Here is a 115,343-nt window from a genome sequence, read left to right as displayed (position 1 = left end):
GAAGAAGGCTGCCCGTTCCAGACAGCTGAAGGTGCTCGCGGGCGATTATTTCAGCTCCCGGTTTTATCATCTGCTATCTCAAGCTGGGCAAATCGATATGATTAAACAGCTTTCGGGTGCGATTTGTGAAGTGAATCGGCTGAAAATGAATTTATATACCAAAGTGAAGCAGTTGAAAATGACGGCAGAAGATTATATCCATCAAACGGTGGAGATTAAGTCTCAGCTTTTTTTGTCTTTTTCGGAATTCATGGCGGAAGTTTATGATCAAGCTTGGCCAGAAGTACTGAGAAGTTATACAAGGTGCGAAGTTATTTTTGAGGAAATATTTCGAATCGAATCTGCCGCTGATTTCCGGGGAAGCTGGGGATTCTGGCATATCCTTCAGCACGGCACGAAAGAAGAGCGGAAACAGCTCCAAGCAGCAGAAACGGATCAGGTTAAAATGCGCACATTGATTCACAAATATAATGTGTCTTCACATCTGTATCAAATGTTAGAGTCTCATATCAAGCAGCTGCAACTCAAAGTACAGCAGCTCGATTCCGATAAGCTAATAAGTGAACTGTTTCACATTGGGGAGCCAATCCTTCGCTTTTCGGAGAAGCAGCCTAAAGTGCTTGAAGAAATTTGAGGTGACGAATTACATGAACACAACAAAGACAAAATCCAAAGAAGAATTCGTTCATTCCGTCTTTGAAAGCATCGCTCCAAAATATGATTTAATGAACGATATTTTGAGCTTCCGCAGACATAAAGCTTGGCGCAAATTCACCATGAGCAAAATGAATGTACAGCCTGGCGCTACTGCAATTGACTTATGCTGCGGTACCTGTGATTGGACGATCAGTCTTGCCCAGGCAAGCGGTGATGGCAGGATGGTTGGACTTGATTTCAGTCAAAACATGCTCGATTTCGGGGCTGAAAAAATTAAACAGCTTCATTTGGACAAGCAGATTCAGCTAATCCAGGGCAATGCTATGAATCTTCCGTTTGACGATAATACGTTTGATTATGCAACGATCGGATTTGCATTGCGGAATGTACCCGATCTGGAGCAAGTTATCCGCGAAATGCAGCGGGTTGTTAAACCGGGAGGCTTAGTCGTATCTCTGGAATTATCCAAACCGACATGGGAACCCTTTAAATCGATTTATTATTTCTACTTTCAGCGTGTGCTGCCTTTCCTCGGGAAGTTGATTGCAAAGCGTTACGAACAGTATAAATGGCTGCCGGAATCATTAATCCATTTTCCAGATCATAAGCAGCTCGCGGCCATTTTTGCCAAGCAGGGACTGCAAGATGTACAAGCTTACCCCCTAACGGGCGGCATCGCAGCATTGCACATAGGCACCAAGGGGAAAATGAAATCAGGAGTGTAATTTTGCTATGTTTAATAAATTAAAAATTTTTCTGGAAATGATTAAGTTTGAACACAGCGTTTTTGCTTTGCCGTTTGCGTTCATGGGGGCCATCTTAGGTTCAGTCGTCCTTAACGGCCATTTGCCTTCCTGGATGCAAATTCTTTGGATAACCTTGGCCATGATTGGGGCGAGAACAGCCGCGATGTCTTTGAATCGCGTGATTGATAAAGCCATCGACAAGAAAAATCCCAGAACAGAGAATCGGGCTATACCTGCCGGTTTAATCAGCATTCAACAGGTCTTTTTTTACATCATCTTATCTTTTGCATTGTTGTTCTGGGCTACTTCAAATTTAAGTGCGCTTTCCATGAAACTGCTGCCGATCGCAGTGTTTTTTCTTGTTATTTACTCTTATACCAAAAGATTTACATGGGCTTGCCACTTAGTGCTGGGCATGACGCTGGGCCTTGCACCACTGGGCGGATGGATTGCAGTTACTGGACAATTTACATGGGCATCAATCATTTTTTACCTGACTGTCGTGTTCTGGAGTACCGGATTTGATCTCATCTATGCATGCCAGGATGCCGATTTTGACCGTGAAGAAGGACTGTACTCTTTTCCAAGCCGTTTTGGCATTAAAACAGCGCTATTTACCGCTCGATTCTTGCACGCTTTAACAGCTGTCGGACTCATCACCTTATTCTTTATGACTCATCTAAGCTGGTTCTATCTAATCGGACTTGTCATCGCTTATTTCCTTTTATATAAAGAACATCGTCTCGTCTCACCCAACGATTTGTCCAAATTGAACGCTGCCTTTTTCACGATGAATGGCGTATTAAGCTTAGTGATGTTTGCTTTTACTCTGCTTGACGTTTTCGTGTCTCAGCATTCATGAGCGGCAACTGGGTTGTAGGCATTACTGGCGCTAGCGGAGCGATCTATGGGGTGAGACTCTGCCAATTGCTGCTGGGGCAAGGGCATGATGTGCATCTGATCATTACGGAAGCAGGCTGGAGGGTTCTCCATGACGAGCTGGATTGGCAAACAAGCAAGCGCAAGGAAATGCTGGAAGCGCATTTCGGCGGGTTTAAGGGCACTTACCAATTTCATCCGATTGCAGACATTGGAGCATCAGTCGCCAGCGGTTCCTTTAGAACACGAGGCATGGTTGTAATTCCTTGTTCCATGGGAACTTTATCAGGGATCGCTCGGGCGGCATCCGATAATTTGTTGGAGCGTACAGCGGATGTGATGCTCAAGGAAGGAAGAACTTTAATCCTGGTACCGAGAGAAACGCCACTGCATGCTATACACTTAGAAAATATGCTCACCTTATCGAGAATGGGTGTACGTATGCTTCCAGCGATGCCTGCTTTTTATAATCGACCGAACTCCATTGACGAAATGGTGGATTTTCTGGTGGGCAAAGTGCTGGATAGTATGGGAGTTGAACATTCCTTATATCGCAGATGGGGTGAGAATCATGAACAGCTTTAATCCTAAAATACGTATAGGTAGAATCAACTACACGAATGTTTGGCCCATCTACTATTACTTTCCTGATCTAATAAAGAGTGATGACGTGGAAATTATGGAGCAAGTACCGACCACGCTCAACCGGGCGATGGCTGCCGGAGAAATTGACATGGGGCCGATCTCCTCCTTCGCTTACGGGGAGTCTTTTGAAAACTATTTGCTTTATCCTGATTTATCCGTTAGCGCTTACGGAGAGGTTAATTCCATTTTATTGTTTCATGAGAAGCCGCTGCGTGAAATCGCAAACGGACGTATCGTTTTGCCAACAACGTCGGCTACATCTGTCAATTTGCTCAAGATCATTCTTGAGAAATTTTACAATGGCAATCCGACTTATGAATATGCGAATCCTAATTTGGATGCTATGATGCAGCAGGCGGATGGCGCTTTGCTAATCGGCGATGATGCGATCAAGGAAAACTGGCGCAATCGCAAGTATATGATTACGGATCTTGGGCAAGAATGGGCGAAATGGACCGGTCAATGGATGTCGTTTGCCGTGTGGGCTATCCGCAAAGAAACCTCTCAAACGCACCCAAAGCTGGTTTCGCAAGTGTTCGAGGCTTTCTTGAAGAGTAAATTCAAAGCGCATGAAGAGCCCGCTGAAATGATTCAAGAGGCCCGGCAGAAGGTGGGCGGAACGGAAGCTTATTGGCATCATTATTTTCATACATTATGCTATGATTTCGGACAGGAACAATGGGATGGACTGGGCCTGTATTACAAGTATTGCTATGAACTTGGTTTCCTGTCTAAGCCGGCAACCATCGGCATCTGGTCAGAGAAAGAAAAAGCACGGGTGACAGAATGAAAAATTTAATGGACATTTATGCAAGAAAGAAAAAAGATATAGCGGCTATCGAGAAAGAACTTGAGGAAAGTGTTTACACGGATCATCCGATGTTAAAAGAAACTTCCCTCCACTTACTTAAAGCCGGAGGGAAGCGGATCCGTCCTGTTTTCGTACTGTTGTCCGGAGAGTTCGGCGAGTACCATCTGCAAACGATGAAGCACGTTGCAGTTCCCCTGGAGCTCATTCACATGGCAACGTTGGTACATGACGATGTCATCGATGATGCGGACACGAGAAGAGGCCAACTGACGGTTCGTTCCAAGTGGGACAATCGGATTGCGATGTATACTGGAGATTATATTTTTGCGAAAGCATTAGGGGTTATCACCCATATACATAAACCTGCTGTTCACCAGATTATGTCCAAAGCGATTGTGGAAATGTCCATCGGCGAGATGGAACAAATTCGGTTCTTCTTTAATTCGGAACAAACAGTTCGCGATTATTTGCTGAGAATCAGACGGAAGACAGCGCTGTTGATCGCCATTTCATGCCAGCTTGGAGCTATGGCGGCTGATGCGCCTGATTGGGTAAGCAATAAGCTGTATTCGTTCGGCTATAACGTTGGGATGTGCTTTCAAATCCGCGACGATATCCTGGATTTGATCGGAACGGAGAAACAACTCGGAAAACCGCCTGGCAACGATGTGAAACAAGGCAATATTACCATCCCGGTTTTGTTTGCTATGCAAAATCCTGAGCTCAAGCCGCTGATCCTGTCGGAATTGGATCGTATTCACAAACTTGACGGTCAGACCGATGTCAGCCGATTCCTCGATATCATTCGGAATAGCGAAGGCATCGAAAGAGCGGATGCGCTTTCTCAGAGATATATTGACAAAGCCATTGCTGCGCTTGACCAGCTTCCGGACAAACAAGCCAAAAAAGATCTCATTGAAGTCGCTTATTTTATCGGCAATCGTTCATATTAATTCCAGCCTCCAAATTTGAGAAATGCTCACAAGAAGTGTAAACTAGATGTAAATACATAATTTTAAAAATTTCAATCGTATTTAAAAAGTCCGCTTTCAGAACCGAGAAGGTTGGACGAATCCGGAGAAGGAGGAACGGAGCGTAGTGATGTGCTACGTGAGTACCGGACTTCCCGGATTCGTTCAAGATTCGATGCCGAGATACATCCTGAATAACTTCGTTATGAGATAAACCTTTATCGAAGCAGATCGGCGATGAGCGACCGCGGTAAGCGGAAGGTTTATTCGCCAATCAGAATGAATCATTCTGATGTGGACAAAGTGGATTTTTTAAATTACATTAAGGAGGCTGTGCGTATATGGAGAAGACATTCTTGATGGTCAAACCCGACGGCGTACAACGCGGGCTGATCGGTGAGATATTAAAACGCTTTGAGCAAAAAGGCTTCCAACTAATCGGAAGCAAGCTGATGGTCATAACCAGAGAACAAGCGGAACTGCACTACGAGGAGCATAAAGGCAAAGACTTTTACGAAAAATTAGTCAACTTTATTACATCCGGACCTGTATTTGCTATGGTTTGGCAAGGCGAGCAAGTGGTTGCTTTATCCCGTACGATGATCGGAAAAACAAACTCGCTTGAAGCAGCTCCTGGAACGATTCGCGGAGATTTCGCCGTACATACCAATTTGAATTTGATTCATGGATCGGACTCGCCGCAAAGCGCTGAACGCGAAATCGGCAACTTCTTTAAACCGGAAGAACTTGTGGCATATAACAAAGTCATTCAGCAGTGGATTTAAGTTCATACATAACGGGCAGCCTGCAATCTTTGTATTGCGGGCTGTTTTGATTTGACTTTGCAAATTTTTGTCGTTTTTTGCAGGGGAAATGCACCCGCATACAGAAATAATGGATCAAGCATATGGTTAAGGTGGGTGTAACATGGAAGATCAGGATTTTTTATTGTTTATAAAAAAAGTAAAAGACTATACGGCCATTGACTTGGCTCTGTATAAAGAAGCACAAATGAAGCGGCGTCTTACAACTCTGCGGATGAAACGCGGTTATCACACATTCGTAGCTTTTTTCGACGCTATGATGAAAGATAAAGAATTGTTCTATGAATTTTTGGACCGAATGACGATTAACGTGTCTGAGTTTTGGCGGAACCCCAGTCGGTGGGAGCTTGTTGAACAACGGTTTATTCCCAATATGCTGCGTAAAAACCGCAGGCTGAAAGTATGGAGTGCGGCCTGCTCAACGGGGGAGGAGCCTTATACGTTAGCCATGATTTTAGCCGAGCAAGGCGCGCTTTCGGATGCTCACTTGCTGGCTACGGACATTGATGACGGCGCCCTGGAAAAAGCACGTAAAGGTATGTACCTGGATCGTTCTTTGCGCGACGTCCCGGAAAAATATGTGAAAAAATATTTCAGTCAGGATCAACTGATGTTTGGCGTATCCGATGAATTGAAGCGTTCGATTAAATTTCAAAAGCAGAATTTGCTCGTCGATACGTTTGATACGGGATTTGATCTCATCGTTTGCCGGAATGTGATCATCTATTTTACCGAAGAAGCGAAGCATGTCTTGTATCAGAAGTTCTCCAAAGCATTGAAGCCGGGCGGTCTTTTGTTTGTGGGTTCCACGGAGCAAATTTTTACCCCGGGCCAATATGAGCTGGAGCCGGCAGACACGTTCTTTTATCGGAAAAAAGGAGTATAACTTCTTCCATTTTTTCCAATACTAAGAGGTATACAAGGGTCAGTAGTTACTTACGGGATAAGTTTCCACTGAAAACTCTTAGGAGGGTACGAATGGACAAACGAAAAGTGATTACCGCCTATCGCAGGGGAATGATCTCGATCCAGGAATGCGCGCAAATTTTGGGTGTTGATTCGTTGCAAATTATGGGATTGATGAACGATCCGCAAATGGCTGAAGGTCCGAGAGTGATACAAAAGCAACCTATGCACGGGTAAATACCTGTGCGGACCGGATAATGACACGCTTTCGCTAAGAAGAACGACTCTCTAGCGAAGCGTGTTTTTGCATTTTACTGGGTTCCCTAAAAGGAACAGCAGATCGCTGCTTACATCTTCATGGTAGGTTTTCTTCACTTTTGGGGGATAATGTTCTGTTGCCAAACCTGAGGACCTATACTATAATGACAAAAGATAATCGCGCGTCAAAGCGCTAAAGTGCTTTGTAGATGATGATAGTGGAAAACGTAGCTTATTAAGCAAGTTTTTCTTCGCAAAACTTTTAGGGGGTAACGGATTGTGAGATATTTAACGGCAGGAGAAACGCACGGCCCGCAGCTCACTGCAATTATTGAAGGGTTTCCGAGTAATGTAACCCTGAACTTCGAAGATTTGAACTTTCAATTACATAGACGTCAAAAAGGCTACGGTCGCGGTCGTCGGATGCAAATTGAGAAAGATACAGCTGACATTGTAGGCGGTGTTCGCCACGGAAAAACAACTGGTGCTCCGATTGCGCTAGTCGTTGTTAATAATGACTGGAAACATTGGACATCTGTGATGGGAATCGAGCCTGCGCCGGAGGATAGTGAAGGCAAGCGTCGTGTCAATCGCCCGCGTCCGGGACACGCTGATCTGAATGGCGGTCTCAAATATAATCAAAAAGATTTGCGCAACATTTTGGAGCGTTCCAGTGCTCGCGAAACGACGATGCGCGTAGCAACAGGTGCTGTTGCGCGTCAACTGCTTGCCGAATTCGGCATCAAAGTGGCCGGACAAGTTATTCGTATCGGCGATGTAGAAGCACAGCGTCAAGAACTGCCGCTTGATGAACTGATCCGTATTACGGAAGAATCTCCGGTACGCGTTGTTGATAAAGACGCTGAAGCGAAAATGATTGCGGCTATCGATGCAGCCAAAGAAGATGGCGATACGCTCGGAGGTATCGTTGAAGTGATTATTGAAGGCGTTCCTGTCGGACTGGGCAGCCATGTACAATGGGACCGCAAACTTGACGGTAAAATCGCGCAGGCGGTGCTGTCCATTCAAGCGTTCAAAGGTGTAGAATTCGGTATCGGTTTTGAAGCAGCTGAGCGAAGAGGATCGAATGTACACGATGAAATTCTGTACACTGAAGATGGCGGTTTCCGTCGCAGAACGAACCGTGCAGGCGGTTTCGAAGGCGGTATGACAACCGGTGAACAAATTATCGTTCGCGGCGTCATGAAACCAATTTCTACGTTATACAAACCGCTGCAAAGCGTGGATATCGATACGAAAGAAGTATTCACGGCTCAGGTTGAGCGTTCCGATACATGTGCGGTTCCCGCAGCAGGCGTCATTATGGAGAACGTTATCGCGTGGGAAGTGGCCAATGCATTCCTGGAGAAGTTCGGCGGCGATTCCATTGAAGAGATCCGCGCGAACTTGAACAACTTCTTAGCCCAAGTGGAGAGCTACTAAGATGAGAGAGCTAACCGTCGATTTGGGAGAACGGTCTTATCCTATTTATATTGGTCAAGGCATTTTGAACAACATCGCTGGTCTCTTCGAGCAGCACAAGCTGAGCCGCAAGTCACCGATGCTCGTCATCACCGATGACGCGGTGGCTCCGCTGCACCTGGAGCGCGTCATGACACTGCTCCAGGAGGGCGGCTTCGCCGCCACGGCCTGCGTCGTGCCCGCAGGCGAACCGACCAAAACCCTCGCGCAGCTCGAGGGAATCGTGACCGCCGCCCTCCAGGCGGGCCTCGATCGCAGTTCGGCGATCGTCGCCCTCGGAGGGGGCGTGGTCGGCGACCTCGCCGGCTTCGCTGCGGCGAGCTTTATGCGCGGGATCCGCTTCGTGCAGATCCCGACGACGATCCTTGCCCACGACAGCAGTGTCGGCGGCAAGGTAGCCGTGAACCATCCGATGGCGAAGAACATCATCGGCGCGTTCCACCAGCCCGAGTTGGTCCTCTTCGACATCGACACGCTGTTGACTTTGCCGCTCCGCCAGGTGAAGGCGGGCCTCTCTGAGGTGATCAAGCACGGCTTGATCTGGGATGCTGCTTTCACGCAGTGGTGTGACGACAACGCAGAGAAGCTGCTTGCTCTGGATCCTGAAGCCCTTAGCTACGCACTTTACATCGGCTGCAAAGTGAAGTCCATCGTCGTTTCGCAAGACGAGCGTGAGAACGATCTGCGCGCGATTCTGAATCTGGGCCATACGATCGGACATGCGCTCGAAGCTGTCGCGGGTTATGGCGAATTGCTTCACGGCGAAGCGATTGCCATCGGCATGGTGGGCGCGGCTAAGCTAGCTCAGCAATTCGGTTATAGCGAGAACATTCATACGGTGACTAAGAACTTATTCCTTAAATACGGATTACCCGTGAGCATTCCCGCTCATCTGGATACAGACAGCATCATGAATGCTATGATGCACGATAAGAAGTTCAAGGAAGGTACCATGGTGTACATCATCCCGATGGAAATCGGCAAGGTGGAGATCCGCAAGGATGTGACTGTGGCGCAAGTTAGGCAAATCGTGGAGCTTTTAAAAGGAGAGGGCTAATCTATGTTCGTAAGGGGAATTCGCGGTGCGACAACGGTTGAGCATAACGAGGAGCAGGAGATTCTGACCGCAACAGCAGAATTGCTTCGTGCGATTGTAGATGCCAACGATTTTCGACCGGAAGACATTTGCTCGGTATTCATTACGGTAACTGGGGATATTACCGCTACTTTTCCCGCACGTGCTATTCGTACGATGGTCGGATGGGAATTAGTTCCGCTCATGTGCTCTTTGGAAGTCCCGGTGGAGAACTCTTTGGCTAAATGTATTCGCTTGATGGTGCAAGTGAATACGACCAAAGGTCAAGCGGAAATGAATCACGTGTATTTAAAAGAAGCGAAAGCACTGCGTCCGGATATTGTTAAATTGACAAATCCTTAAGAGCGGTAGTATAGTGAAGATAGATGAGTGAGCGTTAAGCAGAGTAGAGTCTAGTTTAGTTGAGTAGAGCAGAGCATAGCACAGCCTAAGTTGAGAAAAGGTAATCATGCGTTTGGACTGAAAAAGGATGTGTCTCCTTCGATTGGAGTACGTCTGCTTGTCCATATCGACATTGTATTCTTTTTTCATACGCTGCTTGTTTTCTACGATAACTAAAGTCAAACCTCTACTTCGGTAGAGGTTTTTTTGTTTTCCGTTATATAAACTTGCTTCGCACACATGAAAAGGAAAAGGGCTGATGGCGCTTGATCTGGAGCAGCTTTCAAGCCGAGAGGGGATGTTACCATGTACACACCTGAGATTCAAGAAGTGATCCGGCTGTCCAAAGACTACAATTTGATTCCTGTTGTTCGTCATCTATTGGCGGATACTGAAACTCCCATACGCGTATTTCAACATTTATATCAAGAAAGGAGGGCGTTCCTGCTGGAAAGCGTGGAGGGTGGTGTCAAATGGGCCCGATATTCCTTTCTCGGCAGCGACCCTTTCCTGATGATTCAGGCTAAGCACGGGAAAACAGAGGTTCAGACTCAAACGGAAACAACGGTATCCGAGGAGAAGCCGATTGATGTCCTGAAAGCTTATCTTCGTTCCTACTCGAGCCCACAGCTCGCCGACTTGCCTCGATTTACAGGCGGTGCGGTTGGATTTTTCGGATATGACCTGCTGCAATATTACGAAAAGCTTCCAGCTCATAAAGTCGACGATTTGCAAATGAATGACATTCAGTTCATGTTCTGCGATCAAGTCATTGTGTTCGATCATTTCAAGCAGCAAATTAAAGTCATTGCGAACGTGCATGTGCCGCCTTTTGCGACGGATGCCGATATTGTCAAAGCGTATCATGCGACGTGTGAAAAAATCGATGCAACGATCGAGAAAATCAAACGACCTCTTAGCTTGGATACGATGACGCACAATCCGATTGTGACCGAACCGGCTTTAGGTGATGTACGCTCGAACATTACGAAAGATAAGTTTATTGCAAATGTGGAAAAAGCAAAGGAATATATTCGGGCAGGCGATATTTTCCAGGTAGTGCTTTCTCAGCGGTTTGAGATTGAAACAAACGTTTCACCTCTACAAGTGTATCGCGTGCTGCGCACGATGAACCCTTCTCCTTATATGTACGTGTTAAAAATGGATGACGAAGTGATTGTTGGCACATCACCTGAGCTCTTGGTCCGGGTTGAAGAAGAAAAAGTGGAGACGAGACCGATCGCGGGCACAAGACCCAGAGGGAAAACGCCGGAAGAAGATCTCGCAATGGAAAAAGATCTGCTTGCTGATGAAAAAGAGCGCGCAGAGCATCTGATGCTGGTCGATCTGGGGCGCAATGATATCGGGCGCGTGTCGGAGTTCGGCACGGTCAAATGTGATACCTTCATGGATGTCGAGCGTTACTCGCATGTCATGCATATCGTCTCGAACGTATCCGGTAAAATCGCCAAGAATAAGGATTTTTTCGATGCTTTCCTGTCTTGTATGCCCGCAGGGACCGTATCTGGCGCACCAAAATTGAGGGCAATGGAAATCATTGCGGAGCTTGAACCGGAATCCCGCGGCGCTTATGCCGGTGCGATCGGATATCTCGGATTTTCCGGAAATCTCGATTCGTGCATTACGATTCGAACCATTATTTTCAAGAAGGGCAAAGCTTATGTGCAAGCCGGAGCCGGAATCGTATGGGACTCGGTACCAGAAAGCGAATATCAAGAAACGGTCAACAAAGCAATGGCTTCGATTAAAGCGATTCGAATGGCAGAAACCATGTTCAGCCCTGAACCAAGACCGGTGAGCGAGATCAACAAAGATTATTTCGTCAATTCATAAGCGGCGGGGAGCTCCGATGCTTACGTTACATTTTCTCACGAAAGCTTTAAGGAGGAAGAGAAACAATGAGCCAAAACATATCTGTACAACAAGCTATCGGCAAGGTGGTTAGCGGCGGAAACTTGAGTCGTGCAGAAGCACGAGGCGTAATGTCTGAAATCATGGAGGGAGCCGCAACTCCGGCACAGATCGGCAGTTTGCTGACTGCGCTGCGGATCAAGGGTGAGACGCTAGAGGAGATTACCGGATTCGCGGAGACGATGCGCGGTAAGGCTCTGCAAGTAAGCGTGCAGCAAGCGAACCTGCTGGATACGTGCGGTACTGGCGGAGATGGCGCAGAGACGTTCAATATCTCAACAACCGCTGCGATCGTCGCGGCAGCAGGCGGTATACGCGTCGCGAAGCACGGCAATCGTGCGATGTCGAGTAGAAGCGGCAGTGCGGACGTGCTGGAAGCGTTAGGCGTGAACATTACGCTTAACGGCGAGCAAGCTGCTTCCTGTTTAGATAAGGTCGGAATTTGCTTTATGTTCGCGCAGGCTTATCATCAATCGATGAAGCATGTTGCAGCGCCGCGTCGGGAACTGGGATTTCGCACCGTCTTCAACTTGCTTGGACCGCTGACGAATCCGGCAGGGGCAGACCGCCAAGTTCTTGGTGTTTTTGATAGCTCGAAAACGGAGCTCATCGCGCAAGCCCTGCAAGCTCTAGGCTTGAAGCGTGCCTTGGTGGTAGCAAGTGAGGATGGACTCGATGAATTCAGCATTTCAGCACCGACCAAAGTGACTGAGCTGAAGTCGGATACGATTCGCACCTATTCGATCACACCGGATGAACTGGGCTTACGAGCGCACAGCATTAAAGATGTGGCCGGCGGTGACGCTGTCATGAACGCCGAGTTGATCCGTCATATATTCGCAGGGGATAAAGGACCGCACAGAGATATTGTGCTTGCTAACGCAGCCGCATGCTTCTATGTAACAGGTCAAGTCGGTACGCTGCAGCAGGGCGTCAAGCTTGCAGCCGATATTATTGACTCAGGCCGGGCCGAGCAAAAATTGAACGACCTAATCCAATTCACAGGAGAATTAAGCCATGTTTCTTGATAAAATCGTAGCTACAAAGCTTGCCGAAGTCGAAGCCATGAGCAGCTTCTCCATGAAGGATGCGGAGAAACGGATTTCCGAGCTTCCACCTTGTCTGGGCTTCCAACAAGCTCTAACCACTCGCAAAAATCACGCTATGGGACTTATCGCTGAGGTGAAGAAGGCATCACCTTCCAAAGGATTGATTCGCCCGGATTTTGAGCCGGTCGGTTTAGCGCAAGCCTATGAACGTGCGGGCGCCGACTGTATTTCCGTGCTGACGGATGTGCAATACTTCCAAGGAAGCAATGAATACTTAAGCGCCGTGCGCAAAGCGGTGAATGTTCCTCTCTTGAGAAAAGATTTTACGATTGATGTGAAGCAAATTTACGAAGCACGTCTGATCGGCGCCGATGCGATTCTGCTTATCGCAGCTATTCTCACCACGGAACAGATGAAGCAGTTTCTAGCATTGGCCGGTGATTTGGGGCTTGATGCGCTCGTCGAGGTGCATGACCGTGAAGAGCTAGAACGCGCATTGGAGCTGGAAACGCAGCTGATCGGTATTAACAATCGTAATTTAAAAACGTTCGTTACAGACTTAAAGACGACCGAGGAACTCATTCAATTTATACCTCCTGGGAAAACTGTCGTTAGCGAAAGCGGAATTTCGTCCACGCTGGACATGGCTTATTTGCAGCAGATCGGCTCGCAAGCCGTACTGATTGGCGAACATTTTATGCGTCAACCTGTAGTGGAAAAAGCCGTACACGAATTAATGGGAACGCCAAGTCAAGCGTCAAACCAGCTGTAATAGAAAGAGGCGAAACAGATGGCTGTTCAGACATCACCAACTGTAAAAATCTGTGGACTTCAAAGCGTTGAAGTGTTAAAATCGATCGTGCATTTGCCGATTGATCATATCGGTCTCGTTTTTGCGCCCAGCAAACGTCAGCTTTTGCCTGAAAAGGCGGGGGAGCTGATCGCTTTCTTGAAATCCGAAGCTGAGCAAGGTGTGAGAGTCCCTCTATCTGTAGGGGTCTTCGTCAATCCGGGTGAGGAAGAACTGGAGCGAACGCTTGCTGTGGCACCGCTGGATGTGGTCCAACTTCATGGCCAGGAGACGCCCGCTTTTTGTCAGTGGGTTCGGGAGCATTTTCAAGTAAAAGTATACAAATCGGTTTCGATTTCCAAAGCAGATAACGCTATTCCTACTGCTGAATCCGTGGCGGGGCAACTCGATCCTTATCTGGGAACGGTCGATGCTATTTTGCTGGACACGTTCGATCCTGTATATGGGGGAGGCTCTGGCAAAACCTTTGCATGGGACTGCATCCCTGTTTATCAGGCATGGGCGCGGCAAGCAGGGGTTCAATTGCTTGTGGCAGGCGGTCTTCAGCCTGATAACGTCGATCAATTAGTGAATATATACAGTCCGGATGGCGTGGACGTTTCCAGCGGTGTTGAAACCGATGGCGCGAAAGATATCGTGAAAATTACTTCGTTTGTGGAAAGGGTGACCCGGAAGTGACTCAAGTTGTTCCAGACCAGCATGGCAGATTTGGCAAATTTGGCGGCCGATACGTACCGGAGACGCTAATGAATGCACTGATTGAGCTTGAAGAAGCTTATGAAACCTATAAAAACGACCCTGAATTTATCGCGGAAGTTCGTTATTTGCAAAAGCAATACTCGGGCAGACCTACTCCTTTATATTACGCGGAGCGTTTGTCGGAAAAGCTCGGCGGCGCCAAAATTTATTTGAAGCGTGAAGACCTGAACCATACGGGTGCTCATAAAATCAATAACACGATCGGACAAGCGGTTCTCGCCAAACGGATGGGCAAGAAAAAAGTGATCGCCGAGACGGGAGCGGGCCAGCATGGCGTAGCTTCAGCTACAGTAGCTGCTCTGCTTGGATTCGAGTGCAAGGTATTCATGGGGGAAGAAGATACGAAGCGTCAAGCATTGAACGTATTCCGGATGAAGTTGCTCGGCTCAGAAGTAATCCCGGTAACCTCTGGTACCCGCACCTTGAAGGATGCATGCAACGAGACGCTTCGTTACTGGGTAAGTAATGTAGAAGATACTTATTATATACTTGGTTCCGTTACGGGGCCGCATCCGTATCCGATGATGGTCCGTGACTTTCAGCGCGTGATCGGCGATGAATCCAGAGAGCAAATCCTTGAAGCCGAAGGCAGATTGCCTGACGCGGTTATCGCTTGCGTAGGGGGCGGCAGCAACGCGATGGGGATTTTTTACCCGTTCGTTGGGGATGCAAGTGTGAAATTGATCGGCGTCGAAGCCGCTGGTCGAGGCGTAGATACGGATGAGCACGCTGCGACCATGACCAAGGGATCGCCGGGCGTATTCCAAGGTTCGATGAGTTATCTTTTGCAAGATGAGTACGGACAAGTACAACCGGCGCATTCGATTTCTGCAGGGCTTGACTATCCGGGAATTGGACCCGAGCATTCATATCTTAAAGATATTGAACGTGCGAAATATGTCCCTATCACGGATCAGGAAGCGCTCGATGCCCTTCAGCTCTTAAGTCGCACTGAAGGAATCATTCCGGCTCTGGAAAGCGCGCATGCGATCGCAGAGACGGTTAAGCTTGCACCGACCATGTCTAAGGATCAAATCATTGTAGTGAGCCTTTCTGGCCGCGGAGATAAAGACGTGGATGCCATTATGGATTATTTGGGCATAGGGAGGGAATAGGCGATGAACCGTATTGATCAACGATTTGCCGAGCTCCGGGAGCGCGGAGAAACAGCACTTATTCCTTTCTTGACCATTGGGGATCCTACTCTGAAGGCGTCGGTAGAGCTTATCCTTGAGATGGAGCGGGCTGGTGCCGATCTTATAGAGCTGGGAGTTCCCTACTCAGACCCTCTTGCGGATGGGCCTGTTATTCAGCGATCCTCAGAGCGCGCACTGCAGCGTAAAATCTCGATTTTTGATGTTATCAATGTTGCACGAGAGGCACGAAGCAGAGGCTCAGAGCTGCCGTTTATACTATTTACTTATTACAACCCTGTCCTTCAGATCGGACTTGAGCGTATATTTAAGCAGATGCAGGAAAATGAGATCAGCGGGATCATTATTCCCGACCTTCCATTGGAAGAAGATAGCGAAACAAGGGCGATTGCTGAAAGCTATGGGGTACACCTGATTCCACTTGTCGCCCCGACGTCAAATGAACGCGTCAAGCGCATTGCTGCTGGCGCTAAGGGCTTCGTTTACTGCGTATCTTCGCTTGGTGTCACTGGTGTCCGTTCTGAATTTTTTGGAGGCATTGATGATTTTCTTGCAACGGTTAGAGAAGCGGCCAGCGTGCCGATTGTCGTCGGTTTCGGAATTTCGAGCCGCGATCAGGTGCAGCGCTTCGAAAAGCTTTGTGACGGCGTTGTAGTAGGAAGCGCTATTGTTCGCACGATCGAAGGTGTTTTGCATCATTTGCAAGCAGACAGTGCTCATCCAGAAGGACTTTCGCAAATTTACAGCTTCGTATCCCAGTTAAAGGGATAATGAATCGCCCTGCTAAACGAATCTGTTTAGCGGGGTTTTATCATTTTGTAATTTTTTTCTTGGATTCCGTTTGAAAATGGTTGAAAAGATCAGTAACTAACTTCGCTATCACGGAGGCGAAATAATAAAGCAAAAATAAGTAAAAATAATTCATTCCATTGTATAAATGGAAAAGATTGATGGATGAAAGTATCGGTTTTATTACAAATGCAAAAATGGCACTCAAAGCTAAAGAGGCTAAATAGTAATTTTTCTTATGGTTTATCGTCCATTGATATAGCAGCATAAAAGAAACCGGGGCCATGGATGCATCCAAAGAAACGCTGGTTGGTAAGTAAGGAATGATTTTGAATGGAAATCCCCAGTAATGATTTCGTTCGCCATAAATATCAATGTATGTGGCCAGGACATGAATATTAAATCCGTAAAAGCCTATTTGGAATGCTTTTTTTCGATCCATGCAAAACCAGAGAACAATTAAGGGGATCAGCAGAAAAGCCAAATTAAACCAAAACTGCCATGTACTAAAGTTAGAGAATTGCTGCCAATATGTGATCCATGATTTAGCGACTTCAGCTTCCTTATTTGATAAATCCTCATAAACGCTCTGTTGATCGGATACCATGGTTATTCTCCTTGGATTTCTTTTACTAGTTAATATGCTCTTTTAGGTTGATCTTACGCAGATCTGGTTTAATTTTTATTTTTCTATTTACTGTTCAGCTTTAAAGCGTTACACTCTTAATATGCGATGAATGAATTCTAGCTTCATGAAGTGGAAAGTAAAGTGTTTCTACTGTAAAATAATCTTTATGTTTTCCATATTTATTAGTGTCAAATGAAGGTTCAAATATTTATAATGAGGTGACCTGCATGCAACCGAAGCAAACCATTGTCCATCTACCGGTGTACCAACCTGGTAAACCTATTGAAGAAGTGAAACGCGAGTTAGGTCTGAAAGAAGTCATTAAACTCGCTTCCAATGAGAATCCATTTGGCAGCTCTCCTAAAGCTAGAGCAGCAATCGAAGCCGAGCTTTCAAATATCAGTCTTTATCCCGATGGCGGAGCAGTGGAGCTGACGGCTGCCGTTGCTGACTATCTTGGCGTGCAAACGAACCAAATTATTTTCGGCGCAGGCTCCGACGAAGTTATTCTTATGCTGGCTCGAGCATTCCTTGTGCAAGGCGACGAAACTGTTATGGCTTCCCATACCTTCCCGCAGTACAAACATAACTGTGAAATCGAAGGGGCAATTAGTATTGAAGTTCCTTTAAAAGACGGTACACATGACCTGGATGCCATGCTTGCCGCGATTACAGATAAAACGAAAATTGTCTGGATCTGCAATCCTAACAATCCGACTGGCACCATGAACACGGATGCGGAAATTAAAGCATTTTTGGCCAAAGTACCTGCACACGTCTTGGTTGTTCTGGATGAGGCTTATTGCGAATATAACACCACCGGGGAATTCCCGGACAGCATTGAATTAATCGGTCAATACCGCAATGTCATCGCACTGCGTACATTCTCCAAAATTTACGGATTGGCATCTCTTCGTATTGGCTACGGCGTAGGACATCCGGATGTGATTCGATCCATCAATCAAGTTCGCGAGCCGTTCAACACAACGCGTTTCGCACAAGCGGCAGCACTTGCGGCGATCAAAGACCAAGACTTTATCAATAGCTGCAGAGAAGCGAATACGGCGGGTCTTCATTATTTAACCGAGCAGTTTGCTAAACTCGGCCTGACCGCATTTCCCGCACATGGCAACTTCGTTATGGTGGATGTAGGTCGCCCGGCAAGCGCTGTGTTTGATGGATTGCTTCGAAAAGGTATTATTGTCCGTGGAGGACACCAGCTTGATTTCCCAACATCCATTCGTGTTACGATCGGCAGCCGTGAACAAAATGAAAAGTTCATTGCAGCGCTGACCGCTGTGCTTACGGATGTTGCCGTTCAAGCCTAATTCATTTCATAAAGGTTGATTTCATGACGAAAATTACGATATTCGGCGTAGGGCTGATCGGAGGATCACTTGCCTTATGCTATAAAGGTAAACCGGAATACACGGTAGTAGGACATTCGCCTAATCCTAAATCCGTTGAAAAGTTGCTGCAACGCGATGTCGTAGATATTGCGACAACTTCAATGGGGGAAGCGGTAGAAGGCGCGGATTATATTTTTCTTTGTGTACCGGTAGGCATGCTGGAAGACTATATCCGCCAACTGGCGGAACTGCCGCTTAAGCCAGGCTGCATTATCACGGATGTTGGAAGTACGAAAGCTTCCATCACAGAGAGCGCAGCCACACTAGCTTTAGATGGCGTTCACTTTATTGGCGGCCATCCCATGGCCGGTTCAGAGAGACACGGGGTGGAAGCCGCATCTTCCCATCTGTTTGAGAATGCGTTTTACGTATTGACGCCGGCTGAAGGAACTCCCCAAGCCATTGTCGATCGTTTGGCTTCCTTGTTGAAATCGACCAAAGCTCAAATAGTACAAGTTGGCGCTCGCGAGCATGATGACATCGTAGGCGCAATTAGTCACTTGCCGCACATCATCGCAGTCGCGTTGGTCAATCAAGTGAGAGGTTACAACGAAACGAATCCGCTCTATCAAAACTTAGCCGCCGGCGGCTTTCGAGATATTACGAGGATCGCTTCCAGCGAGCCGATGATTTGGCGCGATATTCTTGTTAATAATCGGGAAGTTTTGCTGCGATTGATCAAAGACTGGAATATTGAAATTTCGCGCTTTATCGATTTGCTGGAGCACAGCGATGGAGAGGGGATTGCGGAACAGTTTCGTATTGCAGGCGAGTTCCGAGGCCAGTTGCCTGAACGTAGAAAAGGCATGATTACTTCGTTATATGATATCTATGTAGACATTCCCGACCATCCGGGCATCATCGGTCAAATTACTACAGTATTAGGTAACGCAAGAATTAATTTGAGTAATATTCAAATCATTGAAAGTCGTGAAGATGTACCGGGCATTCTCCGACTTTCGTTCCGTAATCAAGAGGACGCGGATAGAGCTGCCCAGCATTTGAAGCAAGAGTACGCTGTCCACGTGTAATAATAGTCTAATGATCCATTTTATAAGCTGATCTCGATATCCTTTTTGCAAGTCAAAAGGGCTTGAGATCAGCTTTTTTTATTAATTTATTGTATTTCTCAAATATACCTCGGTGTGCTATAATGGCTTCTGCTGTTATATGAATATTACTTAAATGGTGAGGCGAACGGGATGATTCGTAAGTGGTGGAAGCCGATTATTATTATGTTTATTGCAATTTTAAACTTTTTTCCTTCTTTGGTTCGTGCAAACGATGTTATCTATTCCAACCAAGTTACCGTACTTGTTTATCATCACATTGACGATGAGATGCAGGGTGGTGTTACAATTTCAACAAAGCTATTTATAGATCAATTAAATTCTCTTCAACGCAAAGGCTATCATTTCATCTCTCTTGATCAATTCAAACAATTCATGGCCAAGGGAAGCAAGCAGGGGAGTATCCCGGATAATGCTATTCTAATTACGTTTGACGACGGCTATAGAAGCTTTTATACGAATGCGTTTCCGGTATTGAAGAGAATGAATATACCCGCTGTGAATTTCGTTATTACCAAAGATTTGAATGATCCGATGGGCAGCCCGATTCCATCCTTATCCCCGGATGAGATTGTTCAGATGAGGAAAGAGTTTCCGAGTATCGATTTCCAAGGCCATTCGGATTCGTTGCATGCCATGAGCGATGGGAAGCCGCTGCTCACCAACAAAATCATAAAAGACGGCGTTATGGAGTCGGATGAGCAATTCAAAGCTAGAATTGTTGCGGATACGAAGAATTGTATGCGTAAACTTCATGATTTGAATGGTTCTCAAACTGTGGATGCTTATGCTTACCCGTTTGGCAGTTTCGACAACCAAACCATGGAACTATTAAATCAAACTGGTATCCAATACGGATTCACAACAAAAGCCGGAATCGTTTCGAAGCAGACAGATCCTATGCAGATTCCACGTATTAATGCAGGCAGTCCGTATGTGAAAGCACATTCGATTAACAATCTGATCAAGCAGGCACTGCGCCATCAACTGCAGCCCATTAACTAATGGGACAAGAATCGTAACCGTTTTCAAAAAGTTATTGACAAATTGAAAACGTATACATATAATAAAAGTACAGTATGGTTTCTCTCCACTCCTATCCGATAATCGCACCATAAGTGCAACCGCCGATTCGGCGGTTTTTTTTTTGTCTTTTTGCCATATTTTTAGGATTTTATTATACAATGGAAAAGACGGGCTGTTGTTTGCAGCAGACAATGCTCAATTGGAATTAACAAATTTTTGTCGAATTGAGCAGGAATTTCGCAATGAATCAAGAAAGTTTATAGACCGATATTTTAATTATTATCCAATACATAATTTATTTACAAAAAAACGCAACTTTTCACTCCTGCTGCAGTACAACAAGTATGAGCAGCTGGGGGTGTTACCTGGAATCGCAAGGAGGGTCGCCACGTAATGACCGATTCCCAGTTGATCAGAGAAATCAAGGATGGAAACGTTCAATTATACAATGAGCTTATGCGTCGTTACGAGCGTAAAATCCTTGCATTTATTTTCCATATGCTGAAGAGTACGCAGATGGAAGCGATCGCCGAAGATCTATGCAATGAAACTTTTTATAAAGCGTACCGCAGTTTGCACTCGTTTCGTGAAATCGAAGCTTCTTTCTCCACATGGCTTTATACGATTGCTCGTAATACAGTTTTGAGCGAACTGCGCAAAAATAAAAGTGTTCAAGTTTCATTGGAGCAAAGCGGGCATACGCCGCATGCATCTTACGATGCGATGCCCGAGCAAACGATGCTCAGGAATGAAAAGGTTTCAATGGTCCGTGAAGCGATCAACAGTTTACCGGAAAAGCAAAGATCGGCGTTGATTTTACGCGAATATGACCAATTGGATTATCAAGAAATTGCAAATATTTTAGGACAGACGGTTAGCTCCGTGAAATCCTTATTATTTAGAGCCAGAGCTTCTGTCAAGCTGCAGTTAGACCCCTATTTCAGTGAGCCGATATTCGAAGAATCGAAGGGATGAAAGAGCGATGAAGTGTAGTGACATTCAGGAATTATTTGGAGTCTATTGGGATTTGCCGAATGATGACCTGAGGCGTGTCGCGGTGGATAAACACATTGCGGCATGTCCGAATTGCGCCGAGGAATTTCAAATCTGGGAGGAAAGTACGCTACTCATTCGTTCTGCTGCGATTTCTAGAGAGCTGCCCGATTATGAACCATTGGTTTCCGAAAAGGTGATGAATCGGATTTATGAGAATGAGAGTTGGCGAATTCCGGTGCCGGAGCGCATGTATGCGATCTCTTACAAGCTTAGGAGAAACCTTACGGCCGTCATTGCATTTTGTCTAGCTTTATTCATGTTTAGCTTCCTGTTTGCCATCGTATACGACGGGGCTCCTCAGTCAAGTTTGGCAGCAGCCGATAATTCGTTATACGATCTGGAAGCGCCTCAAGCCTTAAAATCAAGTTCAACAGAGTCGATGAACGTGCATAAAATGGGCGATGCTGTGGCCAGCTTAAACCCAAGCTTCATGGAACCTCTCCGTTTCCATGTTGGGCCCATTCATTCCTACCCGCATTATTTGCTTGTCGTTTCAATTTTGGGCTTAATCAGCACCATGCTCATTATGAATTGGCTTTCACGGACCAAAGCCTAATGCTCCGAAAGGAGCATTTTTCATTTTTAGAGGTAATCTTATACGGTTAACATTTATAAAATCTTGGAGGTTCATCAATGACGACAATCGGATTTATCCGTCATGGAAGCACGGAATGGAATCGACTCGGTAAGCTGCAAGGACAGCTCGATACCGAATTGACGCAAGAAGGCAGGGAGCAGGCCAAATTGCTGGGTATGAGGCTCGCTCATGAGCAATGGACGGGTATAATCAGCAGTGATCTGACCAGAGCAAGGGAAACGGGGCTTATTGTTTCGGAGCTGTCAGGCATTCCTTTTCTGGGAACGGACGTGAGACTGCGTGAACGTAAATATGGGCTTGTCGAAGGTACGACAGACCCTGAACGGGAAGCAAGATGGGGTGTCGATTGGAAGAAGCAGAACCTGGGTCAAGAAACGGATGCGGAATTGCTCTCGCGCTGGTATCAGCTGGAGGAAGAGCTAATTCTACGTTATCCGAATGATAAGCTTTTATTGATTTCCCATGGTGGTTTTATTGTCCAAGTGCTTAGAGGGCTTCAGATGGAACGGGAAGAGTTTCTGCAGAATACTTCCCTAACAATACTACTGCGTAAGGAACAAAGCTGGGAGCTTCAACTGTACAATTGTTTGAAACATTTAGACTCTGTCAATTAACAATCTATCGATTTGTTAGCACGGTTCTTCTTGAAGAGCCGTGCTTTTTTTGTGCGGACGGAATATTTTCGGAAAAAAATCCCATAATGGTTACTAGAAACGGCGGAGCAGAACGCTTCGCAACCAGGGGGGCACGATGATGGAAATGAACCTAGCGGACATGCTCAGCTATGCCGATATCCATGAATTGAGCAGAATCGCCCACACCTATGAATGCGAATGTAATGGTCATTCCAAGAATGATCTGATTCAATCGATCTTGAGCACGGCGCTGCGAAAAGAGATTTTTGAACGGCATGTCCAAAACTTGAATCTGGAAGACATTCGGTTTCTTAACTCGCTGCTCTTCGATGGGCGAAACGCTTTTAGTATGGAAGAGCTGATCGCTAGAGTAGGTCAGTCACGTTTCTCTAAGCAGGACAATGAGGAATGGAATCCGCGCGAGATGATCATCAAGTTTAAAAAGCTAGGCTGGTTGTTCAATGGGTATTCGCAGCAGACGAAGTATTTGTTCCACGTTCCAGAAGATTTGAAAAAGCGCTTTAACGACGTATTGACAAGTCAATTCAAAGCCAAGCTTCAACAGGCGGGCGAACCTGGTGTGTATCGGGACGAACAGATGCTGATCGTCGATGACATCTACCATTTCTTGACTTACATCGCTCAGCAACAGGACGTGCCCTTAACAACAGAAGGAACGATGTATAAAAGACAGTTGCAGCAAGTTCTGGATCGCTTATCCGTACAAGAAGAAATGGTAGCAAAGGGTGCCTGGAGGTTCGGTTACGGCCGTATGTTCAAGGAATACCCGAATCGATTTTCACTCATTTATGACTATTGTTACTATCACCAGCTCATCGACGAACATACGCATTCTCTACAACTGACAGACGCAGGGAACTTGCGCCTTCAGGAAGGGACAAAGGAAAATCTAGCTGCCGTCTATCGCTTTTGGCTGCGGTTGTATAAGAATCCTATTCCGAATTTGCAGTCAATCTCTCATTGGATAGACCGGCTAGCGAAACTTTGGGTGACGTCAACGTCCCTAAGCGATGTTTTGGGGAAGCTAGTCAAACCGTTTTACTATGACACTTCAGAATCAATATTCGAGCAGCGCATTTTACAGATGATGATGCATTTAGGATTGATACGAATCGGAGAGGATGAAGAGAAAGGAAAAGTGGTTCAAGTAACGAAGCTCGGAAGCAGCGTTATTCAAGGGACGTATGTGCGTGAAGAAGATAAGGTTGTGCTCATATTGGATCAACATGGAACGATGACCAAGAAGTGAAAATGAAAGAATAGGTAAAGACACATTCCTAATAGGGCGGGCGATTGCAGTAAACGAAGAGGGAATGTGTGAATATGCTTTAATAGGAGCATACACAAACGCATCGCATGCAAGAGTAAGAACAAGAACATATTTCTGCGAAAATGAAAGCTCCTGACAAACCGCGGACAACATTTGGAGGTAGGTCCTATGGGAAAAATGAATGTATCTAACGATGCGCTGCTGGCACTTTTCGCGGAGATGGTTTGGGACGATGCCATACGCAAATATAAAGAGGAAAATCTCTACAGAGAGATTGACAGTGCTTTAGCCAAGGGAGATCAAGCAACGTTCCTGGCCCTTACTTCAGAGCTTAAAACCTTACAATCTTTGGGTTAATGCAGGTTTGGTGCCTTCCATATGCTCGTCTGAAAAAGACATGTGAAGCAAAATTCACATGTCTTTTTGTATGTTTCATACCTAACCGATCTAAAAAAGAACCAAAACGTCCTTCCTCGCGTCAACTTATATACATATCGATTTTCAAAAACGAGGAGAACGGACATGAATATGAAATTTTGGCATCCGCGCTGGCGCAAATTGTTTACGGCATCCCTATTGATTATTGGTGTTTTAATTGGCTCTGCATCGGTTTATGCGGCCTATTTATATCATAAATGGAACGAAACGATTGATCATATTGCAGCATCTCAGCCATCTTCAGAACCAGGCTCAACGGCTGCTATCTCATCAGACTTCAACCCTTTGGCCCTTACATCAGACGATATGGCGAAACCGTTAACCTTCTTGTTAACAGCTATTGATGAGAGAGGGGGCAGCGAGGGTTCGCTTAATACGGATGTTATGATGCTATTCAGTGTCAATCCGGCAACTCACCAGGCAACCGTTTTATCCATTCCAAGAGATTTGGAAGTTCGGGCGGAGGATTCAGGGTTGGACGATTCCCACAAAGCCAATTATTTTTATGCGTATTACTACAATCAGGATAAGAATACGGCGCTCTCTCAAACGAAGAAGCTCTTCAGCAATCTGTACCATGTTCCAATCGATTATATGGCCATCATCAATTTCGACGGTTTTCGTAAAGTGATCGACCAGCTTGGGGGCATGACGGTTCAGGTCGATATGGACATGAAATATGAAGATGAAAGCGATGGTACGAATATCAATTTAGTCAAAGGCTTGCAACATTTGAACGGCAAACAGGTACTTGATTTTATTCGTTATCGCAAATCGAATTTAGGTACAGCGGAATCGTCCGATCTGGCAAGAAATCAGCGGGAGCAACTGGTGCTTAATCAACTATTGGATCAGTTGACATCGCTGAACGGTGTGACGGCCTGGGGGAAATTGCTCGATATCGTCGGTACCTCGATCAAGACGGATATCCCGGCTGAGGAACTTCGCCAACTGACAACATCCTACAAGGCCTTAAAACCATCAAACGTTAACTATATTCAACTGAACGGCGAGTGGGAAAGTCCTTATGTTGTTGTGAAGCAGCAGGATTTGGAGCAGGCGCTTACAGCTCTTCGCGAACAAACGGCTATTCCAATTGACAGTGAAGGTAGGACGAATTAAAGTAACAATTAGAGCTTGCTTACATAGCAAGCTCTTCTTTTGTAAAAGATATAGGAGGGTCTATTTATGAAATTCAGTGAAATTGAGCAAGATCAGTGGCCGGACCTCAAGCCGTATTTGGACACTTGTTTGCTGCCGTTTACAGGACTAAGGGGTTTCGAAGACCCGGCACAAACGACGTTTGCGCTAGAGCAATTGCGGGATGCCTTGGAGACTGTAGAGATCCCTTATAAAGGAAGAGTCGTGACTTATCCGGCTGTCCATTATATGACAGGCGTGAACGCGTCGGAACAATTGAATGCAATCAGCCTTCAATTGAAGCATGCCGGTTTCCGATATGTGATTGTTCTTACTATACATACTGCGGCTGAACAATGGGAGAATGAACATATTGATTTGTTGATTCCTGTAGATATGCAGGAGTGGACAAGCAGCGCCAAAGACATTAAATCACGCATTTCCGAGAGTATACAGCGCCTCTGGCAGCAAGGTGATTAACTTTTTCACAATACGTATTATTGGAAAAAAAAATGTGCAGGCTAAGGGGAGTAATCGGTTTCTTACTCGCCAAAAAGTTGTGACAATTTCGTTAAAATTTGTTCAAAGGCCAAGATTTCAGGGCTTGAAAAGGAGTTAAGGATTCTTGACGCCCTAGAGGTCGTAGGCTATTATTAGTAATGTCCTAGTAATGTAGTGTAATGTCGAACGACACGTGATAGAGGTAACTGTGCGCCCGAGAGGGTTCGGGCGTCGGCCAATGTAGGAGGGTAGACCTGATAATGAGTGACCACAACAATCACAATGAAGAGCAGCATGGGAAGAAACCGGGCACAAAACGCGAAATGTCCCGTCGACAATTTCTTTCCTACACCCTTGGTGGCGCTGGAGGATTCATGGCGGCCGGTATGATGATACCGATGCTGAGGTTTGCTGTTGATCCTGTCCTTAAACCAAAGAAAGCTGGGGATTGGATCAAAGTTGTCGAAGAAAGTAAAATTACCAATGTACCACAATCGTTTCAGTTCCAAGTCCACCAGGTAGATGGCTGGTACGAGAGCGATGTTGAGCTCGTGGCTTGGATTTCCAAAGACAGCAGCGGCAAGCTTTTTGCATTGAATCCAACTTGTAAACACCTTGGATGTACGGTCAACTGGAACGATAACCCTGCATACAAAGATCAGTATTTTTGTCCATGCCACGGTGCTCACTACACGCAAGACGGTAAAAACCTTGCAGTAGCGCCGAAACCGTTGGATGAATACTCCGTAAAAGTAGAGAATGGGTTCGTTTACGTGGGGCAACTGCATGCTAACACAAGAGTATAAGGAGGCGTCACCATCAGATGTTTAAAAACATGTACAACTGGATTGACGAACGTCTTGATATTACGCCGATGTGGAGGGATGTTGCAGACCACGAGGTCCCAGAGCACGTAAACCCTGCTCATCACTTTTCCGCGTTCGTATATTGCTTCGGCGGATTGACGTTTTTCATTACAGTTATTCAAATTTTGTCAGGTATGTTCCTTACAATGTACTATACGCCTGATATCATTAACGCTTATGCAAGCGTTGACTATTTACAACATAAAGTGGCTTTCGGTGTGATCGTGAGAGGTATGCACCACTGGGGAGCCAGCTTAGTAATCGTTATGATGTTTTTACATACCCTGCGCGTGTTCTTCACAGGTTCTTATAAAGCTCCACGTGAAATGAACTGGGTTGTAGGCATGCTGATTTTCTTCGTTATGCTTGGTCTTGGATTTACGGGATACCTGCTTCCTTGGGATAATAAAGCTTACTTTGCAACACAAGTAGGTATTAAAATTGCTGCGTCAGTACCTTTCATTGGGTCTTACATTCAGACGCTGCTGCAAGGTGGAGAAATCGTTGGTGCTCAAACATTGACTCGATTCTTTGCCATTCATGTGTTCTTCCTGCCTGGCGTTCTGCTCGCTTTGCTTGCCGGACACTTCTTTATGATTCGCAAACAAGGTATTTCCGGACCGCTATAATTGAAAGGAGGGTCATTGCGTGGCGCATGGTCATAAGTCTGACGAAAAAATCGTATACGTTGGGGATTCCCGCGTAGTGAAGAAAACACAAGAGCAAAGACTAATTCCTCGAGATTATTCTGCATATCCGGGAAAATCGGAAGCTTTTGTACCTAACTTCTTATTGAAAGAATGGATGGTAGGCGTTGTCGTACTGGTCGGTATATTAGTATTGGTCATGTCGGATCCAGCACCACTGGGATACCCTGCTGATCCTAAAAACACACAATTCATTCCAATGCCGGATTGGTACTTCCTTTTCATGTACCAACTCCTGAAATACCCATATACATCGGGTAACTACGTAGTTCTTGGAGCTGTAATCGTACCTGGATTACTGTTTGGTGGTCTGCTTCTTGCTCCGTTCCTGGATACAGGGAAAGAGCGACGTTTCTATAGAAGACCAATTGCTTCATCCTTAATGATCTTATCATTAGTGGCATGTTCGTACCTTACATACACCTCTTGGGCTCATTACCAAGCGGAACTGAAAGATAAGAATATCGTTCCTGAGCACATTAAGCGTGAGGAAGAATTACGTGCAGGCAAAGGTGCTGCAGGCGGCGGTGGCGCCAAAGAAACGAAGAAAGCCCCAGCCATCGTGGCGGCGGATGATCCAGGCGCAGAGATTTTCAAGAAAGCAACTTGCTTGGCTTGTCACGGTGCCGGATTAAAAGGAATGCCAGCTTCAGGCGTTCCAGCATTGCTTGGTGTGGGTGACAAACATTCTAAAGATGAAATCTTGGGTATCATCAAAAACGGCAAAGGCAATATGGGCAAACAGTATCAAGCCAACATTGATAAGGGCTTAACCGATGCAGATATTGACAAGCTGGCTGATTGGTTATCCAAACAAAAAGCTCAGTAAAGTACAGAACCTGATCGCGATAGCGGTCAGGTTTTTTTAAACTCGATACTAGAAAAGGAGGGGCATACTTGCAGCAAAGTTTGTCTATCGCTTATTTCTGGAGCAAATCGTTCCTATTAAATAAAAAACTATTGTGGCTCCTTTTTATTTGTAATTTTCTGGGAACTATATACGGCTACGAGTGGTATTGGGATCAAATGGAGTTTACGATTGCCAATTATCCAATATGGTACGTTTTTTTTGTGCCAGACAGCCCGACCGCCAGCCTTTTTTTTACGGGCTCCGTCGCATATCTTTTAATGGATCTTCATTCTGACAAACCTAAAAGCAAAATATACCGCGCCTTCCGTGGCTTCGTCGAAGCGTTCGCATTAATTACTTCTTTTAAATATGGAATTTGGGCAGTGACGATGATATGGGCAGGTGCGTGGCAGGGTGTTCCAGCTGGGTTCGACGGTTGGATGCTGACGGTTTCACATTTGGCTATGGCTATTGAGGTGCTGCTTTACGCCAGATGGTACACACATAAACTGCCGGCGATTATCGTGGTGGCGGTTTGGACATTCTGGAACGACTTCATGGATTATGAAAGAGGTATTTTTCCGTGGTTGCCTAAAGTGCTGCATGCGTATCTTCCAACAATTGAAGCGTTTACAATAGGCCTTAGCATTGCCGGAATCGTAATCGCTCTAGCGTTCAATTGGAAGCGAGCAAGATTAAAAATTCGATAATATAGCTTGGTCTAAATTGGGACAGTCCTCCATAAGATGATGGTGAAGGAGGGGATGTCCCATGTTTATTTTTTCCGGCGCAAAACGGTTGGCAACTATGATCCTCATGGTAACCGTTGTTAGCATAAGTGCGGCTTGCGGTGCGGTTCCAAGTTCCAAAGGTCAAGCAACCGTCCAAGTAGACCCCGAACAAGTGCAAAAGATGGAATATTTGAATCAAACCGCCGATGACATGTACAAAAAAACGATGGAAGGACAAGTCACGGAAGCAAGGAGCAAGCTGCTGCAAATCTCCGATCAAATTCCAAAAATTCGTTTCGAAGGGGCTGTTTCGGTCGAAGGTCTGAACGCATTGACTGAAACGATTACACAAGCCAAACGCGTCTATAATGCGGTTAGTTACTCTCCGGAGGAAGGCCAGCTAGCTGTTGCGAAAATTCGACTAGCCACTGATGCGCTCACTCATAAGAATCAGCCCATGTGGCTTCAATATTATAAAGTTTTGCAAAATGATATCGCTTTGCTTCGGCAAGCCGTTAAGGCGAATCAGCAGCAAGAAGCGGTGGCGGGTTTCGGCAAGCTATCGCAGCATATCGCGGTCATTCGCCCTTCCATTCTTATCAGTAGAGAGCCGGCTGATGTGGAGAAATTGGACTCTCTCCTGACATTCCTCCATAGCAAGTTAAATAGCAGCCCCATGCAGACGCGTCAGATGGAATCGGTTGTAGAACAGCTGCAGCAGATGATTGATGAGCTGTTTATGAAGCATAAAGATGCGATGGCGTTCGTGCCATTGACCGATCCGAGGCAGCCGATTATTTGGTCAATCGGCATAGGTCTCATAATTATCAGTGTGCTTTCATATGCAGGTTGGAGAATGTACCAATCCGGTAAACATGTCGTATCCGTCAAGCAGACCAAAGAAGGCGAACATTTCTAAAAAACGAACATCCCGCTTCCATTTTCAGTGGAATCGGGATGTTTTTTTACCACATAAGAATTTATAATTTTCCGACTTAGTCGGAAAATAAAATTCTTATTGGCGAATAAACCTTCCTCTAAGCGCGGTCGCTCATCTTCGAAAGACTTCGATAGAGGTTTATCTCATGGCGTTTTGAATCCTTCGCCAAGCACATCATGCACTTCTCCAATAATAATAAAAGCATTAGGATCAATGGATTTGATTAACTCACGCATTCTTCTGGTTTCGTGACGGTAGACGACGCAATAAACAACCTCCTTGTTATTGCCGGAATATGCGCCTCTGGCAGGGAATAAGGTCACACCCCGGTCCAGCTCCTTCGTAATCTGCAGTGCCAACGCATTCGCATGGTCACTGATAATGGTAAAAGCTTTGGCCGCATAAGCGCCTTCTGAAATATAGTCGATGATCCGCGATGTTACAAACACGGCAACAAGCGAGTACAAAACCTTCTCTTTTGGTAAATATAGAAAGGAAGTGCCGATGACGACGACGTCAATGATGAGGATGACCTGTCCAACGCTCCATCCCCGTTTTTTATTGCCAATACGGGCTAAAATATCAGAGCCTCCCGTTGTTCCGCCATATCGGAAAACAAGCCCGAGTCCTGAGCCAAGCGTAATACCTGCATAAAGAGTGGCTAAGAAGTAATCCTGCGTGGTATGAAAAGGGATTATCCACTGTTCACGAATCAGCAATTCCATGATCCAGAGGAAGAAGGACAAGGAAACGACGCCGAAAATCGTGTAAACCATAGCTTCCTTCCCAAAATTTTTCCAGCCGATATAAAACAAAGGAATGTTGATGACTAGCGTTGAGATTGAAGGAGGTATGTTGAACACATATTTAAGCAGCAGCGATACGCCTGTAACGCCCCCTTCCATCAATTCATTGGATATGACAAAATAGTGCAGGCCAAAGGCATAAATAGCCGTTCCGATCATAATGGCAACTAAATTGGTCAAGCGGTCCGCAATACGTTCTTTAAACATCGATTATTAACCTCCAACAGACGTTAAACTGCATCATACTATCCATTATATCTTTTTTTTGAGATGAAAAAAATTTGTCAACTTTTCTTGTTTAGTTTAACATGGTAATGATATCCTTGGTGGTGATTATGGAAAGAAGGGTGAGCATGTCAGATCGTACACTTAAAGAGATGCAGCAAGAAGTGGATCGTTATATTTCGCAGTTTAAAGAAGGGTATTTCAGTCCGTTAGCGATGCTGGCCAGAATGTCCGAAGAAGTGGGAGAGCTGGCAAGGGAAGTGAATCATGCCTATGGTGAGAAACCCAAAAAAGCATCGGAAGCGGACAATTCCATCGAGCTCGAGTTAGGTGATATTCTGTTTATTACGATATGCTTTGCGAATTCGCTGGGGATCGATTTAACTGAAGCGCACAGCAAAGTGATGCATAAATTCAATACCCGAGATGCGAACCGTTGGACTAAAATTAACACCGAAAACACATAAGCTTCATAAACTGTACCATCCCCACAAGCGGGTGTCTCGCAAAGTTCTTGCAGAACTTTTAGAAGGAGGATGGGCAGATGAATGGAGAAAATCAAATACAGAAAGCTTATGAATCCATACTTGGTCACGATTTTGAAAAAGCCATTGAATGGTTTGAAAAAGCGATAGCGGTTGAGCCAGACAATGCTGCCTATCACTACAAATTATCGATTACTTATGCAAGGAGTAACAAGCTGCAAAAGGCTATTGAACTCGCGATTAGAGCATTGGAACTGGAAGAAGGCAGCGAGGCTTACAGGTATCATTTACAAGTGCTGCGCGCGAGGGAATTGGTAGAAAAAGCTCAAAAGCAGTTAAATGTAGAATCCGAACATGCTGAACGCGCCATATTCCTATTGAAGGAAGCGATCGCGCTGGATCCGCTCGCCATTGAGGCCTATTTGATTTTGGCTGAAGCTTTTGCTTATCGCAAAGACTACGCAAGAGCCTATCAAACCGTTATGGATGCGATCCGCTTGGAGCCTCATCATGAGTTAGCCAAGCTGCAAGCCGCGGAGTACCGATTAAAATTAAAATAGATCTGGATGAAATAGAAAAAAGGGAGACTTAGACAGAAATGGATCGTAAAATACGAGTAGCAGTGGCAGGGGCAAGCGGTAGAATGGGTCGTGAGGTTGTCAAAACGGTATTAAGAGAGCCGGATATGGATCTGGCTGCAGGTGTGAGCCGTTCCTCCGGCCCTATTGATTTGGGCAGAATGGTTGGTCTTGAGGACTGCGGTGTAAGGATGCAAAATGATTTGGAACTGGCATTAGTTGAATCCAAGGCGGATGTTTTGGTTGATTTTACAGGACCGCAAACCGCATTTTCCCATACAAGATTGGCTATCCGCCATGGAATTCGCCCTGTCATGGGAACTACTGGGTTTAGCCCCCAAGATATTGAAGCGCTGGACAAGCTGTGTCAAGAGAGCGGCATTGGCGGATTGATTGCGCCGAATTTCTCGATTGGCGCGATTTTGATGATGAAATTTGCTGCACAGGCTTCGAAATATTTTCCAAACTTAGAAATCATAGAATATCATGGCGATCAGAAGCTCGACGCCCCGTCCGGAACATCGATTAAAACGGCTGAACTGATTTCCGAAGTGAGAGAAGAGCTGCGTCAAGGCAATCCGAAAGAGGAAGAAACCATTGAAGGCTCGCGGGGCGGGTATTACAATGGATTTAGAATACATAGCGTTCGCTTGCCGGGTATTTTTGCGCAACAGGAAGTGATTATGGCCGAACCCGGTCAGGCGCTCAAAATCCGACACGACTCCTACGATCGTGCCGCATATATGCCCGGTGTAGCGCTGGCCATTCGTAAAGTGATGACCTATTCGGGAATGATTTACGGATTTGAGCATTTTATCGATTAAGAAATACAAGTTTTCTCATGACAACTCTAAGGAGTGGCTTACATGCTAAAAATCGCACTTATCGCACACGATCGTAAGAAAGACGAAATGGTCAACTTTATTACGGCTTATGAACATGTGTTTGAAGGTCATAAATTGTATGCGACTGGTACAACCGGTCAACGTATTATGGATAAAACGAATTTAGACATTCATCGCTTTATGTCCGGTCCTTTAGGCGGCGATCAGCAAATCGGCGCTCTTGTGGCGGAAAATGAAATGGATTTTATCATATTCCTTCGGGATCCGTTAATGGCTCAACCGCATGAGCCTGATATTATCGCATTATTGCGCCTTTGTGATGTTCAAGGCATTCCATGCGCGACCAATGTGGCTACTGCAGAGCTTCTCGTTCGGGCTTTGGACCGCGGTGATTTTGCGTGGAGAGAGCTCGTACATAAATATAAACCGGGTATTGAGTAAGATGAGCGCCCCCTTAGATATACTCATATTCGGCGCCCATGCGGATGATGCGGAGATTGGCATGGGAGGGTCGATAGCCAAACATACGGCAGCAGGCTTACGGGTAGGGATTTGCGATTTGACGTATGCAGAAATGTCATCGAATGGGAACGTTGAACTTCGCAAGGAAGAAGCGGAGCAGGCGGCTAGTATACTAGGTTTGGCCATGCGTTCTAACTTAGGCTTGCCCGACCGGGGTCTTTCAATCTCCCAAGAGCACATTGAACGTATTACTTTGGAAATCCGTAAACATAAACCTAGAATCGTGTTCGCTCCATACTGGCAGGACCGGCACCCCGATCATATTGCCTGCTCGCATTTAATACAGGAAGCGGTTTTTAACGCGAAGCTTCGTAAATACGCTCCTGCGGCAGAGCCTGTTAATGTAGAGCAGCTCTATTTCTATTTTATTAATGATGTATACGAAGCGGATCTGATGATAGACGTAACCGAATGTTATGAGGCGAAAATTGCCGCTCTGAGCGCCTACCGCTCACAGTTTGTCTTGGGTCAAGACACGGTAGCGACGCCGCTGAACCAAGGTTACGTAGAGCGGGTAGAGGCTCGCGACAGACTTATGGGCCAGAAACGGATGATCCCTTATGCAGAAGGTTTTGTTTCGAAACTGCCGCTGCTGGTGGATCGTTTGGGCTGACAGGGAAGAGAGGAAGGCTATGAACGAGAAGCTGAAAATTGGGATTACCTGCTACCCGACATTGGGGGGCTCCGGCGTTGTGGCGACGGAACTCGGAAAATTGCTCGCCGAGAAAGGGCATGAAGTGCACTTTATAACGCACAGTATGCCATTTCGTCTTGGCAAGTTTCATAAAAATATTTTTTATCATGAGGTGGAAGTGAGTGAATACTACGTATTCCGTTATCCGCCCTATGACCTTTCACTGGCAAGTAAGCTGGCTCAGGTCGCAAAGATGGAAGACTTGGATCTCCTGCATGTGCATTATGCGATCCCGCATGCGGTGTGTGCGCTCCTCGCCAAACAAATGATCGGCAGTAAGCTGAAAGTTGTGACGACGCTGCATGGAACCGATATTACTGTGCTAGGTCAGGATCAATCTATCTCCGATTTGATTCGCTATGCGATCAATGAGAGCGATGCGGTTACGGCGGTCTCGAAAGATTTGATCAAGGAAACGAGAGAATCGCTTGCTATCGACCGGGATATTGATCTCGCTTACAATTTTGTGGATAAACGTGTTTATTATCCCCGGGATATTTCCAAGCTAAGAGGAGAGTTTGCAAGACCGGATGAGAAAATTCTCATTCATATTTCGAACTTCAGACCTGTGAAGCGTGTGCAGGATGTCGTCGATATTTTTGCCAAGGTTAGCCAGAAATTGCCGTCCCGTCTATTGTTTGTCGGGGAAGGGCCGGATTTGTCCAAAATCATATCGAAAGTGAAGGAGCTTGGCTTATCGGATAAAGTCACGTTCTGCGGCAAGCAGGACGATGTGGCTCAAGTGATTTCACTTGCAGATGTGATGCTTTTGCCGTCTGAGAAGGAAAGTTTCGGTCTGGTCGCGCTTGAGGCGATGGCTTGCGGCGTGCCGACAGTCGCTTCGAATGCCGGAGGTATTCCTGAACTTATCACGCACGGAGAAACCGGCTATTTAGCGGAAACCGGGGATACCGATACGATGGCGCAGCACGTCATTCATTTGCTCAGCAATCAGGAGCATTATGACCAAGTTGTTCAGAATTGTTTGTACCGTGCTCGTCAAACCTTCTGTAATGATATAACTACGGTACATTATGAAGAAATCTATTATCGCGTACTGGGAAGAGAGTTGCCGGAATCACACCGCATCACGGCTTCGTCCTGTCAGTAGGAGTTAACGCGAATAGCCGATTAGGAGTTCGAATGATAAATGTCCGATCGTCTTGAAAATCATATTATGGAACGCGGAGCTGCTCATGTACTCACAGCTCTAACAACTGCAGGTTATGAAGCCTATCTCGTTGGTGGCTGTGTGCGTGATGCCGTACTAAAGAGACCCATCAAGGATATCGATATTGCCACCTCCGCGCTGCCGGAGCAGGTGATGGCCTGTTTCAAGCGAACGGCGCCGACAGGACTGCAGCACGGAACCGTAACCGTCATCCTGGAACAGGGGACGTACGAGGTGACGACGTTCCGCAAGGAGGCGCAGTACGAAGGTTTCCGCCGCCCGGCATCCGTCGAGTATATTTCGGACTTGACGGAAGACCTTAGGCGGCGTGATTTTACGATGAACGCCATGGCGATGGACATGGCGGGCGTAGTACTGGATCTTTTTGGCGGGCAAAAGGATCTTAGCTCTGGCATCCTCCGCTGCGTCGGGGTAGCGGAGGAGCGGTTCGGCGAAGATGCGCTGCGCATGCTTCGCTGCATTCGCTTTGCCTCGACCTATAACCTGGAGGTCGAGGCAAAGACATGGCAGGCGCTGCTCACGCAAGCTCCGCTGCTGCGCCACATCGCCATGGAGCGCGTGCGCAGCGAGCTCCAGCGCATGGTCGAAGGCCCAGCCCCGGCACGGGCTGTGCGCCTGCTCCTCGCGAGCCGCCTGACGGCAAATCTCAAAAAGCAGCTGCCGCTGCCTTTTGAGATTTGGCTCGCGCACGATGACGCGCTGGACGCCGTCAGCGCGCTGCCCGATCAGCAGGCACGCTGGGCGCTGCTGCTGATGCTCCTGGAGACGCCGTCGGACACCGTCCGCACGGCGCTCCAGGAGCTGACCTTCTCCCGCGCCGACACGGACGCGGTAGTGGCTGTGCTGGGGCTGCGCGAGTGGCTGGCCGCGCAGCTGCAAGACGGCGGCGGCGATCCGCAGGACGCCGCCGTCCAGCCAGACCCGGCGCGGCTAGCGCGGGTCTGGAAGCTTGGCGCGGTGCGCCGCGGCATTGCTGCGGCGCGCACGCTGTTGCAGGTGCTGCGGGCGCTGCCGCAGCAGCCGTCAGATGCGCGCGGCGAGCTAGCGCGCTTCTGGGAGGCCGTCGTGCCGCTGATTGTGCGGCACGGAGCCGACTGGCTGAGCGAGATTCACAGCTTCAGCCTAAAAGAGCTCGCCGTATCCGGCACGGACGTGACCGAAGCGCTCGGCATGAAGCCGGGCCCATGGATGGGCCCATTGTTGCAGCAGCTTCTTGAAGGCGTCGCGCTTGGCGAGCTGCCGAATGAACGCGAACCGCTTTTACACGCCGCGCGCGATGCTAGCAAGTAGCGTCGGCGCGGTTCTTGAATTTATATAGATCGTGAGTGATTGTTGATGAACGAACGGATCTTGCAATTGTTTGCCGAACATCCGGACGCCTATGTCTCCGGTGAGGAGATCAGCCGTGCGCTGAACGTAAGCCGGACTGCAATTTGGAAACATATCGAAGCACTGCGTCAGGCCGGTTACGAGTTTGAGGCTGCTCCTCGCAAGGGGTATAGACTGATTAGCAAGCCTGATAAATGGAATGTTTCAGAGCTGCTAGCCGGACTGAAGACGAAATCATTAGGGAAGCAGCTGCATGTATATGGCGAAGTGGATTCCACCCAGACGATTGCTCATCAGCTCGTCGCCTCAGGGGCGCCTGAAGGCACGTTGGTGCTGGCTGAGACACAGACGGCAGGCAGGGGCCGAATGGGGCGCAAATGGCATTCTCCTGCGGGTAAAGGGATATGGATGAGTCTGGTGCTAACACCGCGCATCCCGGTTTATTTTATGCCGCAACTCACTTTGCTTTGCGCAGTTGCCCTTTGCCGTTCGATTCAAAAGGTAGTCAAGGTTGATATTGGCATCAAATGGCCGAATGACCTGCTCATAGGCGGGAAAAAAGTAAGCGGCATTCTCTTGGAAAGCAGCGGCGAAGACGAACGGTTGAAATATGTTATTGCCGGAATCGGGATCAGCGCTAATCTGAAGGTTGAGGATTACCCCGAGGAGCTTCGTTCCATTGCAACATCGCTGGCCATAGAATCCGGAACGGATATTGTCCGGGAACAACTGGTACAAGCTTTCCTCATTGAGTTCGAAGAGCTATATGGACTTTATATCGATAAAGGCTTTGTACCCATTCGGCTTCTCTGGGAAGCGCTAAGCGTAACCCTCAATCGGCCGATACGCACACATTCACCCTCCGGCTTTGTTGAAGGCATGGCGGAATCACTCGATGACTCAGGGGCTTTAACGGTAATCACTGAAACAGGGGACAAGGTAAAGATATATTCGGGCGACATCGAGCTGAAGTAAGGGGTACCATAAATAAGCAACATTTGGTATACTAGAGCCATGAGGCGGTATCCTTAGGGAATTGCACTCAAGACTCATGTCAAGGCAACAATGGAATACTACTTGAAACAAGATGCTGGATTCTGCTCTGAGCCTTAAGGGACCGAGACAGAAGGATCATTGGATTCTTTCTGCATGCGCTCCTTTTAGCTCCTAGCTAAAAGGTTTTTTCATTTTATAGGAAAGCTGGGATACGCATGGAACAACGCAAACCGTTAACAACCGCTAGGATGAGAAAGATGAAACAGGATGGTGTCCCGATTACGATGGTAACGGCCTACGATTATCCGTCGGCTAAGCTCTCGGAAGAAGCGGGTGTCGATGTGATTCTTGTTGGAGATTCCCTCGGTAATGTCGTATTGGGTTACGATTCAACGCTTCCTGTAACACTCGATGATATGGTGTATCATACCCGCGCGGCAGTGAGAGGGGCGAGCAACACTTTTGTTGTTGCCGATATGCCGTTCTTGACCTATCACAGCAGCTTGGACGTGACGTTAAAAGGCGTTGCTCGTCTAATGCAGGAAGGTGGGGCGAAAGCGGTCAAGCTCGAAGGCGGAGTCGAAATTGCGCCAACTGTGGAAGCGATTGCCAAAGCAGGTGTACCTGTGGTAGGACATCTTGGACTTACCCCTCAGTCGGTGCATCAGATCGGCGGGTTCCGCGTTCAAGGCCGGAGCTCTGAGCAAGCGGAGAAACTGATGAGCGATGCGAAAGCCATTGAGCAAGCTGGAGCTTGCATGGTTGTTCTGGAGCTGGTAACCGAAGAGCTAGCGACGTGGATTACGAAGGAATTATCGATTCCAACGATTGGGATCGGCTCTGGGGTTCACTGCGATGGACAGGTACTTGTCTTTCATGACCTTCTCCAGTATGGAAGCGCCAGCGCTCCCAGAAAGTTTGTAAAAACATACGCGAATATTGGGGAAACTATTCGTGAAGGCATTCGTGAATATGTGCAGGAAGTAAAATCGCGTGCTTTCCCTGCGCCGGAAAATACATTTCATATGGATAATGACGTCGTTCAATATTTGTACGGGGATAAGGAGTAATGGCCGCTATGAAAGCTGTTCAAACGATGGAAGTGATACAGTCAATCGCCGATTTGCGTGCCCGAATTCGCTCATATCGACGTAAAAACGACCAGTCCGTCGGGTTTGTACCGACGATGGGATTTTTACATGAAGGGCATGCCAGTCTAATTCGCAAAGCGCGCGAACAAAGCGGGCTTGTCGTGTTAAGCATTTTCGTTAATCCGCTGCAATTCGGACCAAATGAAGATTTTGAGCGTTATCCGCGGAATGCGGAGCGTGATTTGCAGGTGGCGGAAGCCGCGGGAGTCGATATCGTCTTTATGCCGGATGTCAAAGAGATGTATCCGGGACCGATGCGGACAAATGTAAGTGTGACGGGGCTTACATCCAGATTATGCGGCGCATCGCGGCCAGGTCATTTTGATGGAGTAGCAACGGTCGTGAGTAAGTTATTCAACATTGTACAGCCGGATCAGGCATTCTTCGGGTTAAAGGATGCGCAGCAGGTCGCTGTTATTCAGCAAATGGTGAATGACCTCAATATGCCAGTGGAGATTATACCTTGTCCCACACTTCGTGAGTCTGATGGTCTGGCCATGAGCTCCAGAAATGTGTACTTAAGCGACGAAGAGCGTAAGCAGGCTCTGGTACTGTCACAAGCACTGCAGAAAGCGAAAGATTATGTGCAAGCCAATGCAAATTTTACGGCAGTCGAACTGAATCGTTTGGTTAATGAGCATATTGCAACAGCTCCTCTTGCCAAAATTGACTATGTAGAGGTGTTGGAATATCCAACATTGGAACCTTTTGAAAGCAGCTATCTTTCTGATCTTTCCTCCATTATTATTGCTTTGGCCGTTAAATTCGGGAACACCCGTCTCATTGATAATTTGATTCTACCAGTTGGGAAGTGACAGCTATGTTTCGTACGATGATGAAAGCCAAAATTCACCGTGCCACAGTGACAGAGGCAAATTTGAACTATATAGGCAGTATTACAATTGACGAAGATTTAATCGATTTGGTGGATATGTATCCGAACGAAAAGGTGCAGATCGTCAATAACAACAACGGCGCTCGTCTTGAAACCTATATTATCCCGGGTCCGCGCGGCTCGGGTGTTATCTGCTTGAACGGAGCCGCAGCGCGTTTAGTGCAAACAGGAGATACGGTAATCATTATGTCCTATGCGATGATGACCGACGAAGAGGCCAAGAAACATCAACCGACCATAGCTATTTTGGGAGCGAACAACAAAGTCGCTCAATTGCTCAAAGAAGAGGAGCACTCTACCGTTCTTTAACAACTTCATTGAACCCTCTTTCGCTAACTCCCATGCATGAAAAGGACACTGTTTACAAAGAATGAGGATAAGCTTTCGAAGTAAAGGTGGGATGCCAAATGTTTAAGCATTTATTTTCCACAATGAACGAAGTTTTGGAAGAAATCCAAAAGGAATATCCGAATAGTGCCGGGGAGAAAAAAGCGGAACTTGATGAGCAATTGCAAGTGTTAAAAACGATGAGCGACGAATTCATTGAAGCTTGGCTGCTATTTGAGGAGAAGCTGGGAAAGTTTTATGGGGCTGTTCCGATCAGCACCCAAACTCTTCATAATGAACTTATGGAACTGGATTTGTCCGGCAAGCAAACGGACGAGTTTACAAAGGGACAAGGGTATTACAAACTGAATATGTATGACCAGGCGATTCAAGAATTTGAAGCGCTGATCCGGTTGCAGCCTGATTTCATGTTGGCACGCATTTATTTGGCCATGGGGTATCTGCGTAAAGGGGAATACGGGGATGCATACCGGCATTTTCAGTTTCTCTTGCCCTTAACCGACAATATGAAGATGAAGGCCATCTCTTACAATGCAATGGGCTGTATTCAAGTTCAAAATCAAAATTTGGAGAAGGCGTTCGAATATTTTCAAAAAGCGTATCATACCGACCCCTCCTGCATGGAACCGTTAATTAATTTGGACGAATCGTAAATTGGAAGTCGTAGGAAATGAACAAGGTATTCCCTTTTCCTGATCAGATTTGGTATGCTAGGAGAAGCGCAGGACGAAGGGATTGAAATTCACGTCATGAAATTTGCAGTATTGGATTTTGAAACAACTGGAAGCGGACAGTCGGATGAAATCATCCAGGTCGGGCTTGTCATTATAGATCAATTTCAAATCGTAGACAGGTATACTTCTCTGGTGAACCCGGGGATCGGTATACCTTCTTCGATTACAACATTAACAGGGATTACGGACGACATGGTGAAGGATGCGCCTTCTTTGGATCAAGTCATGTCGGATATGTTTCCGCTATTATTCGATAGCGTGCTAGTAGGACATCATGTTCCGTTCGATCTGTCTTTCCTGCAACGTGGTTTGACCAAGACCGGTTACCCGCCATTTTCAGGCCGTGTACTGGATACAATGGATATGCTTCGCATTTTGTTTCCATCCATTTCCAGTCTGCAATTGAGTATGGTGGCCGGTTTATTTGGTTTGGACCATGAGCGCCCTCATCAAGCGGACAGCGATGCGGAAGTTACGGCATTGATTTGGATTATTTGTATGGAAAGGCTGCTGGGATTACCGCTTCTGACGGTGCAGCGCTTAAACCATATTTTTGAAAGCGGCGCTAGCGATTTAGGTTGGTTTATCGATGAAATTCGTTTATTTAAAGAGTCGGAGACGAGTGTGGACGTCGATGTTCATCGATATTTCCGGCAATTTACGCTGAATGTAAACGATTGGGGCGAAGAAGAGGATCTGCGTAAAGGTGAGGATGTCGGACAACTGCTAGGCGCTTCCTTTACCGAGTTTCACCAAGGGTTGAAAGACGCGCTCCGGCAAAAATTCGAGGTGTTCGAGGAACGGGAATCTCAAGAGCAAATGATCCGAGAGGTGGAGCAATCCTTGCGGATGGATCAGCATCTTATGATTGAAGCGGGTACAGGCACCGGCAAATCGCTTGGCTATTTAATTCCCTCCTTGTACTACGGGATCAAGCACGATAAGAAAGTAATTGTCTCCACGCATACGATCAATCTTCAAGAGCAGCTCCGCGAGCGAGACATTCCTTTGTTGAAAGAGATTTTCCCAGTGGACTTTAAAGCAGCCGTTCTTAAAGGAAGAAGCCATTATCTTTGTTTGCGCAAGTTCGAGAACAAGTTGACAACGCGAGATTACGAGCACGGCAAGGAAGACCCGATAACTGCGGCGCAGATGGTCGTTTGGTTAAGTGAGACGGAGTATGGCGACGAAGAAGAGCTGCATTTTGGCAATAAAGGGGCCCAATTTTGGTATTCGGTAGCAAGCGATACGGATTCGTGCTTGAATCGGATGTGTCCTTGGTTCAAGAAGTGCTTCTATCACCGGGCCCGGAACGACGCAAATACAGCTGACGTGGTTATTACGAACCACTCGCTGCTATTCACGGACATGAAGGCGGAAAATCGGCTTTTGCCTGCATACAAGCATCTGGTCATCGATGAGGCCCACCACTTCGAGGAAGTGGCTAGCAAGCATCTTGGCATCGAACTGCATGCAGCTGCTTTTTATAACACGATGCAATGGCTTTACAAAGATAATCGCAGCGGCCAACTGCCGATGCTTCGTTTCCGGTTGCAAAAAAATGACGATCATCCGGAACGCGTCGCGGCATGGAGCGAGTCGATTGATGCTCAGCTCCCGAAGCTCATCAAGATCAAAGAGGACTGGGATAGGCTCAGCGAATCGCTATACGAACTACTCTCTTCCAAAAGCGATCCTTCCCAATCGGAGAGTTCGCAATATGTGCTTCGCATGAAACCTGAGACGCTGCCGGCAAACTGGAACGAGCTTCTTATGATGGAGGATAACATCTATCTGAATGCGAATGAGGTGCTGCGATCCTTAGACAAGATACTAAGTGAGATTAAGGATATGCAGGATGTGTTCGAAGTCCAAGGCTTGGTTACTGATCTTAATGGAACGGTTAAGGAGCTTTACAACCACCGCGACGCGCTTCACTTTTTCATGAAGATGGCAGATGAAGGTTATGTCTATTGGATGGAAGCCGGCACATACTCGAAGGCGAGGTCGTTGCAGCTTATATGTGTGCCTACGGACGTAAGCTCACTCTTACAGCAGCATTTTTTTGAAACGAAAGACAGTATCATCCTAACTTCGGCCACTTTATCGGTAAATAAATCTTTTCAATACTCTGCCGACCAGCTCGGTCTGCATATTCCTCAAGATGAAGAGAGAGGGAAGTTGAAAACCGTTCAGCTGCCTTCACCTTTTAATTATCGGGAACAGGCGCTTGTCGTTATTCCCCGGGATTTTCCAACGATCAAAGGTGCATCAGGCGACCCGGTTTTCATTAACGCACTTATTCAATCTCTTAGCGATGTAGCCATGGTTACGAAAGGCCGTATGCTGATCTTGTGTACATCCAATCGTATGTTAAAGCAGATTTATGCCGGCATGAAAGACATTTTGAAGCCTCATGGCATCACAGTCCTAGGGCAGGGCGTAGATAGCGGTAACCGCAGCAAGTTGACGAGAATGTTCCAAGATAACAACATGTGCGTGCTCCTGGGCACCAGTTCGTTCTGGGAAGGCGTTGACATTCCAGGTGACGCTCTTAGCTGCCTGGCGATTATCCGTTTGCCTTTTCAACCGCCTAATCATCCGTTAGTGGAAGCCAAGTGCGAGAATATCAAGAAGCGCAATGAGAATCCTTTTATGAAATTCTCGGTCCCTCAGGCCGTTATCCGCTTTAAACAAGGCTTTGGCAGGCTGGTTCGCAGAGCGTCCGATAAAGGGATTGTCATCATCTACGATACCCGAGTTATAGATACGTACTATGGCAAGCATTTCCTCTATTCGCTGCCGGGACCGAAGATTGAACATATGACCACCGAGCAAATGTTACCGAGGATTGAGCAATGGATGGGGGAGGTGCAGCAGTGAAGACGCAAAAAATATCAGAAGCGGTCGTGCGCAGATTGCCCATTTACTTACGTTTTCTCAATGAACTTGCGATGAAAAATATTATGACCGTATCGTCGCAAGATCTGGGTCAAAAGCTGGATTTGAATCCTGCGCAAATTCGTAAAGACTTAGCTTATTTCGGGGAATTCGGAAAGAAAGGCATCGGTTATGATGTGGCTTACCTAATTGAAAAAATTCGCCAGATTCTGAAGCTGGACCGTCATATTCAGGTCGCGCTCGTCGGCGCTGGCAATTTGGGTCGCGCATTGTGCAATTATAATACGTATTTACGGAATGATATGAAAATTGTCGCGGTTTTTGACGCGATGCCTAGCAAGGCTGGGGAAACGATTAACAACCTGACCGTGCAGTCCATGCAGGAAATGAAGCAAACCTTAGCTAAGCTTGGGGTGCGGATCGGCATCATTACTGTACCCGCGATAGAAGCTCAAAATGTAGCGAATCAGTTCGTGGAATGCGGAATAGAAGCTATATTGAATTTTGCTCCTGTTATCATTAAGGTTCCGCCTGAAGTACGGGTGCATCATGCCGATTTTACTACCGAGCTGCAAAGTTTGGCGTATTATTTGGATTAAAAGCAGAAAAGAAGGCACTGATCCTGCGGATCGGTGCCTTCTTTGAGCATTATAGAAGTTGGAGGGGAGGGTATCTTCCACCTAGAAAGAACTATGGTCGCTAAATAGAGAACATTTTGACGCATTTGGTGGGTCAATGACCACCAATCAGGCTTCGAACGAATAAAAGTCCATAATTAGCGAAGATTGTTCGTTATTTATGGACCTTTGTTCTTTCGAGCCCCGAAATGGCTATTTCTCCGAAATTTAGCGTCAAACTTGTATACTAATAACGACCTTCGTTCTTTGTCAAGCGGGTGAACCGAAGGTTACCCCCTCATTTTTTTGAATGTGGCCGATGGTTGCATGATGTGCATTCGAATCTACGGAAGAGCGAGCCAAAAGGAGTATTTTTAATTGAGACTTTCTCACTCTCTCGAGGGGAACTTGTTTCCCAGCGTAAAATGATATAAAAAAGGTGCAACTCGAACATATTCGAGCCTGCACCTTTTAAGCATTTTCATGAGTCTTTCCATCAGAAAATCAATCTAAAGAGCACAAAGTAAATCGAGAATGCCAATGCGATACTAATCGGAATCGTTATCACCCAGGTAATCACCATGCGTCCTACAGTTGCCCATTGAACTTCATGGAAACGCATGACACTGCCTGTTCCTATGATGGCTGAAGAGATAACATGAGTAGTCGATAATGGTTTGCCAATGTGAGTTGAGAACTGAATGACCAAAGAAGAGGTCAGATCAGCCGCGAAACCGTTGATGGGTTCGATCTTAACAATTTTGCCGGAAATGGTTTTAATAATTCGCCATCCGCCAATTGAAGTTCCTAGGCCCATGGCCAGGGCTGCTGAAATCTTAACCCACATAGGTACGTTCAAATCCGTTTGGTATCCGGCCGCCACGAGTCCAAAAACGATAATACCCATAGCTTTTTGTGCATCGTTACCACCGTGAGAATAGGATAATAATCCTGCGGACAAGATCTGAAGCGTACGGAACATTCGATTTAGTTTGGATCTTGATGTATTGCCGGACCATAAAATGATGTATTTAATAAGCACCATGATGAGATAACCCAGAACAAATGCAATAATCGGCGACAAAATCAAGATAATGATAATTTGAGTAAAACCGGACCAGTTAACGGCATGAAACCCAGCTCCGGCAATAACAGCGCCTGCAAGCGATCCAAGCAGTGTATGAGAGGAGGAGGATGGAATTCCAAAGTACCAGGTTAACAAATTCCAAATGATGGCAGCAAGTAAAGCTGCAATAACGATTTCTACGCCATGATTGATTTTGGCAGGGTTTGCGACGCTGCCGCCAACGGTTTTGGCGACTTCCGACGATACGACTGCACCGACAAAGTTTAGTGTTGCAGCCATGATGACCGCTATTTTAGGACTTAAAGCTCTTGTTGATATGGATGTAGCAATTGCATTGGCCGTATCGTGAAATCCGTTGATGAAGTCAAACAGCAGCGCAAGTGCCACGATGACGATCAGATAGGTTAACATGATTTCCTCCTAAGAGTTTTCCTTAAGGAAAACTATCTTCGTAACGTTGGCAAAGTTTTCCTGATGGAAAACGGACTTCGTAAACATAAGCAATAGCCGTTCTTAGGAATAACGAAGAACTACGCTATCTAAAATGTTGGCTACATCTTCGCATGCGTCTGTTGTCTCTTCCAAACGTTCATAGATTTCTTTCAGTTTGAAATCTTCGTATGGATCTTTACGTGCGATGAATATTTGGCGAATACCTTCACGCATTAATCGGTCTCCATCATTTTCAAGGCTATTAATGGCAACCGTATGCTCAGGAATTTGCATATATTTCTTTTTGGCCAGCAGTTTAAAAGCATCCAGCATATGTTGACAGGAGTCAACGATAACTGCCGAGAATTCTTTCATAAAAGAATCTGTGTGTGAAACATTCAGATAATCGAAACGGGCAATCGTAGCTTCAATCCCATCGGTTACATCGTCCACTTTGGAAGCTAGCTCCATAATATCTTCGCGATCTAACGGCGTAATGAATACTTTGTTCAAGCCTTTGAATATTTCGTGGGTTATAGAGTCTCCTTGATGTTCGAGATCATAAATGGCTTTGACATATTCGACAGGGGGTTTATCACCCATCATGGCCGTGCGGAACATTTGAGCGGTTTGCAGTGCGTTCTCCGCAGAACGGATAAGGAGCTGCAGAAAGTCGATATCGCCTTTTTTGGTGAATAAAGTTGTCATAAAACCCTCCTAGATTTTACTATATGTACAATTTTTCTCATCGAATCTATAAGTTAAACAGACCCATTTGTAGAAAAAACTCACGAGATTAAAAATATCATAATATTCCTACTGAAAGCAACGAGAAATCTGTGTCATTTTACAATTCGTCAACATATTCTACTTTCTTGATTTTACAGGCTTGAAGTTGTAAAGTTGAAAAAGCGATGTTTGTCTTTAGAATGAGCATAGAGAGGAATTTTTACTATGAAAAAAACATTAATTACGAACGGCACTTTCATTTCCATCAATGAGACTAAATCTACGGTTAAGGGTTGCATGGTCATCGAAGGCGACCGTATTACATACATAGGCGAGCAAGCTCCCGAACCAAAAGAGTTTTATGATGAAGCCATCGATGGAACGAACAAGCTTTATATGCCGGGGCTTGTTAACACGCATGGCCATGCGGCAATGTCATTGCTAAGGGGATATGGCGACGATTTGGCTTTGCAAATTTGGCTGGAAGAAAAGATGTGGCCGATGGAAGCGAAGTTCAGTTCCCAAGATGTGAAATGGGGCACGCTGCTGTCCATTCTTGAAATGATTAAAGGCGGCACGACAACCATCGTTGATATGTATGATCACATGAATGAAGTGGCTATGGCGATCGAGCAATCCGGGATGCGCGGATGTTTAACAAGAGGCGTTATCGGTTTGTGTCCTCGGGAAGTTCAGGATGCAAAGCTGAAAGAAGCAACGGAGTTTGCGACAAACTGGCATGGTAAAGCGGACGGACGAATTACAACGATGATGTCCCCGCATGCACCTTATACATGTCCGCCTGATTATATTGAACGTATTGTTCAAGTCGCTCATGATTTGAACCTGCCGATTCATACGCATATGTCGGAAACAAGCCGTGAAGTACAGGCCAACGTAGATCAGTACGGGCTTCGACCTGTGGCTCATTTGGAGAAAATCGGCGTTTTCTCAAGACCGACGCTAGTCGCGCATGGCGTCCACTTAACCGATGATGAAATCGATGTATTAAGACAATATGATGTACGTATCTCGCATAACCCGGGAAGCAATCTTAAACTTGCCAGCGGTGTGGCGCGAGTGCCGGAATTGCTCCGTGCTGGAGTTAAAGTTTCTCTCGGAACGGATGGCGCGGCATCTAACAACAATCTGGATATGTTCGAAGAGATGAGACTGGCCGCGCTCATTCATAAAGGCGTTTCCAGTGATCCTCTGGCTGTGCCTGCTGCCGAAGCTTTGTTAATGGGAACAAGAATGGGAGCTGAATCGATTTGGCTGGAGGACGTGGGGCAATTACTGCCTGGCATGAAAGCTGATTTCATCGCCCTGGATATCGATCAGCCGCATTTCCTGCCGAAGACGGATTTTATCTCTCATGTTGTATATTCCGCTTCTGCCAAAGATGTAGTCGACGTATGCGTTAACGGCAACTGGATTGTACGTAAAGGCGAATGCCTAACGTTAGATGAAGAAAAAATTAAACGTGAATTTGAGCAATCATTTGATAAATTACTTGGCTAATCGAAAGAAGGAGAGCGGCGCCAATGAATTGGAAAAGAACGGTGACGCTCGGCGCGTTCATCTTACTGACGCTTTGCGTAGTCCTCAGCCGCTTTTATTTATATGTTCAGAACGAGCATTGGGATGAGAATAGTAAAGCTGTGGAAACCGCATATGAAAAGACGATCTTAACTAAGGCTACGAAAGTGGAGTCGTTTTATGGCGACGAGGCATTTAAAGTCGTTTATGGCGAAGATAAAATCGGTCAACCGGTTCTGGTGTGGGTTTCCGATAAGGATGTTCACACAGAGATGGTTTCGGAAGGGTTCACCGAAGCGCAAGTGCGCGAGACCATGCTTAAAAAGGGAGCTGACTTGCAAATCATGCGTATTTTGCCAGGCAAGCTTGGTGATGAATATGTCTGGGAGGTCTTCTATAAGAAGCAGGACGACTCGGGTACGCGTTATTTTTATGATTATTATAAATTCAAAGATGGAACCTATATGGATACATATCGACTCAGCCTGCACTAGGCTGAGTTTTTGTTTGATTTGGGGTTTCCACTCATTTCATAGAGCTATTGTATATATCGCGTGATATACTTCTCGTATAGCAAGAACGACGATTTAACAAAATAGATCATAGAAAGGGGGACGTTGTCTGATGAAGCTACGTCTCTTACCTGTCGTCTTAAGTGTGATTATTTCTTCCGCAGTTTTATTCGGTGGTTGGTTTGCCTATACAAGTTTTGCGATGGAGAATCCATTATCCGATATAATCAATAAATCGCCTGGCGTTGTCAGTTCTACGATGAAGTTGGACAGCAGCCAAGTCAACATTGGACTAAGTCTCAAGTCTGATGCGAGTTTGCGTGATATTATGAACAATATCCAAACTAAAGGAGCTTCCATTATCGGGAACCGAACTTTACATGTTGATGTGACAGGCCAATCGTCTCCGAAACTGGATGCATGGTGGTCAAAAGCCTTATTTGAAGTCGCTCAAGCGATGGAAACGAAGCATTATGCGGATATTCCAACGACCTTGCAGAAATATGCGGCAAATGTCCCGAATATGAAAGTAGATAGTGAAATGGATAACACCTATGTGTATATTCGATTGACAGATGGTGAATCCACCAAATTCGTAATGCTCCCGCGAACACCTTCGCAGATAGGAGTGTGGCCGAATGAGTAAATTATATAAAGAGATTGGGATCGGTTTTGTGCCGGTTTTGCTTATCTTCTTGGCTTTTGTAGGGGTTAATATCGTTCCAATTTTGTTTGTTGCTGTATTGGGTGTTTCTTTATTTTTCATGATTCGCAGCCGCGGCGGTGTAGGCATTTCAGCTGGAGGCGGCGATCGTAAGAGTAAAAATAGGACGCCATCTTATTTGACATTTGATGAAATCGGCGGACAAGACCGTGCAAAGCGCGAGTTGATGGAAGCACTGGACTTTTTAATCAAGCATGATCAAATTCAGAAGCTGGGCATTCGACCTTTAAAAGGGATTCTGCTTACCGGTCCTCCGGGAACAGGTAAAACGCTGATGGCGAAAGCGGCGGCTCATTATACGAATTCCGTTTATATGGCGGCATCCGGCAGTGAGTTCGTAGAAATGTATGTTGGGGTCGGTGCAAGCCGGGTCCGCGACCTTTTTAAAGAAGCGAGAGCCCGTGCAGCGAAAGAAGGGAAGGAAAGCGCGATTATCTTTATCGATGAGATCGATGTCATCGGAGGTAAGCGTGACGGCGGTCAGCATCGCGAGTACGATCAAACACTAAATCAGCTCCTGACAGAGATGGACGGCATTCATACGAATGATGCGCCGCGCATTCTTATCATGGCTGCTACGAACCGTAAGGAGATGCTGGACAGTGCTCTTTTACGTCCCGGACGTTTTGACCGGCATATCGATGTGGATTTGCCAGATAAAAAAGGGCGTTTGTCGATTCTTGATATTCATGTGAAGAATAAACCATTAGCTGAAGGCGTATCGCTGGAAGCTATTGCCGAGCAAACCTTTGGATTCTCCGGCGCTCAATTGGAGAGTGTATTGAATGAAGGCGCCATTTATGCGCTTCGTGAAGAAAAAGCTGAGATTGAACAGCATCATCTGGCTTCTGCGATCGATAAAGTCATGATGGGTGAGCGTACGGATAAAGAGGCAGCTTTAGATGAAAAAGAACGTGTCGCTTATCACGAACTGGGCCATGCGATTGTTGCTGAGATCGTTCGTCCTGGGTCCGTACAGCAAGTTACCGTTAGTCCGCGCGGCAAAGCGCTGGGCTATGTGCGGCACAATCCGCCTCAAGATCATTATTTGTACACGAAAGATTACATCGAGCAACAAATTATGATCGCTTTAGGAGGAGCCGCAGCCGAAGAAATTTATTATGGCGGACGCAGTACGGGCTCCCGCAACGACTTTGAACAAGCGTTATCGATGGTCCGCAACATGATGGATTCAGGTTTAACATCGTTAGGCATCATGGACCGCGAAATGGTTACGAAGGAACAGCTGATGAAAGAAAATGCAGCGATATTGGATGCTCTTATGCTTCGTACCAAAGAGCTTTTGGAGCGGCAGCGTACCGTATTCGACCATTCCTTTGATATATTGATGAAAGAAGAAGTACTCTCGGGCGAAACGTTCCGCAAACTGATCGACTCGCATATTGCAGAGAGTGCATGAGCAAGCCGCTGACCATGGGTCAGCGGTTTTTTGCCGCATAGCAAAGGGCACAACGACAAACAGCAAGTGCGCAATTGAAGAGGTGTTTTTCATCGTTACAGGTGGCGATGGGAAATGAATTCATGTCTCTAACGATGTTTTGAATGCTTCCAGCGAGAAAAAAGAAAGCTTTGTACGCTGAGCGTAGCAGAAAAGATATTTATCATCGTTACTGACATCTGGGGATGTTGCGGTCGTGTCTCCAACGATATTTTTCATCTTTGCAGAAGAGAAGATGGAGGATTGGCATAGAAAAGTTCGTTCCCAAACGTACAGCTTTAGATAAGGAACTAGCCGCAGGTAAGATTTATCTCATATGCCCGGATCGAGCCGAGCCTAAATTGTGTCAAGGCTGCGAAATGATCATGAATGTTTCGTGTATACTAATGAAATTCATGTACAAAACTTGTATGATTAGAATGAAAAATGTTAAAGCACATAGATAATAACGGATGCAGCAGGAGAAGGAGAAACGACGACTATGACATTCAAAACCATTGGCGTAGTAGGCGGGGGAACGATGGGGCAGGGGATTGCTGAAATGTTGGCCGCTCGCAGTCTTGAGGTATTGTTAGCGGAGAAAACAATGGAAAAAGCAAACCACGCCCTGGAGATGATCACGATCAGTCTAGATAAACAGATTGAACGATGGGCGTTAACGGAAGTGGAGAAAAAGCTGATTTTGGCTAAAATAAAAATAACCGATTCTCTAGAAGACCTGGCGTCCTGCCATATGGTCATTGAAACGATTACGGAGGACTTGAATGCGAAGAAGCATGTGTTTTTCCAGCTGAATCAAATCTGTCCGCCGCCGACCATTCTGGCAAGCAACACGTCGACATTAAGCATAACGGAAATTGCCGCTGTAACGACGAATCCGGGACGAATTATCGGCCTGCATTTCCTGCATCCCGTCGCCAAGATCGATCTGGTTGAAATAATCCGGGCGATGAAAACGACGGATGACACGTTTGAGCGAACGCGGAAATTTGTCGATGAGATGATTCAAAAGAAAAGCATTAAAGTGAATGAATCGCCTGGTTTCATTACGACGAGGCTTATTTGCACGTTGATCAACGAAGCACTGCACACGCTCTCGGAAGGTGTCGCTTCTGCCGAGGATATCGATCATGCTATGCGAATCGGTTATGATTTCCGATATGGACCGCTTGAGATGTGTGACCGCTTTGGATTGGATTCCGTGCAGGCGGCGCTGGAAGGCATGTTCCGCGAGTATGGTGACATTAAATACCGTCCATCTTTTCTTTTGAAGCAAATGGTCCGCGCCGGGCATCTGGGTGTCAAGACAGGCGAAGGCTTCTTCCGTTATGACAAGGATGGTGACCGTATATGAATATCTTGGTAATCAATGCGGGAAGTTCCTCGCTAAAGTATCAGCTTTTCAACATGAAGGAAGAGACCGTCCTAGCGAAAGGGAAAGTGGAGCGCATAGGTATGGAAACGGCGATGCTGACTCATGAACCAACTGGGAAGGCCGAGGTACATGAAGTTAGTGAAATTCTAGAGCATACGACTGCGATCCGCAAAGTACTGGCCGTGCTCGTCCATCCTCAGCATGGCGTGCTTGCCTCCACCGCGGAGATCGATGCCGTCGGCCACCGTGTCGTGCACGGCGGCGAGTCGTTCAAGAGCTCCGTCCTCGTCAACGAGGACGTGCTGCGCGAGATTAAGCGGCTCTTCGACCTCGCGCCGCTGCACAACCCGGCGCATATGCTGGGCATCGCGGCGGTGGAGGCCAACATGCCGGACACGCCGCAGGCTGTCGTGTTCGACACCGCCTTCCATCAGTCAATGCCGGCGCCGGCTTACCTCTACCCGGTACCGATGGCCCTGTACCGGAAGCACAAAGTGCGCCGCTACGGGTTCCACGGCACCTCGCACAAGTACGTCAGCGAGCGTGCCGCGGCTTTTCTGGGCCGCCCGCTGGAGCAGCTCAAGCTCGTTACCTGCCATATCGGTAACGGGGCCAGCTGCGCCGCTGTTCTGGGCGGCAAGTCGGTCGATACGAGCATGGGGATGACCCCGCTCGAAGGGCTGATGATGGGCACGCGCAGCGGCGATCTGGATCCGGCCATCGTGCCCTTTGCGATGGGCAAGGAGGACCTGACGTTGGGCGAGATCAGCTCCATGCTGAACAAGCACAGCGGATTGCAAGCGATCTCCGGTATCAGCAGCGATATGCGGGAGATCGTGGAAGCGCTTGAAGCCGGCGATAAGAACGCCAAGCTGGCTTTTGACATGTATGAGTATCGGCTGCGCAAATACATCGGAGCTTATGCCGCGGCAATGAACGGCATCGACGCGATCGTATTCACGGCGGGTGTCGGAGAGAATTCCGAGCTGCTGCGCAAAACCGTCTGCGAAAGGCTGACGTTTCTTGGCGTGGAGTTCGATGACGATGCTAACCGCACGGGCAGGGGGCTAGACCGGCGTATTTCAAAGCCGGGCTCCAAGGTGGAGGTGCTGGTTATCCCCACGAACGAAGAATGGATGATTGCACGCGATACGTATGCGCTGGTGCAAGTGAAGACGAACTGATTCTTTTGTGGAAATAGTGTACAATAGAGAAGATGTTCAAAAACCGGATGTTCCGGTATTTACAGGAGGCATGAAGGTAAGATGAAGTGTACGATTGGAGAAGTTAAGCATCACGTTGGCGAATCGGTGACGATTGGATGTTGGCTTAATAAGAAGCGTTCCAGCGGAAAAATTCAATTTTTGCAGCTGAGAGATGGCTCCGGATATATACAAGGCGTCGTGGTGAAAAGCGATGTCAGTGAAGAAGCATGGGTAGCTGCTTCCAAGCTAACGCAAGAAAGCTCTCTTTATGTAACCGGTTTAGTTAAAGAGGATACGCGCAGCAAGGGCGGCTATGAGCTGGATGTTCAAGGCATTGAAATTATTCAGATCACGGAGGAGTATCCGATCACGCCTAAAGAGCATGGCGTCGATTTCTTGATGGATAACCGTCATCTATGGATCCGCAGCCCGCGTCAGCGCGCCGTTCTCGTCATTCGCGCACAAATTATTCAAGCGGTGCAGCAATTTTTCAATGAGCGCGGCTTTCATCTGGTGGATCCGCCGATCTTGACGCCATCCTCTTGTGAGGGGACGACGAATTTGTTCCATACCAAATATTTTGATGAAGATGCGTTCCTAACCCAAAGTGGACAGTTGTACATGGAAGCTGCTGCGATGGCGCTTGGTAAAGTATATTCATTCGGTCCTACATTCCGAGCGGAAAAATCCAAAACGCGCCGCCATCTCATCGAGTTCTGGATGATTGAGCCGGAAATGGCGTTCGTGAATCACGAAGAAAACCTGGAAATTCAAGAACAGTTTGTATCTCATATCGTGCAAACGGTGCTAGCGAACTGCCGTGCAGAGCTGGAAACTTTAGAGCGAGATACGTCCAAACTGGAGAAAATCCAGGGAAGCTTCCCGCGCATTACATACGATGATGCCGTGAAGTACTTAAAAGCAAACGGACATGAATTCGAATGGGGCGAGGACTTCGGAGCGCCGCATGAGACTGCGATTGCCTCACAGTATGAGACGCCGGTCTTTATTACACACTGGCCTACGGAGATCAAAGCTTTCTACATGAAGCCGGACCCTAGCCGTCCCGAAGTTGTCCTTTGCGCAGATATGATCGCACCTGAAGGTTATGGAGAAATTATCGGCGGTAGCCAACGGATCGATGATCCCGAGTTGATGGAACAACGCTTCCAGGAGCATGAGCTTTCAAAAGAGGCGTATCAATGGTACTTAGATTTGCGGAAGTACGGCACTGTACCGCACTCCGGTTTTGGTCTGGGACTTGAGCGTACGGTAGCCTGGATTTGCGGTCTGGATCATGTTCGCGAAACGATTCCTTTCCCTCGTCTGCTTTATCGTCTGTACCCGTAAACAGATTTATCTACCACTGGTAAAAGGGGGAGACAGAAACGGATGAGTAGACAGGATACACAGCGCAAACAGCTGGAAGCCGCCCTTTTAATCGGGGTTCGCGAGGGGAGCGTTGCCTTACCGACACTTCTCTTGAAGCATTACCGTGCATTGAAGCTGAACGAGATCGAGGTCATGACACTGATCCACTTGATTGCTTTTTGGGAAAAAGAAAAGAATGATTTTCCGACCATTGAGCAAATCCAATCGCGCATGTCGGCGAGCCCGGATCAAGTGATCGCGAGTCTGCAGAAGCTGCTCCATGAACAATTTATGACCATTGATGAAGACACTGAGGTTTCCACGGGGATACGATCGGAACGTTATAATTTGAACCCTCTGTTTCAAAAACTGGTGCAGCATGTCATTGAGCAGGAAATGGCGGTTCTTACCTCCGCTCGTCCCCCCATCCATGCAGATGCGGCTGCCAAAGATATTTTCACCACGTTTGAAAAAGAGTTTGCACGGCCATTGACGCCGATGGAACTTGAAACGATCAGTGGCTGGCTGGACAAAGATATGTATCGGGAGGAGCTCATCCTGACGGCTCTCAAGGAAGCCGTATTCGCCGGTAAAGTCTATTTCCGCTATATCGATCGCATTTTGCTGGAGTGGAGCCGGAATCGAGTAGCGACAGTGGAGCAAGCGAAAGAATATTCACAGCGTTACAGGCAATCCAGATAAGATAAAACTAAAAGAACGTCCTAAGTTTCAGTAATTCGGAGCTTGGGACGTTTTTTCACTTTGAAGGGAAATTATGCGAAGCACATTTCTGTGAATAAACGGGGGCTCCCCCAAAAGTAATGTCTAAACTCTTATCGAAGCAACTCGGAGATGTTTGACCGCCATGAATGGTGAGTTTAGACGCCGAATGAGCAAAGCTCAATGCGGAAGGAATATGCTTCGAAGGTTAAGGTTCACTTTTGGGGGACTTTTTTAGCTTCCAAAGTGCATTATGCTTCATAGCCACATGAAATAACAGAGAGTTGAGGCTGAACGTCAGGAGATATATGGGGAATGAATAACCTAGATGCCAGCCCTTATATTGAAAAACAGACAGCCGAAGGGCAACCGCTTCAAAAAGGACTGATGCAGCAGCCCATATCAAGATATGGATGACCTGGTACGCCCCTGGCAGTCTGAATTTGTCATAGAAATATACGTAAAAGTATCCGTACAGCGAGTAAGGAATCGAGTAGACGATAAAATCAAATAAATCGTAGAGCGGCGTATCCATACTGTCATACAAGTCGAACGGGAAAGGAGCGGCCAGAATATTATCTGTTGCGCGTCCCAGATAGGAGTTGAAAACCATGATGAGGAGCGCGACCGGCATGGGAGTTCGCTTGGGGAGGACGAAAAAGAGCAAGAGCAATACCATACTGGCAACTGTGACTAATCCTTCATTTGCGTCAAAATGAACCGGTAGAAACAAAATCATACGGGGAGTTTCTCCCTTCTTTTAATCCAGCGGAAGCCTTTCATAACGGCTAGTGTCGCCACAATGAAGAGGAACCAAAGAATGAGGGACCACCACATATTCCAACTTGAAAGATCGATTTCACCAAATCGCTCGCGTAAGAGTTGTAAGCTTGACAAAAATAGCACCATGAACACGATCAACAGCATTTGTGTCCATCTTCTGGTACAGCCTAAATAAAAATGCAAAAACCAGATCATAGCAATCGGATGCAACAACAGATGAAAGCACATCGTATTCCAAAATACCTCCAGCTTACTATAAGGCCGAATCAGCTTAAGGTTATAATATATGATGCTCATATAATCTTCGCCAAGAACAGAGGTCCATAACCAATAAAGCAGAATCTCAACTAAGTTCATGTTTTTTTTCGTATATACATACATGGATAACAAGACAAGACTTAGACTTCCATAAATGACTAAGAGCATGTAGTTGATTCCTTTTCCTAGAATGAATAGTATCCAGTCTTAGCTTGACCAGATCCTGCACATTCTATGAGAAAAAAGCCAGATCCTTCTCACCGTAGGGAGAAAGATCCGGCTTTGATAAATTCGGGTTATATACCCTTTTGAAGCAAATGGGAACGGTACACATACTCAAAAAGGAACTCAAAAGCTTCCAAGTGACGTTTGGCCTCGAACGCATTGGCGCCCCAAGCGTAGATACCGTGTTTGCGCAGCACGATTCCCGGAATGCGGGGCACAATTGCGCCTTCCACAAGCTCGGCAATACGAGGGATTTCCGCATAGTTTGGCAAAATCGGAATTTCAATCTGTGCTTCTTCATCCCAGATGTTGAATGCTTTAATCAATTCAACACCGTCGACAGGAATGCTTTTGCGTTCCCAATAAAGCTCAGAGACCAGGTTGTTAAAAATCGTGTGTACATGGAAAATGGCGCCCGCACCGGTTAACCTGTAGATTTCGCTGTGGATCAACGTCTCGGCGGACGGTTTCAAGCTTGTCGCTTCCGTTGGCTTACCTTGCTCGTTAACAAGCAAGAAGTCCTCCGGGGTTTGCACCGATTTGTCTCGGCCGCTTGAAGTGATAGCGAAAGTAAAGGCTTCAGGTTCAAAGCCGCCGACGCGAACGGAGAGGTTGCCGCTAGTAGCGGGGAACCAGCCTCTGGCAGCTAAATTAGCTTTAATTTCTCTTAACTCAGCGAAAGCGCGCTGTTTCTCTTCCAGTAATATCGTCATGCTACCGGTTCAGCCTCCAATTGCTTCATAATATCAAAAAAGGTTTCAAAAGGGTGATACGGATACCCTAGTTGTTGGCACATATCAATGAGATGAGATCTCGCGAAAATCGTATCCACCAGCTTCGCACCTTCAAAATCAGTGATGCTGTCGCCGATAATAATGCGCTCATAACGCTGCGGATCATAAGAGCGGATGATGCTTGTTTTGCACATGCCGCAGTCCGTGCTGCAATGCTCATCACAGCGGTTTGGACAAAGAATTTCAATCGTGCTGCCATCGAACGAGCTGGCATTGCAATAAATATTCTCTGAAGGAATCGGAAATGGCCGAAGCAGCGGGTAAATGAAGAAATCAATGCCACCGCTCGTAATTAACAGCGTGATGTTCTGCTCTTTGCAGTAATCGACGAACTCACGGAAACCATCGCGAATCGTAGCATTATGAATGGCATAATCAACGATTTCCTGCTTGCGGGAAGTGGGAAGAAGGGCGAACATCGCCCCTACACCTTCACGAATCGAAATCTTTTTGTCAACAAGCTGCCCGACAAGCGTTTCCCATCCAGGCGGGTTGAAATGCTTCATGATCGCCACAATGTTATCGTTCACCGTAATGGTACCGTCGAAATCGCAGAAAATAATTCGTTCCTTGTTCATTCTTTTATCCCCCAAGTATCAATAGCTGCTTGTAGCTCTGGATGTGTCTGGGCGTACTCTTTCAATGAAATTTCTAACAACGTTGCATCTATCGCTTGCCGGAATGCTCGTCCGCCGGCGATCGTGCCGAGCGGGTGTCCATGGATGCCTCCGCCTGCATTCACGACGACGTCTCCGCCGAAGTCGCGCAGGATGAGCGGAACCAGACCGGGATGAATGCCTGCAGAAGGGACAGGAAAGCTTGCGGCCAACTTTAACTTAGTTTCAGTTGATGCACCGTATGCATAATCTTTATGTAATTCATTGGTCAGAAGTACATGCTTAATGGCTAAGTTCTCTTCTCTCGGCATTACAACAGAGCCGTAAGGGGAGGGGAAGAGCACCAAATCTGCTCCTGCGAGGCGCATTAATTTACCCAGCAGCACAGAAGCGGAAATGCCATAGTGCGGTGACGGATACGTGACTCCAGCCATGGCAGGATGCGCCATGATCGGGATGTTGATCTCCGGATCCGAACTTAATTCATGCAGCACATCGAAGCCGTAAGCAAGTACGTTAAAGAGCAAGGCGTTAGCTCCGGCACGGATGGCTTTCTTGGCTTGCTCGGCTAGCTTGAACGTCGGGCCGGTCAAATTAACCGCATAGAGCAGTTTCTGTCCCGTTTCCTTGGAAGCTTGCGCTGCTGCATCAAGGCAAACTTCTATGCGCTTCTCTAAAGGCGTTAATGGATTTTCAAACAGAATCTCATCGTCTTTAATCAGATCCACGCCACCGGCGGCTTGCATATAAAATTGCTCGCGCAGGGCAGGCAGCTCATACCCGACAACGGATTTGAAAATGCTCATGAGGAGCGGGCGGTCATGCACGCCTAATAAATCGCGAACACCCTGCATTCCGAATTTAGGGCCGCCGAAACCGGCAAGAAAATCTGAAGAGAAGGACAAATCTATCAGTTTGATTTTGCCGTCCATGGATAGCTTGCCGAACACCGTCACCAGCAAAGCTGGGATGTCACGGCTAAAGTTTACGTCCGGATAAGCGATTTGAATGTCTGCATAACGTTCGGATTGGGACTGCCCACTTGCCGGCTCATGAACGTCAACGGAAATGACCTTGCCCAAATGTTTCTCCATCTGCGCTTTCTGGGCTTCCGGAAGTTCCGTCCAGCTGCCAACGGTTAGACCAACAGCGATACCGGTCGCTTTTTTATGAAAATCGGCTTTTTCATCGAAACACCGATACGTTGCTAAGCAATAAGCGTTCATTTTGCATTCACCTGCTTTTGATTTAGATAAAGAAAGTAACGAATCATATGGATTTCATGCTAGCTAGATGGGCAGCGATTTGGTCGCCCATTTCTTTGGAACGTTCGGCAGAACGGAATACAGCGCGAACAATACCTTCTGTGAACTGATGTTGATCCAGCGCCTCTATCGAAGCTTGCGTAGCGCCGTTAGGCGAGGTAACTTTGCGTCGCAGCTCAGCGGGATCTTCCCCCGTGATTTGCACCATATGGGCAGCGCCAAGTACGGTTTGCAATGTTAACTGACGTGCATCTTCTTCACTCAGTCCGCCTTCGATCGCCGCTTTGATCATGGCTTCCATAAAATAGTACACGTACGCCGGACCGCTGCCGGATACGCCCGTTAAAACTTCCATTTTCGATTCTTCAATGACGCTCACGATCCCAACGGCCTCGAACATATCGGTGGCTAATTGTTTATAGTCGTCATTCACCGATGCTGAGAAGCTCATGCCGGTAGCTCCAAGTCCGATCGTACAGGATGTATTTGGCATTGTCCTAACGATGGGCATCCTCGTTTGCAGCAGCCGCTCAATCTTGGAAATGGAGAGACCGGCAATAACGGATACGAGCATCTGTTTTTCATTCAACAGCGGCTGCAGATCTGCAAAAGACGTTTCCACATCTTTTGGCTTCATACATAGAACAACGATATCGGCGCCGCGAATGTAATCTTCTCTTGTTCCGGCGTCGGATGTCGTTTGCACACCGTATTGTGCGCGAAGCTGAGCCATTCTGGCTTGATCGGAACGATTCATAACATAGAGCTGGTGCGGATCGGCGACTTTGCGCTCAATCAGACCGCGGAAGATGGCCTCGGCCATCGAACCGGCGCCGACAAATGCGATTTTTACCTGAGATAAGGATGTGGACATAAGAGCTTCTCCCTTCGAATGCGAAATTATTCCCGTATTTGACCGTTTCCGTAGATGCGGTATTTGGTTGAAGTTAAAGCCGGCAGCCCCATAGGTCCGCGAGCGTGCAGCTTCTGTGTAGAGATGCCGATCTCGGCGCCAAAGCCGAATTCGAAGCCATCCGTGAAACGCGTTGATGCGTTGTGATACACGGCGGCTGCATCCACTTCCTGCAGGAATCTTTCCGCATTCGCGGTATGTTCCGTCACAATGCATTCGGAATGCATGGTACTGTACTTGCGAATATGAGCTAAAGCTTCATCAAGATTCGGGACGACTTTGACATTCAGGATATAGTCTCCATATTCGGTACCCCAATCGCCTGGCTCGGCTTTTTTCATCGAAGGGGCAAGCGTTCTGGCGTGATCATCGCCTCTTAATTCAACATGGGCAGCTTCAAAAGCATCGGCAAGAGCTCCCAGGTGCCTAGCAGCGAAAGCTTCATGGACAAGCATCGTCTCCATCGAATTGCAAACGGAAGGACGCTGCGCTTTCGCATTCACGGCGATACGAATCGCCATCTCAAGTTGAGCACTTTCATCTATAAAAGTATGACATACACCTGCTCCTGTTTCAATGACAGGGACGGACGCGTTATTGACAACATTTTGAATAAGCGAGTGCCCGCCGCGCGGGATCAGCACATCGATGAGACCGTTTAATTTCAACATCTCATCGACGGAAGAGCGGTCAGGACTGAGTATGAATTGCAGGGCATCAACCGGTATTGCAGAACGGCTTAAGGCGCCGTGAAGTACTTCAACGATTTTCTCATTGGAAAATAAAGCTGAAGAGCCGCCTCGCAGGACAACTGCGTTACCCGTTTTGAGACATAAACCGGCCGCATCGACAGTGACGTTAGGTCTGGCTTCGTAAATAATACCGATAACGCCAAGCGGCACGCGAATTTTAGTAATGCGCAGACCATTAGGGCGCTCGAAAGCCTCCAGCGTATCCCCAATTGGATCAGGCAGCTCCACAATTTGGCGAAGACCTTCCGCCATAGCGGCAATCCGCGACTCGCTGAGTGCCAGACGGTCGAGCAGGGAGGAGCTAATACCTGATTCCTTGCCGCGCTGTAAATCTTTGGCATTAGCCTCGATAATCGCCTGCTGCTTGGTAACGAGTGCGTCAGCCATAAGCAGCAAGGCGGCGTTTTTCTGTTCGGTTGTTAAGTTGCCCATCGTTTGGGCAGCTTGTTTGGCCAGTTTTGATTTTTGAGCGACTTCACTCATTTTAAACTACCTCCTGTATGAAAAATTGTTTGGCAGTGCGTGAGTATTTGATGTACGGGGATCTCATACAGCTCTCCGGTACGGCGTTCCTTGCATTCGATGATATGCTCCGAAGCTTTCTTGCCGACTGTCAAACGAAGGGGAAAGCCAAGGAGGTCGGCATCGTTAAATTTAACCCCAGGACGTTCATCCCGGTCATCCCATAATACATCATACCCCGCATGCGTTAAGCTGGTATAAAGGTCTTCCGATACCTTCATTTGAATATCATCCTGCACATGAACAGTGAGGAGATGAATGGTGTACGGAGCAATGGCTTGAGGCCAGATGATGCCTCGATCGTCATAGTTTTGCTCGACAACGGCAGCAAGTACCCTTGAAATCCCGATACCGTAGCAACCCATGATCATGGGCTGGGCCGTACCGTTTTCATCGTTGAACGTTGACCCCAGTTTTTCACTATACCTCGTTCCTAGCTTGAATACTTGCCCGATCTCAATCCCTTTTGCAAAAGCAAGTTCGTGACCGCAGTGAACGCATGGTTCACCCTCAATTACATTTCGTAAATCGCTATATGTTAACTCGGGTAAATCGCGGTTTATGTCCACGTGAAGAAGATGAAAGTCTCTTTCATTAGCCCCTGCCACTGCATCTGTCATCGATCGAACCGAATGATCGGCAATCATTCGAACAAGATGGAGACCTACGGGACCGATAAAGCCTGCGGTGGAGTGAAGTTCACTCTTAATCTCATCTTCGGTCATTAATTCGAGCTGGTTAACGCCGATAGCTTGCATCAGCTTGATTTCGTTCAATTCATAATCACCTCGAAGCAGAACGACGATAGGGGATCCATCTGCTTTCAGTGCGATCGATTTGATGATCTTCTCAGGCTGGATATGCAGGAATTCACCTAATTGCCTGATACTTGAGATATGAGGCGTGTGAACCTTTTTCAGCGGCGGCTCATACGTGATGACAGTATTGTTGCTTGAAGATATGGCACTAACGGCTTTCTCGATGTTAGCCGCATAGTTACAGGCTGAACAGTAGACGATGGTATCCTCTCCAACATCTGCGAGTGCCATAAACTCATGCGTGTCACTGCCTCCCATAGCCCCGGAATCGGCTTCAACCGCGCGAAACCGGAGACCTGCACGCGTGAAAATTCTCACGTAAGCGTCGTACATGCGTTTGTAGCTTTCATCCAGCCCGCTAGCCGTGCGGTCAAATGAATAGGCGTCCTTCATCAGAAATTCCCGTCCGCGAAGCAGCCCGAATCGGGGTCTTCGTTCGTCTCTAAATTTCGTCTGAATCTGATAAAGAGTGACCGGAAGTTTTTTGTAGGATTGAATTTCATCGCGAACCAGTGCCGTAATCACTTCCTCATGCGTTGCACCCAGGGCAAATTCTCGGCCATGACGGTCTTCAAGGCGCATAAGCTCAGGGCCATAGATGTTCCAGCGTCCGGACTCTTTCCACAATTCGGAAGGATGCAGCGTCGGCATCAAAATTTCTTGCGCGCCGGCCGCGTTCATTTCTTCTTGAACGATTCGCTCGATATGGCGTAATGCTTTTAACCCCAATGGCAAGTACGAATAGATGCCGCTGGATAACTGGCGGATAAGTCCGGCGCGAAGCATGAGGCGGTGGCTGGCCGCTTCAGCATCTGCCGGTACGTCCCGCAATGTCGGATTGAGGAGATGTTGTTGTCTCATGCTTGTGGTGCCTCGCTTTCTTATGGTAAACCCTTCTTGATGCAAAAGATTTGCCAGTGTTCGGATGGTTTTTGCTTATGGCAACGGAACCCATTCATCGCGGTGTATGACTTCCATGCGAACGACCTCGACGCGCTTTTGCACCTCGTCGCTCGATAAGCCTGCTACGGCCTGCAGCTGCCAGGCCGCGTAGTTGACGACGCCGCGTCCAAGCAGCGCTGTGTCGGTGCTTATCACCTCGACGACGTCGCCGGGGTGGAAGTCGCCTTCAACCGCCGTAACGCCTGCGGGGAGCAGGCTTTTGCCGCTGTCGAGCAGCGCCTTCTTGGCGCCCGGGTCGACGATGATGCGTCCTTGGGGCAGCGAGTGGTAGCCGACCCACTGTTTCTTGACCGGCAGATTATTCACCGCCGTGTCAAAGTAAGTGCCCTTGCCGCGGCCTTCAACGGCAAGCGATAAGTCATAGGGCTCGAGCACGCGCCCTATGAAGACCGGCACGCCCCCGCGCATCGCGATGCGGGCGGCCTCGACTTTGGAGCGCATGCCGCCGGTGCCGACCGCGCTCCCGGAGCCTCCAGCGAAGCTGAACAGCTCGTCGCTGATCGCATCTACGCGATCGATCCGCTGTGCGTTCGCGTTCTTCCGTGGATCGTCCGTGTACAGGCCGTCCATGTCCGTAATGATGGCCAATCGGCTGGCTTTCACCAGATTGCCGACGAGCGCCGACAAGGTGTCATTGTCGCCGAATTTGAGCTCATCCACTGAGACGGTGTCGTTCTCGTTGATGATCGGCACGACGCCGCGCTGCAGCAGCTCGTCGATGGTCATGAGCGCGTTCTGCACGCGCTTGCGGTTAGAGAAGTCGTACCTCGTCAGCAAAATTTGCGCCACGCTGATCCCGTGCGACGCGAAAGCTTCGTGGTACGCCTGCATCAACAGCGCCTGCCCGACCGAAGCTGCGGCCTGCTTCTCATGCAGTACCTTAGGCCGCGTGCGATAGCCTAATGAAGTGAAGCCTGCGGCTACTGCGCCGGATGTGACAAGCAGCACTTGATAGCCTTCATGCTGCAGGCGCGCCAACTCCGACGCGAAAAATCGTATTTTATCCGGGTTCAAGCCGCCCGTTTCGGAAGTTAAAGAACTGCTTCCGATTTTGACGACGATTCGTTGTGTCATTGCGATCCCATCCTTTTGGCTCCGATTATGTAAATGCAAAAAAGACTCCCGTCCTCATAACAAATAAGGACGAAAGTCTGTCGCTTCCGCGGTACCACCTTAGATTGGCGCAAGCCATCAAGGCTGCACCCAACTCTAGATTCCCTAAATAACAGCAGGGGACTGTTCAACTCGTCGTTGACCGTTCAGGGGCGGGTTCGGAATCGGTTCACGGTAAGCTCTCTCAGCCGGTGGAGCTTACTCTCTGCAGCGCGATAACATCGCTTCCTACTATTCCCATCATAACGTTGCGATTTGGAAGTTTTTGAAGTCTTCCTTTTTTAGTTCTATCTAGAATAGCACGGTGTACAAGCCTTTGTAAAGCAGCAGATGGTTCTTCTTAATCAAACAGATGCAGTTTGCCAATCCGTTGTACGGCTTCTTCGAGCCTTGATTCGGTCGAAAGCAGACCAAGTCTTACATAACCTTCGCCATGCGTACCGAAGCCGACGCCAGGGGCGACCACGACCTTCGCTTCTTGCAGCAGCAGATCGGAAAGACTTGTAGAAGTGTGCCCTTTTGGCACAGGCAGCCAAGAGAAAAACGAGCCTTGTGACGGGCGTGCGTTCCAGCCAATGGTTGAAAGTGCTCGATATAGTGCGTTGCGACGGTTTTCATAGACACCACGCAGTTCGGATACGCAGTCTTGCGGACCAGTTAATGCTGAAGTCGCAGCAACTTGAATCCCGCCGAACAGTGAGCAGTAGTAGTGATCCTGCATCAAGTTGATCAGGCGGATAATTTCCCGATTGCCGAGCGCGAAACCGACGCGCCAGCCGGCCATGTTGTAGGTTTTGGATAGCGTGTAGAACTCAACGCCTACTTCTTTGGCGCCTGGAGTAGATAAGAAACTAACGGGCTTTTGTCCATCGAATCCGATTGCACCATAAGCGAAATCACTGGCGACAACGACTCCGTGTTTTTGTGCGAATGCAACGGTTTCATTATAGAAAGAGGCAGGGGCGGTCGCTCCGGTCGGGTTGTTCGGATAGTTAATGAACATCAGCTTTGCCCGATTCAGATCAGACTCCTTGATTGCCGAGTAGTCCGGTAAGAAGTTGTTATCTTCTTTCAGTGGCATGAAAGCCATCTCGGCTCCTGCAAGTGCCACGCCGGACCAATAATCGGGGTAACCCGGGTCAGGCACGAGGCAGACGTCTCCAGGATTGAGCAAGCACTGGCTGATTTCAATCAAGCCCGTTTTGCCCCCGAAGAGGATCGCGACTTCCGTCTCAGGATCGAGGTCGACACCGTGGTCTTCCTTATAGCGCTGAGCGACCGCCTCTTTCAGAAAAGGAAACCCGCTGAAAGGCGGATATTTGTGATAAAGCGGATTTGCCGCAGCTTCTTGCATCGATTGAACAATATGAGCCGGTGTGGGGCGGTCAGGATTACCTTGTCCCAAATTTATAACGTCATGACCCTGAGCGATTTGCTCATTCGCTTTACGAACTAAAGTTGCAAAAAACTGGGTAGGCAGTCCTTGCATCCGCTCGGCAGGTTGTATGGAAAAAGTCGGTTGTGTTTGCGATAGGTTGGACACGATTTAATTCACACTCCGTAGGTCGGGATTTAAATAATATCATTAATGTACCATGATTATAGGGTGGTGTATAGGGAGCAATGAGGTTTTTTCAAGGGAAAGAAAAAAATACAATTTACTTCTTTCTAGAATTCACCTAAAGTTAATTACAACAAAAATTGGAAGGTGGTTCATATGACAACAGAAGCACAAGTAGCGGTAGTGTTTTTACAAGAATCGGTTAGTGCATTTGAAAGTATGAAGAAACTCGCTGACCGAACGTTTACGCAGCTGCAGGATGAGCATTTTTACCTTACTTTGGACCCGGAATCGAACTCTATGGAAGTATTGATTAAACACATGCATGGCAATATGCTGTCCAGGTGGACGGATTTTCTTACAACGGATGGAGAGAAGGAAACTCGAGATAGGGATGGAGAATTTGAAGGCAAACGGCTTGGGCGAGATGAGCTGGTCGCTTTATGGGAAGAGGGTTGGGGCGTGTTGTTTCATGCTCTAAAGACATTAACGCCAGATGATGTGCTGCGGACGATCTATATTCGTGGGGAAGGCCATACAGTGCTGCAAGCGATCCAACGCCAAATTTCGCATTACGGCTACCATGTAGGCCAAATGGTTTTTCTGGGCAAGCATCTGGCTAGCGCGAACTGGCAAACGCTTAGTATTGCCAGAGGTCATTCCAAAGCATTTAAACCCAATTGAGTTCATCGCTCAATTCGTCTACAATGGATTGAAATAAGACAGTTATGTAGTTTGGAAGGGGTTTGTTAGACTATGCAAGACACTCATACTTTGAATATCGCACTTATACAAATGGATATCGCTATCGGTGAACCTGATGCGAATTATACACGGTTGGAAGCGTTGTTAAACGAAGCCGTTTCCGCAGACGTTAAACCGGATGTGATCGTATTTCCTGAAATGTGGAACACGGGTTATGCTTTAACCGAGATTCACGATTTGGCCGACAGGGACGGTACCCGAACGAAAGCTTTTCTAAATGAATTTGCACGGAAACATAACGTGAACATCATCGGAGGCTCCATTGCCGATAAACGGGGCGATCAGGTACTGAATACGGTGTATGCGTTCGACCGTCAAGGCCGGGAAATTGCCGAGTATTCGAAAATCCATTTATTCCGCCTCATGGACGAAGAGAAATTCCTGCAAAGCGGAGACCAATTAGGCCGATTTGAGCTTGAAGGCGTACCGGCCGGGGCGATGATTTGCTATGACATTCGTTTCCCTGAGCTTGCACGCAAGTTAGCGCTTGACGGCGCACGGATATTATTCGTACCGGCAGAATGGCCGCATCCGAGACTGCACCACTGGCGTACGCTTCTCATGGCAAGAGCCATCGAAAATCAAATGTATGTTGTCTCTTGCAATCGGGTTGGCACAAGCAGTACGACCGACTTTTTCGGGCATTCCATGGTTATCGACCCTTGGGGAGAAGTGCTCGTTGAAGGTGATGAAAGCGAAACGATACTTCGTGCAACGATCGATTTGAGCGAAGTGGTGCGTGTTCGCGGGAAAATACCAGTTTTTGAAGACCGCCGCCCTCACTTATACTAAAAGGTTGTTTAAAAAGTACACTTTGATAACGAAGTAATTCAGGTAGTATCTCGACATCGAATCTTGAACGAATCCGGGAAGTCCGGTACTCTCGTAGCAAGTCTCTACGCTCCGTTCCTCCTTCTTCGGATATCGTCCAACCTTCTCGGTTCTGAAAGCGCACTTTTTAAACCCGATCAATATTTTAACGAACTGTTATTTGATTTTTTTGGCGTTTTTTTGTACACTATATCCAATTGCATGACAATTGTGGCTGTGATGAATGAATAGTACTTGAAGCACCTTCATGTTCAGCGAGCTGGGGACGGTGAAAGCCCAGAGATGAAGTTCAGGGAAAAGGCAATTCGGAGCCAATTCGATAAAGGGGATGCGCGGTAGTTTATGCGTATCAACTAGGGTGGAACCGCGGGTGCGTAAGGCTCTCGTCCCTAGGCATGTTAGATGCCTTTGGATGATGAGCCTTTTTTTGTTGCGCTCATCATCGAAGGTGGTGTCGAAGGTCAATGGACCCATTTTGAACAGATGAAGGAGAATGAACATGAGTGTAACCATGGATCAGGTAGTAGCATTAGCGAAGCACAGAGGTTTTGTATTCCCCGGTTCCGAGGTGTATGGGGGTCTTGCCAATACTTGGGATTACGGCCCGCTCGGCGTAGAGCTGAAAAACAACATCAAACGCGCTTGGTGGAAAAAATTCATCCAAGAGTCCCCGTATAACGTAGGTTTGGACGCAGCGATTCTAATGAATCCGCAAGCTTGGGTTGCATCCGGCCACGTGGGCAATTTCAACGATCCGATGATCGACTGTAAGCAATGTAAAGCCCGTCACCGCGCAGATAAATTGATTGAAGGCAAGCTGGCTGAAAAAGATATCGAGATCATCGTCGACGGTATGACGTTTGACCAGATGGCGGCTCTGATCAAAGAGCATGATATCGTTTGCCCGGATTGCGGCAGCAAGGATTTCACCGATATTCGTCAGTTCAACCTGATGTTCAAAACATTCCAAGGCGTTACCGAGTCGAGTGCCAATGTCGTTTACCTGCGTCCGGAGACGGCTCAAGGTATTTTCGTAAACTTCAAAAACGTACAGCGTACGATGCGCAAAAAATTGCCTTTCGGTATTGGCCAAATCGGTAAAAGCTTCCGTAACGAAATTACGCCAGGTAACTTTACGTTCCGTACGCGAGAATTTGAGCAAATGGAGTTGGAATTTTTCTGCAAACCGGGCGAAGATCTCAAATGGTTCGAGTATTGGAGAAGTTTCTGTCACAACTGGCTGCTCTCCTTGGGCGCCAAAGCGGAAAACCTTCGTCTGCGCGACCATAATGAAGATGAGCTTTCTCATTACAGTAACGCAACGACGGATATCGAATACAAATTCCCGTTCGGCTGGGGCGAACTCTGGGGTATCGCGGACCGCACTGATTTTGACTTAAAACAGCACATGGAGCATTCCGGTGAAGATTTCAATTATATCGATCAAGAGACGAACGAGCGTTACATTCCTTATTGCATCGAGCCTTCTCTCGGCGCAGACCGAGTAACGTTGGCACTGTTGATCGATGCGTTCGAAGAGCAGCAGCTTGAAGGTGACGACAGCCGTACCGTGCTGCGTTTCCATCCGGCGCTTGCGCCGATCAAGGCAGCTGTGTTTCCACTGTCGAAAAAGCTCGCGGAAGGCGCTCAGGCTGTGTTCTCCGATTTGGCGAAGCATTTCATGGTCGACTACGACGATGCAGGTTCTATCGGCAAACGTTACCGTCGTCACGATGAAATCGGTACGCCATTCTGTATCACGTACGACTTCGAGTCGGAGACAGACGGTCAAGTTACCGTTCGCGACCGCGATACGATGGAGCAAACAAGAATGCCGATCAGCGAGCTGAAGGCGTTTATCGAAAGCAAGCTACAGTTTTAATGGAAAAATCCCCTGCAATCACGCTATCCGGCGCGGTTCAGGGGATTTTTTTTCTTAGATCACATAATCCAAAATTTCGCTGTAAGGCAAGTAGCGGTTTACCTGCCTGAGCGGAGGCGTGTAGACGTGCAGCGAAATCGCCCGTTCGTGGAACGGATTGCTGAGCTGATGAATTTGCTCGGCAGGCGCATTGAAACATTGTCCGGCCTGAATGAAATCGTCATGTAGAGGTACTGGGAAGCCGTAGGAATCCAGCGTGTACATTGTATTTACCAAAGATCCTTCAATCAAATATGCAGTGCCTATGGATGAGCCGTGATTATGAATGGCTGTTGCTTGATTAGCTGGAATGTAAATAATAATGACTTCTAAATCTTGATTGCTGAAGACAACATTCCGACCATAGGGGAGCCCTGAGGGCTCCGTTTTATAATCAGGAACCGTATGAAGCAGTTCGCCCAAAGACATTAATGCTGATTTCATTTGCTCATGCGTCGGCTGCTGCAATTTACAGAATGACTGCTCAATTGCTCGTAATAAAGTCATGTTTTCCGCCTCCTAGGGACAAATATCTATATTTCTGTATCAAATATTATTTGAATACCGATAAGAAATTTTGATATATCCTATGCAATAGAAGGCAAAAAGGTTTGTGATTTCTTGTCCAATTTCTTCGATTGAAGGACTATATCCGAAAAGAATAAGCATGATGCATGGCTCGAACTTGTTCCTGAATCCACTCGACCATTTCGAGGGGTTCTTCAACAACGGCATCTGCACCGAGGCTTAGAAAATAACTGGAAAAGTAGGCTAAATTCTCACGATGCATCATCGTAACAAGCGTCCCGCCGCCGTTTTGGTTAAGCTCCAAGTTTCCGCCGAAACCATGATTGCGTTCATAGGCTCTCACGCCATTGTTCGTGAATCTGACCCGCAACTTCATTTTGGGCTGATTGGCATCGCGTGCGGTACCGGTTTCGAGCCATTCCTTAATGGTATAATCGCTCAAATCCGCCACTGGATGATTGACATCAGCAGGCTCCAGGGAGAGAATGCGGTCCGCGCGGAATAAAAGAAAGCCCTCTTTTTGAAAACAATAAGAAGGCAAGTACCAGTACCCATGATTGGAATAAATTCCGATCGGTTGAATGGTCCTTTGCGTTGTGCCTGTTTTTGAGGCGTAGCTTATATGTAAAGGTTTTCCTTCAATTGAGGCCTCAACAATCTGCTGTAAATAAGGAGAGCTCTGTGTTCTAAGCGGTGTCCAAAAGGATACGCGATCCTTGAGCGCATCAATTCTTACTTTCGCATCACTTGGCAGGTAATGATAAAACTTGTTCAGTGCAGAAGACGATTCCGCTTCAAAAGGAAGCGCTCCATAATATTGAAGAGATTGAAAGGCAAAAAACATCGCGACAGCTTCTTGTTCGGAAAACAGAATGGGCGGGAGCATCCGCTTTTTGAGCAGCCGGTAGCCGCCATGAGGGCCGAACTCCGTGTACAGCGGCATGCCAAGCTCGCTCAATTCCTGCAAATCCCGATGCATTGTTCTCTCGGAAACGCCGAACTCATCGGCCATTTCTTTTACCGTAAACTTTATGCGTTCGTTGACAGCCATCATTAATTGAATTAAGCGCTGTGTCTTGTTCATTACCGTAGGTTCTCCTTCCGCTAAACGATGTCGTTCATTACTTCTTTCATTGTAGAGATAAAGGCTTCAGCCGCTTTAGAAATGTATCGGCCTTTCTTGTAGGCAATGACAAGTGTGCGTGCCGGACGACCTGCAAGAGGGAGGTGGACAGGCGCTAACTCGCTAAAGCTCCTTCTTGATATTAGATAAGGAACGAAGGCAATGCCCATGCCAGCGGCGACAAGAGACTGCACCGTCTCCATATTGCTCGATTCGAAAACAATATTTGGGGCGATGCCAGCTTGCTGGCACAGGTCCAGTGTGAGCTTGCGGAATCCTTGACCTTTTTTCAAAGCGATGAAAGCTTCGCCTTCGAGCTGCTCGATGCGGATCGGCTCTTTAGAGGCAGCAAGCGCGTGCTGAGGCGGAACGGCGAGCACGATCTCTTCTTCGAGCAACGTCTCGTAAACAAGCGAATCTTCTCTTAACGGCAGCGATAGCAGGCTGATATCCGTTTGTCCATTACTTGTCAATGTTTCTAAGTTTGCCGACGTTTCCTCAACGAGTGAAATCTCTATATCCGGATAGGCCGCTTGAAATGCAGGCACTACGAACGGAAGAATGGTTGAGCCCGTAATCGGCATGCTGCCAACGACGAGGCGGCCTTTTTTCATCTGCGAAATGTCTTCCATTTCTTTTTTGAGCTGCTCGACCATGTCGAGTATTTTTTGTGACTTTTCTACAAAAAGCGAGCCTGCATGCGTTAGCTCAACCGAGTTTGTGCTTCGTTGAAACAGAAGGACGCCGATTTCCTTCTCCAACTTGGATAACTGCTGGCTGAGGGAAGGCTGAGCAATATGAAGCTTTTCCGCGGCTCGTGAGAAATTGCGCTCCACAGCGATTTGAATGGCATATTGAAGTTGGCGTAATTCCATAAAAGAGTGTCTCCTTTGTTTAGTTGGTTGGATTAACGGGAAAAGCTCCCGGTAATTGATTTGCATATATCGTTTGGTAATTAGTTATCGGGAATTCCTCCCGCTAATTTTGGGCATTTTCGATGGAATCTCGGGGCCCCCTTTACAAGATCTGCTTATTGATTTTACCTATGAACCTTATAGTTATTATATCTTGGAGCTATGATGAAATCCATGCTAGTATACGTTATGAGGGTAATGCAATTTACATTTAAGAGCGGATTATGACAAGAGGTGACTGGATATGAGTAAAAAAACGATGTTCGAGAAGATTTGGGAAAATCACGTCATTCACCAGGAAGCTGGTAAGCCTAGCGTTATTTATATCGACTTGCAGCTGGTGCATGAGGTAACTTCACCGCAAGCGTTTGAAGGTCTTCGCATGTCGGGACGTAAGGTTCGCAGACCGGATTTGACTTTCGCAACAATGGATCATAACGTTCCGACGAAGGATCGTTACAACATTACAGATCCGATTTCCAAGCAACAAATCGATACGCTTTCGCAAAACTGCCGTGATTTCGGCGTTACATTATTCGACCTGGACAGCATCGACCAAGGTGTCGTGCACGTTATGGGTCCTGAGCTTGGTTTAACACACCCGGGCAAAACGATCGTTTGCGGCGATAGCCATACATCTACGCACGGCGCGTTCGGCGCTCTGGCTTTTGGTATCGGAACAAGTGAAGTTGAGCACGTATTGGCTACCCAAACTTTGCAGCAATCCAAAGCCAAAACGTTGGAAGTGCGCATCAACGGCAGTTTGAAACCAGGAGTTACTGCAAAAGACTTGATTCTTGGCGTTATTGCTAAATACGGCACTGACTTTGCTACCGGTTATGTTATCGAGTACACTGGCGAAGCGATCCGCGGTCTTTCTATGGAAGAGCGTATGACGGTGTGTAACATGTCCATTGAAGCGGGCGCAAGAGCAGGATTGATTGCTCCTGACGAAACGACATTCAACTACCTGCGCGGTCGCGAATATGTGCCGCAAGGCGCTTCATTCGACGCTGCGGTTGAACAATGGAAGCAATATGTGACGGACGAAGGCGCTACTTACGATTGGACTGTAGACTTCGATGCAGATTCCTTGATCCCGCAAGTGACTTGGGGCACGAGCCCAGGTATGGGAACAAATGTAAATGCATTAGTACCGGATCCGCAAAGCTTCGCAACGGAAAATGAACGCAAAGCGGCTGAAAAAGCGCTTGAATATATGGGCTTAACGCCTGGAACACCTATGACCGAACTGAAAGTAGATTATGTCTTTATCGGTTCCTGTACAAACGGCCGTATCGAAGACCTTCGCGCAGCTGCTAAAATTGCACAAGGCTACAAAGTAGATCCTAGTGTAACTGCAATTGTCGTGCCAGGTTCCGGACGTGTCAAAATTCAGGCTGAAAAAGAAGGCTTGGACAAAATATTCGAAGGTGCAGGATTCGAATGGCGCGATGCAGGCTGCAGTATGTGTCTGGCGATGAACCCGGACGTTCTGCAACCAGGACAACGCTGCGCATCCACATCCAACCGTAACTTCGAAGGCCGTCAAGGCCGCGGTGGACGTACGCATCTCGTTTCGCCGGCAATGGCTGTAGCTGCAGCGATTAAAGGCCACTTTGTAGACGTGCGCGATTGGGAAATCAAAGAGTACCAACAAGCATAATTTCGAATGATGGACTGGTAAAGTAAAGGAGAATGAAAATATGGAAGCTTTTAAACAACATACAGGCTTAGTCGGCCCGGTTGACCGTGTGAATGTAGATACAGATGCCATCATCCCTAAACAATTTTTGAAAAGAATTGAGCGTTCCGGTTTCGGCCAGTTCCTGTTCTTCGAATGGAGGTGGGACGAAGCAGGCAACGTGATTGAGAGCTTCCCGCTCAACCAAGATCGTTACCAAGGAGCTTCCGTATTGATCTCGAGAGCTAACTTTGGCTGCGGATCTTCCCGCGAGCATGCGCCTTGGGCGATTCAAGACTTTGGTTTCCGCGTTATTATTGCACCGTCATATGCGGACATTTTCTACAACAACTGCTTCAAAAATGGCATCCTGCCGATCAAGCTGTCCGAAGAGCAGGTTGAAGATTTGTTCCAGCGTACAGCGAAACATGAGGGCTATAAGCTGCATGTTGATCTCGAAAACAACAAACTGACTGACGACTTCGGTCTAAGCATTACGTTTGATCTTGACGAGCACCGTCGCCAGTTCTTGCTGCAAGGTCTGGACGACATCGGCCTGACCCTTCAACACGCGGACAAAATCGCCGCTTACGAAGAAGCTCACAAACAACGTTTGGCTTATAAATAACAGAACAAAAAAAGCGTACCCATTGATTATCATAATCGATGGGTACGCTTTTTTTTCTGAAAATATAGCCCGATGCAAAAGTCTGTGCTTACTGCCAAGGCAAGTACCAAGGGGATTGCGGTTTAGGCGTCAACGGTATGAGCGGCTGAAGTTGTCCGGTAAGTCCCTGGACATGTGGAACCATGTAGAGGACATTAGGGACGGGAGCTACCGTGCTTGGTAATGCTAACCACCAAGGCGGCAAATTAGGAGGCCCATAAAAAGGAGGTCCTTGCGGCGCTATAGGCGTAGTATAACTCGGCGTAGTCGGCATAGTTGGTAATGTTGGCGGAATGGCACCGCTGCCCATTGCTTGCGAATAATAACTCATTGAAATCACTCCTTCCATTGAATGCATGAAAGCTCAGATAGCATCAATAGAAACGCATTTGTTTATATGGTGCTATTAGTGCTTGCTGTTGATTAATAAGGTTATTTAATTCTTGACGAAGTGCCATTTCCTCTTGATAAAGCCTTTGCCTTTCTCCAATATCCCCACCCTTGTTTAAATTGATCTGTTGCGCAATTTGTTTCGCGGATATCTCTTGTTGTTTTTGGCTGATTTGAGCTTGTAAGCTGTTATACTGCATCATGACTTGCGGTGGCAGGGCATATACGGGGGCTGGGCTTGGAATTGGACTCGGAATTGGACTCGGAATTGGACTTGGCGCCGCGAAAGGGGCAGGGCTCGGCGGGGCAACCGGCATTGGAGCCATTCCTGGAGGTTGCCCCATAGCAGGACCGAACCCGGGTGGCAGAAACGGGGCGACAGGGAGCGTGAATGGAGCGGTTGGGAACGTTGGTTGAGCGGGCATCATGGGAGGCTGCCCCATAGCAGGACCAAACCCGGGTGGGAGAAATGGAGCGACGGGGAGCGTGAACGGAGCGCTCGGTAACGGGAATGGACTTGGCCCAGTCGTTGAGCTTGGCGTCATGCTCTTGGAAAAAAATGGCGGAGAACCGCCGGATACTGAGCGATCGAACGGGCCAAGGGATGATGCAGTCGATGGATCATTCGATGAATTCTCTTGCAGGTAATCGTATTGACCTGAATAACATTGACAGGGAGTAAACATCTAACTTTCCTCCTCTATATTAGCGTAAGTCTCTTTACTAATATGCCGGGCAATAGGCTATTGTCACATGGCAATGGCCCAATGTTTTGATAGGGAATATTCATGAAAGCTTGTGTGTACACGAAGATAATCAAATGAGTCATTTATATGATTCTCGTTTGCAACTTTTGGCAGTTTTACACGTCTAATAGAATACCAGATTGTCGTAAGAATGGAGGTTTTGCTGTCGGGAATTTTGCTATTTTGATATAATAAGAGAGTTGTTGCTAGATTCTGGTTGTCTGTTCTCCAAATGCGATAATAATGCCTAATTCCGACATTACATAGAGGTGAATGATGAAATTTCCTGCCCTATTTTTGACACTATTCGTAACGATGATGATCCTGCCTACATATGCATTCGGGGCTGAAGCTTCTTCGAGTGTAATTAAGTTATTTATGAATGAAAAGCAGCTGAAGACAGTCGAAGTTGCTCCACGCATCGTAAACGGCAATACCATAGTACCCGTACGGATTATTGCGGAAGAAATCGGAGCGAAAGTCGCCTGGGATGAAGCTGCCCGCAAAGTAACGATCACCAAAGACGATATGAATATCCAGCTGACCATTGATAGCAAGACCGCTTCCATTAAAGGGAAGAAGCAAACGATGGAAGTAGCTCCTGTTATCGTGGATGGCAATACGATGCTGCCGCTGCGTTTTGTAGGCGAACAATTAGGCGTTGATTTCAATTGGGACGCTTTGACGTATTCGGTACACATGTTCAAAAAGGATGACGTCTCATCCCAACCGGTTACCGCGCCAGCGGATGATATGGACGATATGGGTGGCTCCAACCAGGGAGAAGTTGCAGGCGGTAAGCCTACGACGCCGACTACAGGGACTAAACCCCCAACTACCGGAACAACGACGCCAGCAGAGACTGGTTCTGGAACGGGTGATAAGACGCCTAACCCTAGCGCGCATCTCATTTCGTCGATAGAAATGTCCGAGAAAGAGCTTATTGTTAAAGCAAAAGATGGTACGCTCGCGCCTACGATGATGAAGCTGGCGAATCCGAACCGGATCGTTTTCGATTTTCCGAATATGACTTTGGATGATTCGCTTCGCAAGCAATTGGTGAATAACGCAGGAGAGTTACCTTCCAAGCATCCGCTTGTTCAGAAAGTCCGGTTTTCCAATTTCTCTGACAGCCCGTCAACCGTTAGAGTGATCCTGGATTTGAAGGGCACGGCTGACTACCGAAATCAAGCTTCGAATCAGCCGAATCAATGGAGTTCGGCGATTGAGGAGCACCGATTGACCGTAGTTATTGACGCCGGCCACGGAGATCAAGATCCAGGCGCATTATCGATTACAGGCAAACATGAGAAGGATTTTACCCTATCTACAGCGAAGAAGGTACAGAAGCTTCTTTCTCAGGACAAGCGCGTTCAAGTTCTAATGACCCGTACGGATGATACGTTTGTTGAGCTGGACGGCCGCGTAGCGTTTGCCAATGATAATCAGGCTGATTTGTTTTTATCCATACATGGCAATAGCGCCAAAGCGAGCGTGTCGGGTACAGAGACTTATTATAACAGGCCGGAAAGCCTTTCATTTGCCAATGTCATTCACAAATACCTAATCCCTGCAACCGGATTTGCTGACCGTAAAGTTCGTGTTGCGGACTATCGGGTCATTAAGAAAACGACCATGCCTGCTGTCCTGGTGGAAGTCGGATATTTGTCCAATAAAAACGATGAAGCCGCCATGTACAAGGAAGCTTTTCAGGATCAAGTAGCTGCCGCCCTAGTTACTGCCATCAAAGAATACTTGAATCTCAAATAAGCTTAAGCTTATGAAGCTAGCTTTCCAGCCGGAAAGCTCTTAAGGAGTGAGTCAGATGACCAAACATAGTCGACTAATTCAAGGTGCGCTTCTTGTAAGTGCCATTGCTTTAACCGTTACCGCTTGCGGTCAAAAAGGACTGCAGGTCGGAGGCGCAACACCGCAACCAACGACGCAAGTCCAGTCGCCTGCCGTTCAAAGTCCGCAGCCGACACCTACAGCAACACCTGAAGCGTTGAAGCAAAAGAAAGTGAAAGCCTATTACAGCGATCAAGACGAGATGAAATTAATCGAGAAAGAAGTCACCGTTAGCTTTAAGCAGGACGGCGACGTCTACGAAGCTGCTCTTAACGCGCTGAAAACGAGCGATGACGCTAAAGCTGTCTCCTTGTTTGACGATATGAAGTTTACGAATGTGACCTTGGATAAGGCCAAAGGCGATTTGAAAATCGATCTTAAATTTGGTCCCAAAACGCAGTTGGGCGCACCTGGGGAGGATTTGTTCTTGCAGGCGTTGAAAAAGACAGTTTTTCAATTCCCGGAAATCAAGTCCATCTATGTACTGAAAGATGGCAAACAGGTCGAAAGTTTAATGGGACATTTGGAGCTTCCGTACCCGATCAAACGCCCTAATTAAATGAATATGCAGAGGAGTCCATACAAACAATGAAAAACAGGAAATTAGCAAGTGCAATTCTAAGTTCTTTAATCGCTACGAGCCTTGCAGCTACGCCGGCTTTAGCGGAATCTACGAACCAGACGTCATCCTCTGGCTCGGGTTCAGTGAAGCTTTCTTTTCCCGATGTGAAATCAGATTACTGGGGCATCCGGCATATTTCCAAGCTAGCGTTGGAAGGAATCATTGAAGGTTACGAGGATGGCGCTTATCGGGCGGAAAACTCAGTATCCCAACAGGATGTTCTAATCATGGCAACACGCATGATGGGATTGCAAAGCGATGTTGATAACTTGACGGCATCCACCGTCTTCCCCGACTTCATGCAAGTAGATAATTATGCCCGTAATTATGTCGCTATTGCGCTTCAAAAAGGGCTGATTACGAACGAAGAAGAAAAGGCAAGAAGTCAAGGAGATACATCGAAAGAAAAATGGGGTGCACGCAAAGCGACGAGAGAATGGGTTGCAGAGGTAGTCATCCGTGCTCTCGGTAAAGCGTCTTTGGCCCAAAGTTTGGGTTCGTCTCCAAGTACTTTCAATGACAATAGCGCGATTAGCTACAACGCGTTAGGTTATGTCAATGCTGCAGTGCAGCTTCAAATCGTAAATGGATTTGAGGATGGTTCTTTCCAACCTAAAGGGGCTGTTACACGCGCTCAAATGGCCGCATTTCTCAGCCGTTCCCAGAAAGAACTGACTACACTGCCGTCTCGCGCTGTCAGAGGGTACATGACTACCTTGACATCGGGCAGTATCGCAATTATGGATAAAGATGGCAATACAAGTACATACAAACTTTCTCCAAACGCAGTTTTTTATGGTAAAAAAGATGATATGCCGATAGATCCGAAAACGATTCAAGAAACCTATGAAGTTTCGCTTGTACAAGTTGGCGGAACTGCTTATTACGTAGAAGTATTGAACGATGAGCTTCAAATGGATGTCCATGAAGGCAAATTGCTGAAACTCAACATGAATACGATGAAAGCGACTTTGGATGATTTTGAGAATTACGACCTGACGCCGGATGTGACGGTTACGGATGCGGATGGCAGAGGTCTAAGTCTTGCCTCAATCGTGAACGGCAGCATCATTCAAGTTCGCAAAAGCAAAATCGTAAAAAGCGATAAATACACATCCATTATTGTTAAACAAGTACCTGTCAATAAAAAGGCGAATGGCACCATTCAAACCATCAATAAAGATTCCATGATGCTGACTATGCTCGAAAGCACTTCCGGTCAGCAGGAGAGTTTCAAATTTTCAAGCAACTTAATCGCAACTTTGGCAGACAACTCTTTGGTCGATATCAATTCTCTTCATGTTGGTGATACAGTAGAGTACACGGTCCAAAACAGTGAAGTTGTTAAAATTATTGTTACCAAGCAAGCTGATGTCGGTGTTAGTGTGGAAGGTACGCTGAAAGATTTAAGCGATGACAAATCGTATCTGACGATAACGAAAACCAATGGCGGTGCGCTGGCCTCTTATCTTCTCGGAGATAATGTTCAAGTGCTGATAAACGGTCTCACAACGGCCAGTATTTATGACATCTCTCCTGGAGATCAGCTGAAGCTGGATGTATTAAATAATAAAGTCACGCAAATTACGGTGACGAACCGTTCCATTGAGAACTTATACTTTGCTAAAATTATTTCTTATGATCAAACGAATAAGATTTTGACTGTGAAGGATAATACCGGTGCTCCGCATGCTTATCAATTATCCGAGTCCATGACGATTATGTATAATGGCATGAAGTTGCCGTTTAGCAGTTTCGCTAATACATTCACGACTGGCAAATATGTAGATTTATTAGTTTCCAAGAATAATGTGACACAAATTCAAATGTCTACGCAATTAACGGGGACACTGACGCAACTGAACTTACAAACAAGCGATATTACGTTGAAAACCGACAGCGGTCAAAGCTTAAGCTTTAAGTTGACCTATGCCCCAATGGTTGAATTGGCAAATAAACCAAACAGTACGATTTCTGATTTGAAAGTTGGCGATGGCGTAAGCTTGCTCTTAAGTTTTGATCAAACGATGGTCATAAAAATTGTGACTAGCAAAACAGCTTTATATAAAACGGTCCTGCCTAATGTCAACAGTAAACAGCTTACTGTAGCGGATGAGGCCAATACAACGTCAGTTATTAGCCTTGACGGTGTTCCCATTGTAAGAGCTGATCAATCCGTTGGCGCAATGACAGATTTCTTGCCGGATGAATATGTTAGGCTTACGTTTAAAGGTCTGGCAGTCGTGAAAGCCGAGCTAGTGGACGCTGTACGCGGTAAGGTAACCGCAGTGGATTCTGCAACGTCGAGCTTGACCGTTCAAGATTTCACCGGCAAAAGCCAAGTGATCGCAGCCGGCAGCAATTTTGCAGTTAAATTGAACGGCGGGGCGCCGATGAGCTTTTCGTCGATTAAAGTGGGCGATCGCGTTCAAGTGATGAAGGATGCAAGCGATAAACTGATTATTCAAGTGGCAGCTGCAGCTAAACGTGAATTCGCAAGTTATAATAACATTGTGAATCAAATGAATTTCAAAGCGTCGAGCTCAAGCGATAAAAATGTTTATAATATTTTCCCAAGAGCTTATTATCATAAAGGTACGGATGTATTAACAGCTTCTTCGTTCCAAGCAGGAGACCAAGTGATGGTCTATGTGCTGGATGACAAAGTTGTTGAAATGGATAAACAATAGTTTGAACAAAATTTGAAACGGATTCGTCTGTATGATTAGGAGCTTGTTTCCTGATGCAGGCGGATCTTTTTTTTGCAGACTTTAAAAAAAACTTGTAACTTTTAAAAAATGTTCGCATTTTGACGCTTTGAAGCATTGATTCTACCGCAACAATTCGCTACACTGGAGAATATTACGCCTCAAGGAAGAAACGACATGACACAGAAGCTGGTTAGGCATATTTTAGATACGATTGGTGAGCTGTTTCCGGATGCGCATTGCGAGCTGCATCACAGCAATCCGTTTGAACTGACTATCGCCGTGCTTTTATCGGCACAGTGTACCGACGAAACCGTGAATAAGGTGACCCAATCCTTGTTTCAGAAGTATAAAAGGCCCGAAGATTATTTAGCAGTGCCTTTAGAAGAGTTAGAGCAGGATATTCGCAGGATAGGCTTGTTCCGCAATAAGGCGAGCAACATTCAGAAGTTGTGCCGATTGCTGCTGGACAAGTATGATGGTCAAATTCCGGAAAAGCACGAACAGCTAGTCGAACTGCCTGGCGTCGGACGTAAAACAGCGAATGTGGTCGTATCGAATGCTTTCGGCGTACCTGCCATCGCGGTAGACACTCATGTGGAACGTGTTTCCAAAAGGCTTGGCCTAGCGGATCCCGATGATTCCGTACTTGAAGTTGAAAAGAAGCTGATGAAGAAAGTACCGCGTGAAGAGTGGACACAGACGCATCACCGCCTCATATTTTTTGGCCGGTACCATTGCAAAGCGCAAAGTCCGCAATGCGAGGTATGTCCTCTGCTGGACAAGTGCCGTGAAGGCAAATCACGTATGAAACCAAGTAAACCTAGAAAAGCTATTACAAACAATTGATATGCAAACAAAGGATGGGATGAAATGAAATGCATCGCCGTATACACCAATAGTTTTGAATTGTTCTCTGATATCTATGAACAAGTGATTAATACGCCTTTAAAAGAGAACGAGGAAAAGGTCATCGAAGGCGTAACCGTCAGCGAGTCCGGTGAAGTTCCGCAAAACTACATAGACAAAATGAAAACGAAGCCCGAAGTCGTTGTCATGAAGGTAAAAGATTCGGATATTACGATTTTGCAGCATCGTGATGTGTTTGAAATTTTCTTGCCGGAAAACGAAAAAGTGGTTATGTCCTAAATCTCCCTCGTGGAGATTTTTTTCTGTATAATCATAAGGTTATGGATTGGTTAGTTTAGCTGGGGGAGATTGACGATGAAACTAATGACAGAGGCAAGCGCACAGACGATGCCGGAAGCTATGCAACGCATGCAGAACGTTCTGCGTGATTCTGGAGATTTGGATAACGCGAGCAAACTGGGACAGTTGCTCGATAAAATAAGCTTGGGACGCATGAATATCGCGTTTTGCGGGCATTTTTCCGCAGGAAAGTCGACGCTGATCAATCAGCTTTGCGGTCACCCATTACTGCCGTCAAGTCCGATTCCGACAAGTGCTAATATTGTGAGTATTCGAAATGGAGAGCCTGGAGCTCATGTGACGCATCGCGATAAAGCAACCAAACAGACGATACCTCTTGAAGAATTAGAAGCTTATGCAGTCAATGGGACTGACATTGAATCGGTGGAGATCACCTATCCGATTCCATTTTTAGCGGAGAATGCGGCGCTGCTTGATACGCCAGGGATAGATTCTACGGATGATGCGCATCATCAGTCGACGGAATCAGCTTTACACTTGGCCGATGTCGTGTTCTATGTGATGGACTATAATCATGTCCAATCTGAGATCAATCTGGCATTCACAAAGAAGATGAAAGAGTGGGAAAAACCGCTCTATCTCGTTGTGAACATGATTGATAAACATAAGGAGTGGGAGCTTTCCTTCGCTCAATATCAGGAAGGAACGAAGCAAGCATTTCTAAACTGGGGCATCGAGCCAGACGGTATATTATACGTGACCATGAAGGAGCCGAGCCATCCTCATAATGAATATGCGAAATTGCGATGGCTCCTCAGTGGACTGATTGCGCGCGGTGAGGCGCTGCAAAGCGTAAGCCTCGACGCATCCGCGCGCTATTTGGCGGCGGAGCACGGCAATTGGTTGGCGGAGCAGCATGAGCCGCAGAAGGCGGCACTTATGGAACAGATTCGCCAGGACGCCGACGTGCAGGCGGTGCAGGAGCAAGCTGAGGCGAAGCAGAGCGAGCTGAATGGGTTGAGAGAGCTGCCGGAGACGTTGACGGCAGCTTTGCGCAAGGAAGTTGGCGTCATCATCGAGAACGCCAACATTACGCCGGCCTTGACCCGGGATCAGGCTCACACGTATTTGGAGAGCCGCAAGCCGGGGTTCAAGATCGGGTTTTTCTCGCGGGCTGCGCAGACAGCCGCGGAGACGCAGAAACGGCTGCAAGCGTTTCGGGATGATTTGGCCGAACAGGTGGAAGCCCAGCTCGACTGGCACCTGCGGGATGCGCTGAAGAAGGCGGCCCAGCAGCAAGGACTGCATGATTCGGCGCTCATCGCGCAGATCGAAGCGCTTCAGGTGGAGGTAACGCCGGAGTGGCTGGCGGCGCAAGTGAACGCTGGAGCTGTTTTCGGCGGCGAATATACGCTGAACTACATGAAGCAAGTGGCTGCTGACATCAAGCAGCAGTACCGCAAACAGGCGTTTGCGGTGATCGACCAGCTCGCGGCAACTGTCCGCGAGCGCTCCGGGCAAGCGGCTGACGCGCTTGCCGAAGAATTGGCGGCGCTGGAAGGCCGTCTCAGCGCCTGCCGCGAACTGCAGCGGCTTCAGGACCTTGAAGCCGCTGCGCAGGCTGAACTGCTGCAAATGGCCAGCTGGCGGAAGCCGCTTCCGCCGGCGCTGCCGGATTTGCAGCAGTTCGCTGCCATGGAGGAGCCGGCAGACTCCCCGCTGAGCGGGGGGCTGCACGTGACCTCCATGGGCACGATTTTGCAGGCCGCCGCCACGGCGTCGGCGGCCGCGGGCGTGAACGCTGCCTCCGCAGAGGCAGCGCCGGCGCCTTCCGTGTTCACCTCGGGTGAACACGTGGGGCGCATGGAGCGCAAGGCCGCAGCGCTGCAGTCGGCCTCGACGCTCATCGACGGTTTGCCGTCGATGAAGTCGCTCGCGCGCGCCATGCGCGATAAAGCGGAACGTCTGCGCCAGCGGACGTTCACGATTGCGCTGTTCGGCGCATTCAGCGCCGGCAAATCGTCTTTCGCCAATGCACTGATTGGCGAAAGAGTTTTGCCGGTATCGCCGAACCCGACGACGGCGGCGATCAACAAGATCATGCCGCCGCAAGAAGGTTGGCCGCATGGCACGGCCAAAGTCAAAATGAAATCGGCCGATGCCATCCGGCAGGATGTTCTCTACTCACTGGACATACTTGGCGTGCAGGCTGCGGATATGCAGGCCGCCTTGCAGCGCATCAGCAAATTGTCACCGGCTGATGTGACGGCGAAAGGCAAACCGCACTATTCGTTCTTGAAAGCCGTTGAAAAAGGCTGGGCATTGGCAGCAGACAATCTCGGTATTGAGCTGAAAATTACAAAGGACGAATTTGCCAGTTATGTAGCTGACGAGTCCAAATCATGTTTTGTAGAATTTATTGAGCTTTATTATTCAAATCCGCTCACGGAACAAGGCATTATTTTCGTTGATACACCTGGGGCCGACTCGATCAATGCCCGCCATACGGGCGTAGCTTTTAATTATATCAAGAACGCGGATGCGATTCTTTTTGTCACCTATTACAATCACGCCTTCTCACAGGCGGATCGTGAGTTTCTTTTGCAGCTTGGACGCGTGAAAGACAGCTTCGAAATGGATAAAATGTTCTTCATCGTCAATGCCGCGGATTTGGCTTCGAGCACAGACGAGTTAGAAGGCGTCGTCAAGCATGTGGAGACGAATTTGGTGCAGCATGGCATCCGAAATCCGCGTATCTATCCGATCTCAAGTTACCTGGCAGCAGAAGGTAAAATTACCGGTAGCGATTCACTGGTTGCGCAATCGGGTATCCGGCCTTTCGAGCAAGATTTTGTTCAATTCACATTTAACGAGCTTAGCGATGTTGCGATCCATGCGGCGAATCTGGAGCTGAATCGCGCGTATCAGACGATGCAGAATTGGTTGGAAAGCGCAAAAACAGGCGAAGAACAACGGAAGAAGCAAATTGCGCAATTACAATTGGCCGAAGAGTCAGCCCAAAAGCTGCTGCAGGAGAGCGAATATACGCCTGAACTGAAAGAAATGAAAAAAGAAGTTCAGGAGCTTCTTTACTACGTCAAGCAGCGAACCATGTTTCGCTTTGGCGAGCTTTATAACTTCGCTTTTAATCCTTCTACTTTCCGGGAGGAAGCACGTGATCCTAAGCAAGCTTTACAGTTTGCATGGGCAGAACTTTTGCGCATGATTGCGTTTGACTTGTCACAAGAGGTTCTAGCAACAACGCTCCGTGTTGAGAATAAGATGAATCAAATCAGCAGCAATCGAATAGGGCGCTGGGAAGAGCAAATCTCGGAACTCATGGAAGGATTCGAAAGCGGCACCTACGAGCCGCAGAAGTTCAATACGCCTGAAGTGAGTGCTCAATTGGAAGTGACCGACGTCCCGCTTAAGCTTCTGCAAAGCTACTTCAAAAATGCGAAGCAGTTTTTCGAAGGGGACGGCAAAAGCAAGCTGAGAACTGAACTTGAAAATCGCATGAATGCACCCGTAGCATTATTCATTGAAAAACAAACCGAATGGCTCGAACGCTCGTATGCGGACCAGCTTGAGGAGTGGCTCCTGCATTTGAAAAATCAGATGCTCCAGCAGCTAAACGAACACACCCGCGGCATGTTGGATGCCTTAGAAATGAAGATTGATTTGAATGAACTGATCTCCAAACAGCATCAATTAAAAGCATTTATGGATTGACAATCGGGAAGAGCTGAACAAGTTTGTGAGAACTTGTCCGGCTCTTTTGTTTGCATTGTTATGTAAAGGCTTACATTGATGGTTATTCGGATGATTTCCAAGAATAGGGTGGATTCATGCTTGTTTTTGTGTATTTATGGTCATTTAAGCGTTTAAATCCTCTTATCCTCTCATTGCTCCGATATAGGGATGGTGTTAAGATTCATAAAGGTTTTAAAACGCTTTCTTAGCTTTTCCAATTTTTCCTTCATGAGGAGGGCTCACTGAGGTGGATGTGTTCAGGCAACTGAAACAGTTTTATTGGCCGGAGAAAAAATTGTTATTCGCTTCAATTTTTTGCTTGGCAGTGACAACCGCGCTAGGTCTCGTGTATCCGAATTTGCTGCGCTATTTGATCGACAACGTCATTAGCAAAAAGCAATTTGGCCTCGTTCCTAAATTGTCATTGATCGTGGTTGGCGTCGTATCGTTGAAGGGATTGTTTCAATTTTTACATGGTTTGAGCGGAGGACGATTGGGGAACCGGGTTGCTTTTCACTTGAGAAATGCACTCTATAACAAACTCCAGTATTTATCCTTTCAGTATTACGATCAAGCGAGAACTGGAGACTTGATGTCCAGACTGACAGCAGATTTGGAACAGATCCGCAACTTTATCGGCTTTGGCTTCGCCCAGCTGTTGAATGTCGCCTTGATGCTTGTGTTCGGTATGGGCATGATGTTCTCAATCAACTGGCAGCTCGCACTACTGACTATGATTTCAATGCCTTTCTTAGCGTTTACCGCAATCCGGTTTGAAGGAAAGATTCATCCCGCGTTTCGCTTGGTAAGGCAATCGCTAAGTACGATGACAACTGCGGTGCAGGAAAATATTACTGGGGTACGGACAGTGAAATCATTCGCCCGAGAGCCTCATGAAGTAACCAAGTTTTCGGTCCGCAACGAAAATTACAAGTCAATGAATATTGAAACCGCAGGGATATGGGCCAAATATTTTCCTGTCATGGAAATTCTGGCAAATCTGAGTGTTGTTATTTTGTTAGGCGTTGGCGGTTACATGGTCATTGCAGAGACGATAACGCTAGGCGAACTCGTCGCATGCTTCAGCTTAATCTGGTATATTATCGGCCCTATGTGGGGGCTAGGGTTCCATATTAATAACTTTACGAATACCAAGGCTTCAGGCGAAAAGATTTTGGAGATTTTACATCAATATATGCATGTCAAAGATCAACCTGATGCCATTGAATTGCAAGAAAGTGAAGTGAAGGGCCATATCCATTTTGATCATGTGACCTTTGCATATCCGGAAAAGCAGCCTGCCTTATATGATTTCACGGTTGATGCGCCTCCAGGCTCTGTCATTGGGCTATTGGGCAGCACCGGATCGGGGAAATCGACGGTCATTTCCTTGCTCATGAGAGCTTATAACGTAAAAGAGGGAAAGGTTACGCTTGACGGTATCGATGTTCGCTCAATAAGCGTTGAAAGTCTTCGAAATCAGATCGCGACCGTGTTTCAAGAAACGTTCTTATTCTCTTCTACAATACGTAACAATATCGCTTACGGACGTAAGCAGGTAACGATGGAAGAGATCATACGCGCAGCTAAATTGGCCAAAGCGCATGATTTCATCATGGAACTGCCAGAAGGTTACAACACAGTCGTCGGTGAGCGGGGACTCGGCTTGTCCGGCGGCCAGAAGCAGCGGATCGCCATTGCCAGAGCGCTGCTGAAAGATCCCAAAATACTCGTTCTGGACGACGCAACCAGCGCGGTGGATATGGAAACGGAGCATGAAATTCAAGCAGGATTCAGCGAGGTGATGCAAGGACGTACGACATTCATTATTGCGCATCGGATCTCTTCGTTGAAGCATGCCAACGAGATTTTAGTTTTGGATCAAGGGCGAATCGTGCAGCGAGGGACCCATCAGGAGCTTCTGCAGCAGGATGGACTCTACCGGCAAACCTATCGAATCCAGTATGCCGATCATCCGAGCGCAGCGCAATCAGGAGCGGATCAAGCTGCGGCAACTGCGATCGATACGGATAACCACTCATCTTCTTTGGAAAGAAGGTTAGCGCATTGAGTATTTCATCCAAGCAGGCCGACGCATCGGCGAAAACCGAGGAATCACAAGCGGGCCAGCGATTTGTGTATCAAGATGATGAATTAATTGATAAACCTTTTGATTGGGGTCAACTTCGGCGATTGTTTAGCTATATGAAGCCTTACAAGAAACAAATGCTGCCGATCATCATCATCATGATGTTGGTCGGCGCGATTACGAAGCTGACGATTCCTCTGTTGATCCGATTTGCCATCGATGATGCGATCACGCCCAAAAATCGAAATTTGCTGATGATCATCGTAGGCATCATGCTTGCCGTTTATATCATTCAGTGGTTGGCTAATACATTTCGCATCAAATACACCAATATGATTGGGCAGCGCGTCATCTATGATCTTCGTCATGATTTGTTCAGCCACATTCAGAAACTTTCTTTTCGTTTCTTTGATACGCGCCCGGCGGGATCTGTGTTGGTTCGGATTACTAACTATGTAAATTCCTTGCAGGACTTGTTCACGAACGGGGTCGTTAACTTGTTAATCGACTGCGTGCAACTGTGCGGCATCATTATTATATTGCTCAGTTTTAACTTTAAACTCGGGGCTGCTATTATTGTAACGGTACCACTGATGTTTCTCGTGTCCACGAAGCTGAGATTGAAAATTCGCCGCGCCTGGCAGGACGTTACCATTAAGCAGTCTCGTTTGAACTCGCATTTGAATGAATGCATTCAAGGCATCCGCGTTACACAAGCCTATACGCAAGAAAAGGAAAATATCGGCTATTTTCACCACATGAATATGGTCAATCGGTTGTCTTGGAATCGCGCGTCCATGCTCAATCAGAGCTTTGGTCCCATTATTGAAGTCACCGGTGCGATAGGTTATTGCATTCTCTTTTGGTTAGGCGCTTATCTCATTCAAACCGAGGAGATCACCGTAGGTTTGCTGGTCGCATTCGCCACGTACATAGGCTATTTCTGGGAGCCGATTACACGATTAGGACAGATGTATTCGCAGCTTCTCGTTGCTATGGCATCTGCAGAACGTATCTTTGAATATATCGATGAGAAGCCGACAGTAGCTGAATTGCCGGGTGCTCCTGAACTCAAGAATATCGTAGGCAACGTGAAGTTCGAGAATCTGGTATTTGAATACGAGCCCGGCCGCCCTGCATTAAAAGGGATTAACCTCGATGTTGAGGCCGGTCAATCGATTGCATTAGTCGGTCATACGGGCTCCGGTAAAAGTACCATCATGAATTTGCTGTGCCGCTTCTATGATCCTGTCGAGGGTCGCGTACTGATCGATGGTCAAGATATTCGCGAAGTTACGATTCAAAGTCTCCGTTCTCAAATCGGGATCGTTCTTCAAGATACGTTTATCTTCTCCGGTACGATTCGTGATAACATCCGATTTGGCCGGTTGGATGCAACGGATGCGGAAGTGGAGCTAGCCGCAAAAGCCGTTCATGCGCATGACTTTATCGTCAGCCTGCCCCATGGCTATGATACCGAAGTGCAGGAGCGGGGCAACGTGTTATCAATGGGACAGCGGCAATTGATTTCCTTTGCCCGTGCGCTGCTCGCCAATCCGCGCGTTCTTATTCTAGATGAAGCGACGGCAAGCATTGATACGGAGACTGAGCTGAAAATTCAAGAAGCGCTCAAAACATTGCTCGCGGGCCGTACCTCATTCATCGTTGCTCATAGGCTTTCTACGATCCGGGGAGCCGATAAAATCATCGTCCTGGATCATGGACGCATGATGGAAAGCGGAAATCATGACGAGCTCATGAAAGTGCAAAAAATTTATTACGGCTTGATCCAGGCCCAGTACAAGTTTTTGCAGGACGCAGTGTGAAGAAACAAATAAACTGTTTGACTGCTTCTGCGGTCAGGCAGTTTTTTTTGTAGACAAATGAAAAGATGAACGGCCATCGTCCAAGAATCCCATTTCTTGTGACCCGTATTCTGTAAATAAGGAGTTTAGGGACGCTAATATGTGTGGATTAGACATTTGCTGCGTTAACTAAGTCTCTGGGGATTTTATGTTTCTTTTAACTAATGTTTCATTTGATTTTTATTACTGATAGAATATAGAATAGAGAACATATGATCTGTCTATGCACTTTGGGCACTCTTCCATAAAACCAGGAAACCATTGACGGTTTAGTACTGGGCCACATACCTCGTCGCCCATAACAAACGCGGTAAATCGGCTTTGTCGCTTTCTGATGTTTACGGCCTACTGCGTGAGATTGAAAGTATGCAGTTCCAGCAGATTAAAGAATATGGGTCGCTATTAGCGCACCTTTTGGACGCAAATTCTTTAGAGGCATGCTCCAAACAGGTCCCGAACGAACAAAAGTCTTTAATCAAAGAACCATGTTCGTTATTTATTGTCATTCGTTCTTTAATCGACTCTTAGATGGAGATTCTTCTTTTTTAGCGTCTCTCCGGTCTCTAATAGAGAACTTCTGTTCTATATGTCCCCCTGCACAGTGGCCACTTTAAATTACCAGAATTTGTGTGGCAGCATGTTATGAGTTCTTACTTTGAAGAAATTTGTTTTCGGTTTAACGCATATGGAAGCCAACCATCCTCCATAGAACTGGAGTTTGCAAATTCATCCAAGAAGCTTTACTCTTATAGTGAATTATGCCATTTATTCGCAGGAGGGAACAGGCTTGAGATCATCTCGTTTTATATGGGGAGCGATTGGACTAACGGCTTCGATTTCGACGATCGTGTTTGCGGTCGGTTTTGCATACGCGGCGAATCAAATTTGGTTTCCGAGAGCGTCCGGAGATCTTGCTATATCAGCGCCAGCTGCTAAACAAGAAACGGTCATCGAGAGTAAAAATAAATTGCAAATCGTTGCGCTCGGCGATTCGCTTACAGCAGGGACAGGCGATAACACGGGAAAAGGGTATGTCGGACGCGTTCGAGAAAAGCTGGAACAGCAAAGCGGTAAGCCGGTTTTTGTTTTGAATAACTTGGCGATACCCGGATATAAGAGCGATCAGCTTTTAAATGATCTGGCTTTGAAAAAGACACAAGACGCCCTATCTCAGGCGGATATCATTCTGCTGACGATCGGCGGCAATGATATTTTTGCAGGCGGCGAAGGTATTTTTACCGGAGAAAATCAAACGGAATTTAACCCGGAGGGAGCGCTTAAACGAATAGATCCCGCTCTAGCGCGAATGGATCAAGTTTTTAAGACGATCAATAAAGCGAACCCTCATGCAATTGTCATGTATGTCGGACTGTATCATCCGTTTCTGGATCTTGACCCTAAGAGAGAAGGTTCGCTTATTGTGCAGCGCTGGAACGACAGTGTCTTTGCGATGACAAACCGATATCCGAATATGATAATCGTCCCAACTTATGATTTATTTGAGCAAAATTTGATCAAATATTTGTCTTCTGCCGATCATTTTCACCCGAATGGGGATGGTTATGAGCGAATTGCGGATCGGATTGTGCAAATTTTAAAGTAAGGGAGGCGTTATCATGATAAGAGCGTTATCGAATCCAGAGACTGTGTTATCAGTGAAAAATGTTAAGAAACGGATCAAGAACAAAGAAATCATTAAAGGGATTTCGTTCGATGTGTATGCCGGTGAAATATTTGGATTTCTTGGACCCAACGGATCGGGTAAAACGACGACCATTCGCATGCTCGTTGATTTGATACGGCCGACTGAAGGGTCTATTCATATCTGCGGTCACGATGTTCACAAAGAGCATGATCAAGCGCTCCGTCATGTAGGATGCATCGTCGAGAACCCTGAGCTGTATTCTTATTTGACAGGTTGGGAAAATTTGGAGCATTTTGCAAGTATGCTTCCAGAGGTAGATGATAAACGCATCGCTGAAGTCGTAGAAATTGTTGGTATGGACGGGCGCATTCATGATAAAGTGCGGACTTACTCCCTTGGCATGCGTCAACGCCTTGGCATTGCTCAAGCCTTGCTTGGCAGGCCAAGTCTGCTCATTTTGGACGAGCCTACCAATGGTCTCGACCCGCAAGGCATCAAGGAGATGCGTGAATTCATTCAGCGTCTGGCAGAAGGCGGACTAAGCTTGTTTGTATCGAGTCATCTATTGAGTGAAATTCAGCAAATGTGCGATCGTGTGGCAATTATAAGTCACGGGCAGGTCATTAAGGTCGGGTCCGTTGAAGAACTTGTTGCGCAAGGCGGTAAAGTCGTTTGGACTGTATCTCCTGGCGATAAAGCTGAGAAGTTGCTGGCCTCGTCCCCATATGTTACTGGAATGGATGAACCCCCCCAGGAGATCGGGAACGGACAGGATGCGAATATTCAACTTATTGTGACACAGATGAATAAGGAACACGTGCCGCTGGTAAGTCGCGAATTGATGGAAGCAGGAATTAGTCTCTACGCCGTAGAAATCAAAAATCCAACTCTCGAAGATTTATTTTTGAGCCTAACCGAAGGGGAGAAAATTGGATGAGGGAGGGTGAAAGCTTTGAGCAGTTTATATCCATTAGTCAAAAATGAATGTATTAAAATGATCAAAAAGAAACGTTTTTATGTTATATTACTAATCTTGCTTGCCCTCATTCCGATGTTTACATATGCGCAACTGAGAGTGGCGCAAAACACGCGAAAACAGTTCGGTACGACGGACTGGAAAGCGGATCAACGCCAGAAAATTGCCGATTGGGAAAAACGTCTTAGCTCCGCACGGACGCCGGACGAATGGAAGCGCCAATTGAAAGTTCAAATCCAAATCGCCAATTATTATCTGGAAAAAGGCGTCGATCCGAGCTCGCCGAATGCGGTGACGTTTACGCGAGAATTTGTCAAAAATGCGGTCGGATTGTTCATCCCACTGATCATTATGGTCATATCCGCAGACATCGTATCATCGGAGCATTCTACGGGGACTATTAAATTATTGTTGACAAGACCGGTCAGGCGATGGAAAATCCTTATGAGTAAACTTATTACCGTAATTTTCTTTACTTCGCTAACGGTTCTGTCTACGGGCGTGCTTTGTTACTTGATTTCCGGTATCGTTTTCGGGTATAACGGATGGACAATGCCGGTTTTTACCGGCATCCAGCTTATGGGGTCCGACGTTGACTTTAGCCTCGTTCGCGCAGTAGATCAATGGTTCTTCCTATTGATGGAGTTTGGCTTGGTCTGGTTTGCAGCGGTAGTAGTTGCCCTTATGTCGCTTATGTTATCCGTTTTAATTCGATCCACTGCCGCAGGAATGGGTGTCATGCTCGCGGTATTAATTTCTGGAACGATCCTTTCCAACATGGTCTCTTCATGGGAAACGGCAAAATACTTATTCATGGTGAATTTGGATTTGACCAAATATTTGACGGGGGCTCTCCCTCCCATCAAAGGGATGGACTTGACCTTTTCCCTTAGCGTATTGAGTGTATGGGCGATTGCTTCATTGATCGTTTCATTTACCGTATTTACACGTAAAGATGTATTGAATTAATTGTGCAGTAAAGTTGAAGGAGGACCTCGATGACCGAGCAGCTAGAAATATTTTCGAATGGTAATGTCCAAGTGTCCGATTATAATGCCGACGATATTCAGGTACTGGAAGGCCTTGTCGCCGTCCGCAAAAGACCGGGTATGTATATCGGCAGCACCAGCACGTCGGGACTACATCATTTGATCTGGGAGATCGTGGATAATGCGGTGGATGAACATCTGGCCAAGCATTGTTCCAAGATTAACGTGACCATACATAAAGATCAATCCGTCACTGTACAGGACAACGGCAGGGGCATACCGACGGGGATGCATAAGACAGGAATTCCAACACCACAGGTTGTATTTACGATTTTGCATGCTGGCGGTAAATTCGGCGGGGCGGGCTATAAAAAGTCCGGAGGACTCCATGGTGTGGGCGCTTCCGTAACGAATGCGTTATCGGAGTGGTTGGAAGTTGAGATTTATCGGGATAGTAAAATCCACAAGATGCGGTTCGAGTACTGGGTGGACGAGGCCGGCATTGAGCATGTAGGTGAACCTGTTACAGGTCTTGATGTTATTGGCAATACGAACCGTACGGGTACGAAAGTGACATTTAAACCGGACAAGCGCGTGTTCCAAGGCGGAACAACCATCAACTATGATACGCTCGCTGAACGGCTTCAGGAAATTGCCTTTTTGAACTCAGGACTTCAGGTCAACTTGAAGGATGATCGAACGGACAAGCAGGATTCGTTCCAATACGAAGGCGGCGCGAGCCAGTTCGTCGAGTTTTTGAACGAAGAAAAGACGGTGCTTCATCCTGTCATTCATTTTGCAGCGGAGAAAGACGAGATCGAAGTGGAAGTCGCCTTGCAGTACAATGACGGCTACACGGAAACCATTGCGTCATTCGTAAACTCCATTCCAACCCGCGGCGGCGGTACGCACGAAACCGGCTTCAAAACGGCCTACACCCGCGTGATGAATGAATATGCCCGTAAAGGGGGCATTCTCAAAGAAAAAGAGAAAAATTTGGACGGAACCGATCTCCGCGAAGGTATGATGGCGGTTATTAACATTAAGATGGGCGACGTGGAATTCGTCGGACAAACCAAGGATCAGCTCGGCAGCGCGGTTGCCCGAAGCGCGGTTGATGCGGTTGTTTCCGATAAGATGGCCGTTTTCCTTGAGGAAAACCCGCAAATCGCTCAAATGATGCTGAAAAAAGCGGTCCAAGCTTCCAAAGCGCGCGAAGCCGCACGCAAAGCGCGTGAAGAAATCCGCAGCGGGAAAAAGGGCAAAAGCGAAAGCTCGAACCTCGGCGGCAAGCTGACTCCTGCGCAGTCCAAAGATTATGAGCGCAATGAATTGTTCATTGTGGAAGGGGATTCGGCCGGCGGTTCAGCCAAGCAAGGACGCGATTCGAAGCATCAGGCGATTCTCCCGCTCAAAGGGAAGCCGATGAATCCTGAGAAGGCGAAGCTTCTTGATATTATGAGGAACGACGAGTACAAGGCGATTATTACGGCGATCGGTGCAGGGGTCGGTTCGGAATTCGAATCAACCGAAAGCAATTACGGCAAAATTATCATAATGACGGATGCGGATACGGATGGCGCGCATATCCAAGTGCTGCTGCTGACTTTCTTTTACCGTTACATGAAGCCGTTAATCGATGCAGGAAAAGTTTTTATCGCACAACCTCCGCTTTATAAAGTAACGAAAAAAGGCGGCAAGAACCAAGGCCACCGTTATGCTTGGACCGATGAACAGCTGCAAACGCTTATGAAAGAATTCGGTAAAAATACCGAACTGCAGCGATATAAAGGACTCGGCGAGATGAATCCGGATCAATTATGGGAAACGACGATGAATCCGGAAACCCGTACGCTGCTTCAGGTACAAATTGAGGATGCAGCCAAAGCGGAGCGCCGGGTAACGACGTTAATGGGCGATAAAGTGGATCCCCGTAAACGATGGATTATCGAGAACGTCGATTTTACAGAATACGAAGAGTAGACCAAAAAGAGTGGTGACTGAAGGTTGAGCATGTTAGAACAGTTTTTACCTGCCTATCTGGAGGAGGTCGTTGGCGATCGCTTCGGCCGTTATTCCAAATATATTATTCAGGATCGCGCGATTCCTGACGTCAGAGACGGCTTAAAGCCCGTACAACGGCGAATTTTGTATGCCATGTACGACTCCGGCAATACGCCTGATAAACCGTATCGCAAATCGGCGAAAACGGTCGGTGACGTGATGGGTAACTATCACCCGCATGGTGACGCTTCGATCTATGATGGAATGGTGCGCATGGCGCAGCCGTGGAAAATGGCCCACACATTGGTCGACGGCCATGGCAACTGGGGATCGCTGGACGATGACCCGCCAGCAGCGATGCGTTATACGGAAGCGCGCTTGTCCGAAATCGCGATGGAGCTGCTTCGCGATATTGAAAAACGCACGGTTATGTTTAAAGATAACTTCGATAATACGACGAAAGAACCTGTGGTGCTTCCTGCCCGTTATCCGAACTTGCTCGTTAACGGCGTGAGCGGAATTTCATCCGGCTTCGCGACAGAAATTCCACCCCATAATTTACGTGAAGTGATCGATGCCTGTATGGCGATGATCGATAAGCCTGAGATCACGATCGAAGAGCTGATGACCATCGTCAAAGGGCCGGATTTCCCAACCGGCGGGATTATTATGGGCGAGGAGGGAATTCGCGAAGCTTACCGGACAGGCAAGGGTCGCATTTACATTCGTTCGAAAACGGCCATCGAAGAGATGCGCGGCGGCAAGCAGCAAATTGTGATTACCGAAATTCCTTATCAGGTTGTGAAATCACGTCTCGTTACGGCGATGGAAAATATTCGGCTTGAGAAAAAGGTTGAAGGCATCGCCGAGGTTCGTGACGAAAGCGGCCGTAACGGTTTGAGAATCGTCGTTGAACTGAAAAAAGAAGCGGACGCGCAAGGGATTCTGGCTTATTTGCTCAAGAAAACAGATCTCCAAGTGACCTACAATTTCAACATGGTTGCGATTGTTAATAAAGCACCGCGTCAATTGGGTGTTAGAGAGCTTCTGGAGGCTTACATTGAGCATCAGAAGGAAGTTGTCACCTACCGGTCCCAATATGAACTGGAGAAGGCCGAGGATCGCGCCCATGTGCTGGAAGGGCTCGTTAAGGCGCTGAACATCCTGGATGAGGTCATCGCAACGATTAAAGCATCCAAGAACCGTCAAGACGCGCAAAACAATCTCGTCGAAAAATTCGGTTTTTCCGAGCGTCAAGCAGATGCAATTCTGGTGTTGCAATTATATCGTTTAACGAATTTAGAGATTACGACACTGGAGAAAGAACTGAAGGACGTCGAGAAGACGATTGCCTACTTGCGCGGTATCTTGGGCAGCTTGAAGAAACTGCTTGGCGTCATTAAAGATGAAATGGGCGAGATCCGTAAAAAATACGGAATTGATCGCCGATCCGATATTCAGGGTGAAGTGGAAGAACTGAAGGTGAATCTGGAGGTCATGGTGACGCCGGAGGATGTACTGGTTACTCTCTCCAATGAAGGTTACCTGAAACGGACAAGCAAGCTGTCTTTCACGCGTTCCGGCGGGGAATTAGAGAGCACAGGCCTCAAAGAAGGCGATTACGTTCGCTTCTTGCTTGATGTGAACACCATTGAAAGTCTGCTCATTTTTACACAGAAGGGCCAGTACTATTTACTGCCTGTCCATCAGGTTCCTGAGTACAAATGGAAAGAGAACGGCACGGCCATCGTGAACGTCATTCCGATCTCCAAGGAAGACCGGATTGTCAGCGTTATTCCAGTGAAAGGTTTCGATGAGCCGGACAAGTCGCTTGTATTCGTTACGCGTAAAGGTCAAGTGAAGCGGACGGAGCTCAAAGAATATATGACGAACCGCTCCAGCGGAATCGTCGCCTGTAAGCTGGGTGAGCAGGACGAAGTGCAACACGTCCACCTGAGCGACAACACGAAGGAAATACTGCTTGTAACGAAGCAGGGAATGAGTATCCGGTTCCGCGAAGAGGAAGTGAACCCGATGGGTCGAGCGGCCGCCGGCGTTCGCGGCATCCAGCTCAAGGAAGACGATGAGGTCGTCTCGGCGGAATGGATTTATGGGGATGAAGGAGAAGTGCTTGTCATCTCTGACCTCGGTTATGCCAAACGCTCCTTAGTGGTCGATTATCCGATCCAAGGCCGCGGAGGCAAAGGTATTCTTACCTTCGAATTCAAGGAAGGCAAACGGGTGAGGCCGAATGGTTCTGCTTTGATTCGCACCTTTATCGTGAAGATGGATTATACGATTATGGCGATTATGAGCAATGGTGAAAGAATTCGGTTTTCAACGGAGACGGCACCTTTGGAAGACCGCAAATCACAAGGGAAACAGGTCGTACCAGTCACCAAAACGGAATCCATCCTAGAGATTCTGCGATTTCCTCAATCGTAGCTGACCGTGGGCGGATCCAGCTTCTCCATGAGTTGAAACGCTACTTCCAATAAGACCCACAGGGGCATCGGTTCGTCTAATCGATCCAGCCACTGTGGGTCTTTCATTAATCCAGACTCCAGCGCCTTTTTGCCAAGCTCCAATTTCCAAGCTTCCACCCGGAATCACTCCTTTGCGTGATATTTTCCAAGTCGGAACAGCTTCGTCATGTGAAGAAGCCCATTCCAACCTAATTCACAGTATATGTTTGTGGCAGCCCATATGTTACCGCATAGGATTGTTTGCATTTTGTGGACCTTGTAAATATTAGCATCCATTATTTCGATGGATACCCAAAATAAATAGCCAGACTTCTTGACGCAATCGCAACAGTGGGAGAGAACATGAGGCGCTAATAGCGTACTAGTTTGACGCAAAAATGAGTGGAAAATGGTCAAAAACGAGCTTGATAGAACAAAAGTCTATAATTAAAGAACCTTATTCGTTATACATGGAATCTTGTTCTCTATGCTACCTTTGGCGGTTGAATCACACCAAATTAGAGTCCCTTGAATGTCTTAATTGAGAACAACGAGCCTTAGAATAGAGAGGGGGAGTGGGCTTGATACGGAAAACGGAAGAAACCATGAAAGAACTTAAGCAGATTTACGAGGAGCGTTATGCAGACACATCAAGTGGGAATAATTTCAAACCTAGATACACAAACTCCTTGACGTTACCGTTCCTCTCTATAGGCTAAGCGTGAATTAACGGCCAATTTACCTGTACTTTTTGCAGGTCAACTGCGTAAAGAGGCCTCTCAACATTAACATATACATTGATAAAATAGGGCGACATAAACAAATTTACGGGACATCTGGTTAAAGGAGCGGAGTTAACGTACCATAAATGGACAAGATGGCCAAGCAATGTGGAAATATCGACAGCATGTCTTGTCGGAGTTGCTGATCTTGTCTGAAAATATTAATGCCATTAACCTTTAAACCGTCTCTAGGCCGTGGTATACTTGGATTAGGAGTCATTTGGAAGCGAGTTGATGTGAGATATGTATTCAGATGAATTTGGGAAGTTATGGCTGAAACTGTCCAAAGAATTAAAGTCACAGATGGAAACGGGGTTGGCGCCGACCTTAACGGAGGGCCAACTTGGCGTTTTGGAGCTGCTTGGCTCGAATGAGCGAATGAAGCCGTCTGATTTGATCGAATACTTAGCGACCACGCCTGCTGCGGTCACGACACTGCTGGATCGGATGGAAAAGAATGAATTGATCGTGAGGGAGCGGGATGAGAAGGACCGCCGAATCGTGTGGGTCAATTTGACGGATAAAGGAAAGGCGGAATGCGAAAGAGGCACCCGAATCCGTGAACAGCTGCTGGATTCTTATCTCAATCGCGTTTCCGCCCATAACCAGAAACTGCTTATTTATTTATTGGGGAAGGTCGCTAATTAGCTCTGACCATAGAAACCACGGGTGCTGCTCGGGCGGCAGTGACCGGAAGCGAAGCTCCTCTTTGAGCGTTGGGTGCTCAAAGGCTAGTTCGGTCGACCAGAGCGCGAGCTGCTGGCCCGGTTTGTTGACGGCGCTCCCGTAGCGCTGGTCGCCGTAGAGCGGGCAGCCCGTCGCCGCGAGCTGGACGCGGATCTGGTGCGGCCGCCCGGTGTGCAGCTTGATGTGAATCAAGCTAAGCCCATCCTGGCTGCCGAGCACCCGATAGTCCAGCACGGCCTCTTTGGCGTCCGGCTGGCCTTGTTTCACCACGCTGACGGTATTCGTCCGCGTGTCTTTGCGAAGCCAGTGCCGCAGCGTAGCCGACGGCTGCGGCGGTTTGCCATGCACGACAGCGACGTAGGTCTTGTCGAGCTGGCGTGTTCTTACCGCGTCCGATAGCCGGGACGCGGCTTTTGACGTCTTGGCGAATACCATCACGCCGCCAACGGGACGATCAAGCCGGTGCACAAGCCCGAGGTAAACGTTGCCGGGCTTGTGATGGCGGTGCTTCAGATCCGCCTTCAGCACGCTGAGCAGATCGGGGTCGCGCGAGTCGTCTTCCTGCGTCGGCATGTTGATCGGCTTGACAACCACGAGAATGTGGTTGTCCTCGAACAGAATCGGAATTTGCGAAGCTTCCGATACATCTTTAGGTCCTGCCACCTTTACGCCTCCCAGCGTCCCAGAATGCCGCAAGGCAGCATCAAGCCGGAATGGGTGATGGGCAGTCCGATTTCGCCGCTGGAAATCGTGCCGCCATGTTTTTGCTTCATCGCCATAGACAGGATGTTATGCAGGACAGTGGCCGAGATGCCTGTTGTATAGGAGTTAATCAACAGAAACAGCGGGTTGTCCGTTAGAATGGACATGCAGGTCTGGATGAATGGGTAGAGGTCATCCTCGAGCTTCCAGGTCTCGCCATTCGGCCCGCGTCCATAGGACGGAGGGTCCATGATGATGGCGTCGTATTTGCTGCCTCGGCGCTGTTCCCGCTGCACGAATTTGAAGACGTCATCCGTGATAAAGCGGACCGGACGGCTGCCCATTCCGGAAAGGTGAAGGTTTTCCTTTGCCCATTGGACAACGCCTTTGGACGCGTCCACATGACACACTTCCGCACCTGCATAAGCGCAGGCGAGTGAAGCTCCGCCGGTGTAGGCGAACAGGTTCAACACTTTAATCGGGCGGCCAGCGCCTTGGATTTTTTCGATCATCCATTTCCAGTTCACCGCTTGTTCCGGAAACAAGCCCGTGTGCTTGAAACCGGTCGGTTTGATATAGAATGTCAGCTTCTGGTCATACGTAATGGTCCATCGCTCAGGCAGCTCGGTGCGATATTGCCATTGACCGCCTCCGCTGGAGCTGCGGTGATAATGAGCATCGGCCGTTTGCCACACTGGAGTTTCTTTGACGAGAGGCCAAATAATCTGAGGATCCGGTCTTCTAAGCACATATGTACCCCAACGCTCCAGTTTCTCGCCTCCGCCGGTATCGAGGAGCTCATAATCGGCCCAATCTTTTGCAAAAAACATGCTGTAATCCATCCTTCAACTTGTATACTTTTTCAAACATCCATTGTACACCATTTATTGACCTAAATCGATCTTTTCAATCAGGCCAGGCAGTTCTTTTTCGGTGAAAGCCTGCAATTGCTCTGGTTCTAATTGGTTTTTCAGCTCTTCCTTGACTGAATCCAGTGATTGCACACTTCGCGATTCTACCTTCATAACGTGATAACCGTATTCCGTTTCGACCGGATCGCTAATCGTATTGAGGGCAAGTGTGAGCGCAGCATTTTTAAATCCTTCAACCCATCCGCCAACTTTGGCATCTGCATACAGTCCGCCATTATCTTTTGAGCCCGGGTCGTCCGAGTATTCTTTGGCCAACTTGGCAAAGTCCTCGCCGTTCTTTAGCTTTTGCTGTACTTCTTTGGCGCGAGTTAGCGCTTCTTCTTTGGTTCGCAGCGCGTTGCCGGTTACGCTATCCTTCAATCCGACGAGAATATGACGAACCGAAGCGATGGTAAACGCATCTTTATCTGCTTTTAACGCATTGTCATAACTTGCTTTAAGCTGCGCATCTGTAATCGTTGACTTCAGATAGCTTTGTGAACTGTTGCTCTCTGCCAAGTAGCTATGAAGATCAGCTTCGGTCAGCTTCATTTTTTTCAAATCCTCAGCAATTTTAGTTTCGGAATACTTGGCTTTCAAATAAGCAACTTGCTTATCCGCTTCGTCTTTTGCTGCTGCCAAGTCCGTCTCGGAGGCTTTACCGGAAAGATATTTGCTTTGAATTAGTTCTTTGACCATGTATTGCTGATACTCTGGATTGCTTTGAGAGGAGGCATAATTCGGGTTGAAAAATGTTTGCAGCGCCAAAAACGTATCAAACTCACCTTTGGTCACTTGCCCGCCTTTGTACGTCGCAACGACTTGCTTAGGATTGCCACCGATCCAAATCGTTTCGTTTGCTTCATCCCACTCCACCTTTTTGCCGAGTGCTTCGCTCACGAATCGGAGGGGAACATAGGCTGAGCCTTCATAAATGAACCCTTTTCCTTCAGACGGTACTTTTTCTGCGCCATCGAACATATACTTCAAATTTCGGAAGGCTACTTCGATTTGGCTGCCCGCAGCGAAAGCCGCCGTGCCGCTTAATAAAGAACCAATCGTCAAGCCGACGATCAGTCCTTTCATTTTGTCTTTCATAACCATAATTCCACCTTTCAGCCTGTTGTACTCTAATCATTCACCAAATGTGAATAAATTCCCTTTATTTTCTTGAGGTGAGATTAAAGGAATTCTTTACCTGTTTGTAGTATTTGTACTCTAAGAGGAAGTTTAAAAAGTTCACTTTGACCACATCAGAATGTAAATTCTGATTGGCGAATAAACCTACCTTTAGTCGCGGTCGCTCATCATGATTGACTTCGATAATAGGTTTATCTCATAACGGAGCCTGAAAGCGAACTTTTTAAACATCTATCTTTATTTAATCTTCAAATTAGCTGATTCAGGGAGGGATTGGGTGGAGATCAATGTTATTCCCAGCTCAGAAGATTTATTTTTGCTTCATGAAGGGTCCCTTTACCACAGCTATAAACTATTGGGGGCACATGTAAGCAAGAAGCCGGGGCAAGAGGGGGTTCGCTTTGCAGTATGGGCGCCTCATGCCAGAGCGGTCCATGTTCTGGGCGACTTCAACGGTTGGAACTCTGGAAGCCATGTGATGGAACGATTAAGTACCTTAGGCGTTTGGATGTTGTTCGTGCCTGAAGCTCGCGATGGCGACTTTTACAAGTACGAAATCCACAGCGAAACGGGGCGCGTTCTTTTAAAAGCCGATCCTTACGCTTTTTACTCTGAGCTTCGCCCCGGAACAGCTTCACGTGTCTATGATTTGGAAGGCTATGAATGGCATGATCAATTATGGCAAGAGAACAAAAAGAACGGTCCTATCTACAATAAACCGCTATCGATTTATGAGGTGCACCTCGGTACTTGGCGGAAAAAGGATCGTCACAGCGAAGAGCTCTATACGTACGAACAGCTTGCGGAAGAATTGGTCGATTATGCAGTCGAGATGGGGTATACGCATATTGAACTGATGCCATTAGCCGAGCATCCTTTCGACCGTTCTTGGGGTTATCAAGCGACAGGATATTTTTCCGTAACGAGTCGTCACGGCGCCCCGAAGGATTTTATGCGCTTCGTAGACCGCTGCCATCAATGCGGAATCGGCGTTATTATGGACTGGGTTCCAGGCCATTTTTGCAAGGATGATCATGGACTCCGGCAGTTTGACGGAAAGCCGCTTTATGAATATCAAGATTCGCGCAAAGCGGAGAAACTGGAGTGGGGAACACTCTCATTCGATTTTGGCAGGCCGGAGGTTCAAAGTTTTTTGATCTCCAATGCGGTCTTTTGGATGGACATGTTTCATATGGATGGTATACGGGTCGATGCCGTAGCCAGCATGCTTCATCTCAATTTCGGCAGATGGGATGATAAGCCGATTCGCAATCAATTTGGCGGCGATGAGAATCTGGAAGCAGTAGCTTTTCTACGCAAACTGAATCAAGTTATTTTCTCCTATTACCCGCACGCCCTCATGATGGCTGAAGACTCCTCAGACTGGCCGCTGGTAACAGCACCTGTACATGATGGGGGACTGGGGTTTAACTACAAATGGAATATGGGCTGGATGAACGATATGCTCCGCTATATGAAGTTGGATCCCATTCACCGTAGATATCATCACAAACTTATTACTTTCTCCTTTATGTATACATTTTCTGAAAATTATATTTTACCGCTCTCGCATGATGAGGTTGTGCATGGCAAACGGTCGCTTCTTCATAAGATGCCCGGTGACTATTGGCAAAAGTTCGCCAATCTCCGTGCTTTATACGGCTATATGATGGGTCATCCCGGAAAAAAGCTGCTCTTCATGGGCAGTGAATTCGGCCAGTTTGATGAGTGGAAGGACCTGGAAGAAGTTGACTGGTTTCTGCTTGAAAAATATGACATGCATCGCCGTATGCACCATTACGTAAAGAAACTCAATGAATTCTATCTAAACGAACCGGCCTTGTGGCAGCTTGATCATCACCCTGACGGGTTTCAGTGGATCAATCCGCACGATGAGAGTCAAAGTGTCGTCACGTTTATGCGGAAAGGTAAGACCGCAGCGGACGATCTCATCCTTGTTTGCAATTTTACGCCAGTTGTCCATCCGGATTACCGTATCGGCGTCCCCAGACATGGCGTGTACCAGGAAGTATTTAATAGCGACTTAGCCGATTTTGGCGGTTCCGGTCAAGGTAATCGGGCACCGCGTTCCAGTGAAAAACGCTCATGGCATGGGTTGCCCTATAGCCTGGCTCTCTGTATTCCGCCGCTTGCGGCTGTTTATATCAAATGCATCGAAGTCACCCAAACCAAGAATGAGGATGTTGAAGGGGGAAATCAGCTATGCGCAGCAAAGAATGCGTTGCCATGCTCCTTGCAGGAGGAGAAGGTCGAAGATTAGGCGTCTTGACGAACAATTTGGCCAAACCGGCCGTACATTTCGGCGGAAAATACCGGATTATTGATTTTACCCTTAGCAATTGTACGAATTCCGGCATTGATACCGTTGGCGTGCTTACGCAGTATCAGCCTCTCGTACTGAATTCTTATATTGGCATTGGAAGTTCGTGGGATTTGGACCGCAAATACGGCGGTGTCACGGTACTGCCTCCGTTCATGGAACAAAAGGGCGGCGATTGGTACAAAGGCACGGCGAATGCGATTTATCGCAATATCGGATTTATTGAGCAATATGACCCTGAATATGTGCTGGTCATCTCCGGTGATCACATCTATAAAATGAATTATGATCTCATGCTCGACTATCATAAGCAGAAAAAAGCGGATGCGACCATCGCCGTCATCGAAGTGAAATGGGAAGAAACAAGCCGTTTCGGCATCATGAGCGTCGATGAGCAGCAGGCCATCACCGAATTCGCTGAGAAACCGAAGCAAGCCAACAGCAATCTGGCTTCGATGGGTATTTACATTTTCAACTGGAGCGTGCTCAAGTCTTATTTGATCAAGGACGAAGCCGATCCGAACTCCAATAAGGATTTTGGCAAGGATATTATTCCGATGATGCTGAAAGATGAAGCCAGAATGTTCGCCTATCCGTTCGACGGGTATTGGAAAGATGTGGGAACCATTGATAGTCTGTGGGAAGCAAATATGGATTTACTGGATGATCACAATGAGCTGAATCTGAATGATAAGGACTGGCGCGTATACTCTCAGAATCCGTACCAGCCGGCACAATATGTGGCTTCATCGGCAATCGTGCGGCGCTCGCTCGTCAATGAAGGCTGTGCGGTTTTTGGCGAAGTGGATCATTCGGTTTTGTTTTATGGCGTTCAAGTCGGCGAAGGAACGGTTATCAGCGACTCGGTCATTATGCCGAATGCGAAAATCGGCAGCAATGTAACCATTAAGAAAGCGATAATCGGTGAAAATACGATTGTCGAAGATGGCGCGATCGTAGACGGTCAGGGAGAAATCGTGTTGATTGGCGGAAATGAACGGGTTGCAGCGACTGCAAATCAGAAAGGATGAGTTCAAATGAAACATGTGATGGGTGTTATCAATTTAGTGAATGAACCGGATGATTTGGAAGAACTGACTTATTTCCGCAATCCTGCGTCTGTCCCGTTTGGCGGGCGATACCGATTAATTGATTTCACGCTTTCGAGCATGGTGAATTCAGGCATTGATAATGTGGCGGTGTTCACACAGCATAAATATCGTTCCTTAATGGACCATCTGGGGTCTGGAAAAGAGTGGGATTTGGACCGGAAGCGCGGCGGCTTGTTCGTCCTTCCTTCGGTGCTGGATGAACCGACAGGCATCTCGCGTGGCGATTTATACCAATTTTACAGCCATCGCGATTATTTCTATCGCGGCAAAGAAGAGCTGGTCATTATTTCACGCAGCCATATGGTTTGCAATATCGACCTGCGGGATGCGGTTCGCTATCATGAGGATACGCAGGCTGATATTACCGTTATTTATAAGCAAACGGATGAGGATATTCATGGTAAATTCCGGCGGATAGCCGTAAAGGACAACGGTCTGGTGACCGTGATGGAGGATCATACCGGACGGCTGCGCACAAACAACATTTCGATGGAAATGTATATCATGAGCAAAGCGCTGCTGCTCGATATGGTGGAGTCTTGCCTGGCACAAGGCTATGACCATCTCGTTCGAGACGGCATTATGAAAAATATTGACAAGCTTAGCGTTTACGGTTATAAATTCGAAGGGCATCTCGGCGTTGTCAATTCAATCCAAGGCTATTATAAACATAGTATGCAGCTGTTGAATCCAGCGATTTGGAGAGAGCTTTTCTTCCAAAAAAATAACCTAATTTATACGAAAGTCAAAGATGAGCCTCCTGCCAAATATTTGGACAGTGCAGCAGCCAAAAATGCTCTTATCGCGAATGGCTGCACGATCGAAGGCAAAGTCGAGAACAGCATTCTCTTTCGCGGCGTAAAAATCCGCAAGGGCGCTTATGTCAAGAACAGCATCATCCTGCAAAACTGCGAGATCGAAGAAAATGTCATCATCGAAAACGCCATCCTGGACAAAGACGTTTTCATCAGCCGCGGCCGCGTCCTGACGGGCGATAACAAAGCCCCCTTTATCGCCGCGAAGACGAAGGTGATTTAAGGGTTGAAGACCTAATGTTTTAAATTATAGAATGGAAGTTTTAAAAGCCGGCTTTCAAAACCGAGAAGGTTGGATGAAAAATGGTGAACGAGGAGCGGAGCTTAGTGGTTTGCTAAGTGAGCACCGCAGTTCCCCGTTTTTCATTCAAGATTCGACGTCGAATAAGCTCCTTGTTCATACATCGTTTTCAAAGTCGGTTTTTAAAACATCCTCTTATAGGAGTGGGAAGATGAGAGTTTTGTTTGTGGGTTCTGAGGCCACCCCATTCGCCAAAACCGGCGGTCTGGCCGACGTCCTCGGATCGCTGCCCAAGGAACTTACACGCCAAGGTCTAGATGTAAGAGTCATGCTGCCGAAATATGGGGACATCCCCGAACGCTTCCGGCAAGCTATGACATCTGTCGTCGCGTTCGACGTGTATGTGGGATGGAGAAAACAGTTTATCGGTATTGAAGTCCTGCAGCACGAGGGCGTTACTTTCTACTTTGTCGACAACGAATATTATTTCCGGCGGCCCGGACTCTACGGGTATGGAGACGAGGCGGAGCGTTTCGCTTTCTTCTGCCGAGGCGTCATTGAGGCGCTGCCGCTGCTTGATTATCAGCCTGACGTGATTCACTGTCACGACTGGCAGGCCGGAATGATTCCCGTGCTGCTCAAGGCCCATTACAGTCATCTTCCCTTTTTTAGCGGGATCAAGACGATTACCACGATCCACAATTTGAAATATCAAGGTGTGTTCAGTCAGCCGTTATTAAAGGATTTGTTCGGCTTAAGCGATGACCATTTTACTGGCTTGGCGCTTGAACTGCATGGCGGAGCGAGCTTCTTGAAGGGCGGTTTACTCTATGCAGATCGCATCACGACGGTGAGTCAGACCTACGCGGAAGAGATTCAAACTCCGTACTACGGCGAATATTTGGACAGCCTGTTGCGGCACCGGAGAGATCAGTTAACGGGAATCGTCAATGGGATCGACTACGAGATTTTCGATCCGATGAATGATCCTCATCTCGCCCAGAACTACAGGGACTCGCTTCCGAAAAAGCAGCAAAACAAACTTGCGCTTCAGGAACGGCTTGGTCTTCCCGTGAATGGCGATGTGCCGATGATTGCACTGGTGACTCGATTGGTGCAGCAGAAGGGGCTCGATCTCATCCAGCATGTGCTTTCTGAAATCTTATCGCTCGATATCCAGCTTGTTGTGCTGGGTACCGGTGACGAAAGTTATGAGCGGATGTTCAGGGATGCGGAGCATACCTATCCCGATAAGATTTCCGCGCAAATTACGTTCAATGAAGCGCTCGCCCATCAAATTTATGCTGCATCGGATCTATTCCTGATGCCTTCACAATTCGAGCCTTGCGGGATCGGACAATTAATCGCGCTGCGCTATCGCTCAGTTCCGATCGTCAGAGAGACGGGAGGGCTGAAGGACACTGTACTGCCGTACGATGAATTTACCGGTGAGGGAACAGGTTTTACATTCAGCAATTATAACGCACATGATATGCTGCACACGATTCGCAGGGCCGTATTTTTCTATAAAAACGATCGTGAATCTTGGCTTCGCATTCAGCAAAATATGAAAAAATGCGATTTCAGTTGGAAGAAGTCGGCGCAGCAATATATTTCCCTTTACAAAGAAACGATAAATAGTCACGACTAATCGGAGACTGGAGGCTCCTTAAAGAGCTTCCGGTCTTTTCTTTTGTTCCCTCTTTAGATTTCGATCCCGATTGTCGATAAAAACAATACCGGATAATATTTTAAGCGAGAGGCAGTTGTTCATAGTGAGCCGGACTGATATTTGTTTCACAGACGCAGATTTGTATCATTGCATGCTATTTCAAACGCCCGTTGAGGTATGGTTTGATGGAGAATTGGAAGATACCGGGGTGCTGATCGAAGCGTACTCCGATGAGGTAATTAAAGTTGGCGGTGTCTATTACTTGCGAAAGTTATGTCTGATTAAAAAATAATAATAACACTTAAGTTACCAAGAATTAGGTATAATATCCATATCGACATCAAAGATTTGGAGTGTTGTTATGGCATGGATTTCTAATTTTTTTACAGGTCTTTTTATTATTAATATTTTACTAGCATTAACCGTTGTCTTCCTGGAGCGTCGCAATGTTGCCGCAACTTGGTCTTGGCTTATGGTTCTCCTTTTCATTCCGATTCTGGGCTTCTTCCTCTATGTCATATTCGGGCAAAACCTGAGCCGCAGAAAGTTGTACAAGTGGAACCGTCAAATGCTGGAGAGAGTGAAAACCGTCATCGCCGAGCAAAGGCAGCAATTGATGGATGGAACTTTGGCCTATATGGATCCGATGGTCAGCAGGCACCGGGATCTGATTTATATGAATGTGGCGACGAACGATGCTTTTTTGACACAAGACAATAGTGTCCATATTTTTACGGACGGCATCTCCAAATTCAATGATTTGTTCGCAAAAATAGAGGCCGCGCAATCCCATATTCATATCCAATATTATATTGTCAAGAATGACGAACTTGGCCAAAGAGTCATGGAGGCATTGACGAAAAAGGCAGAGCAGGGCGTACAGGTAAGGTTTCTATACGATGATATCGGATCCCGCACGCTAAAGGAATCTTTTTTTCGTGATTTCGTGGAGGCGGGGGGTCAGGTTGCCGCCTTTTTCCCTTCACGCATACCTTATTTGAATTACCGGGTCAACTACCGCAATCATCGAAAGTTAGTTGTCATCGACGGTCATGTCGGTTATATGGGCGGATTTAATATCGGAAAAGAATATTTGGGTTTAGATCCCAAATTCGGCTTTTGGCGTGATACGCATTTACGGTTAACCGGGATGGTTGTCCGCGCCTTGCAGTCCAGATTTATTCTAGACTGGAATCTGGCTTCTGCCAAACACATTGAAATCGAACCCATTTATTTTCCGGATATCTCGGAACTGGAAGCTCACAGTCGGGTCCCGATGCAAATCGTGGCAAGCGGTCCGAATGAAGCTTGGCCGCATTTCGTCTATACTTTTCTGAAAATGATTCACTCGGCGAAACGCCGAATTCTTTTGCAAACGCCATATTTCATACCTGAGGAAAGCATGCTGAATGCCTTGCGGATTGCGGCGTTATCCGGGATTGATGTCAGAATCATGATACCCCAGAAGGCAGATCACTTGTTTGTCCACTGGGCATCTCTGTACTACGTCGGTGAACTGCTTCAGGCCGGCGTGAAGTGCTATCTATACGATCAAGGTTTCTTGCATGCAAAAACGATCGTGATCGATGGAGAAATGGCGTCTGTCGGAACCACTAACTTTGATATTCGCAGCTTACGACTCAATTTCGAAACGAATGCGGTAATGTATCATGCAGAAACAGCGAAAAAGCTGGAACATATTTTCTGGAAAGATATGGAGGGCTGCTTGGAGTTGACGTTAGAGGAGTACAACAAACGTTCGCTTCGCATACGTTTTCTGGAGTCGGTATCGAAGCTGATTTCACCGATTTTATAGGCACATCGTCATTTACCTTCGATCCCTACATGAGTGGGGACGAAGTTTTTTTTTATTTTTCAAAATTACTGTTAGGCTGAAGCCGTGAAGCGTGTTGTGCAATAGGAATAAAGTGGAATAGCAACGAAGTGCTTTCTTGGGGGAAGGGGAAAGTTTGTGCCGGGAAAAATGGGATTACACCAGTTCTATATGAAAGATGACTTGATCCGCGCCTATCTGCCACACACCGAATGGTTGAATCGAAACACATTCACCCGATTTATACAAAAATATCGATCGGTATATCTGAAACCGAATATGTCGCACATGGGGAAAGGAATCATGAAAGCGTGGAAGGTAGAAGGAGGATTTCGGCTGGTCAAAATGAAAGGGATAGCCCGGCAATTTAAGGGGAAGGAATCCTTGTTTAATGCGGTTCGTCAACAAGCGGCATCCACGCCTTATATTATTCAAAAGGCAATTGATTTAGCGGAAATAAAAGGCCGTCCTTTCGATATTCGAGTGATGATGATGCGAAATCGGTATAATCGTTGGCAATATGTTGGCATGCTGGCCAAGGTAGCAGGAAAATCAAGTGTGATTACGAACGTAAATCGTGGAGGCGGCTATGCGGTTGAGATTGATAAAGCCTTAGCTGCATCGCTTTCGTTGTCGAAATTGAATCAAAAAAGACTCATTCGCGAGTTGGTCCGTTTAAGCTATCGAATTTGCAATCGGTTTATCCGCTACAAATATTCCTCCCAAATCGGTGTCGATTTTGCCTTAGATCGCCAAGGGAAAATATGGGTCATAGAGGTCAATTTTGACTTTCCTTCCCACGAGCTCTTTGCCAGATTGAAAAATAAATCGATATATCGAGGAATAAAAGTCATTCGGCATTCATATCTAAAAGCGCTTAAATCCGGCAGCATTCAACGAAAATAAGCTTTTTTGCACGCTGGGGATCGGCAGGTCCTCGGCAAACCGCATCTCTTAGGGGATGCGGTTTGTTTGTTTTTGTATAAAGTGGGTGGGAATGGGGGAACCTTTTTAGCAAAATTACACGACAGGATGGCAGGTTTGAGATGATCTATATTTACAATGATTTCGGGGGAACGCATACTACTGTACTGGCTGCCACTTATCATCTTGAAAAGCTGGACGAAAAACGCGAACCCACAAAGGATGAAATATTAAATTCGCACAATTTTAATAAGCTGGTGTATCAAGATCGAGGAAAGCTGTATTATCACGGTGAAGATAAGGAAGGCAACAAGGTGTATACGCTCGGCAGAGGGAGATCTAAAATCCTCATTCCAGGTATTTTTAATCTGATCGATATGCTTCTGGAAGAAGAAGTTCTAAAAGAAAAAATCATTTTATCGAATACATCTCCAACCGTTCCCTTTGCTATGACTTGCGGAGGCATGCTTTCCCGTTGGTTGAAGATTGATTTTATTGGCGTACCCCTATTAGTCGTTGGGGCGAAGCAAGCTTATAAGGATATTATTCAACTGGTTCATCATACCAAACAGGTTGCCCATAGTTCGACTTCACAGCTGGTTATGCTCGAAAATAAAGAGTTTAAATGACAGGCGAATGGATTAAATCATATTTTACATAGAATAGGGGGATTGGGTATAATGGTCTAGGGAAAGGGAGGTTACGGGTATGGAAGAAATCACAAATGAAAACGAAACGACTTGCCATTCTACGAGTGACCGGAAAAGTCATCATTCAGACAAAACGAAAAGCAGTCTCATCAGCAGGCTAAATCGCATCGAAGGTCAAGTTCGTGGTGTCAAAGGCCTTATTGAAAAAGATACTTACTGTGATGATATATTAAATCAAATTGCCTCTATCCAATCCGCTCTAAATGGTGTCGGAAAGCTCTTGCTCGAGCATCATATGAAGAGCTGTGTCATTGAACGGATCCAAGATGGCGACCATGATGTGATTACCGAACTTTTAACGACGATGAATAAGTTGATGAAATGAACAAATAGGAATAAAGAAGAGCAGCCTTCCCAGTTGGAGGCTGCTTTTTTTGTATGAATGACAGGGAGGATCAAATGATTTCACTGGAATCAACGTTTTTGAGAAGGTCGCATGACATATCGGCTTTGAAATCACTGATATGATTGACTGCTTGTTCCTCTTCAATACCCAAAATATTTGTGAAAAAAAATAGCATATGTTGATATAACGTAGCGTATTTCTCAAGCTCTTTCGGATGTTCAGACAAATATTGCCGATGTTGATTTACAAGTTTTTCAGTGATTGGGCTCAATGAAGTTCCTCCAATAGGGATATGAAATCAATGTAACACATTCTATGGGAGAAATGTAGATGATTAATCAATTTTTAACGCTTCCCGCATTTAATAAGCCGATTTCCTGGACACTTTAAAGTTCCTACTTACTTTATTTTAGTTTATGTATTATTGTATGTATATACCCAATGAAAAGGAGAGATTTTCCATGAAAGCTTATGAAATACATGATGAATTTGGTCTTGATCAGCTGAAGTTAACCGAGCGCCCAATACCTGTTCCCGCTCCCGGTCAAGTACTTATCAAATTGCGGGCTGTATCCCTAAACGCACGAGATCTGGGCGTTATTAACGGGTTTTATAACCCGAATTTAAAGGAACCGCTCATTCCGATATCTGACGGCGTTGGTGAAGTTGTCGCTTTGGGAGAACAAACGTCCAGATTCAAAATAGGTGAGCGAGTAAGTGGTATTTTTACCCAGAGTTGGATTTCCGGCGAGCCGACGAAAGCGAACTGGCACAGCACGCTCGGAAGCCCATTGAATGGTCTGCTTGCTGAGTATGCGGTTCTTCCCGAAGAAGGATTAGTGAGAGTTCCGGAACATTTATCAGATGAAGAAGCGGCCTCGCTGCCTTGCGCAGGTGTGACGGCATGGCATGCTATCGTCGAAGAAGGCAAAGTCACAGCCGGTAAAACCGTTGTTGTGCAAGGGACGGGTGGAGTCTCCCTGTTCGCGCTTCAATTCGCCAAGCTTCACGGGGCTAACGTAATTGTAACATCAAGCAGTGACGAGAAACTCGAGCAGGCTAAGAAACTCGGTGCGGATTTCGGAATCAACTACAGACAAACACCTGAATGGGATCAAGTCGTACTAGATCTTACGAATGGTGTGGGAGCGGATCTAATCGTTGATCTTGGGGGATCGGCTACCTTGAATCGATCGATCTCAGCACTTAGAGTAGGCGGGCAGATCAGTATGATCGGCGGTCTATCTGGTTACCAAGTGGAAGGTTTTGCTATCATTCCGGCGATTATAAGAAAAGCGCGCCTTCAGGCGATCAACGTTGGCAGTCGCGACATGTTTGAGGCCATGAACCGTGCCATTGAGCAGAACACGCTTCGACCGGTTATCGATCGGGTTTTCCCATTTGAACATGCTGTCGATGCTCTTCAATATTTAGCAAGCGGGTCATATTTCGGAAAGATTTGCATCAAATTCTAATGGACTCCTTAAAATATAAAACAATCAGAACACTGAACTTAATGAGTTTAGTGTTTTTTTATAGGATTTCAAAACCGCCATTTAGGACAGCAGAGTTGATGACATGAAGGAGTGGGATAGTGAGATATGATGTCATAGCTGCAATTACAAAACCCAAAAGCAGAAAGTCTCTTTATCATTTTACAAGAGTGAGGAATTTGCCGGCTATTGCGCATTTCGACGCTCTATTTTCCAGCTATAAAGTAAATCCCCATTTCGAAGGTGAGCGCCGGCCAGAGGCCAGAGAAGTGGCGTATGCTGAATATTCGATTACAATTAATGCCCATCTAAAGATTCATGAAAGTATGATAGATACAGCAACCACACAGGAACAATTTCGGGCGTATCTGGACAGGCATGTATTTTTCTGGCCTACATTAAAGGATTGCCGGAAAATGATGGAGACCTACGCTCGAAGAGAACCGGAAGAAGCGTTTGCTGTCCTGGAGTTCGATGCTTTTTCTTTATTAATGGAGCATCACCGCGCAGTAAAGCTATCCAAATACGACTCGGGGAGCTCGCCGCGATTTCCAAACCGCTGTACTTATAAAAAGAGTCCGGAAATGTTTCTGCCTTTAGAGTACTTTAAGAGCATACTGAACAAAACAGTTCCTGCAAACGCTTCTGAAATAAGGGAGGTACTTATCGAAGAGCAGGTTATCAACGTGTCGAAGTATTTACGAGCTGTTTATGTCGATAATTGTAAAGCTATACCTGAGTGCTGGAGTGAGCTTGCGAAACCTCAGGCGGATTTGCAGGTTAGAAGTTCAAGATGAATAGCCTGGCATGTAAAGTTGGAATGGAGCTGCAAGAAACATTTTGGAGCAAATACTATGGCAGTGTGACGGACAAGTTTGGGGTAATCTGGCAACTAAACTTAGGGCTTGGCGACTGGTGACTATCCTTCACGAATAGCGAATTTTTAGAAGGAAAACAAAAATATAACAAGAACACACCAGACGGTGTGTTTTTTTTCATCTTGGAGGTCTAAAATTGGCGCTATCTCGGATCAATGGGCACAGGCCTAGGATTATTAATTGTTAAAAATATTCTGGCAATACATGAAAGCCGGTTCGGATCTTAAACTCTTCTTTATCTATGACGCTTCTGGAAGAGTCGGGACGCTGATTGATGCGTTAACGATGATATTCACACTAAGCATGCACGAAAGCTGACATGAAAGAGATTTAAAGAGGCTGCCTTCAGTTATCCACAAAAAACACCAAATATTTACAGTTCGTTTTTTGCCGTATGAGCTAAAAAAGTAACGATTGATCAAGGTGACGCGGTTTTCCAAAAAAAGGATATTCACTTGTCATAACCTTAACGAATGATGATTCTCTTGGGCTCTTGAACAGCCTTGTTCGCAGTATCCACCNATGGAACAGGTAGATCTTAAGCAGCTTTAAGACCTCCCATTGACTCTTATCCGTCTTTAGGTCAAGCGTGATGAGCAAACTAACGGCGAAGGCAATGAGAGATAAAAAAAGTTGGTTCCATACGGCATCGGGATCACAGCTATACAGATTCACAAGGTTTAAGTGTTGCTTAACCCACTTGAAAAAGAGTTCAATCTTCCAACGGTTCTTGTAAATGCGTGCCACTTCTGCCGCCGACAGATCCCAGCGACTCGTCAAAACCCGGTAGCGTCGTCCTTTGTGATCCACGAACTCAACCAAGCGAACAGGCTTGGTGGTTTTATTCGTGAGCACATCCACATCTCGGATGACCTGTGTTTGGCCCTGAACCGGCGATACCTCGCGTTCACTACCTTCTACAGGAAAAAGGTTTAGTTTATCCCGAACGCGTACCACAAAC

Annotated in this window: 111 protein-coding genes and 1 pseudogene (1 of these 112 running past the window's edge); 87 read left to right on the top strand and 25 right to left on the bottom strand. The window is 47.0% G+C overall.

All coding sequences use genetic code 11. From position 1 onward, the window contains the following. From ACFQZT_RS12085 to trpA, 18 genes are all read left to right on the top strand, one after another. On the top strand, window positions 1-634 hold the 3' portion of the coding sequence (locus ACFQZT_RS12085; RefSeq protein WP_379300016.1) for a heptaprenyl diphosphate synthase component 1. The gene continues 233 nt to the left of window position 1, outside the view; only the last 634 of its 867 coding nucleotides appear in the window; its start codon lies beyond the left edge, outside the window; it ends in the stop codon at window positions 632-634. A gap of 13 nt (window positions 635-647) precedes the next feature. Next, window positions 648-1,382 carry a demethylmenaquinone methyltransferase gene (locus ACFQZT_RS12080; protein ID WP_379300014.1) on the top strand — a complete coding sequence of 245 codons (735 nt, stop codon included), beginning with the start codon at window positions 648-650 and terminating at the stop codon, window positions 1,380-1,382. A gap of 7 nt (window positions 1,383-1,389) precedes the next feature. Then, window positions 1,390-2,265, top strand: coding sequence for a UbiA-like polyprenyltransferase (locus ACFQZT_RS12075; RefSeq protein WP_379300012.1), 876 nt, complete (start codon window positions 1,390-1,392; stop codon window positions 2,263-2,265). Next, window positions 2,262-2,867, top strand: a complete 606-nt coding sequence (locus ACFQZT_RS12070) for a UbiX family flavin prenyltransferase (protein ID WP_379300010.1) — start codon at window positions 2,262-2,264, stop codon at window positions 2,865-2,867. Before ACFQZT_RS12075 ends, ACFQZT_RS12070 begins: the two co-directional genes overlap by 4 nt. Further along, window positions 2,854-3,717: a menaquinone biosynthesis protein gene (locus ACFQZT_RS12065; RefSeq protein WP_379300008.1), complete on the top strand. Its 864-nt coding sequence runs from the start codon at window positions 2,854-2,856 to the stop codon at window positions 3,715-3,717. The genes ACFQZT_RS12070 and ACFQZT_RS12065 overlap by 14 nt, the downstream gene beginning before the upstream one ends. Then, the gene (gene hepT / locus ACFQZT_RS12060) at window positions 3,714-4,691 is read left to right on the top strand and encodes a heptaprenyl diphosphate synthase component II (protein WP_379300006.1); all 978 of its coding nucleotides are present in this window, start codon (window positions 3,714-3,716) and stop codon (window positions 4,689-4,691) included. The genes ACFQZT_RS12065 and hepT overlap by 4 nt, the downstream gene beginning before the upstream one ends. A 359-nt stretch (window positions 4,692-5,050) precedes the next feature. Next, window positions 5,051-5,494, top strand: coding sequence for a nucleoside-diphosphate kinase (ndk, locus tag ACFQZT_RS12055; RefSeq protein ID WP_379300004.1), 444 nt, complete (start codon window positions 5,051-5,053; stop codon window positions 5,492-5,494). 142 nt (window positions 5,495-5,636) lie between these two features. Beyond that, on the top strand, window positions 5,637-6,419 hold the full coding sequence (locus ACFQZT_RS12050; RefSeq protein WP_379300002.1) for a CheR family methyltransferase: 783 nt from the start codon (window positions 5,637-5,639) through the stop codon (window positions 6,417-6,419). A 92-nt stretch (window positions 6,420-6,511) separates the two neighbouring features. Continuing rightward, window positions 6,512-6,676, top strand: a complete 165-nt coding sequence (locus ACFQZT_RS12045; RefSeq protein WP_379300000.1) for a hypothetical protein — start codon at window positions 6,512-6,514, stop codon at window positions 6,674-6,676. 300 nt (window positions 6,677-6,976) lie between these two features. Continuing rightward, window positions 6,977-8,140 carry a chorismate synthase gene (gene aroC, locus ACFQZT_RS12040; protein ID WP_379299998.1) on the top strand — a complete coding sequence of 388 codons (1,164 nt, stop codon included), beginning with the start codon at window positions 6,977-6,979 and terminating at the stop codon, window positions 8,138-8,140. Window position 8,141: 1 nt separating this feature from the next. Then, a complete protein-coding gene (gene aroB / locus ACFQZT_RS12035) occupies window positions 8,142-9,236 on the top strand; it encodes a 3-dehydroquinate synthase (protein WP_379299996.1) in 1,095 nt (364 codons plus the stop codon). Window positions 9,237-9,239: 3 nt separating this feature from the next. Then, window positions 9,240-9,617 carry a chorismate mutase gene (gene aroH / locus ACFQZT_RS12030; RefSeq protein WP_379299994.1) on the top strand — a complete coding sequence of 126 codons (378 nt, stop codon included), beginning with the start codon at window positions 9,240-9,242 and terminating at the stop codon, window positions 9,615-9,617. 345 nt (window positions 9,618-9,962) lie between these two features. Then, window positions 9,963-11,510 carry an anthranilate synthase component I gene (gene trpE / locus ACFQZT_RS12025; RefSeq protein ID WP_379299992.1) on the top strand — a complete coding sequence of 516 codons (1,548 nt, stop codon included), beginning with the start codon at window positions 9,963-9,965 and terminating at the stop codon, window positions 11,508-11,510. Window positions 11,511-11,575: 65 nt separating this feature from the next. Beyond that, on the top strand, window positions 11,576-12,616 hold the full coding sequence (trpD, locus tag ACFQZT_RS12020) for an anthranilate phosphoribosyltransferase (RefSeq protein ID WP_379299990.1): 1,041 nt from the start codon (window positions 11,576-11,578) through the stop codon (window positions 12,614-12,616). Further along, window positions 12,606-13,409, top strand: a complete 804-nt coding sequence (gene trpC, locus ACFQZT_RS12015) for an indole-3-glycerol phosphate synthase TrpC (protein WP_379299988.1) — start codon at window positions 12,606-12,608, stop codon at window positions 13,407-13,409. Before trpD ends, trpC begins: the two co-directional genes overlap by 11 nt. A gap of 18 nt (window positions 13,410-13,427) precedes the next feature. Next, entirely contained in the window at window positions 13,428-14,126 is a 699-nt protein-coding gene (locus ACFQZT_RS12010; protein ID WP_379299986.1) for a phosphoribosylanthranilate isomerase, read from the top strand. Beyond that, window positions 14,123-15,322 carry a tryptophan synthase subunit beta gene (gene trpB, locus ACFQZT_RS12005; RefSeq protein ID WP_379299984.1) on the top strand — a complete coding sequence of 400 codons (1,200 nt, stop codon included), beginning with the start codon at window positions 14,123-14,125 and terminating at the stop codon, window positions 15,320-15,322. The genes ACFQZT_RS12010 and trpB overlap by 4 nt, the downstream gene beginning before the upstream one ends. Before the next feature lie 3 nt (window positions 15,323-15,325). Further along, on the top strand, window positions 15,326-16,132 hold the full coding sequence (trpA, locus tag ACFQZT_RS12000; RefSeq protein ID WP_379299982.1) for a tryptophan synthase subunit alpha: 807 nt from the start codon (window positions 15,326-15,328) through the stop codon (window positions 16,130-16,132). 40 nt (window positions 16,133-16,172) lie between these two features. Here trpA and ACFQZT_RS11995 read toward each other — a convergent pair whose 3' ends face one another. Further along, on the bottom strand, window positions 16,173-16,757 hold the full coding sequence (locus ACFQZT_RS11995) for a CBO0543 family protein (protein WP_379299980.1): 585 nt from the start codon (window positions 16,755-16,757) through the stop codon (window positions 16,173-16,175). Window positions 16,758-17,005: 248 nt separating this feature from the next. Here ACFQZT_RS11995 and hisC point away from each other — a divergent pair, with 248 nt between their 5' ends. From hisC to ACFQZT_RS11920, 15 genes are all read left to right on the top strand, one after another. After that, on the top strand, window positions 17,006-18,106 hold the full coding sequence (gene hisC, locus ACFQZT_RS11990; protein WP_379299978.1) for a histidinol-phosphate transaminase: 1,101 nt from the start codon (window positions 17,006-17,008) through the stop codon (window positions 18,104-18,106). Between the two features lie 23 nt (window positions 18,107-18,129). Further along, the gene (locus ACFQZT_RS11985; RefSeq protein WP_379299976.1) at window positions 18,130-19,218 is read left to right on the top strand and encodes a prephenate dehydrogenase; all 1,089 of its coding nucleotides are present in this window, start codon (window positions 18,130-18,132) and stop codon (window positions 19,216-19,218) included. A gap of 171 nt (window positions 19,219-19,389) precedes the next feature. Then, window positions 19,390-20,262 carry a polysaccharide deacetylase family protein gene (locus ACFQZT_RS11980; protein ID WP_379299974.1) on the top strand — a complete coding sequence of 291 codons (873 nt, stop codon included), beginning with the start codon at window positions 19,390-19,392 and terminating at the stop codon, window positions 20,260-20,262. Between the two features lie 414 nt (window positions 20,263-20,676). After that, complete coding sequence (locus ACFQZT_RS11975) at window positions 20,677-21,258, top strand: RNA polymerase sigma factor (protein ID WP_379299972.1); 582 nt, start codon at window positions 20,677-20,679, stop codon at window positions 21,256-21,258. A gap of 7 nt (window positions 21,259-21,265) precedes the next feature. After that, window positions 21,266-21,895: an anti-sigma factor family protein gene (locus tag ACFQZT_RS11970; protein WP_379299970.1), complete on the top strand. Its 630-nt coding sequence runs from the start codon at window positions 21,266-21,268 to the stop codon at window positions 21,893-21,895. Between the two features lie 77 nt (window positions 21,896-21,972). Continuing rightward, window positions 21,973-22,551, top strand: a complete 579-nt coding sequence (locus ACFQZT_RS11965) for a histidine phosphatase family protein (RefSeq protein ID WP_379299968.1) — start codon at window positions 21,973-21,975, stop codon at window positions 22,549-22,551. Between the two features lie 145 nt (window positions 22,552-22,696). Further along, complete coding sequence (locus tag ACFQZT_RS11960; RefSeq protein ID WP_379300447.1) at window positions 22,697-23,842, top strand: hypothetical protein; 1,146 nt, start codon at window positions 22,697-22,699, stop codon at window positions 23,840-23,842. Between the two features lie 189 nt (window positions 23,843-24,031). Beyond that, a complete protein-coding gene (locus tag ACFQZT_RS11955) occupies window positions 24,032-24,220 on the top strand; it encodes an IDEAL domain-containing protein (protein WP_379299966.1) in 189 nt (62 codons plus the stop codon). A gap of 165 nt (window positions 24,221-24,385) precedes the next feature. After that, window positions 24,386-25,423, top strand: a complete 1,038-nt coding sequence (locus ACFQZT_RS11950) for an LCP family protein (protein WP_379299964.1) — start codon at window positions 24,386-24,388, stop codon at window positions 25,421-25,423. Window positions 25,424-25,489: 66 nt separating this feature from the next. Continuing rightward, entirely contained in the window at window positions 25,490-25,921 is a 432-nt protein-coding gene (locus ACFQZT_RS11945) for a DUF2487 family protein (protein WP_379299962.1), read from the top strand. A 281-nt stretch (window positions 25,922-26,202) separates the two neighbouring features. Further along, window positions 26,203-26,748, top strand: a complete 546-nt coding sequence (locus ACFQZT_RS11940; RefSeq protein WP_379299960.1) for a QcrA and Rieske domain-containing protein — start codon at window positions 26,203-26,205, stop codon at window positions 26,746-26,748. Between the two features lie 17 nt (window positions 26,749-26,765). After that, the gene (gene qcrB / locus ACFQZT_RS11935; protein WP_379299958.1) at window positions 26,766-27,437 is read left to right on the top strand and encodes a menaquinol-cytochrome c reductase cytochrome b subunit; all 672 of its coding nucleotides are present in this window, start codon (window positions 26,766-26,768) and stop codon (window positions 27,435-27,437) included. Between the two features lie 19 nt (window positions 27,438-27,456). Further along, window positions 27,457-28,344, top strand: coding sequence for a c-type cytochrome (locus ACFQZT_RS11930; protein ID WP_379299956.1), 888 nt, complete (start codon window positions 27,457-27,459; stop codon window positions 28,342-28,344). Window positions 28,345-28,412: 68 nt separating this feature from the next. After that, a complete protein-coding gene (locus ACFQZT_RS11925) occupies window positions 28,413-29,075 on the top strand; it encodes a DUF1405 domain-containing protein (protein ID WP_379299954.1) in 663 nt (220 codons plus the stop codon). Window positions 29,076-29,136: 61 nt separating this feature from the next. Continuing rightward, a complete protein-coding gene (locus ACFQZT_RS11920) occupies window positions 29,137-30,015 on the top strand; it encodes a sporulation protein YpjB (protein WP_379299952.1) in 879 nt (292 codons plus the stop codon). A 164-nt stretch (window positions 30,016-30,179) separates the two neighbouring features. Here ACFQZT_RS11920 and ACFQZT_RS11915 read toward each other — a convergent pair whose 3' ends face one another. Continuing rightward, window positions 30,180-31,049, bottom strand: a complete 870-nt coding sequence (locus ACFQZT_RS11915) for a YitT family protein (protein ID WP_379299950.1) — start codon at window positions 31,047-31,049, stop codon at window positions 30,180-30,182. 146 nt (window positions 31,050-31,195) lie between these two features. Between ACFQZT_RS11915 and ACFQZT_RS11910 the strand changes: the two genes are divergently transcribed. The 14 genes from ACFQZT_RS11910 (at window position 31,196) to ACFQZT_RS11845 (ending at window position 44,336) form a co-directional block, all read left to right on the top strand. Beyond that, entirely contained in the window at window positions 31,196-31,534 is a 339-nt protein-coding gene (locus ACFQZT_RS11910; RefSeq protein ID WP_379299948.1) for a nucleotide pyrophosphohydrolase, read from the top strand. 77 nt (window positions 31,535-31,611) lie between these two features. Continuing rightward, window positions 31,612-32,112, top strand: coding sequence for a tetratricopeptide repeat protein (locus tag ACFQZT_RS11905; RefSeq protein WP_379299946.1), 501 nt, complete (start codon window positions 31,612-31,614; stop codon window positions 32,110-32,112). 38 nt (window positions 32,113-32,150) lie between these two features. Then, window positions 32,151-32,954, top strand: coding sequence for a 4-hydroxy-tetrahydrodipicolinate reductase (gene dapB, locus ACFQZT_RS11900; RefSeq protein ID WP_379299944.1), 804 nt, complete (start codon window positions 32,151-32,153; stop codon window positions 32,952-32,954). Window positions 32,955-32,996: 42 nt separating this feature from the next. Beyond that, entirely contained in the window at window positions 32,997-33,416 is a 420-nt protein-coding gene (locus ACFQZT_RS11895; protein WP_379299942.1) for a methylglyoxal synthase, read from the top strand. Window position 33,417: 1 nt separating this feature from the next. Continuing rightward, window positions 33,418-34,110, top strand: a complete 693-nt coding sequence (bshB1, locus tag ACFQZT_RS11890) for a bacillithiol biosynthesis deacetylase BshB1 (RefSeq protein WP_379299940.1) — start codon at window positions 33,418-33,420, stop codon at window positions 34,108-34,110. A 19-nt stretch (window positions 34,111-34,129) separates the two neighbouring features. Next, window positions 34,130-35,302 (top strand): N-acetyl-alpha-D-glucosaminyl L-malate synthase BshA, encoded by a 1,173-nt coding sequence (bshA, locus tag ACFQZT_RS11885; protein WP_379299938.1) that lies wholly within the window; start codon window positions 34,130-34,132, stop codon window positions 35,300-35,302. A 39-nt stretch (window positions 35,303-35,341) separates the two neighbouring features. Continuing rightward, window positions 35,342-36,673 carry a CCA tRNA nucleotidyltransferase gene (locus tag ACFQZT_RS11880; protein ID WP_379299936.1) on the top strand — a complete coding sequence of 444 codons (1,332 nt, stop codon included), beginning with the start codon at window positions 35,342-35,344 and terminating at the stop codon, window positions 36,671-36,673. A gap of 45 nt (window positions 36,674-36,718) precedes the next feature. Then, window positions 36,719-37,687: a biotin--[acetyl-CoA-carboxylase] ligase gene (locus ACFQZT_RS11875; protein ID WP_379299934.1), complete on the top strand. Its 969-nt coding sequence runs from the start codon at window positions 36,719-36,721 to the stop codon at window positions 37,685-37,687. A 236-nt stretch (window positions 37,688-37,923) separates the two neighbouring features. Further along, a complete protein-coding gene (gene panB / locus ACFQZT_RS11870) occupies window positions 37,924-38,778 on the top strand; it encodes a 3-methyl-2-oxobutanoate hydroxymethyltransferase (protein WP_379299932.1) in 855 nt (284 codons plus the stop codon). Window positions 38,779-38,804: 26 nt separating this feature from the next. Next, window positions 38,805-39,674 (top strand): pantoate--beta-alanine ligase, encoded by an 870-nt coding sequence (gene panC, locus ACFQZT_RS11865; protein WP_379300445.1) that lies wholly within the window; start codon window positions 38,805-38,807, stop codon window positions 39,672-39,674. Between the two features lie 5 nt (window positions 39,675-39,679). Further along, the gene (panD, locus tag ACFQZT_RS11860) at window positions 39,680-40,063 is read left to right on the top strand and encodes an aspartate 1-decarboxylase (RefSeq protein ID WP_379299930.1); all 384 of its coding nucleotides are present in this window, start codon (window positions 39,680-39,682) and stop codon (window positions 40,061-40,063) included. A gap of 98 nt (window positions 40,064-40,161) precedes the next feature. Next, entirely contained in the window at window positions 40,162-40,755 is a 594-nt protein-coding gene (locus tag ACFQZT_RS11855) for a tetratricopeptide repeat protein (RefSeq protein ID WP_379299928.1), read from the top strand. A 96-nt stretch (window positions 40,756-40,851) separates the two neighbouring features. Then, the gene (dinG, locus tag ACFQZT_RS11850; protein ID WP_379299926.1) at window positions 40,852-43,719 is read left to right on the top strand and encodes an ATP-dependent DNA helicase DinG; all 2,868 of its coding nucleotides are present in this window, start codon (window positions 40,852-40,854) and stop codon (window positions 43,717-43,719) included. Continuing rightward, entirely contained in the window at window positions 43,716-44,336 is a 621-nt protein-coding gene (locus tag ACFQZT_RS11845) for a redox-sensing transcriptional repressor Rex (RefSeq protein ID WP_379299924.1), read from the top strand. Before dinG ends, ACFQZT_RS11845 begins: the two co-directional genes overlap by 4 nt. Before the next feature lie 514 nt (window positions 44,337-44,850). Here ACFQZT_RS11845 and ACFQZT_RS11840 read toward each other — a convergent pair. Then, complete coding sequence (locus ACFQZT_RS11840; protein WP_379299922.1) at window positions 44,851-45,852, bottom strand: inorganic phosphate transporter; 1,002 nt, start codon at window positions 45,850-45,852, stop codon at window positions 44,851-44,853. A gap of 102 nt (window positions 45,853-45,954) precedes the next feature. Beyond that, window positions 45,955-46,581, bottom strand: coding sequence for a DUF47 domain-containing protein (locus ACFQZT_RS11835; RefSeq protein WP_379299920.1), 627 nt, complete (start codon window positions 46,579-46,581; stop codon window positions 45,955-45,957). 246 nt (window positions 46,582-46,827) lie between these two features. On the opposite strand from ACFQZT_RS11835, the gene ACFQZT_RS11830 reads away from it, so the two are divergent. From ACFQZT_RS11830 to ACFQZT_RS11795, 8 genes are all read left to right on the top strand, one after another. Beyond that, a complete protein-coding gene (locus tag ACFQZT_RS11830; RefSeq protein ID WP_379299918.1) occupies window positions 46,828-48,123 on the top strand; it encodes an amidohydrolase in 1,296 nt (431 codons plus the stop codon). Between the two features lie 23 nt (window positions 48,124-48,146). After that, window positions 48,147-48,635 (top strand): cell wall elongation regulator TseB-like domain-containing protein, encoded by a 489-nt coding sequence (locus ACFQZT_RS11825; protein WP_379299916.1) that lies wholly within the window; start codon window positions 48,147-48,149, stop codon window positions 48,633-48,635. 130 nt (window positions 48,636-48,765) lie between these two features. After that, window positions 48,766-49,299 carry a hypothetical protein gene (locus ACFQZT_RS11820; protein ID WP_379299913.1) on the top strand — a complete coding sequence of 178 codons (534 nt, stop codon included), beginning with the start codon at window positions 48,766-48,768 and terminating at the stop codon, window positions 49,297-49,299. Continuing rightward, window positions 49,292-50,797, top strand: a complete 1,506-nt coding sequence (locus ACFQZT_RS11815; RefSeq protein WP_379299911.1) for an AAA family ATPase — start codon at window positions 49,292-49,294, stop codon at window positions 50,795-50,797. The genes ACFQZT_RS11820 and ACFQZT_RS11815 overlap by 8 nt, the downstream gene beginning before the upstream one ends. Window positions 50,798-51,317: 520 nt before the next feature. After that, on the top strand, window positions 51,318-52,190 hold the full coding sequence (locus tag ACFQZT_RS11810) for a 3-hydroxyacyl-CoA dehydrogenase family protein (RefSeq protein ID WP_379299909.1): 873 nt from the start codon (window positions 51,318-51,320) through the stop codon (window positions 52,188-52,190). Beyond that, window positions 52,187-53,395, top strand: coding sequence for an acetate/propionate family kinase (locus tag ACFQZT_RS11805; protein ID WP_379299907.1), 1,209 nt, complete (start codon window positions 52,187-52,189; stop codon window positions 53,393-53,395). The genes ACFQZT_RS11810 and ACFQZT_RS11805 overlap by 4 nt, the downstream gene beginning before the upstream one ends. 81 nt (window positions 53,396-53,476) lie before the next feature. Continuing rightward, entirely contained in the window at window positions 53,477-54,766 is a 1,290-nt protein-coding gene (gene asnS, locus ACFQZT_RS11800) for an asparagine--tRNA ligase (RefSeq protein WP_379299905.1), read from the top strand. Between the two features lie 42 nt (window positions 54,767-54,808). Further along, window positions 54,809-55,489, top strand: a complete 681-nt coding sequence (locus ACFQZT_RS11795) for a DnaD domain-containing protein (RefSeq protein ID WP_379299903.1) — start codon at window positions 54,809-54,811, stop codon at window positions 55,487-55,489. 226 nt (window positions 55,490-55,715) lie between these two features. On the opposite strand, the gene ACFQZT_RS11790 is transcribed toward ACFQZT_RS11795, so the two are convergent. The 10 genes from ACFQZT_RS11790 to ACFQZT_RS11745 form a co-directional block, all read right to left on the bottom strand. Further along, window positions 55,716-56,246: a hypothetical protein gene (locus tag ACFQZT_RS11790; RefSeq protein WP_379299901.1), complete on the bottom strand. Its 531-nt coding sequence runs from the start codon at window positions 56,244-56,246 to the stop codon at window positions 55,716-55,718. Then, window positions 56,243-56,716 carry a hypothetical protein gene (locus ACFQZT_RS11785; RefSeq protein WP_379299899.1) on the bottom strand — a complete coding sequence of 158 codons (474 nt, stop codon included), beginning with the start codon at window positions 56,714-56,716 and terminating at the stop codon, window positions 56,243-56,245. Before ACFQZT_RS11785 ends, ACFQZT_RS11790 begins: the two co-directional genes overlap by 4 nt. A 128-nt stretch (window positions 56,717-56,844) precedes the next feature. Further along, window positions 56,845-57,486, bottom strand: a complete 642-nt coding sequence (gene mtnB, locus ACFQZT_RS11780) for a methylthioribulose 1-phosphate dehydratase (protein WP_379299897.1) — start codon at window positions 57,484-57,486, stop codon at window positions 56,845-56,847. Beyond that, entirely contained in the window at window positions 57,483-58,145 is a 663-nt protein-coding gene (locus tag ACFQZT_RS11775) for a 2-hydroxy-3-keto-5-methylthiopentenyl-1-phosphate phosphatase (RefSeq protein ID WP_379299895.1), read from the bottom strand. The genes mtnB and ACFQZT_RS11775 overlap by 4 nt, the downstream gene beginning before the upstream one ends. After that, window positions 58,142-59,410: a 2,3-diketo-5-methylthiopentyl-1-phosphate enolase gene (locus tag ACFQZT_RS11770; RefSeq protein ID WP_379299893.1), complete on the bottom strand. Its 1,269-nt coding sequence runs from the start codon at window positions 59,408-59,410 to the stop codon at window positions 58,142-58,144. Before ACFQZT_RS11770 ends, ACFQZT_RS11775 begins: the two co-directional genes overlap by 4 nt. Before the next feature lie 43 nt (window positions 59,411-59,453). Further along, window positions 59,454-60,323 carry a pyrroline-5-carboxylate reductase gene (gene proC / locus ACFQZT_RS11765; protein ID WP_379299891.1) on the bottom strand — a complete coding sequence of 290 codons (870 nt, stop codon included), beginning with the start codon at window positions 60,321-60,323 and terminating at the stop codon, window positions 59,454-59,456. Window positions 60,324-60,349: 26 nt separating this feature from the next. Beyond that, window positions 60,350-61,597, bottom strand: a complete 1,248-nt coding sequence (locus ACFQZT_RS11760; protein WP_379299889.1) for a glutamate-5-semialdehyde dehydrogenase — start codon at window positions 61,595-61,597, stop codon at window positions 60,350-60,352. Beyond that, a complete protein-coding gene (locus ACFQZT_RS11755) occupies window positions 61,594-63,315 on the bottom strand; it encodes a proline--tRNA ligase (RefSeq protein WP_379299887.1) in 1,722 nt (573 codons plus the stop codon). Before ACFQZT_RS11755 ends, ACFQZT_RS11760 begins: the two co-directional genes overlap by 4 nt. Window positions 63,316-63,390: 75 nt before the next feature. After that, a complete protein-coding gene (gene proB / locus ACFQZT_RS11750) occupies window positions 63,391-64,491 on the bottom strand; it encodes a glutamate 5-kinase (RefSeq protein WP_379299885.1) in 1,101 nt (366 codons plus the stop codon). A gap of 379 nt (window positions 64,492-64,870) precedes the next feature. Then, the gene (locus tag ACFQZT_RS11745; protein WP_379299883.1) at window positions 64,871-66,073 is read right to left on the bottom strand and encodes a pyridoxal phosphate-dependent aminotransferase; all 1,203 of its coding nucleotides are present in this window, start codon (window positions 66,071-66,073) and stop codon (window positions 64,871-64,873) included. 174 nt (window positions 66,074-66,247) lie between these two features. Here ACFQZT_RS11745 and ACFQZT_RS11740 point away from each other — a divergent pair, with 174 nt between their 5' ends. From ACFQZT_RS11740 to ACFQZT_RS11730, 3 genes are all read left to right on the top strand, one after another. Continuing rightward, window positions 66,248-66,775 carry a DUF1572 family protein gene (locus tag ACFQZT_RS11740; protein ID WP_379299881.1) on the top strand — a complete coding sequence of 176 codons (528 nt, stop codon included), beginning with the start codon at window positions 66,248-66,250 and terminating at the stop codon, window positions 66,773-66,775. Window positions 66,776-66,847: 72 nt separating this feature from the next. After that, window positions 66,848-67,648 carry a carbon-nitrogen family hydrolase gene (locus ACFQZT_RS11735; protein WP_379299879.1) on the top strand — a complete coding sequence of 267 codons (801 nt, stop codon included), beginning with the start codon at window positions 66,848-66,850 and terminating at the stop codon, window positions 67,646-67,648. Window positions 67,649-68,186: 538 nt separating this feature from the next. Further along, on the top strand, window positions 68,187-69,569 hold the full coding sequence (locus ACFQZT_RS11730) for a glycine--tRNA ligase (RefSeq protein WP_379299877.1): 1,383 nt from the start codon (window positions 68,187-68,189) through the stop codon (window positions 69,567-69,569). A gap of 54 nt (window positions 69,570-69,623) precedes the next feature. Here the strand turns inward: ACFQZT_RS11730 and ACFQZT_RS11725 are convergent, their stop codons facing one another. The 3 genes from ACFQZT_RS11725 to ACFQZT_RS11715 form a co-directional block, all read right to left on the bottom strand. Next, window positions 69,624-70,115, bottom strand: a complete 492-nt coding sequence (locus ACFQZT_RS11725) for a cysteine dioxygenase (protein WP_379299875.1) — start codon at window positions 70,113-70,115, stop codon at window positions 69,624-69,626. A 139-nt stretch (window positions 70,116-70,254) separates the two neighbouring features. Then, window positions 70,255-71,220 (bottom strand): helix-turn-helix transcriptional regulator, encoded by a 966-nt coding sequence (locus tag ACFQZT_RS11720; protein WP_379299873.1) that lies wholly within the window; start codon window positions 71,218-71,220, stop codon window positions 70,255-70,257. Window positions 71,221-71,240: 20 nt separating this feature from the next. Further along, window positions 71,241-72,134: a LysR family transcriptional regulator gene (locus tag ACFQZT_RS11715; RefSeq protein WP_379299871.1), complete on the bottom strand. Its 894-nt coding sequence runs from the start codon at window positions 72,132-72,134 to the stop codon at window positions 71,241-71,243. Window positions 72,135-72,417: 283 nt separating this feature from the next. On the opposite strand from ACFQZT_RS11715, the gene leuC reads away from it, so the two are divergent. Further along, window positions 72,418-73,839, top strand: coding sequence for a 3-isopropylmalate dehydratase large subunit (gene leuC / locus ACFQZT_RS11710; protein WP_379299869.1), 1,422 nt, complete (start codon window positions 72,418-72,420; stop codon window positions 73,837-73,839). 40 nt (window positions 73,840-73,879) lie between these two features. Further along, window positions 73,880-74,485, top strand: coding sequence for a 3-isopropylmalate dehydratase small subunit (gene leuD, locus ACFQZT_RS11705; protein ID WP_379299867.1), 606 nt, complete (start codon window positions 73,880-73,882; stop codon window positions 74,483-74,485). Window positions 74,486-74,573: 88 nt separating this feature from the next. On the opposite strand, the gene ACFQZT_RS11700 is transcribed toward leuD, so the two are convergent. Further along, window positions 74,574-74,855: a hypothetical protein gene (locus ACFQZT_RS11700; RefSeq protein WP_379299865.1), complete on the bottom strand. Its 282-nt coding sequence runs from the start codon at window positions 74,853-74,855 to the stop codon at window positions 74,574-74,576. A gap of 43 nt (window positions 74,856-74,898) precedes the next feature. Continuing rightward, window positions 74,899-75,231, bottom strand: a complete 333-nt coding sequence (locus ACFQZT_RS11695; RefSeq protein ID WP_379299863.1) for a hypothetical protein — start codon at window positions 75,229-75,231, stop codon at window positions 74,899-74,901. A 169-nt stretch (window positions 75,232-75,400) separates the two neighbouring features. On the opposite strand from ACFQZT_RS11695, the gene ACFQZT_RS11690 reads away from it, so the two are divergent. The 14 genes from ACFQZT_RS11690 (at window position 75,401) to gyrA (ending at window position 97,774) form a co-directional block, all read left to right on the top strand. Continuing rightward, entirely contained in the window at window positions 75,401-75,562 is a 162-nt protein-coding gene (locus tag ACFQZT_RS11690; protein WP_379299862.1) for a hypothetical protein, read from the top strand. 371 nt (window positions 75,563-75,933) lie between these two features. After that, window positions 75,934-77,430, top strand: a complete 1,497-nt coding sequence (locus tag ACFQZT_RS11685; RefSeq protein WP_379299860.1) for an N-acetylmuramoyl-L-alanine amidase family protein — start codon at window positions 75,934-75,936, stop codon at window positions 77,428-77,430. A gap of 55 nt (window positions 77,431-77,485) precedes the next feature. Next, on the top strand, window positions 77,486-78,067 hold the full coding sequence (locus tag ACFQZT_RS11680; RefSeq protein WP_379299858.1) for a GerMN domain-containing protein: 582 nt from the start codon (window positions 77,486-77,488) through the stop codon (window positions 78,065-78,067). 29 nt (window positions 78,068-78,096) lie between these two features. Beyond that, window positions 78,097-80,820, top strand: coding sequence for an S-layer homology domain-containing protein (locus tag ACFQZT_RS11675; protein ID WP_379299856.1), 2,724 nt, complete (start codon window positions 78,097-78,099; stop codon window positions 80,818-80,820). A gap of 195 nt (window positions 80,821-81,015) precedes the next feature. Beyond that, window positions 81,016-81,687 carry an endonuclease III gene (gene nth / locus ACFQZT_RS11670; protein ID WP_379299854.1) on the top strand — a complete coding sequence of 224 codons (672 nt, stop codon included), beginning with the start codon at window positions 81,016-81,018 and terminating at the stop codon, window positions 81,685-81,687. Window positions 81,688-81,711: 24 nt separating this feature from the next. Next, the gene (locus ACFQZT_RS11665) at window positions 81,712-81,987 is read left to right on the top strand and encodes an NAD/NADP transhydrogenase alpha subunit (protein ID WP_379299852.1); all 276 of its coding nucleotides are present in this window, start codon (window positions 81,712-81,714) and stop codon (window positions 81,985-81,987) included. 75 nt (window positions 81,988-82,062) lie between these two features. Further along, entirely contained in the window at window positions 82,063-85,740 is a 3,678-nt protein-coding gene (locus tag ACFQZT_RS11660) for a dynamin family protein (protein WP_379299850.1), read from the top strand. 268 nt (window positions 85,741-86,008) lie between these two features. Further along, window positions 86,009-87,832 carry an ABC transporter ATP-binding protein gene (locus tag ACFQZT_RS11655; RefSeq protein ID WP_379299848.1) on the top strand — a complete coding sequence of 608 codons (1,824 nt, stop codon included), beginning with the start codon at window positions 86,009-86,011 and terminating at the stop codon, window positions 87,830-87,832. Beyond that, window positions 87,829-89,676: an ABC transporter ATP-binding protein gene (locus ACFQZT_RS11650; protein WP_379299846.1), complete on the top strand. Its 1,848-nt coding sequence runs from the start codon at window positions 87,829-87,831 to the stop codon at window positions 89,674-89,676. The genes ACFQZT_RS11655 and ACFQZT_RS11650 overlap by 4 nt, the downstream gene beginning before the upstream one ends. Before the next feature lie 826 nt (window positions 89,677-90,502). Further along, window positions 90,503-91,318 (top strand): GDSL-type esterase/lipase family protein, encoded by an 816-nt coding sequence (locus tag ACFQZT_RS11645; RefSeq protein ID WP_379299844.1) that lies wholly within the window; start codon window positions 90,503-90,505, stop codon window positions 91,316-91,318. Window positions 91,319-91,331: 13 nt separating this feature from the next. Next, entirely contained in the window at window positions 91,332-92,297 is a 966-nt protein-coding gene (locus ACFQZT_RS11640) for an ABC transporter ATP-binding protein (protein ID WP_379299842.1), read from the top strand. A 15-nt stretch (window positions 92,298-92,312) separates the two neighbouring features. Further along, entirely contained in the window at window positions 92,313-93,305 is a 993-nt protein-coding gene (locus ACFQZT_RS11635) for an ABC transporter permease subunit (protein WP_379299840.1), read from the top strand. 29 nt (window positions 93,306-93,334) lie between these two features. Next, a complete protein-coding gene (parE, locus tag ACFQZT_RS11630) occupies window positions 93,335-95,308 on the top strand; it encodes a DNA topoisomerase IV subunit B (RefSeq protein ID WP_379299838.1) in 1,974 nt (657 codons plus the stop codon). A gap of 24 nt (window positions 95,309-95,332) precedes the next feature. Then, complete coding sequence (gyrA, locus tag ACFQZT_RS11625) at window positions 95,333-97,774, top strand: DNA gyrase subunit A (protein ID WP_379299836.1); 2,442 nt, start codon at window positions 95,333-95,335, stop codon at window positions 97,772-97,774. On the opposite strand, the gene ACFQZT_RS11620 is transcribed toward gyrA, so the two are convergent. Beyond that, window positions 97,765-97,932, bottom strand: a complete 168-nt coding sequence (locus ACFQZT_RS11620) for a hypothetical protein (protein WP_379299834.1) — start codon at window positions 97,930-97,932, stop codon at window positions 97,765-97,767. The genes gyrA and ACFQZT_RS11620 overlap by 10 nt on opposite strands. Before the next feature lie 887 nt (window positions 97,933-98,819). On the opposite strand from ACFQZT_RS11620, the gene ACFQZT_RS11615 reads away from it, so the two are divergent. After that, on the top strand, window positions 98,820-99,224 hold the full coding sequence (locus tag ACFQZT_RS11615) for a MarR family winged helix-turn-helix transcriptional regulator (protein WP_379299832.1): 405 nt from the start codon (window positions 98,820-98,822) through the stop codon (window positions 99,222-99,224). On the opposite strand, the gene ACFQZT_RS11610 is transcribed toward ACFQZT_RS11615, so the two are convergent. From ACFQZT_RS11610 to ACFQZT_RS11600, 3 genes are read right to left on the bottom strand one after another with little or no spacing between them, the layout of a single operon-like run. After that, a complete protein-coding gene (locus ACFQZT_RS11610) occupies window positions 99,201-99,926 on the bottom strand; it encodes an RluA family pseudouridine synthase (RefSeq protein ID WP_379299830.1) in 726 nt (241 codons plus the stop codon). The two genes, ACFQZT_RS11615 and ACFQZT_RS11610, sit on opposite strands and share 24 nt — an antisense overlap. Window positions 99,927-99,928: 2 nt before the next feature. After that, complete coding sequence (locus tag ACFQZT_RS11605; RefSeq protein WP_379299828.1) at window positions 99,929-100,795, bottom strand: class I SAM-dependent methyltransferase; 867 nt, start codon at window positions 100,793-100,795, stop codon at window positions 99,929-99,931. Between the two features lie 54 nt (window positions 100,796-100,849). Beyond that, window positions 100,850-101,974, bottom strand: a complete 1,125-nt coding sequence (locus ACFQZT_RS11600) for a peptidylprolyl isomerase (protein ID WP_379299826.1) — start codon at window positions 101,972-101,974, stop codon at window positions 100,850-100,852. Between the two features lie 319 nt (window positions 101,975-102,293). Between ACFQZT_RS11600 and glgB the strand changes: the two genes are divergently transcribed. The 9 genes from glgB to ACFQZT_RS11555 all read left to right on the top strand — a co-directional run bounded on the left by glgB (window position 102,294) and on the right by ACFQZT_RS11555 (window position 111,990). After that, the gene (gene glgB, locus ACFQZT_RS11595; RefSeq protein ID WP_379299824.1) at window positions 102,294-104,297 is read left to right on the top strand and encodes a 1,4-alpha-glucan branching protein GlgB; all 2,004 of its coding nucleotides are present in this window, start codon (window positions 102,294-102,296) and stop codon (window positions 104,295-104,297) included. Next, entirely contained in the window at window positions 104,240-105,388 is a 1,149-nt protein-coding gene (locus ACFQZT_RS11590) for a glucose-1-phosphate adenylyltransferase (RefSeq protein WP_379299822.1), read from the top strand. The genes glgB and ACFQZT_RS11590 overlap by 58 nt, the downstream gene beginning before the upstream one ends. Before the next feature lie 6 nt (window positions 105,389-105,394). After that, window positions 105,395-106,507, top strand: coding sequence for a glucose-1-phosphate adenylyltransferase subunit GlgD (gene glgD, locus ACFQZT_RS11585; protein WP_379299820.1), 1,113 nt, complete (start codon window positions 105,395-105,397; stop codon window positions 106,505-106,507). Between the two features lie 229 nt (window positions 106,508-106,736). Then, window positions 106,737-108,176, top strand: coding sequence for a glycogen synthase GlgA (gene glgA / locus ACFQZT_RS11580; protein WP_379299818.1), 1,440 nt, complete (start codon window positions 106,737-106,739; stop codon window positions 108,174-108,176). Between the two features lie 124 nt (window positions 108,177-108,300). Beyond that, window positions 108,301-108,489, top strand: a complete 189-nt coding sequence (locus ACFQZT_RS11575; protein WP_379299816.1) for a hypothetical protein — start codon at window positions 108,301-108,303, stop codon at window positions 108,487-108,489. A 69-nt stretch (window positions 108,490-108,558) separates the two neighbouring features. Next, complete coding sequence (cls, locus tag ACFQZT_RS11570) at window positions 108,559-110,013, top strand: cardiolipin synthase (protein WP_379299814.1); 1,455 nt, start codon at window positions 108,559-108,561, stop codon at window positions 110,011-110,013. Between the two features lie 168 nt (window positions 110,014-110,181). After that, on the top strand, window positions 110,182-110,937 hold the full coding sequence (locus tag ACFQZT_RS11565) for a YheC/YheD family protein (RefSeq protein ID WP_379300443.1): 756 nt from the start codon (window positions 110,182-110,184) through the stop codon (window positions 110,935-110,937). Between the two features lie 140 nt (window positions 110,938-111,077). Then, complete coding sequence (locus ACFQZT_RS11560; RefSeq protein WP_379299812.1) at window positions 111,078-111,584, top strand: DUF3189 family protein; 507 nt, start codon at window positions 111,078-111,080, stop codon at window positions 111,582-111,584. Window positions 111,585-111,663: 79 nt separating this feature from the next. Then, window positions 111,664-111,990 (top strand): metal-sensitive transcriptional regulator, encoded by a 327-nt coding sequence (locus tag ACFQZT_RS11555; protein ID WP_379299810.1) that lies wholly within the window; start codon window positions 111,664-111,666, stop codon window positions 111,988-111,990. A 70-nt stretch (window positions 111,991-112,060) separates the two neighbouring features. Here the strand turns inward: ACFQZT_RS11555 and ACFQZT_RS11550 are convergent, their stop codons facing one another. After that, window positions 112,061-112,282, bottom strand: coding sequence for a hypothetical protein (locus ACFQZT_RS11550; RefSeq protein WP_379299808.1), 222 nt, complete (start codon window positions 112,280-112,282; stop codon window positions 112,061-112,063). Window positions 112,283-112,472: 190 nt separating this feature from the next. On the opposite strand from ACFQZT_RS11550, the gene ACFQZT_RS11545 reads away from it, so the two are divergent. The 3 genes and pseudogenes from ACFQZT_RS11545 to ACFQZT_RS11535 form a co-directional block, all read left to right on the top strand. Next, window positions 112,473-113,486 carry a zinc-dependent alcohol dehydrogenase family protein gene (locus ACFQZT_RS11545; protein ID WP_379299806.1) on the top strand — a complete coding sequence of 338 codons (1,014 nt, stop codon included), beginning with the start codon at window positions 112,473-112,475 and terminating at the stop codon, window positions 113,484-113,486. 119 nt (window positions 113,487-113,605) lie between these two features. Continuing rightward, window positions 113,606-114,301 carry a DUF7002 family protein gene (locus ACFQZT_RS11540; protein WP_379299804.1) on the top strand — a complete coding sequence of 232 codons (696 nt, stop codon included), beginning with the start codon at window positions 113,606-113,608 and terminating at the stop codon, window positions 114,299-114,301. A 14-nt stretch (window positions 114,302-114,315) separates the two neighbouring features. Continuing rightward, window positions 114,316-114,423, top strand: a pseudogene (locus tag ACFQZT_RS11535) (VOC family protein); the annotation flags it as partial. 358 nt (window positions 114,424-114,781) lie between these two features. Here the strand turns inward: ACFQZT_RS11535 and ACFQZT_RS11530 are convergent. Then, window positions 114,782-115,237, bottom strand: a complete 456-nt coding sequence (locus ACFQZT_RS11530) for a transposase (protein WP_460871896.1) — start codon at window positions 115,235-115,237, stop codon at window positions 114,782-114,784. Between the last annotated feature and the right edge of the window lie 106 nt (window positions 115,238-115,343).

This window comes from Paenibacillus sp. GCM10027628, assembly GCF_042676385.1.
Taxonomy (GTDB): Bacteria; Bacillota; Bacilli; order Paenibacillales; family NBRC-103111; genus Paenibacillus_E.
The sequence above is the reverse complement of the archived record's forward strand: the minus strand, read 5'-3'. Positions and strand labels throughout refer to the sequence as shown.

Bases quoted from the DNA above. Each gene is read 5' to 3' on its own strand.
- ACFQZT_RS11695 (WP_379299863.1), bottom strand. From the start codon at position 75,231: ATGCCGGTTGCCCCGCCGAGCCCTGCCCCTTTCGCGGCGCCAAGTCCA.
- panB (WP_379299932.1), top strand. From the start codon at position 37,924: ATGGAACAACGCAAACCGTTAACAACCGCTAGGATGAGAAAGATGAAA.
- ACFQZT_RS11770 (WP_379299893.1), bottom strand. From the start codon at position 59,410: ATGAACGCTTATTGCTTAGCAACGTATCGGTGTTTCGATGAAAAAGCC.
- aroB (WP_379299996.1), top strand. From the start codon at position 8,142: ATGAGAGAGCTAACCGTCGATTTGGGAGAACGGTCTTATCCTATTTAT.
- ACFQZT_RS11805 (WP_379299907.1), top strand. From the start codon at position 52,187: ATGAATATCTTGGTAATCAATGCGGGAAGTTCCTCGCTAAAGTATCAG.
- ACFQZT_RS11810 (WP_379299909.1), top strand. From the start codon at position 51,318: ATGACATTCAAAACCATTGGCGTAGTAGGCGGGGGAACGATGGGGCAG.
- ACFQZT_RS11875 (WP_379299934.1), top strand. From the start codon at position 36,719: ATGAACGAACGGATCTTGCAATTGTTTGCCGAACATCCGGACGCCTAT.
- trpE (WP_379299992.1), top strand. From the start codon at position 9,963: ATGTACACACCTGAGATTCAAGAAGTGATCCGGCTGTCCAAAGACTAC.
- ACFQZT_RS11605 (WP_379299828.1), bottom strand. From the start codon at position 100,795: ATGTTTTTTGCAAAAGATTGGGCCGATTATGAGCTCCTCGATACCGGC.
- ACFQZT_RS11975 (WP_379299972.1), top strand. From the start codon at position 20,677: ATGACCGATTCCCAGTTGATCAGAGAAATCAAGGATGGAAACGTTCAA.
- ACFQZT_RS11700 (WP_379299865.1), bottom strand. From the start codon at position 74,855: ATGAGTTATTATTCGCAAGCAATGGGCAGCGGTGCCATTCCGCCAACA.
- ACFQZT_RS11920 (WP_379299952.1), top strand. From the start codon at position 29,137: ATGTTTATTTTTTCCGGCGCAAAACGGTTGGCAACTATGATCCTCATG.
- ACFQZT_RS11555 (WP_379299810.1), top strand. From the start codon at position 111,664: ATGGAAGAAATCACAAATGAAAACGAAACGACTTGCCATTCTACGAGT.
- ACFQZT_RS11830 (WP_379299918.1), top strand. From the start codon at position 46,828: ATGAAAAAAACATTAATTACGAACGGCACTTTCATTTCCATCAATGAG.
- ACFQZT_RS12050 (WP_379300002.1), top strand. From the start codon at position 5,637: ATGGAAGATCAGGATTTTTTATTGTTTATAAAAAAAGTAAAAGACTAT.
- ACFQZT_RS11985 (WP_379299976.1), top strand. From the start codon at position 18,130: ATGACGAAAATTACGATATTCGGCGTAGGGCTGATCGGAGGATCACTT.
- ACFQZT_RS11590 (WP_379299822.1), top strand. From the start codon at position 104,240: ATGCGCAGCAAAGAATGCGTTGCCATGCTCCTTGCAGGAGGAGAAGGT.
- parE (WP_379299838.1), top strand. From the start codon at position 93,335: ATGACCGAGCAGCTAGAAATATTTTCGAATGGTAATGTCCAAGTGTCC.
- panC (WP_379300445.1), top strand. From the start codon at position 38,805: ATGGAAGTGATACAGTCAATCGCCGATTTGCGTGCCCGAATTCGCTCA.
- ACFQZT_RS11560 (WP_379299812.1), top strand. From the start codon at position 111,078: ATGATCTATATTTACAATGATTTCGGGGGAACGCATACTACTGTACTG.
- ndk (WP_379300004.1), top strand. From the start codon at position 5,051: ATGGAGAAGACATTCTTGATGGTCAAACCCGACGGCGTACAACGCGGG.
- ACFQZT_RS11640 (WP_379299842.1), top strand. From the start codon at position 91,332: ATGATAAGAGCGTTATCGAATCCAGAGACTGTGTTATCAGTGAAAAAT.
- bshA (WP_379299938.1), top strand. From the start codon at position 34,130: ATGAACGAGAAGCTGAAAATTGGGATTACCTGCTACCCGACATTGGGG.
- leuD (WP_379299867.1), top strand. From the start codon at position 73,880: ATGGAAGCTTTTAAACAACATACAGGCTTAGTCGGCCCGGTTGACCGT.
- ACFQZT_RS12010 (WP_379299986.1), top strand. From the start codon at position 13,428: ATGGCTGTTCAGACATCACCAACTGTAAAAATCTGTGGACTTCAAAGC.
- ACFQZT_RS11600 (WP_379299826.1), bottom strand. From the start codon at position 101,974: ATGAAAGACAAAATGAAAGGACTGATCGTCGGCTTGACGATTGGTTCT.
- ACFQZT_RS11675 (WP_379299856.1), top strand. From the start codon at position 78,097: ATGAAAAACAGGAAATTAGCAAGTGCAATTCTAAGTTCTTTAATCGCT.
- ACFQZT_RS11785 (WP_379299899.1), bottom strand. From the start codon at position 56,716: ATGCTCTTAGTCATTTATGGAAGTCTAAGTCTTGTCTTGTTATCCATG.
- ACFQZT_RS11940 (WP_379299960.1), top strand. From the start codon at position 26,203: ATGAGTGACCACAACAATCACAATGAAGAGCAGCATGGGAAGAAACCG.
- dapB (WP_379299944.1), top strand. From the start codon at position 32,151: ATGGATCGTAAAATACGAGTAGCAGTGGCAGGGGCAAGCGGTAGAATG.
- ACFQZT_RS11820 (WP_379299913.1), top strand. From the start codon at position 48,766: ATGAAGCTACGTCTCTTACCTGTCGTCTTAAGTGTGATTATTTCTTCC.
- ACFQZT_RS11725 (WP_379299875.1), bottom strand. From the start codon at position 70,115: ATGACTTTATTACGAGCAATTGAGCAGTCATTCTGTAAATTGCAGCAG.
- ACFQZT_RS11905 (WP_379299946.1), top strand. From the start codon at position 31,612: ATGAATGGAGAAAATCAAATACAGAAAGCTTATGAATCCATACTTGGT.
- qcrB (WP_379299958.1), top strand. From the start codon at position 26,766: ATGTTTAAAAACATGTACAACTGGATTGACGAACGTCTTGATATTACG.
- ACFQZT_RS11660 (WP_379299850.1), top strand. From the start codon at position 82,063: ATGAAACTAATGACAGAGGCAAGCGCACAGACGATGCCGGAAGCTATG.
- ACFQZT_RS11945 (WP_379299962.1), top strand. From the start codon at position 25,490: ATGAAATTCAGTGAAATTGAGCAAGATCAGTGGCCGGACCTCAAGCCG.
- ACFQZT_RS11970 (WP_379299970.1), top strand. From the start codon at position 21,266: ATGAAGTGTAGTGACATTCAGGAATTATTTGGAGTCTATTGGGATTTG.
- glgA (WP_379299818.1), top strand. From the start codon at position 106,737: ATGAGAGTTTTGTTTGTGGGTTCTGAGGCCACCCCATTCGCCAAAACC.
- ACFQZT_RS11980 (WP_379299974.1), top strand. From the start codon at position 19,390: ATGATTCGTAAGTGGTGGAAGCCGATTATTATTATGTTTATTGCAATT.
- ACFQZT_RS12070 (WP_379300010.1), top strand. From the start codon at position 2,262: ATGAGCGGCAACTGGGTTGTAGGCATTACTGGCGCTAGCGGAGCGATC.
- ACFQZT_RS11955 (WP_379299966.1), top strand. From the start codon at position 24,032: ATGGGAAAAATGAATGTATCTAACGATGCGCTGCTGGCACTTTTCGCG.
- ACFQZT_RS11960 (WP_379300447.1), top strand. From the start codon at position 22,697: ATGAACCTAGCGGACATGCTCAGCTATGCCGATATCCATGAATTGAGC.
- ACFQZT_RS11755 (WP_379299887.1), bottom strand. From the start codon at position 63,315: ATGAGACAACAACATCTCCTCAATCCGACATTGCGGGACGTACCGGCA.
- cls (WP_379299814.1), top strand. From the start codon at position 108,559: ATGGCATGGATTTCTAATTTTTTTACAGGTCTTTTTATTATTAATATT.
- ACFQZT_RS11685 (WP_379299860.1), top strand. From the start codon at position 75,934: ATGATGAAATTTCCTGCCCTATTTTTGACACTATTCGTAACGATGATG.
- ACFQZT_RS11835 (WP_379299920.1), bottom strand. From the start codon at position 46,581: ATGACAACTTTATTCACCAAAAAAGGCGATATCGACTTTCTGCAGCTC.
- ACFQZT_RS11720 (WP_379299873.1), bottom strand. From the start codon at position 71,220: ATGAACAAGACACAGCGCTTAATTCAATTAATGATGGCTGTCAACGAA.
- hisC (WP_379299978.1), top strand. From the start codon at position 17,006: ATGCAACCGAAGCAAACCATTGTCCATCTACCGGTGTACCAACCTGGT.
- trpD (WP_379299990.1), top strand. From the start codon at position 11,576: ATGAGCCAAAACATATCTGTACAACAAGCTATCGGCAAGGTGGTTAGC.
- ACFQZT_RS11995 (WP_379299980.1), bottom strand. From the start codon at position 16,757: ATGGTATCCGATCAACAGAGCGTTTATGAGGATTTATCAAATAAGGAA.
- trpA (WP_379299982.1), top strand. From the start codon at position 15,326: ATGAACCGTATTGATCAACGATTTGCCGAGCTCCGGGAGCGCGGAGAA.
- ACFQZT_RS11760 (WP_379299889.1), bottom strand. From the start codon at position 61,597: ATGAGTGAAGTCGCTCAAAAATCAAAACTGGCCAAACAAGCTGCCCAA.
- ACFQZT_RS12075 (WP_379300012.1), top strand. From the start codon at position 1,390: ATGTTTAATAAATTAAAAATTTTTCTGGAAATGATTAAGTTTGAACAC.
- ACFQZT_RS11735 (WP_379299879.1), top strand. From the start codon at position 66,848: ATGCAAGACACTCATACTTTGAATATCGCACTTATACAAATGGATATC.
- ACFQZT_RS11910 (WP_379299948.1), top strand. From the start codon at position 31,196: ATGTCAGATCGTACACTTAAAGAGATGCAGCAAGAAGTGGATCGTTAT.
- dinG (WP_379299926.1), top strand. From the start codon at position 40,852: ATGAAATTTGCAGTATTGGATTTTGAAACAACTGGAAGCGGACAGTCG.
- ACFQZT_RS11855 (WP_379299928.1), top strand. From the start codon at position 40,162: ATGTTTAAGCATTTATTTTCCACAATGAACGAAGTTTTGGAAGAAATC.
- ACFQZT_RS11740 (WP_379299881.1), top strand. From the start codon at position 66,248: ATGACAACAGAAGCACAAGTAGCGGTAGTGTTTTTACAAGAATCGGTT.
- ACFQZT_RS12080 (WP_379300014.1), top strand. From the start codon at position 648: ATGAACACAACAAAGACAAAATCCAAAGAAGAATTCGTTCATTCCGTC.
- ACFQZT_RS11895 (WP_379299942.1), top strand. From the start codon at position 32,997: ATGCTAAAAATCGCACTTATCGCACACGATCGTAAGAAAGACGAAATG.
- ACFQZT_RS11615 (WP_379299832.1), top strand. From the start codon at position 98,820: ATGTATTCAGATGAATTTGGGAAGTTATGGCTGAAACTGTCCAAAGAA.
- glgD (WP_379299820.1), top strand. From the start codon at position 105,395: ATGAAACATGTGATGGGTGTTATCAATTTAGTGAATGAACCGGATGAT.
- hepT (WP_379300006.1), top strand. From the start codon at position 3,714: ATGAAAAATTTAATGGACATTTATGCAAGAAAGAAAAAAGATATAGCG.
- ACFQZT_RS12065 (WP_379300008.1), top strand. From the start codon at position 2,854: ATGAACAGCTTTAATCCTAAAATACGTATAGGTAGAATCAACTACACG.
- ACFQZT_RS11825 (WP_379299916.1), top strand. From the start codon at position 48,147: ATGAATTGGAAAAGAACGGTGACGCTCGGCGCGTTCATCTTACTGACG.
- proC (WP_379299891.1), bottom strand. From the start codon at position 60,323: ATGTCCACATCCTTATCTCAGGTAAAAATCGCATTTGTCGGCGCCGGT.
- trpC (WP_379299988.1), top strand. From the start codon at position 12,606: ATGTTTCTTGATAAAATCGTAGCTACAAAGCTTGCCGAAGTCGAAGCC.
- ACFQZT_RS11880 (WP_379299936.1), top strand. From the start codon at position 35,342: ATGTCCGATCGTCTTGAAAATCATATTATGGAACGCGGAGCTGCTCAT.
- aroH (WP_379299994.1), top strand. From the start codon at position 9,240: ATGTTCGTAAGGGGAATTCGCGGTGCGACAACGGTTGAGCATAACGAG.
- ACFQZT_RS11665 (WP_379299852.1), top strand. From the start codon at position 81,712: ATGAAATGCATCGCCGTATACACCAATAGTTTTGAATTGTTCTCTGAT.
- ACFQZT_RS11950 (WP_379299964.1), top strand. From the start codon at position 24,386: ATGAATATGAAATTTTGGCATCCGCGCTGGCGCAAATTGTTTACGGCA.
- ACFQZT_RS11790 (WP_379299901.1), bottom strand. From the start codon at position 56,246: ATGATTTTGTTTCTACCGGTTCATTTTGACGCAAATGAAGGATTAGTC.
- nth (WP_379299854.1), top strand. From the start codon at position 81,016: ATGACACAGAAGCTGGTTAGGCATATTTTAGATACGATTGGTGAGCTG.
- ACFQZT_RS11680 (WP_379299858.1), top strand. From the start codon at position 77,486: ATGACCAAACATAGTCGACTAATTCAAGGTGCGCTTCTTGTAAGTGCC.
- ACFQZT_RS11815 (WP_379299911.1), top strand. From the start codon at position 49,292: ATGAGTAAATTATATAAAGAGATTGGGATCGGTTTTGTGCCGGTTTTG.
- leuC (WP_379299869.1), top strand. From the start codon at position 72,418: ATGAGTAAAAAAACGATGTTCGAGAAGATTTGGGAAAATCACGTCATT.
- ACFQZT_RS11915 (WP_379299950.1), bottom strand. From the start codon at position 31,049: ATGTTTAAAGAACGTATTGCGGACCGCTTGACCAATTTAGTTGCCATT.
- ACFQZT_RS11715 (WP_379299871.1), bottom strand. From the start codon at position 72,134: ATGGAATTACGCCAACTTCAATATGCCATTCAAATCGCTGTGGAGCGC.
- ACFQZT_RS11965 (WP_379299968.1), top strand. From the start codon at position 21,973: ATGACGACAATCGGATTTATCCGTCATGGAAGCACGGAATGGAATCGA.
- asnS (WP_379299905.1), top strand. From the start codon at position 53,477: ATGAAGTGTACGATTGGAGAAGTTAAGCATCACGTTGGCGAATCGGTG.
- ACFQZT_RS11840 (WP_379299922.1), bottom strand. From the start codon at position 45,852: ATGTTAACCTATCTGATCGTCATCGTGGCACTTGCGCTGCTGTTTGAC.
- mtnB (WP_379299897.1), bottom strand. From the start codon at position 57,486: ATGACGATATTACTGGAAGAGAAACAGCGCGCTTTCGCTGAGTTAAGA.
- ACFQZT_RS11730 (WP_379299877.1), top strand. From the start codon at position 68,187: ATGAGTGTAACCATGGATCAGGTAGTAGCATTAGCGAAGCACAGAGGT.
- ACFQZT_RS11795 (WP_379299903.1), top strand. From the start codon at position 54,809: ATGAGTAGACAGGATACACAGCGCAAACAGCTGGAAGCCGCCCTTTTA.
- ACFQZT_RS12045 (WP_379300000.1), top strand. From the start codon at position 6,512: ATGGACAAACGAAAAGTGATTACCGCCTATCGCAGGGGAATGATCTCG.
- bshB1 (WP_379299940.1), top strand. From the start codon at position 33,418: ATGAGCGCCCCCTTAGATATACTCATATTCGGCGCCCATGCGGATGAT.
- ACFQZT_RS11545 (WP_379299806.1), top strand. From the start codon at position 112,473: ATGAAAGCTTATGAAATACATGATGAATTTGGTCTTGATCAGCTGAAG.
- panD (WP_379299930.1), top strand. From the start codon at position 39,680: ATGTTTCGTACGATGATGAAAGCCAAAATTCACCGTGCCACAGTGACA.
- proB (WP_379299885.1), bottom strand. From the start codon at position 64,491: ATGACACAACGAATCGTCGTCAAAATCGGAAGCAGTTCTTTAACTTCC.
- ACFQZT_RS11565 (WP_379300443.1), top strand. From the start codon at position 110,182: ATGGGATTACACCAGTTCTATATGAAAGATGACTTGATCCGCGCCTAT.
- ACFQZT_RS11775 (WP_379299895.1), bottom strand. From the start codon at position 58,145: ATGAACAAGGAACGAATTATTTTCTGCGATTTCGACGGTACCATTACG.